Here is a 105,279-nt window from a genome sequence, read left to right on the forward strand (position 1 = left end):
TTCCTCGCGGGGATCGGCAATTCGGCCGCGGTCGTCCTTGCTATTCCCATCATGGCGGACCTGGTGCCCAAACAGCACATGGGTCTGGCGACGGGGATCTTAGCGGCCGCCGGATCGATCGCCGCGCCTTTCGCGAGCCTCGTAGCTGGAGGGCTCGCGGACGTCTACGGGCCGCGAGTGATTTTCGCCGTCATGGCGACCATGACGCTCGTCGGCATGCTCCTGCTGCCCGGCGTGCAGCCGCCACCAGAGCTTGCCGCGCCGGGCGCGGAGTCCACGCGCACGTGAGACGGAGCAGGGCCGGACGGAGACGCCCAGCGGCGCGCTAGAGATCCCGCAGACTCTCCGCGAACAGATCCTCGACTTTCGGCTTCTCCTTGATGAATCCCTGCTCGAAGGAGAAGTCGATCGAGGTCTGCAACATGTCGCGGTTCCCCTTGACACCGTAGACAAAGGGATCATCGCCGACGATTTTGCGCGTCATCTGGACGTATTGGTTCCCGAAGAAGAGGGCAGAAGGAATGCTCTCCGAAAAGCGCTCCTGCCAGACCCGCTTCGATTCGAGGAAGGCCTTGTAGAGATTGAAGGGCAGCCACGGGTTGGCGCGATAGACGTCGCCCCGGACGGCGTATCCGTGGTTCGACGGAACAAACCCGTACTTCTTGACGAAGCGCTCCGCCTCCGCCATCCGGTCCGGGAAGAGCGGCTTCACTTTGCTCCAGTCGGCATCCTGCGCGCGGATCGTGGTCGATCGATCGATGATGTTCCATTCGCGCGAGAAGGCCCGCCCGACCGGCGCGGCATCGATCTCGTGATTCACGAGCATCGACGCGAGGCTCTTGTCCTCGGGAATGCGGTGGAACTTGATGCCTTCCATGGGCTTGAATCCCGTCGCGCCGCCGTGGCTGAATACCTCACTGCGCTCCATGTACCAGTCGACGCTGAACTGATCGACGCCGAAGTCGTGCTGCATCACCCCACGAAACCAGAGCGAGGCGGTCTGCTGGTATTCGCCGACCCCTACTCGCTTCCCCACCAGATCGTTGGGGGTCTTGATGCCGGAATCCACGTGGTAGGAATGCTCCATGTGCATGAACCGGCGGGATGGGAAGATGGGCAGCATGACCATGTCCGCGCCATGCGAGCGCGCGATCAGGTAAGAGGAGATGGACATCTCGGACAGCTCGAACTCCCAGAAGTTGAGCTGGCGCCAAAAGGTCTCGGAGGGGTCCGAATAGGTCGGGATCAGCTCGACGCCTTCGATTTCGACCTCGCCGCGGAGGAGCGGCTCGACGCGCTCATTCTTGCCCGTTACGAAGCTCAGCCTCAGCTTGCTTGCCACTCGCGTTGCTCCCCTCTCAGTCGTGAAATTTGATCCGTCGGCCCTGGATGATACTCCGATCAGCCAGACGGGGAGAAAGGCGTCATCACCCCTCGGTCGCGTCCTCTGATTCGGATGTTGGCTGACGTTCCATATCCCACGGGAGCACCCGGCTTTGAAACCCGGACGCGTTTCGGTGGCCACCGCCGCCGAACGCCCGCGCAATGGTCGAGACGTCGAAGCTGCCCGCGGATCGAAGAGAGAACTGCCAGACGCCGTCGGCCCGCAGGAAGAACGACGCCGCGAACGGATAGTCGGGGTACTTGGTGCGCAAGCGGTCGATGTGCTCCGAGCAGTTCATGTTCGGGATGTTGATGACCGGAACCGTATGGCCGCCGATGTCGCGAAACAGGGCGTGCGCGCATGCCGCCTCGCCGTACGCGTCGATATATTGCTGGACGGCCTTGCCGCGCTCGACCGCTTGCTCGAGGCCTGCCTCCACCAGCGCGTCCCACGATTCGAAAGTCATTGGAAGCGAGCTGATGTATGCCATCGCCCAGCGTGTCTCGTCGCCAAACCGAAAGCGCCACAGATCACGGTCCTCGACGATGTCGACGATCCATGGCCTCGGCTGGGCGCCCTGGGCGAAGTAGTCCCAAGCGATGCCGGCGCCGGAGCGCTCCATATCGAATTGACAGAACGGCAACCCATCGAGATCATCCCGCGCGGTCTTGTGATGATCGAGCACGAGGATCCTGGCGGCCCCCTCCGCCATCTCCAGCATCGTGGCGCGCGGATAGGCGAAGTCGAGCACGTAGACGTCGCGGCCCACCACGTTCGGCGGCCGCTCCCCATGATGGGCCGGCCGAAATGTGGTCGCGACGTCCGGGCGCAGCTTCCGGAACGCCCACGCTGCCGTGAACCCGTCGAAGCAGCCGCCGTGATAGATCACGAGGGTATTCTCGCTCACATGTTCCTCGCTCAAACCCAACCGCGCGACCACCCTAATTGTGCCTCAGTCGCCCAGGTCTGACCGCTGTCGCATCTGGTCATCCACCGGGATCGTCTGCTTCAGGAGGAGCGCCGCGGCCTCGTCCATGCATCCCTGCTCCGTTAGCTCCACGAGCCGAGCCGCTTCCTGCGGCCAGTGGCCGAGTGACTGGCCAAACCAGGGGCCCTTCGGCTGCAGCGGAGGAAGCTCCAGTCGCTGCCACAAGTCTCGAGCGTGCTCCATGTAGTCTCGCCGAGGAAGCGAGATCGGCGGGTTCGCCCACTTTCGCGTCGCGTCGATGAGCATGATTGAGGCGCCCTGCGGGCTGGCGAGAGACGTCGGGTAGGACTGTTCTGTGCGCGGGACGTCGCGCGGCGCCACCGATTCGTCGAGGCCGGCCTGTCTCCCCTGAATGATTTTGATGTCCCGGTGAGGCTGGTGGCGATTGATCGCGGCCCACAGCACCGACTCGAGATCCCACGGATCGATGTCCTCGTCCACCGCGATGACGATCTTGGGCCAACTGGTCGCGACGGACATCACCGCGTACAACGCCTGCCAGACCACGCTGTTGGGCGTTCGCGATCCGCCGAGGTCCTGCATGCGGATGACGCAGAGGTGACGCGCGCTGCCGCAGTGGTGGAACGCCACGTCCTTGACCTGTGGGATTCCGTGCGCCCGCAGGAGCGCCAGCACGCGGCCTTCGCAGTTCACCGCCCGCATCAGACTCGATTCGCTCGGCGGCATCTGACAGATCACGTCGTGCCAGATCGGGTCCTTGCGATGGGTAATGCAAGTGACCTCGAACGCGTGGACCCGGCCGCCAAACATTACGTGACCTCGGTTTTCGCCACTGGGCCCGTCGAGGTCCATGACGTCCGTCGGGATCCTACCCTCGATCACGACCTCGGCCGTTGCCGGCACCTCCAGGTCAACAGTTTCCGCGGGCACCACGTCGATCGGCTCACCGATGAGCCCGCCGGCCACCGCCAACTCGTAGACCCCGTGCGGGACGTCGGTAGCGGCCACCAGGGGCACGACCGGAACGGCCCCGACGACGATGGCCGCCTCCATCGGCACGCCCCGCTGCCGGCACTTGTGCCAGTGCATGCGCAGGTGGCGCGTCGTTCGAATGTTGGCTCGCGTGGGCCCCAGGACGATGCTGTTGTACATTCCCGCGTTCGCGATGCCGGTATCGGGGTCGCGGGTGATCACGGCGGCCGCCGTTATTCGCGGAAAGGCCTCCCACCCGTTCGTGGCGATGGGAACGCCGAACTCCATCAGGGCGCCATGCTCCATGAGCGAGTCGCCCTTGTGGACTTCTTCTTTCACCGGGCCCGTCGCGACGCGCCGCGGCGCGACTTGGTCGGTGAGCGCCCGGGTCCAGCGGTCGTGGACTTCAGCCTCAGGGCACCCCAGTGCGAGAGCATACACTTCGCGGTTCGCCGCGATCACCGACGAGGCGACCCGACTTACTCTCTTTCCGTCGCGGTCCGTCACGTTCTCGAAGAGGAACCCGAAACGGTTCGGTTCGTCGATGCCGCGGTACTGCCATTTGACCAGGGGGTGCAGCTCGCGATCCTTGTCGACTGGATCGAAGATACGGCGGAGCTTGCCCGCCTCCTCCAGGTGGTGCAGATACTCGCGAAAGTCTCGATAGTAGGTCATATCCGTCCTTTCTTATTTGCGCACGTCCCATTCGCCAGCGTTCCACGGCGGTCCAGCCCCGACATTGACGAGGCGCGCCCCGATCATCTGGGGTTCTAGGTTGTAGAAAAGCCCCAGAAGAAGCGCCTGATCGGTCATTTCGTGAACGATCTGCCCAAGGATGCGCATGCGCTCTCCTCTGGGGATCGTGATGAACAGGCGGTCGATGAGCGCGTCGAAGGCCTTATCTACGTAACGTGAGTTGTTCTGGCCGACGAATCCGTTTTCTGGCAGGGGAGTCTGGCTGCTGTGGATACGCTTCAGGAAGTTGATGTCGGACGGTTGGTTGTAGAGAAGGAAGCCGGGAAAGGTCGCCATGTAGGGGCGGTCCTGCGCGCGCTGTGGAGGAATGATGGTCGTTTCGACCGCGAGCCCGATCTGCTTCCAGTAGTCGGCGACGGCGAACACGGACTTGCGACCAATCTCGATTCCGCGATTGCGAATCTCGACGGAGACTGGTTGCCCCGCGGCGTCTCGGAGCACGCCGTCCTGTCCGCGTCGAAATCCCACGCTCTCGACCAGCTGGGTCGCCTGGCGGGCATCGTATGGGTATTTGACCGCGGATCCCTCCACGTCGTCGTAATCCGGCTCGTTCGGACCGAGGAAGAAGTGCGCGACCTGCGACATTCCCGGTCGGAGCAGCGTATCGGCCATCGTCTGCCGATCGATCGCTGAGAGGAGGCCGCGTCGAAAGCGCGGGTCGCCGATCGCGGCGGGCTCAGGCGTCAAGAGTTGTGGGTACATCACAAGCCAGCCGTTGACGTCGGTCTCGATCTTGCCGTCCCGCCACTGGTCCCCCACCTGGAGCGCCTCGTCCAGCGAGAGGCTCCTCCCCAGGGTCAGCTCGACGCTGCCGGCCAGGATATTCGCGGACAGCGTGTCAGGATCGGGGATGAACTTCACCTCGATCTCGTCGACCTTCGGGCGGCCAAGGACGTACGCGTCGTTGGCGACGAGGAGAAGATGGCTGCCCGCGACCCACTCTTTCAGCTTGAATGGGCCGGTGCCGACGAACTCCGGACCCCAGTATGGCAGCTCCCCCAGGGCGGCTCGATTGTCGAGATAGGGCTTCTCGACGATGTGCTTCGGAACGGGCAACAGGACAGAATCGGTGGCCAGAAGCCCATCCGCCTGAATGAAGGGCCGATTCCAGTGGACGATGAAGGTCTGCGCGTCGGGCTGCTCGGTGCCGCGGATCGAATCGAAGGCGAGATCGCGAAAGAGGGGCACGTCCTTGTCCTGTCCGATGGCCACCGTGAACGCGAGATCCTCGGACGTAAAGGGCGCGCCATCCTGCCACACGATGCCCGAGCGCAAGTGCCACGTCGTCTCCATCGTGCCGTCGTCGGCCACCTTCCACAATCCGTTGTCCGTGGACGGCACGGCGTCCGCAAGCTGCGGGTGCAGCTTGCCCTTCACGTCGACCGACGACAGGCCCGCCGTCACGAGCTGGCCCACCTCGCTCGCCCCGGGCACGCCGGCGCCGCCGGCGGAGTTGATCGTGTTGCTGAGCGTCGGTGGGTCTCCCATGATGGCGGCGACGATGCGCTTCGGCGCCGCGGGCGCGGAGGGAGGTGCGGAACCGATGTCGGTGATCGAAGACGGACGGGAAGACGGGAGACTGCAGCAGACGAGCACGAGGGCGAGGGCGAGGGCGAAACCAGTGGCGGGCGTCCCACGTCTCATATAGCACGTCACTCCACACATCCCGGACGTCGATTCGCTGGCTCCGCCATGGTACTGTATCGGCGAGCCTGCTCGGGAGGATCGACAGCACTATACCGGCGGAGCGCCGCCCAGGTCCGTTCGGCGCCGGACTTTCCGAGCAACGCATCCGCCTGGCCAGGAGGGAGAGATGGAAGTCTGGATCCGCCAATCGATGGCATACCACTGTATCGAGAATGGAGGTATGCCCTTTCCCGTCCCGGGCAGGCTCTACGATCGCGCCCTCGGCGAGTCGCTCTACTCCGATCGGATGCGTTTCATTCGGCGAGTCGACGAGCTCGGCTTCGACGGCCTGATCTTCACCGAGCACCACTTTGGGCCCAATGGCGGCCTCACGCCCTCGCCCATCGTCATGCTGGCGGCCGCCTCACAGGTGACCGAGCGGATCAAGCTGGTCACGATGGGGATTTCCCTGTCCGTCTACGAACAGCCGGTGCGCCTGGCGGAAGAGCTGGCGATGATCGACAACCTGTGCCACGGGCGACTGGTCGTCGGTCTGATCACGAGCGCCGCGCAAAGCCTCTACGCGTTCACCATTCCAGTCGACGAGGAGCGATCTCGATACCACGAGGCGTACCATCTCATGGTTCGGGCATGGACGGATCCGGAGCCATTTGAGTGGCGGGGAACGCACTTCAACTACGACTGCGTCTCGATCCTGCCGCGGCCTCTTCAGACGCCGCACCCGCCAATTTGGACGACGTGTAGCTCGGAGGAGAGCCTCCAGTGGGCTGCTCGGAATCACTTCTGCCTTGTCGCCCCCGGCACGACGGCACAGACCTTCGACATTCTGAATTACTACCGTGAATACGCCCAGACACACTGTGGCTGGACGCCCACCGCGATGGACCTGGGGATGGCGCGCGAGTTCTACATCGCCCCGACCCAGGCCCAGATTGACGCCGTCATCGACGACCTCCTGGACAACGACGAGGTCAACGGCGTCAACCCCCGATTCCGCGTGCCGGTCCTGACCAAGATGCTGCGCGAGCAATGGTCCACCCGCACGTACGACTATGGCTCGCACCTTGGCCGACCGGCCGGGAGCGGGCGAAGCGCGGAGGGGTACTCGGGCGGCCAGTTCCTCCTCGGTGATCCCGACGCCATCACCCGTCAGATCATCGAGCAGCACGACGTGTGCGGACGGCCGGGTGTCCTCATCATTCGACCTGAGATTGGAACGATGTCACTCGACGAGGTCGGCGACGGATTGGAGCTATTCGCGAAAGAGGTGCTCCCCACGGTCCGAGCGATCCAGTAGCGACTTGCTACGATCGACCTTCGCGCACCACAAAGCATCCGGCCGCCACGAAGAACCCGCCGAGCACGACGCCGGTATAAATTCCTGCCAGCCCGGGCCGCAACAGGCCGGATGCCGCGAGCGCGCCCAGGGTGATCAGGCCGGTCAGAGCGGCACCGATTCCGGCGCCGAGCACAACGTCAACGAGCGACCGCACCTCAGCGCGACGCGATGCTGCTGGCGGCCGGTGAGTCGAGCACCTCGCGCACCTTTTGAGCCAGGGCAGTTGGGGTGAACGGCTTCTGCAGATACGCGACCGATGCGCCGACCAGACCATGGCGAAGCGCTACGTCATCGGTATAGCCGGACATGTACAGCACTCGGCTCTCCGGTCGCAGGGCCGATAGACGGCCGGCCAGCTGACGGCCACTCATCCCGGGCATGACGAGATCCGTCACGACCAGATCGATGGGACCTGCATGGCCCTTCGCGATCTCCAGCGCCTCGTTTCCCTCGCGGGCTTCGATGATGCGATAGCCGCGGGCATCGAGGGCTGCGCACGCCAGGGCGCGCACCCCGGGCTCATCCTCGACAACCATCACGGTCTCCGCCCCTCGCGCGACCGCCGGCACCGCCCGGGAGGAGGAGGCCGCGAGGACGGCCTCGTCGTACCGCGGGAGATAGATCTTGATCGTCGTGCCGATGCCCGGTTCGCTATAGACCCAGATGTCCCCCCCACTCTGCTTGACGATCCCGTAGACGGTCGAGAGGCCAAGCCCCGTTCCCTTACCCCGCTGCTTGGTTGTGAAGAACGGCTCGAACATCCGGGCCTTGGTGTCCGGATCCATCCCCACGCCCGTGTCGCTGACGGCGAGTAGCACGTGTCGGCCCGAGCGCGGCAATCCATGGCGATCGAGGTACGAGTCGTCAATTTCGACGTTCGCGGTCTCGATACTGAGCCGGCCGCCCGTCGGCATCGCGTCCCGTGCATTCGCAGCGAGGTTGATCACGACCTGGCTGAGCTGACTGGGGTCGGCGCGCACCGAACCCAAGCCAGGATCCAGACGCTCGAACAGCTCGACATCCTCGCCGATGATTCGGCGCAGGAGCGCATCCATCTCCGACACGACGGCGTTCAGATCGAGCACCTCCGGCCGGAGCACTTGCCGACTGCTGAAGGCGAGGAGCTGGGCCGTGAGGGCTGCGGCTCGCTGGCCCGCCTTGATGATCTCGTTCATGTACGTCGCCCGATCCGGATGATCCGGGCTCACCTGCAGGAGTTCCCCAAAACCGTTGATGACCGTCAGGAGATTGTTGAAGTCGTGGGCCACACCGCCCGCGAGCATGCCCACGGCCTCCATCTTTTGTGATTGCCGAAGCTGCTCTTCGCTTTCGCGAAGGGCGGCTTCGAACTCCTTGCGTTCAGAGATGTCGACGGTCACGCCGCGAATGCCGATCGGCGCGCCGGTTTCGTCGTGGATCAGTCGGCATCGGGTCTCCGTCCATACGACGCGACCGTCTTTCGCGACGTAGCGGTAGTCGAGCTGGCGATCGTTGCCGGGCTCGGTGCTGGAGAGCGCTTGCGCCATGACCCGTAGCCGGTCGTCCGGATGGATGATTGTGAGCCAGAATCCGGGCGTCCCGAGAAGCTCATCCACCGTGTAGCCGAGCATGGTCTCGACGTATCGACTGATGAAGGGCACCCGCCGCGCGCCACCGCCCGATTCCCACCAGTCCTCCCATACAATGCCCGGAACGTTGTCGATGATGGCGTCCATGCGCTCGCGCTGGGCCTTCAGATCGTAATACGCGTTCTGCACGGCGTCGTGAAGCCGAGCGCGCTGAATCACCAGTGCGAGCTGGCTGGCGAGGACTTCGAGGATCCGCGTCTCCTCGCGCGAAATCTTTCGCCGGTAGCGCGTGGCGAGCCAGAGGATGCCGAGGGACGCCTCACCCGCGCAGATCGGAGCGACAATGACGGTGCGGAATCCCTCATTCTTGAACGATCGATAGCCCTCGACCGTCTCGAGGTCTTCAATGCAGATCGTTTGCCGGGTCGCGAGGGACCGGTACCGAATGGTTGGATGTCCGTGACTCGACGGGTTAAAACGCCCGCTTAGGACATTCGCGGAGCTGCGGTAGCCACGGCTCGCCGCTGGCTCGACGTGATTCTCCCCGTCCGTGACTAGACCGATGACCCCCGCGTCGTAGGGCCCGATGAGGAGCATTCGGTCGAGGCTCTCCTCGAGGACGCTCTGAAGATCGGACCCCCGAATCAGGGTCTGGCTGATCTCGCGGAGCACGCCCTGTCGAGCGGTCATGACCCGCTTCCTCGCCCCTTGGCAGAGACGCAGCGGGCCCCGCGGGAACTGGCGCCCCGATCGCGGTGGCTGCTCCCCACTCCCTCACCGCCTCGTGGCGAGCGGCAGTGGGTCCGGGCTACCCCGCTCACAACTCGCTGGCCTCGACTCCTGTTACTCGTCGTGGGGCCGCGCGCTACCCGCCCAGCAACGCTCGGGTGGTTGACTGTCCGTGTGACAGCAACGAGGAGGGGTCCCCTATGGTCCGCATTGTTCACCGGATAGCTGCGACGATCATTGCGGTTTCGGCAGTGTGGGCCGTGGTGGTGGCTGCGCTGGCCATCGCAGTCGGGCCCGCGAATTTGTGCCACGCGGCGTTCGGACCCGGACTCTGTTCGTTCTACGGGATGTGATGGCTCCCCGTGCCTGCGACGCGACCCGCCGTAGCCCATCAACGTCAGCAGTCCTCACGGCAATACCAGGCCGGAGCGAGACCGCCCCGGCCTGGTATGTCTCGTTAGGGGGCGTGCCGAGCGTCTGAACGTATCTCTACCAGTACCAGGGCCAGTAGTAGTAGCCGTAGCCGTACGGTGGGTAATAGCCGCCATAGTAGTACGGATACATGCCGTAATACCAACCGTACGAATACGGGTACCCGTACGAGTAGCCGTAAGAGGGGTAGTACGAGTATGGATAGTACCAGTACCAGTACGGATAGTACGAGTACGGATAGTACCAGTACGGGTACGAATAGTAGTACGGCGAGTACGTGTAGTAGTACGGCATGCTGGTGTAGTAGCTGTAGTAGTTACAACCGTACGTCGTTCCGTAGTACGTGGTAACGCACTGCGCGCTCGTGCTGGGCGTGGCAACGCTTGCGCTCAGGAGCAACAGCAGCCCCAACATCGGAAGCGCTAGCCAACGAAGCGTAGGCCGGATCAGGCGCATGGCTCGTCCCTCCAATGAAGTTCTGAATTGTCCCCGGCGCGCATTCTAGCAAATTCGAGATTAGGCTCCGGGAAGCGCCGCGGCGGCGGGGACAAAGAGGCTGGCGACGGACAGGCGCTCCGGAGTCACGCCCTGCTCGAACGCGAAGTCCATCATGGCCTCGAGGGGTCGCCGATTATCCGAGACGTTGTATGCCCAGTAATTTGTTCCCATCAGCTCGCGCTGCTCGTCCAGCAGCGCGCTGGCCCATGAGATGGAGAGCACCTGCTGCTCCTCAATTCGCGCGAACGCCTCATCGCGAGAACGCCGAAACGCCCTCAGCAAGGCGACCGGCGCGTCCGGATGCTCGTCGACAAAGGACTGCGGGAACGTCACCATGTGGCTTATGGGAAAGATCCCCGTCTTCTTGAAGTACGCTTGCTCCTCCGTCTTGTAGTCGGGAAAGAGCCTTCTCACGCGTGGGTCCTTCGCCCGAATCGACGGCAGCACATCGGCTTGAATGACTGCGTCCACCTCTCCCGATACCAGTTTCGAGTCGAGCTTTCCCTCTCCCAGCGGCTCAATCACCATTCCCGGCGGTGGATCTTTGGGCACAGGACCGGCGGATAGCCACCGGATCCGGGTCAGATCGACGTGATAGTAGTGCTGAAGAGCGCCGCGGGCCCAGATTCCTGCCGTGTTGGACCAAATGAGAATGCCGACTCGCTTCCCTTCGAGATCCTTTGGGTGCCGGATCCCTGCCGATGCGTTGACGAAGATGTAGGAGAGGCGAAACTTCCGATTCGGAAATGCGGGTATCGCGATGAATGGAACACCGCGCGCCCGCTCGCCCACGTAGCTCCCGAACGAGTACTCGCACGCGTCGATCTCCCCCTCGCGCAGCAGCCGGTGAATCGCGCCATCGTCGGTGCCGTGCGTGATTTGGAGCGAATACCCTTCAACGGTGACCGTACCGTCGATGATTGGCAAGTTCAGATCGTGTTCGGCAATGCCGAGTCGGATGATGGGCTCCTCGGGCATCGATTATTCCTCCGTTGTGCAACGCGATCTCGAAATCGATTGCGGCTATGTCCGCCCCGTCACCGAACTACGGCCGGCAGATACTCGGGCACCAAATCTTCCACGATCCCAACGTCCGTCGCTCCGAGATGCTCCGTGGTCCGATCGTAGATCCGCGGCATGATCCTCGTGGGGATTGTCGCCGATTCCGGAGAAGCTTCTCCGGTCGCGCATCGCGGCCCGGTCCTGGCGGTCGTTGTTGGCGACGTTGCGCACTTTCCCGCCATCCGGAGAAACGTCCACCCCTGGCATGATCTTGCGCCGGCGAAGCGCTTTCTCGTGGTCGATCCCGAGCGTCCGGCTGACGTAGATACCGTAGTCCCACGTATGCTCGTCGTCGATGTGCCCATGACCGCGCGGGGGGACCAGACAGAAGCAGAGCGCAATGAAGCGCATGGACTGGACGCGCATCGAACGTTCGGGGTCGGGAGGATGGTTCCGCCCCGTGCCGCGGCAGAACCCGTAGGGTCTGTCCACGATCTCGACGGAAGGCGACGAGGTCCTCCCCTAACAACCGCACGCGGGCCGGATCCGAGTGCGGCTCCGCGACCTCCTCCGACAGGAGCGCCGGCATCCAGTACCGCCGCATGACGTCGCCCATTGGGGTCCCCGGTTCGACGCGGGTTAGCAGCTCGTCTTCTACGCGACTGAGCACAGCCACCCTCCTGTGGTGTGGCCGATTCTACGGATGGGTAGGTCGAGTCGCAAGGGCTCGATGAACGCGAGACACTGCCCCCGCGCACAAACAGCTTGATCGAGAGCGAGGCTCGTGTCCGACAGCTCTTCGCCCGTATGCTATAAGCACCCAGCGGCTGGCGATGATTTCGCGGCTCGGTTTTTGGCACAGGAGAGTAACGATGCAGAACAACGCCCCGTCAGAATCGGACCCCATCGCCCGGCTGAAGCCGGGCCAGAAGGTACTGGCCGGGCATGACGAGGTCGGTGAGGCGGCAGGGGTGGTCTATCGCGGAGACGCGGCGTTCCTGCACATCATCCGTTATGGCGCCGGCAAAGACGAGCTCTTCGTGCCCGTGATCGCCATCGATCGCGTGGTCGGCGACCACGTGTATCTACACCTCGACGCGCTGGACCTCGCCGCCAAGCCCTGGCACGAACAACCGTAGCCTTCGTGAGCGCACCGTTCAATTCCGTGAGTAACTGACATGACACACCACATCGTTCGACGGGGAACGCCGCTGGTGGGCGTTCTCCCGCTCGTCTTATCCTTACTGCTCCTCATCGCGTGCTCTGGGCCTCGCGACGCCGTGATTCCCACCGACATCAACCGCTGGGACAGCGACCTCCGGCCGGTGATCGACCGCCTCACGGGAGACGATCGGCGGCTGGCCGTCGCCTACCTCGACCGCGAGCGACAGGCAGCATCCCTCAGCGGACAACCGGTCCCAGCCGGCGTGACCGTCGGGCAGGCAATCGACCTGCAGCGGAAATTCGAACAGGACCAGGCCAAGCAGCGCCTCCAAAGTCGGGAACGGCAGGACCAACAGGAACAGGCCCGCAAAGAGGCGGAAGGTCGGGCCGCCGCGGTGTTCGGAATTACGCTCCTGGACAAGAAGATTATCCCCGCGGATCTGGCGAGCGGGAATCGCTCGGATCAGGCGGCATTTACGTTCCAGTTTGCAAACCTCAGCGACCAGGAGCTGCGCGAGGTCAAGGGCGACCTCCACCTCTCTGATAGCTTCTTCGGCACTGAGCTGAAGGTCATCCCGCTGGACTACCGCGACCCCCTGGCACCGGGAGAATCGGTGACGTGGACGGCCACGATTCAGCTCAGTCCGTCGGCAATCATCGACCAACGCGTGCGAAACGAGGAGCTGAGTCAGATCAAAGTCGTCCTCACGCCGGACGTTGTCGCCTTCGCGGACGGAAGCATGCTCGACCTACCGGTCGCGATCGCGCAGCCGTGAGCCGCGACCGATCACGCGGGCTCCACGTGCCGACGGCCACCCTTCCATCGGTCTACCGCGAGATCGGACCCTTACGCGCCGATGGTGGTCGCCGCGGGGGCCCCGCGCGCGCTCAAGATCCGCTCGTCGCCCACGCGGCGCGTGATCTTCTGGTCATCGAGGTGTTCGAGGAGCGCGAGCGCGTACCGGCGGCTCGTTCCTAAAACGTCCCGGACCTGCGCGACGGTCACACGGCCGGAGGACGCCAGGGCAGCCAGGATTCGCGCCACCACCTCGTCGTAGGTGGACCGCGCGTACACCAGGTCCTGCGCCACTTCGACCAGTGTTCCACGATCGATGAGCGCCTGGATTACTTCGTCCGAGACGCCATGCGCCGCGCGAATCTCCGCTCGATTCGGCGGCGCCACGCCAAAGCCTTCGAGCGTCGACACCAACGCTTGCGCCGCCCGCTCCTCATCCACGGACAGCGTGACGGAGAACTCCGGAAGTCGCGCGCGCGGCCCATCTTCGGCCAGTGTTCCGTTTTCCAGCAGGCGTCGCTCGATATGGGAAAACGCCCGGGCATCGAGTCCCAGCCGCTTACGCAGCTCCTCTATCGGCATACCACTTCGCAAGCGATGGGCGACATGGTAGCCTCGAAGCTCCGTCACGACGCGCTCGGCGAGGTGCGACCACCCACCGCTGGAGATCACCAGCGAGGAGCCGGTCAGCTCTTTTTGCGCTTCGTCCGACGCCTGGCGGTCGAGAACCACAACAGCGCCCTCCTGGACGAGGGGCGCCAGAAGACCCTGCATCTCCGCAACGCTCTTCGAGGAGCGGCGCGCCAGCTCAGCCACATCAGCCGGCTCTCGCTCCTGAAGCGTCTGCAGCGCGATCTCTTCGGGAGTGCCCCGCTGCAGCACGGCCAGCTGTCGAAGAACGCGCTCCTGCATGCGTCGGTGGCGTTTCGGATGGTCGTCCACGATGGTGCCGCCGCCCACGGTCGCGCTCGGCGAGGGAAGGCGCAGAATGAACGGGTCCGACCGGGCAACCGCGAGGGGTCGATCGAGACGAATCTGCGCCCAGGATGTCTCGCCGGGCCCCAGCTCCGGGCGGTCGAGGAGAGACACGCGGCCCATCGCCTCGGCCGCGCCGGCGTGAAACGTGACGCGTGCATTGTGCGGCAGCGGCCTCTCTGCGTCGGCGACGGCGCGGAGCTGGACGTCGACGACGCGCGTTGCCTTCAGCCAGCCGGGCGCCGTGACGACGTCGCCCCGTTCGATCTCGTCCGTGCCGATCGACGAGAGGTTGATGGCGACGCGGCTTCCGGCGGGAGCACGATCGACCTGCTTTCGATGCGACTGGAGGCCGCGGATGCGCGCCCGTCGCCCGCTCGGCAGGATCTCGACCTCGGCGCCCACCTGCAGCTCGCCGTCGATCAATGTGCCCGTGACGATCGTCCCGAACCCCGACATGGTAAACACCCGGTCCACCGGAAGCCGTGGCAACCCGGTCTGTCGGCGCTGGCGCTCAGTGGCCAGCAGCGAGTCCAGCTCCTGACGGAGATCGTCGAGCCCGCGGCCGGTCGTGGAGGACACGGCGACCAGGCGCGCGCCGGCCAGCGTCGTGGGGGCGACGGTCTCTTCGACTTCCACGCACACCAGCTCCAGCCACTCGTCTTCGACGAGGTCGCACTTGGTGATGGCTACGACGCCGCGGCCGATCCCAAGCAGATCGAGAATGGCCAGGTGCTCGCGCGTCTGGGGCATGACCCCTTCGTCGGCCGCGATGACCAGAAGCGCAATGTCGATTCCGCCCACCCCAGCCAACATGTTCTTGATGAACCGCTCGTGGCCCGGGACGTCGATGACGCTCGCCTCCTGACCGCTGGGAAGGCGCAGCCATGCGAAGCCGAGATCGATGGTCATGCCGCGCTCTTTCTCTTCTCGGAGGCGATCTGGATCAATGCCGGTCAGCGCCCGGATCAGCGTCGACTTGCCATGATCGACGTGCCCGGCAGTCCCAATTACGCGCATCCGGTCATCCCACTCGTGCCGCGCGCCGTGACCGCCCGGCCGACAATCCGGCGAGGGGGAGACGCGCCGGCGTTACGAGCCGAAAGGCCGGGAACGGGTCACCCACGCGGACGTGGCGGTCGAAGAACTCCCAGCGCGCGAGTCCGTCATCGCTCTCCGGCTCCAGCAAGTACACGACGAGGTTTCCGAGTCGCTGGGCCGTCGGGACGACGAGGGCGCCGGCCTCGAAGCGAACCCGCTGCCGTTCCGCGCGCACGGCGAGCACCGTCTCGAATCGCTCGATGCCGGTACAGATGTCGGGGCTGCGCGTCTTCTCCATCGACAGCACGACCGCGGCTTCCACGTCTAGCTCAACCGGGGCGGCGAGGGCGCCGACCTCCACATTGTGCTGGCGGAGCTTCTCCGTGATCTCGGGCCGCGTGACGATATAGGCGTATGGCCGCTGGACCGCGACGGTGGGGATGAAGCGCGCGAAGTATCCGGCCCGGTAGGTCACAATCCGCCGACCGGGGATCCGCCGACGGCGGATGGAATCGCGATCGTACGCGAGGATCTCCGTGTCCTCGAGCCAGTGCACCGGCCAGTCGAACACGAGCGATCCGTCCCGATCACGGCGCGCCGCCCCATAGTTGATCCCCACCAGATCGTCGGGCTGGGGGTTGCGCCCGGCCTCGATGGTCTCGCGTTCCGCTCGCTCCGCCGTCTCGATCACCTCCATCGCGTGCTCGGCGATGTAGCGGAAGATCTCGACCAGGTAGGCGGAAATGGTCTCGACCCGGCTTCGGAAGTCGATATACGAGTACGTCTCGAGGAGGATGTCGAGCCGGCCGGTCAGTCCGCGGTACTGGCTGCCGAAGCGCGGGAGGCCTGGGTAGGTCTCCCAGCCGCTGCTGGGGTCGTTCTGATCTCGATAGTTCCCGTAGAAGAAGCCCCGTCGACCCGTGGAGGCGAATACCGCGTCGGCGACGCTTGGGAGCAACCGCGTGCGCACGTATTCGATCGGCGCGGGATGCCCGCTCCGGGGGCAGTGCGCCGTGTCAAAGGTCAGGTCGTACGCGTGGATTGATCCGTCCGTCGTGTGGCAGTCGACGAACACGTGCGGCCACCACTGACCAAAGAACCGCGACAAATGGTTCGATTCGATCGCTTCCTGCTTCATGTAGTCGCGATTCAAATTCCAGCCCTCGCCCGTGTTCCGTGTCCCCACGCCTCCCGGGGGGCCGATCTGCCCTTCCAGGGCCTGGAGGTCCAGCTTTCGATTCTCGGTGGAGATGCGATCGTTGCCATCGGGGTTGAGGATCGGGATCAAAACGAGGGTGAGGTGGTCGAGCAATTCGCGGTAGGCGCGAGTACGCTGGTCGCGCGGGCGCGTCGCATCGCGAATGAAGGCGAGGAGCGCCTCCTTCCCCTCCACTTCGCCGGCGTGGATGTTCGCGATGACCATGACCACGGGTAGACCGGCCCGACGGGCCGCGGCAGGCGTGAGGGCGCGGTTCCCCGAGAGAACCACGAACGGGATGTCGCGCCCTTCGGCCGACCTGCCGATCGTTCCAACGCGGATCAGATCCGGGGCCCGGCGCCGAGACTGGCGGAGAAAGTCCATCACGTCAGCGTGGAGCGAGGTTTCCCGAAACCCGGTCCGTTCGGCCTTGGTGAGGATGGAGTCGGAAAGCATCACGTCTATAATACGTCGTGTCCGAGCAGCCAATTCCCCGGCGTCTCACGCTCGACGCCGTCGCCCACTACCCCCGCCCAGGCACCAGCGCGCCGGCTCACATCGCCTTCTCGCCAGACGGGCGGCTCCTCACCTATCTCTACAGCGAGCGGGGCGACCTCGTGCGCGACCTGTGGGCGCTGGACCTGGAGACGGGTCAGCGCCACATCCTCGTCGCCGCGGGGGCCACGCCCGACTCGGACGACACGGTAAGCCCGGAGGAGGCGCTCAGGCGCGAGCGCCAACGCGTGCGCGAGGGCGGGGTGACGAATTACCGATGGGCGGATGAGGCGGACCGGCTCGTCCTGATCCTGGGCGGGCAGCTCGCGGTCACATCGAGCCGCGGCGAGGCCCCGCGCATCCTCGCCCGCGCGGCAGATCCAATCGAGGATGCCCGGCCCACGGCGGACGGCGCGCACATCGTGTTCGTTCGCGGGCGCGACCTGTGGACAGTGGACGTCGAGGCTGACACGAGTCGGCGGCTGACGAGCGACGCGAGCGAAACGATCTCAAATGGAGTCGCCGAGTTCATCGCCCAGGAGGAGATGGGCCGAAGCGAGGGGTTCTGGATCGCTCCCGACGGCCAACGGATCGCCTACACCCGGGTCGATGAGGGACACATCCCGGCGTATCCCATCGTCCATCAGGGGGGCGACGCCTGGCGCGTCGAGTCGCACCGCTACCCGTTCGCCGGTGCCGCCAACGCGCACGTGCGGCTCGCGGTGCTTCCGATCGCGGGAGGAAAGACGCGCTGGCTCGACTCGGTACCGGACGATCGGGGCTACCTCGCGCGGGTGGACTGGCGCCCGGATGGATCATTGGCGGTTCAGGTCGAATCGCGTGACCAGCGCCGTCTCGATCTGATCCTCGTCGATCCCGCGAGCGGCGAGCGGTCCACTCTTCTGACCGAGACGTCGCCATCCTGGATCAACCTCCACCGTGACCTACGATTCCTGTCCGATTGCTCGTTCATCTGGTCGTCGGAGCGGACCGGCTATCGCCACCTGGAGCTGCGTGGGCCGGACGGGAGTCTCGTGCGCCAGCTCACCGACGGCGCCTGGCCGGTCGACGCGCTGGTCCACGTCGACGAGGCGCGCCGGACCGTCTACTTCGTCGCCGGCCGCGAGAGCCCGCTCGGCCGAGACCTGTATGCGGTGTCCCTCGACGGAGGAGCGATCACGCGGCTCAGCGACGGCGTCGGATTTCACGGCGCTTCGTTCGCCAAGAGCGGCCGGCAATACGCGGAAACCACGGAGTCGCGAGATCAGCCACCGCGGGTCGTCATCCGCTCGATCGACCGTCCGTCCGACATTCCGGTGCACGACCCGCCGTCCGCGGAGGCTTGCGCGCCAGGGCTGGTGACACCGGAGATCGTCGAGGTGTCGTCGCGTGATGGAGCCACCTTGTATGGCTCCCTATATCGGCCAAGGGGCGTCCAGTTTCCCGCGCCGACGATCGTCTCGGTCTATGGCGGACCGCACGTCCAGTCGGTCACCGACACCTGGGGAATGACCGTGGACCTCCGCGCCCAATATCTCGCGTCCCTGGGGTTCCTCGTATTCAAGCTGGACAACCGCGGGTCCGCGCGGCGAGGACTAGCATTCGAAGCGGCCATCGAGCGGCGGCTGGGGACGATCGAAGTTCAGGACCAGGTCGACGGGGTACGGTGGCTCGTGGCAGAGGGTCTCGCGGACGCGCGGCGAGTCGGCATTTATGGCTGGAGCTACGGCGGGTACATGGCAGCACTGTGCTTACTGACCGAGCCGGCCGTCTTTCGCGTGGCCGTGGCGGGCGCGCCCGTCACGGCGTGGGATGGCTACGACACCCACTACACGGAGCGGTACATGGGCACCCCGTCGGAGAATCCCGAGGGGTATGCCAGAGGCTCGGTGCTGACCCATGCGTCGCGTCTTGAAGGGCGCCTCATGCTGGTGCACGGAATGATCGACGAGAACGTCCACTTTCGGCACACGGCCCGACTCGTCGCGGCCCTCGAGGCGGCGGGCAAGGCGTGCGACGTGCTCATCCTTCCCAACGAGCGCCACATGCCCCGTGACGAGGCCGGTCGTCGCTACGTCGAGGAGCGCGTGGCGGCATATTTTCTCGAGCACCTGTGAGCCAGAAGCCGCCGGAAGCGCCGCGCGCGGACGCGTCGCGCGCCTCGGCCAAGAGGCCGACGAGTTGCCGTCAGTCGAGGCGGAATCCGACGATCTGGAGGAGGGAAGCGAGGAGGTCGCGGTCGCCGGGCTCTGACGCCTCGGCTACCAACGCCGCCAGCCCGTGTATCGCGGCCAGGGCGCGCGGCGTGTCCAGGTCCTCGTCCATAGCGGCGAAGAAGGCGTCGCGATATGTCAGCGCGCGATCCGAGGGAGAGCCGCCGCGCGGGCCCTTCAGCGCATGGACGACGGAGCGCCAGCGATCCGCCGCCGCCTCGAGGTCGTCGGGTATGTATTCCAATCGCTGGCGGTACTGTGTGCCGATGAGATAGTAGCGCAGGGCATCGCCGCCGTAGACGGGGAGCAGATCGCGCGCGAACGCCATGTTGCCCTTCGACTTGCTCATCTTCTCCCCGTCCATCCATACGAGCCCGACGTGTACCCAGTACTGACAGAACGGACCGACGCCACTCGCCGTCTCGGACTGGGCGATCTCGCTGCAGTGGTGCGGAAAGATAAGGTCTTCACCGCCGCCGTGGATGTCGAGACGGGGGCCCAAGTACCGGTTCGCCATGGTGGAGCACTCGATGTGCCATCCGGGTCGCCCGGGGCCCCAGGGGCTCTCCCACACCGGCTCGCCCGGACGCGCAGCCTGCCAGAGCCGAAAGTCGAGCTGGTCCTCCTTGTTGGGATCATCGGGGTCCTCGCCCGTGTCGCGATGGGCCTGGAGCATGCCCGCGCGATCGAGGCCGCTCATCGCCCCATAGCCGGGGAACCGCGCGGCGCGAAAGTAGACCGACCCGCCCCGGGGATACGCCATCCCCTTCTCGATCAGGCTCGTGATCGTCGCGATCATCCCCGGGATCTCCTCGGTGGCGCGCGGGTACACCGTGGGCATGATGACGTTCAGGTCTTCCAGGTCGGCCAGGAAAATCTTCACGTACCGGTCGGCGAGCTCCCGGTAGTCCATCCCCAGGGCGTTGGCGCGCTCGATGAGGGGATCGTCGACATCGGTCACGTTCTGGACGTACCGAACCCCATGGCCGAGATAGCGGAGGTAACGCTGGAGCACGTCGAACACCAGGTAGGTTCGCGCGTGCCCCAGGTGAGTGGTGTCGTAGGGTGTCACGCCGCAGACGTACATCGTGACTGGTTCTGCACGGGGACGGACGGTCTCGAGCTCGTGGGAAGACGTGTTAAACAGGCGCATCGATGCTCGCAGTTGGGGATTGGCCGACGGGTCATGATAGCACGCGCCAGGTCCAACAGTCCGACGCCAACAATATTGACAGTATGACTATAAAGACTCTTGACATTGACGGCGGCCATTGCTATATTGGACCTGAAAAGGGGTCGAGAGCCCCACCACACATCGAGGAGGACCGACGATGGCGAATCTCGTGCGCTGGGACCCGTTCGGAGAGGCTCTGAGCCTCAGGCAGGCAGTCGATCGGCTGTTCGAGGATGCCTGGGTTCGCCCGTGGCTCGGCCACGCGACCGATGGGGTAGCGGCACCACCCATCGACATGTACGAAACGGGTGAAGATCTCGTCGTGACCGCCTCCCTCCCGGGCGTCAAGCCGGAGGACGTCGAGATCACGGTTCAGGGTGAGGTGCTCACGATTCGGGGTGAGGCCCGAGACGATGAGACCGTGAGTCAGGAGGCATATCATCGGCGCGAGCGCAAGTACGGGCGGTTTACCCGCCAGCTCGCCCTTCCGACGCCGGTCGACAGCACCAAAGCCGAGGCACACTTCGAGCACGGCGTGTTGAAGCTGCGCCTCCCCAAGATGGAGCAGGCGAAAGAGCGGCGAATTCAGATAACCAGTGCCTCGACGAACTCGCACTAGCCGAGCGTGACCCGTGAGCGGCCCGAGTTGTCGGGCCGCTTTTCATTTGTCGTCACCAGCTCGCGAGGGCCTCAATCGCATCGGCGACGAATTGATCCTCATTCGGCGCGATGGTTCGCACGTCCAGCAGCACGCGATCGTGGGCGACCCGGGCGACAATGGGCGGGGACCAGTGGCGAAGCCATTCGGCCACCTGTGCACACGAGCGCGTCGGGTGTTCGAGGGCCACAGCGAAGCTGGGAAGCACCTCGCCGGGAAGAGATCCGCCGCCAACCGCGGCCGTTGAGTCCGCCACGTGGGCAAACGGACTCCCCGCCGCCCGCGCGATCGCCGAGGCGCGAGCGCCGAGCTCGTCCGGCGTGGCTGAGATCATTCGCCACACGGGGATGGCCGTTTCCGCTTCCTGGCGCACGTAGTGCGCCAGGGTGGCACGGAGCCCGGCTAGCGTCACCTTGTCGGGCCGCAGCGCCCGCGTGAGGGGGTGCCGGGTGATGGCGGCGATGGCTTGCTCGCCGCCGACGAGGATGCCGGCCTGCGGCCCGCCGAGCAGCTTGTCTCCGCTGAAGCACACCACGTCGGCGCCCGCGCGCACGCTTTCCTGCGGCATGGGCTCGTGACCCAGTCCAAATCGCTCGGTGGGGAGAAGGCTCCCGCTCCCCAAATCGTCCACAAGGAGGCGTCCGTGGCGGTGCGCGATTGCCGCCAGATCCTCGATGCTTGCGCTGTGGGTGAATCCAACGACCCGGAAGTTGCTGGCGTGAACCCGGAGGAGGACGGCTGTCTCGTCCGTGAGGGCGGCGGCGTAGTCCTCCGCGTAGGTCCGATTGGTGGTGCCGACCTCGACGAGGCGAGCGCCGCTCTGGCGCAAGACGTCGGGGATCCGAAATCCGCCGCCAATCTCTACGAGCTGCCCGCGCGAGATGACAACCTCTCGGCCCGCGGCGAGCGCAGCCAGCGCGAGGAGCACCGCGCTGGCGTTGTTGTTGACGACCAATGCGGCTTCGGCGCCGGTCAGGGAGCAGAGGAGGTCCGACACGTGGCCGTGCCGGGAGCCCCGCGCCCCGCGTTGGAGATCGAACTCGAGCGAGCTGTACCCCTGCGCGAGACGCTCCATGGCGCGAATCGCCGCCGCGCTAAGCGGCGCCCGCCCCAGGTTGGTGTGGAGGATAATGCCGGTCGCATTGACGACCGGTCGCAGACTCGGCTCGTCGCCCCGCGCGAGCCGTGCGCTGGCATTGGCGAGGAGCGTCTCCGGACTCGGCGGCTCGCCGGTGGCGCGCTCCCGAGAGTCGGCCACGGCCGACCGGATCGCGTCAACGACGGTGGCGCGAGGGAACTCCTGGAGGAGTCGGCGCGCAGTCTCGGTCTCCAGCAGTTGGCCGATGCTGGGGAGCGAACGACGGGCGTCCTCACCCGTGCCGTCGCGTGTACCGACGTCTGCCACGAACCCTCCAGCTCCCCTTGGATGCGATTCTACGGAGGGCTGTGGCCCGCCAGCAACGAACCGCCGCGTTGCCTATACTCTGCGCGGCTGGAGTGTGGAGTCTCATGGCACCATCGGCGCGCGTGACCGTGATCGTGGTGACATGGAACGGCCGTGCGCACCTCGGCCCATGCCTGGACGCCCTCAGCCGCCAGACCCTCACCGATTTCGATGTGATCCTGGTCGACAACGGCTCGACCGACGGCTCAGCGGAATTCGTTTCCCAACACTTCCCCTCCGTCCGTGTCATCCGGAACGCGCGCAACCTCGGCTTCGCGGCGGCCAACAACATCGGCATCCGCGCCAGCGACACCCCCTACGTCGCCACCCTCAACAACGACACGATTGCGGAGTCCACGTGGCTCGAAGCCCTCGTGCGCGTCGCTGAGTCGCGTCCCGAGCTGGGCTCCGTGGCCTCCAAGATGGTGTTCGCTCACGACCCCACCACCATCAATTCGTGCGGCATCGCCATCGACCCGGCCGCCATCGCCTGGGACCTCTGGGGCGGATATCCCGCCGCGGCGGTCGACCAGCCCCGGACCGTCTTCGGCCCATGCGCCGGCGCGGCGCTGTATCGGCGGGCGATGCTGGACGAAGTGGGGCTGTTCGACGAGGACTTCTTCGCCTATCTCGAAGACGTGGATCTGGCCTGGCGGGCACGCCTCCGCGGCTGGGACTCCGTGCTGGCGCCGGACGCGATCGTCCACCACGCCCACGCGGGCACCCTTGGCGAGGGGTCGCCGACGAAGCGCTTCCTGCTGGCGAGGAACAAAGTCTGGACCATCGCCAAGTGCGCCCCGTTCGCCCAGCTGCTGCGCTGGCTTCCACTGATGCTGATCTACGACGCCGGCGCCGCGTCGTTCGGCGTCATCCACGGGCGGGACTGGGCCTCCGTGCGCGGCCGGCTCGCCGGCCTCCGAGGCATCGGACGAGCGCTCGACAAGCGGCGGGCAATCCAGGCCCGCCGCTCCGTTTCGTGGGCGCGCCTGCGCCCCCTCTTCGCGCCCCTCGCTCCGCCCTGGGACGTGCCCCGACGGTATCGCCACCTCGTGGCGCCCCCTCGGTCCGTTGGTCCACCGGACCATCGTGGGCGCCCCGCGGCCCTCCGCGACAGAATGCGCCAGCCCTTGCTCGACGCCGCCGGGCTCGCCCTGCGGTCGTCAGGGAAGCGGGCGTCACAAGGCGAGCCGCGCGTGGTGGTGCTGCGGCCCGACCACCTGGGCGACGTGCTCCTATCGCGGCCGGCGCTCCAGCTGCTGCGCGACAGCCTCCCCCCGAACGCTGTAACCACGGTGGTGGGACCGTGGAGCGCGGCGGCGCTCGAGGGCACCGCCCTGCGGGTGGTGACGTTCGCCTTTCCCGCGTTCACGCGCGCGCCCAAGCCGAATGCCCTGGCGCCGTACGCGACGCTCCTCGCCCTCGCGACGCGCCTGCGCGCCGAGCGGTTTGACGCGGCGCTCGTGCTGCGGCCCGACCATTGGTGGGGTGCGCTTGCCGTCGCCCTTGCCGGCATCCCAGTGCGGGTTGGCCATCGAACACCCGGAACGGCCCCGTTCCTCACCCACGCCGTGAGCGACGGAGACGGGGAGCACGCGGCAGACACGGCCCATCGCGCGGCGCTCGCCCTGCTCGCGGCTCTGGGGCGGGAGGCGTCCGCCTGCCCGGACCGACATGTCACCGTCACCTACGCTCCGCGACCGGCAAGCGCTCGCGCGGCGGACGCCTGGCTCGCGCGGGAGGCGATCGATGCGGACCGCTTCATCGTTGTTCACCCGGGCGCGGGCGCAGACGTGAAGCTGTGGCCTGCCAAACGGTGGGCGGCCCTCTTCGCGGCGCTGCCAGACCCCGCGATCGTCGGGCTCACGGCCGGTCCCGGCGAGGAGACTCTCCGGGAGCAGGTGCGTCTGCAATGCCCCCGTCAGCTCCACGTCGCGCCGCGGCTCGACTGGGACGGCCTGGCCGCGCTCTACGCGAGGGCCAGACTCGTGATTGGTGTCGATAGCGGACCCCTGCACCTCGCGGCCGCCGTCGGAACCCCGACGGTTCGGCTCTACGGTCCCACCGATCCCAGGTGGTATGGTCCGCGCGGCCAGGGCACCGCGCACGAGGCGATCAGGTCCGAGCTACCGTGCGCTCCCTGCGGTGACCTCGATCATCCCCCGTGCGGGTTCCGCTTCGATGCGCCGTGCATGGCGTCGATCTCGGTCGAGGCCGTCGCAAGGGCCGCCGACGCGCTCTTTCGGCTTCGGGCCTCGGCCTCCGGACCATTCAGGTGAGCGTAAAAGGGGCGCTCAAGAAGTGCGCCCTCGCTGGCGGACTCGTCGCCGCATCTACGTTCGGGGTTTGGGCCTGGGCGACGGGCGTGCGGCGGCGTCCGACCGCGCGGGACGTTCGGCGCATCCTCGTCATTCGCCTGGATTTGATGGGCGACGTCGTGTTCTCGCTGCCGGCCATCGAGCTGCTCGCGGAACAGTACCCCGAGGCCACCGTCGACGTCCTGGTCCTGCCCTATACGGCGCCCCTGCTGCGCGGCGTCGCGCACGTCCGGCGGATCCACACCCTCGACGTCAATCAGTTTCGACGTCCCAGTGGCTGGCGTCGTGCCGCGGAGCTGATCGCGTGCATTCGCTCGCTTCGAGCGCAGCGGTACGATCTGGCGATCGGCCTCTCCGGCCTCATGGGCGGCGTATTCGCGGCGCTCAGCGGCGCCCGCTGGCGCGCCGGCTATGCGGCGGAGACCCTTCCTGGCTGCTACAACCTTCGCGTGCCAGGCCGTCGCTATCGCGAGGCAAAGCACGAGGTGATGTACTGCGTCGACCTCGTTCGCGCGATTGCCGGAGGACCGGCGCGCGACGTGGCCCCGCGCCTGTCGCCCGCCACGCCGGAGCGGCCGCCGGCATCGCCCTACATGGTCCTCGTTCCGGGCGCCAACAACGGACGGGCCAAACGCTGGCCGCCCGCCTACTGGGCCGCCCTGGCCGATGCGCTCGCGACGACCTCCGAAGGCGAGATCGTGCTCGCCGGGTCGGAATCCGAGGGCAGTTTGGCTCGGGAGATCGCGACGCTCGCCCGCTGCGCAATCGTGAATCGCGCAGGACAGACGTCGGTCGATGAGCTGGTGTCGCTCCTGGCCGGCGCCCGGGTCGTGGTCGCCGGAGACACCGGGCCCCTCCACGTCGCCGCTGCCCTCGGGCGCCCCGTCGTGGGGATCTTCGGCCCGACCGATCCGGTGAACACGGGTCCGCTGGGATCCGCGTCCACCGTCGTGCGCCTCGGCCTCACCTGCAGCCCCTGCTACGACTTGCGCAGCCCCGCGGACTGCAAGCTGCCCGATCGCAGCACCCGGTGCATGTGGGGACTCGACCCATCGACCGTGGAGCAGGCGGTGCGAAACGCGCTCGCCACGGCGCCCTCCGCAGCGCACGGGTGAGCGGATTTTGCCCGACCTCGGGAGGAGCCTGTACCCTCTCCGATATGCGGCACATACTGGTCGTCAAGCTCGCCGATCTCGGTGACGTGCTCACGGCCACCCCGGCGCTCCGCGCCCTTCGAAATTCCTTCCCCGGCGCGCGCATCACCGCGCTCGTCACCCCGCACGCAGCCCCGCTCCTTCAGCCGAGCAGCGCCGTGGATGAGGTCATCACCTTCCCCAAGGCCGCGTTCGACGACTTTCGATCCGTCCTCGGCCCGCGCAGTGGCCCGCGGTCGCTCGCCGCCGCCCTGGGACTCGCGGCCCGCCTGCGCGCCGGGCGGTTCGACGCCCTGGTGCTGCTCCACCACCTCGTCACGCCGGTCGGGGCGCTGAAGTATCGGGCGCTGGCGCGCGCGACAGACGCGCCGGTCCGCGCGGGCCTGGACAATGGGCGCGGCGCGTTTCTCACCCACCGCGCCGCGGACGCGGGCTTCGGGGCGCGCCATGAAGTCGAGTACTGCCTCGCGGTGGTCGAGGCGCTTGGAGCGCGCGCCGAACGGACGCCGATGGAGATGTCGCTCAGTCCGTTTGAGGCGGACGAAGCCGCGCGGCGCTGGCAGCGGCTCGGCCTCGATCCATCCGACGTCGCGATTCTTCATCCGGGGTCGGGACGGTACAGCCTGGCCCGACGGTGGTCGCCAGAGCGCTTCGCCGCCGTGGGCGACGCGCTGGCGAGCGATGGGCTGCGCCCGGTCCTGGTGGCCGGCCCGGGCGAGGAGGCGCTCGCTCGGGAAGTTCAGCAGGCGATGCGATCCCCCTCCTCCACCCTCTCCGGTCTCGACGTGCGGGCGCTTGCCGCCTCGATGCAGGGCACCCGAATCTTCGTGGGGAACGACAGCGGCGTCATGCACCTGGCGGCCGCGGTCGGTACGCGGGTCGTCGCGGTCTTCGGCCTCTCCAACCATCGGGCCTGGGGCCCATTTCCACCGGAGGCCCACACCGTGGTCCGCCTGCCCCTCCCGTGCAGTCCCTGCTTCTACACGGGCCATGGCCTCGGCACGCCGCAGGGCTGCGCGTCGCGCGCGTGCCTCACAGACCTCCACGCTCAGCTCGTGATCGACGCGGCCCGCCGGGCCGTCCGGGGCGAGCCGGATCCGGCGCCCGTCGCGACGGGAGGCGAGGCCAGTGGCGCCTGAACCGGGCAGCGTCGCCCCCGTCGAATGCCCACGCCACCGGAACGTCCGGACCTATCTCCGGTGTGGCCGCTGCGGCGCCGCTATCTGTCCCAAGTGCCTGGTGCACACGCCCGTGGGTGCGCGCTGTCCGACGTGCGCGCGACCGGCCGGCGGGTTGCCGAGCCTGGGCCTCCTCGTCTACGGCCGATCGATCGGCGCCGGCGTCGGCGTCGGGGCCATGTGCGGAGCGTTTCTGGCCGTCATTCAATTCGGCGCGCTGGCATTTCTCCCCATGCTGCTGATGGGGTTTCTCGTGGGCGAGGCGGTCTCCGCGGCCGGCCGCCGGCGGCCCGCCCGCGAGCTCGCCGTCATCGCCTTCCTGTCCGCCGTCGTGGGACCGGTCGCCGGTCGCGCCCTGGTCTTCTGGCTCTTGACGCCGATTGCGGACCCCGCCATTCGGGCGTCGTTCGCGCTTTCGGCGGCGTTTCAGGCCTTGGGGGCCTTCGGCGTGCTGCTGGCGATCGTCGCCGGCGTCATCGCCTCGTCGCGCGTCAGCGGGTGACGAACCCCGCGCCCGTCAGCCGGGCAGTCAGGAGATCGGCTGCGCAACCGGCCGCTCCCTGGCGTTCGCCGAGCCCGCCGGACGCGCATCGGCCTCGCATGGATCATCATCGGGGACGCTCATCGGGCTCGGGCGACGCCAGCACGCGCGCGCGGCGGACATGCATCGAATCTGCTCGTCGGCGGTGAGGGGCGGGGTCCCCATGAGGCAGACGATTTGGTACAGAAGACGGCAGCCATCGTCGCCGGGCTCTTCGGGTCCCGACCACCGCTCGCGGTAGTGAACGCACGCGCCCTTGTGGCGCCGCCAGTTCGGGTTGTCCTGGATCGTGTCGGTCGCCTCGCAGCGGAGTTTCGGCATTCTACCACACGGTATTTCGGCGCTCATCCGGTCGCCAGGCGGCCACCGCCAGCGGGACACGCCTCGCACGCGCGAGCGTCACACCAGCCCCGGTAGATCGCAATCAAACCCTGCTGCCGGACCGCGGTCATGCGCACGACGCGCGCATGGGGACCGAGGATCTGGCTCGCCATGTGGCGCGTGATCTGGTTGCTCGCGAGGGGCGCATGGGCGAGGAGCGCGTCCGTCGCCGCCGCGGCGAGCGCCTCATCGCCGGATCGGCGAGCTGTCGCCCCGACCCAGGGCAGGAGGACGTTCACGACGATGTCCGCCGCCCGCTGCCGTCCGATGAGCGCGCCAGGGCGCGCGAGGGGACGCGCGAAATCCGCGTGCGCCCGCCAGTAGTCGCCCTCGCCGGTCCGAAGGAGGAGGGCGTCGAGCCCGGCCGCGGCCTTCCCGGGCGCGCGCTCTGTCAGCAATGCGCGGACGTGCCGGTCGAGCGGCCACCGAGCGACGTCCGCCGCGAGAGCGGCCGCGGCCGCGACCCGGCGCGCCGGGTGATTGACGGGCCGGACGCCCACCCACCGCCACCCCAGCCCCCGCCTGGGTCCGGAGCGCCGCGCCTCGGCCCACGCGCGCTCGATAGCTCGCGCGTAGGCATCGGCGCCGACGCCGACGCCGCGCTGCGAGGGAAGGAGGCCCGCTTCACCGAAGAGCAGCGCATCCAACAGCAACGGATCGCACCGCGCGGTGAACTCCGCTTCGTGGACGCCGATGCGGTCGGCCAGGAGCCGAAAGGGGGAAGAATTCGCGGAGTATCCCAGCGCCCCGAGCACGCCCGCCCACAGAGCCTGTTCCTCGCCGACGATAGCGATGTCCGCCTCCAGTCTTGCGCTCTTGGCCTCGATGCGAGCCCGCCCAGCACGGTCCAGGAGTTCAGCGGCCTCGGCAGGGGACAGGCAGGCGTGGACCGCTACGGGCGCCGCGCCAGACTGCCAGCGCCCAAGCTCCGCACGCAGCCACCCGGCGGGATACTGATCGGCGAGAGCCACCTCGGGAATCCCGCGCCCGTTCGCCGTGACCGCGCCCTGGCGCGCGTCGAGATGGAGCACGACGTGGAGCACCGTGCCCCCATAAACAGGGTCAGCGCCGTGCCCGTGCTGAACCCAGCCGCCCGACCGCGTGTGGACCTCGACGTCTCCGCGCTCGACGCGGCCATCGATGGTAACCACCGCGCCCCGAAAGTCCGGGCCCCAGCTCCCATACCGCCGCCCCGGATAGATCACGTGAACCTGCTGACCATCGCGAGCGCACAGCGAGCGGCCAACCTGGCGCTGCCAAAGCCAGGCGACAAACGCCTCCGGCGCGCGGAGCAGAACCGTCACGACGGCGGCCCTTCGCCGCCGATCGGGGGCTCGTCTGGCCGCGCCAGGTCGCCGTAGGAGACCCCCGCGCGCTCGGCCACGATGTCCAGGATCCGGACCGATGCGCCCCGCGGCGCATACAGCCCCGTCTCCCAGTCGCTGACCGTCTGCTGACGCACGCCAAGCTGCTTCGCGAATTCCTGCTGCGAGAGCCTCAGCGAGCGGCGCAGTCTGCGCACGGTCTCCGCCCGCCACGTTCGCCCGAGATGGCGACCCATGGCGGGAGTATACACGGAACCGTGTAACACGGCGCGGGCCCGCGGGGTCTGGAGGACGGTCGGATGTATGCTTGGCGGGGAGGGGTGCAGATGAGCGAGCGGGCCGACGTCGCGATTGTCGGCGGCGGTGTCATCGGGGCGAGCGTCGCATTCCACCTCGCCGAGCGGGGCATACGCGACGTCCTCATCATCGAGCGCTCCGCCCTGGGGTCCGGCTCGACGGGCCGCGCGGCAGGTGGCATCCGCCAGCAGTTCTCCACCGAGCTGAACTGCCGCATCTCCATGCTCAGCGTCGAGAAGCTCCTCTCCTTCGAGGAGACCACGGGCTGGGACCCGCGATTTCGCCAGGTCGGTTACCTCTTTCTCCTCACACGTCCCGAAGACTGGGCGCTCTTCCAACGCAACGCCGAGATGCAGCGGCGCCTCGGCCTCGACGTCCAGCTCCTCAGCGCGCACGCCGCGCAGCACATGGTGCCCGCGATCATGGTGGACGACGTGTTGGGAGCGACGTTCTGCCCGACGGACGGCCACGCCGACCCCACCCAGGTATGCCTCGGGTACGCGTCAGCGGCGCGCGCGCGAGGTGTGCGAATCCTATCGGGCACGACGGTGACCGACGTCGGGCTGGAGGGCGGCCGAGTCGCATTTGTCGAGACCGATCACGGCCGTGTCGAAGCGCCGTTGGTGGTCGACACGGCAGGTCCGTGGTCCGCGCAGATCGCGGCGCTCGCCGGCATCTCCATCCCGATCCAGCCCTACCGACGGCAGCTCTATTACATGGAGCGGCTGGCGACGATCCCGGAGTCAGCCCCGATGGTGGTGGACTTCGCATCGAGCATGTATTTCCGACCGGAGGGGCCCGGCATGCTGCTGGGCATGACCGACCGGAGCGAGCCCTCGAGCTTCAACATCAACACGGACGAGGCGTTTCTCGCCATGCTCGTCGAGCATGCCGTTCGCCGCGTCCCGGCGCTCGAGGGGATGCGCATCATCCGCGGGTGGGCGGGCCTCTACGACGTGACGCCGGACGCGAACCCCATCATCGGCCGCGTCCCCGAGGTCGACGGATTCATCATCTCGGCCGGCTTCAGCGGCCACGGGTTCATGCACGCGCCCGCCGTCGGCCAGCTCGTCGCCGAGATCATCGTCGACGGAGCGGCGCATACCCTCGACCTGTCGCCCCTGTCGCTGGACCGATTCACCGCGGGGACGATAACCGCGGAGCAGAACGTCATCTGACGTTAGGGAAGAGGCGCGGTCGGGAGCGTCGCCGACTCGTCCACCGGCCATGACCCGAGCACCTTGAGATAGGCGGAGAGCGCCTTCAGCTCGGTGAGAGCCTCCGCGATGACCGCGTCCTGCTCGTGGCCGGCCAGCTCGACGAAGAAGATGTAGTCCCACGCCCGCCGGCGCGAGGGCCGGCTCTGGATGCTGCTCATGTTCACGCCGCGGCGTGCGAACACGTCGGCCACGTCGCGCAGCGCCCCGACGTGGTCGCGGATGCTGAAGAGAATGGCCGTCTTGTCGCGACCGGTGGGCGCGCTCGATGCCGTGCGGCCGATCACGTAGAAGCGCGTGTAGTTCGCGGCTAGGTCCTGGATGTCGCGCTCGAGGATGTTCAAGCCGTATTCGGCGGCCGCGAGAGCGGGGCCGATGGCCGCGCCCGTCCGGTCCTCGGCGGCCATGATGGCCGCGCGCGCCGTGCTGGCGGCGTCCACGATCTCGCACCCCGGAAGGTTCCGTGCGACCCAGCCGCGACACTGCGCCAGGGCGACGGGAATGGAGTAGACCGTGCGGACCTCTTCCCTGCTCGCCGCTCGCGAGAGGAGTTGCATGGAGATCGGGAGCACCACCTCCGAGCACACGCGCACGTCGGTGTCGACCAGGCTATCGAGGGTGAGGAGGATCGCGCCCTCGGTGGAGTTCTCGACGGGCACGACGCCATAGTCGACGTGGCCGAGCTGCGTCTCGGTGAACACCTCGGGGATCGTGTCGAACGGCACGAACGTCGCGGACTCCCCGAACCGCTCGAGCGCCGCCTGGTGGGTGAAGGTCGCCGGCGGACCGAAGTACCCGACCCGAATCTCGCGCTCGAGCGCTCGGCACGCCGAGATCACCTGGCGGTAGATCGCCGCGAGGTGGGCATCGGTGAGGGGACCATCTCCCGCGAGCGCTCGTACGCGTTCGATGACGTCGCGCTCCCGATCGGGCGCGTACGCGCTCCGACGGGACGCCGTCTTGGTCGCGCCGATCTCCACGGCGATGCGCGCCCGCGCCTGCAAACGGCTCACGATCTCCGCGTCAAGTCGGTCGATGCGCTCGCGAGCCTCACGAATCGTTGGGTCGTCCACGGGCAACTCCGTTCGCGTGCATCCCAGTATAGTGGCCCCGGTCGGCCAGACCCGCCCGTGGACGGGCGGCGCGCCATGCCAGCAGGGCATTCGCGGGCATGACCAGGTCAGGCCGGGTTGTGTATGTTCTACACATCCCGAAGCGGTGAGCGCGAGGTGCGAAAGACGACGGACATACCGGCTGCCCAGAAGCGGGTCGAGGAGCTGCGCACCCTCATCAACTATCACAACTACCGCTACTATGCCCTCGACGCGCCGGAGATCTCGGACGCGGAGTACGACGCCCTCTTCCGGGAGCTGCGGGACCTCGAGGCCAAGTATCCCGAGCTTGCTTCGCCCGACTCCCCCACGCAGCGCGTCGGGACCGCGCCACAGTCCGCCTTCGGCGTCGTGCAGCACCGCGTGCCGATGCTCAGCCTCGGGAACGCCTTTTCGCGCGAAGACCTCACCGCGTGGTACGGCCGCGCGCGCAACCTGATCGGGCGCGACATTCGGGATTTCGTCCTCGAGCCCAAGCTGGATGGCCTCGCCGTGTCGATCCTGTACGAGAACAGGCAGCTCAAGATCGGCGCCACCCGGGGAGACGGCTTCCGCGGTGAGAACGTGACACCGAACGTCCGGACCATCCGCTCGGTCCCCCTCGCCCTGACCGCATCGGCGCCCCCGCTGCTGGAGGTCCGCGGCGAGGTGTTCCTCACGCGCGCGGCGTTCCGGCGAATCAACGACGAGCGCGCGAAGGAGGGACAGCCGCTCTTCGCCAACCCCCGCAACGCCGCCGCGGGCTCCCTGCGCCAGCTCGACCCGCGGATCACCGCGCGGCGGCCCCTCGACTTCATCGCGTACGACGTCGGCGCCGTGGAGGGCGTGCGCCTCCCGCGGACGCACTGGGATCTGCTTCAGCAGCTCGGGGAGTGGGGGTTCAAGATCAACCCAAATAACAGCCGCGCCGACAGCATTCAGGACGTGGCCGAGCAGTGCGAAGGTTGGGCCGAGCGACGCGACGGGCTCGCGTACGAGATCGACGGCGTGGTCGTGAAGATCGACGATCGCGCGCTCCACGAGGAGCTGGGATGGGTCGGACGCGAGCCGCGCTGGGCGACCGCCTACAAGTTTCCGCCCACCCAGGCGACCACGAAGCTCTTGGACATCGGGATCAACGTCGGGCGAACCGGAAGCCTCAACCCGTTCGCCGTGCTGGAGCCGGTGCCAATCGCGGGGGTCACCGTGAAGCTCGCCACCCTCCACAACGAGGAGGACATCGCCCGCAAGGACATCCGCATCGGCGACACGGTCATCGTCCAGCGGGCCGGCGAGGTGATCCCGCAGGTCATCGGCCCGGTCGTCAGCAAGCGGACCGGCGCCGAGCGTCCATTCACGATGCCGGAGCGATGCCCGGTGTGTGACGCCCCGGTCGTGAAGCCGGCGGGCGAGGCGATGGCGCGCTGCACGGGCGGGGCGAGCTGCCCGGCGCAGCGCTACGAGATGATGGTGCACTTCGCGTCGAAGCCGGCGATGGACATCGACGGCGTCGGCGAGAAGCTCGTCGCCGCGCTCATCCAGGCAGGCTTGATCAGTGACCCAGCGGACCTGTACCACCTGACGAAGGAGCAGCTGCTGACGCTCGAACGGATGGGCGACAAGAGCGCGGAGAACGTCCTGAACGCGATCGAAGCGAGCAAAGAACGGCCGCTCAGCCGCGTGCTCCACGCGCTCGGGATCCGCTACGTTGGGGACCGCACGGCCGAGATCCTCGCCGACCGGTTTGGATCGATGGACCGACTCCTCGCCGCGAGCGAAGACGAGCTGATCGACACCGAGGGGATCGGCCCGAAGATCGGCCGAAGCGTTTTCGAGCACCTCCGATCCGAACGCGTGCGGCAAATCATCGAGAAGCTCCGCGCCGCCGGCGTGAACATGGCGCAGCGGCGCGCCGAGGCGAGGGACCTGCCCCTCTCCGGCACTGTGTGGGTGTTCACCGGTCGTCTCGAACGATGGACCCGCCTGGTCGCCGAGGAGCGGGTGAAAGCCCTGGGCGGCGCGGTCGGAGACTCCGTGACCCGCAAGACGACGCACGTGGTGGTCGGGGAGGAGCCGGGGTCCAAGGCCCAGCGCGCGCAGCAGCTCGGCGTCCGGATCCTCAGCGAAGCGGAGTTCGAGGAGATCGTCGGGGCACAGCAACAAGATCGCGGTTAGGCCACGCCGCTCTCAACCGGCGCCGGTGCCGGCGCCGCGACATCCGCCGCGATCCGAAGCCCCTCCTCGACGAGCGACTCACCACGCCCGTGCGCGTGAGCTAGCCGCTCGATCACCGCGCCAATTTGATTGGCGGGCACCTGCGCCAGGACCCGCGTACCCGCGCGGGTCTCCGGGCCCGACGAACCCCCGACGAACACGTCGTAGACCTCGATCACCTCGCCGTTCACTCGCGCCTTGTCCCCCTGCACACCGATGTCCGCCACGTGGTGGTTGGCGCAGGCGGCGGGGCATCCGGACCAGTGAACCGTGATCGGGCGCCCAAGGCGCTGGCCGCCGTCGATGCTCCGTGCAACCCGGAGGGCCATCTCCTTGGTCTCCGCCAGGGCGAGGTCGCAGGTGCCGAGCCCCGTACAGCTCACGGTGCCTCGCATCGCGGGCGTGGGATCGGGGCGGAGCTGCTCGAGCAAGCTCTCGTTGAGGAGGCGGGGCAACAGCGCATCCGGCACGTGGGGGAGGATCAGGTTCTGGCCGACGGTGAATCGAATCTCGCCCCGCCCGTACGCGTCGGCCAGGTCCGCCACGGCCGCGATCTGCGCCGCCGAGACGCGACCGACCGGCGCGGCGAGCCCCACGCTGTAGCGACCGGACTCGCGCTGCGGCGCGACACCCAGGTGATCCGTGTGGAACCCGGTGCGCGCGTCGGCGCCGGCGCCCTCCAGTCGCCGCCCCAGCCGTTGCTCCAGCGCATCCCGAAAGCGCTCGACTCCCCAATCATCGACCAGGAACGCCAGGCGGGCGCGGCTGCGCGACGCGCGCGAGCCGTGGTCGCGAAAGATCTCGACGATGGCGACCGCGACGTCACACGCTTCGTCGCGGGTCACGAAAACGTCGAGCGGCCGAGCCGGCGTGAGCCCGCCGCTGCCGTTCTTTCCACCCACCATGACGTTGAACCCGGCGAGGAGCCGACCGTTGACGCGCTTCAGCGCGGGACCCATGCCGATATCCTGCGTCTCCAGGTGGAGGCAGTTGTCCATGCACGCGGTCATGGCCACGTTGAACTTCCGGGGAAGGTTCGAAAACGCCCGGTTGCCCAGGAACCGCGAGGTGAACTCCCGCGTGACCGGCGACGCGTCGAACAGCTCGTGCGTGGTGACCCCGGCGAGCGGGCAGCCGGCCACGTTGCGGATGTTGTCCATCCCTGTCTGCCGCGTGTCGACGCCGACGGCGCTGAGTCGCGCGAGGATCTCGGGCACGTGCTCGATGCGAAACCAGCGGATCTGCACCTGTTGGCGCGTCGTGATGTCTACCTCGCCGCGTCCGAACTCGGACGCGACCTTCCCGATGACGCGCACTTGGTCGCTGCTGGCGATCCCGTTCGGGATCCGAATCCGGAGCATGAAGAAGCCCGGGATGTGACGTCGGAAGAAGACCCCGTACCACTTCAAGCGCGTCTTGTCGTCGTCGGAGATCGCCTCCCAGCCCGCTCGGGCGTAGCGCTCGATCTCGGGCCAGACGTCAAGGCCATCACGCTCCTGCTTGATGCGTTCGAACTGGTTCATCGCGCTCGATCCTCCAAATGGTGATCTACGACGCCGCGAGCTCGACGTCGCTCGTGCGGGCGGGCGACGGCTCTGGCTTCGCCGCCGCGTTCAGGCGCTCGGCGGCGCGGGTGATCGGACTCGCGAGCCAGTAGAGTCCGCCGACCAGGCCAGCGCCCCCGATGACGTTGCCGATCGTCACCGGCAGCAGGTTCTGCGCGTATCCGACCCAGGAGACCCCGTCGCCGTGGGGTTGAAACAGGGCGATTCCCATGAGGGTCATGTTGGCGATGCTGTGCTCGAACCCGGCGGCGACGAAGGCGAAGAGGCACCAGAAGATCAGCACCAGCTTGGCGGCGTCGCCGATGGGGCGCATGGCGCACCAGACGGCCAAACAGACCAGCCAGTTGGCGAGAATGCCCCGCGCCACGGCGGCTCCGAACGGGAGAGCCATCTTGCCGGCCGCGACGGATTCGACCAGCGCCCTCTGCGGATCGCCGGCCAGCACGCCGGACTGCGCCACGAGCCACGCGAGCCCGAGCGACCCGATGAGATTGCCGACGTATGAGGTGCCCCAGATCGCGGCGAGCTGGCCCCAGGTCGCCCGCCCCGCCAGGGCGCCCGCCATGAGCGTCATCGCATTCCCGGTGAACAGCTCGGACCCCGCGAAGATCACGAGGGCCAGCGCCCCTCCGAACGACGCCCCCATGACCACCTTGAGCATCGGGGAGCTGGCGGCGGAGAGCGGTCCCCCGACGACGAAGATGAATGCGATCCCAAGACCGACGTAGGCGCCGGCCAGACATGACAGGATCAGATACTGGACGACGGAGCGACTCAGGAGCGCGGCTTTCTTTTCCGCGGCTGCCATCACGCTGCCAAGGGTTTCTTCGATCACGGCGCATCTCCTCCCGCTGGTGGGCTTCGACAGAAAGAGGGACGCCCGAGGCGTCTCCAAATCGGATTCGCTCGAGCGTCCCAGTTGCCTGGCTCAGTCTGCTCGTCTTGGTCGCGTTAGCCGGTCGGCTCTCCAGTCCCCTCCGGGCCGTCGTCTCGGCGCGCCTGCATGCTCGGACGCCACTCGTGCTCGACGGCGAAGACGACCACGCGGCCGTCCTTGATGACTCCGCGGAAGCTCCCGTATCGGCAGCGGCGGATCTCGTCGGCGTACCGCGTGATCAACGACTGCAGATCCATCTCGGGATTCACGTCAGCCACTCGCGGCCTCCGCGTTCGTCATGCCGAGACCTTATCGCGCCGGCGCCCGTGGCTGGTATAGAAGAACAAACTAAAGAATCCCCGGATTCATTGGGCAGAATGTCTGAGGCCGGAAACGGCGCGGCCTCACCGGGTGTCAACGCGCACGCGGTCGTCCATCACGACCCAGCCGACGCCGGACTCGTCCGGCAGCACGACGAGCGCGAAGCCGTCTTCATCGCGGACGAACCGGACCTGGTCGCCCGGCTCCAGCGTCGCCACCACATCACCATCGCTCGACACGGCATCGGTGTGATCCATCACTTGCAGCCAGGTAGCGGATACGACCTCAGCCGGCTGGGAAGGCGCGTCGGACGACGGCGACGGCGGCGAGATCGGCGCCGTGGTGGGCGGAGTGGCGGGCGCCGCCGGTATCGTCGGGTCCGTCGCCCGAGGACGAGCAGACGGCTCGGGCGTCGCAGCCGTCGCTTCCTCCAAATCAGGTTGAGCCACGCGACCGGCCGCCGTGGGCGGTCGCGGCGTCGCCGTGGGGGCGAGAGGGCGCGGGGTCGGCGACGGCGTGTGGGTCGCCGCCGGCTCGCTCGTCGGTGTCGCCGACGGCGTGGCGAACACGGTCGCCGTCGGCGTGGGCGAGCGGGAGCTCGTCGGCGACCCGGGGAGGCTCTCGCACGCGATGCCGTTGTGGTTCGCGTCCAGGTGGTTGGGATCCCCCGATCCCGAAGCCAGGAAGTAGGCTTGGGCCTCTTGCCAAGTTTGAAAGTCGCGGCAGTTCTTGTCCGCCGCGAAGAGCTCTCCTGCCTCGCCGGGCCACAATCCCGGGACCGTGGTCGCGAGGAGGAGCATGAGCGCGCCACGGGCAATTGGAAGGACAGGCGCCCGCATCGTCGACCTCGAACCCGATTGGCGTGGATCGCGCGGCGGGTCGCGCCGCGCCAGCAGGAGCAGCTCAGCCCCAGCCTGCGAAGAAGACCCCTCCGAGCGCTGCCAGCAGCCAGAATCGCAGCGTCTTGCCCAGGAACGTGCTCACCAGAAAGATCCATAACGGCATGCGGGTCGCTCCCGCGACCATGCCCACCGCGTCGAAAAAGGGGTTGGGCACGATCGCAGCCAGAAAGATGACTGGCCCACCGAACCGGCCCATCCACCGCTGGATCGCCGCGTACCAGCGATTCTCGGGGACCAGACGTCGCCCGCTGTACCCCAGCGCATAGCCGGTCAGCTCGCCGAGCGCGGCGGCGACGCCAGCGACGAGGGCGACCGCCCGCGGGTCCAGAAAGGTGCCGGCGAAGACGATCGCGGCGATATAGGGCACGGGAAGGATCAGCGAGGCGGTGGAGAGAAGAGTGACCAGGAATACCCCGAGGTACCCATAGCGGCCGAGGGCGTGGTAGTCGACGGGAAGGGCGATGATGGCGGCGGACATGCCCGCGACGGCCAGGGCCCACGCCATGGCCTGGAGCCGCGCTCCGCGGGTCGCAAACCTCGCGCTCCACGACGCCTGGAGCACGTGCACGGTCTCGCTCGTGGCCGCGGAGATTCCGTTGGCTTGCACAGTCCATCCCTCGGGAACCGATCGGGGAGCGCTGGGCGCAATTCTAGTGTCGCCGGTCGCAGAATGGAAATAAGACTTCTCCAGGAAGCCCATCACGAATGGCTTATACGGTGACCGGAGGAGCTGCCCCAGGGACGCCCCGCCACATCAGCGGCGGTGGCGGCCCTCGATCTGGGACAGGCGCTCGATGTTTTCGACCTCGTCCGGGTCCGGGCGCTCCACGGCGAACCAGGCGTCGAGTATGGCGCGCGCTGCCTCCACCGTGAGCAGCCGCGAGCTCAGCACCAGGACGTTGGCGTCGTTCCACCTGCGCGCCCCGGTCGCGATCCACGGGTCCCACACGAGCGCGGCGCGCACCCCCGGCACCTTGTTCGCCGCCATCGCGGTTCCGGTCCCCGTCCAACAGAAGAGCACGCCCTGGTCAGCGGTCCCTTCCGCGACCGCGCTCGCGACCTTCACGGCCACCTCAGGCCACTGCGCTGGAGGCACGAGCTGCACGTCGTGGCCCCGCGCCCGCAGGTCGTCGACGACGGCGTCGGTCAGCTCGTTCGCGTCATCCGCGCCGACGAGAATACGCACGGGGCGACTCAGTCCCTCGACCAGCGCGTCTTCGGCCGCGGCTGGAGCTCCTCGTCCACGTAGAGCGCGTCAACGCGCTCGTTGAAGAAACAGAGGAGGCCCGCGACCTTCGGGCACTCGGGGATGGGCTCAGGGTAGCTCCAGACGATGTCGTCGAAGGTCTGATCGCCTACGCGCACGCTCCAATACGACGCGATGCCCTTGTATGGGCAGCGCGTGTGGGTGTCGGTGGGATGCAAGAGATCGAGGCGGACGTCCTCGGGCGGCAGATAGTAGCGCGTCGGCAATCCCGTCTCAAACAGCAGCCGCGGGCGATGGCTGTCGGCGACGGTGACGCCGCCCAGCACGACCCGCACGTGGCGCGTGCTCGCCAGCACGTCGACGCGCTTGTACGGATCCCGCGGATGGACGAAGACCTCTTCATCCTCCTCGTACCATGCGTCCATCGATGGCCAGTCGAACGCGATGTACTCGCTCATCTCGGGCCACTGTGGCGTCCCGGCGTTGAAGCGCCACGCGCCCTGCTCGGCGACGCGGCTCCCAGCCCGGACGTTCCAGAAGGTCGCTGTGCCCTTTTGCGCATCGGTCTCCGTGCGACCGGACGGCACCAGAAGGTCCGTGCGCACGTCGCCGCGGGGAAAGTAGTAGACGGGGAGGTGGCCGCGCTCCCGAAAGAGCATGACGCGCCGGCTATCGGCGATCGTCTCGCCGGCGAACACCACGCGCACGCGCCGAGGGCTCGGCTCGGCGATCGCCCAGTAGTCCTCGGCGGAGGGCGGCCCGCCGTTGGTGAGAGGGACGGCAAGTTGGCTCATCTCGTGCTCCTCGCGTGACTCGTTCAATCATATGCCGATCCAGCCGGCTTCGTTCCCCATTGTCCATAAGCAATTCCCACGGATTTCCGCTCCATTTTCTTATCTAAGAATGGTCTAAGAGTAGGCCCGTTTTTCGATATAGTCGAACGAGACAGTCCAGCCGTCACCCGTCCGGCTCATCCCGCGATGCGAGGGTCTGAACATGGTCTTGACACGGATCGGCGCCGCTCTGATCGGGATGGCAATCGTCACCACCGCATGCGCCGCGGGGGCGGCGCCCAAAGGCGCGGGGGGCGACCCGGTGCCAGCGCCTCCACACCGCAAACACATTACGGCGGCGATCCTCGGAAATCCCTACACCCTCAGTCAGGCGGTGAATACCGCGGGGACCGGGTCCATCCGCGGCGTCGGCGAGCTGGAGAAGGTCATCAACGCGGGCCTCACGAAGCTCGATGAGGATGACAACGTCGTGCCGCAGCTCGCCAAGGAGGCGCCGAGCCTCGAAAACGGCCTGTGGACCGTGTCCCCGGACGGCACGATGCAGACGACGTGGAACATCAAGCCCGACGCGACGTGGCAGGACGGGGCGCCCTTCACCGCAGCGGACATCCAGTTCACGGCGACCGTCGTGCGAGACAAGTCCGTCGCCATCGCCGGGAATCCGGCATACCGGGCGATGGACGCGGTGACGACGCCGGACGAGCGCACCGTCGTCGTCACCTGGAAGCAGCCGTTCATCTACGCGGACCAGCTCTTCAGCTACACCATCGCGCTCCCCCTTCCCGACCATCTCCTTCGCGCGCAATACGAATCGGACAAGGCGAGCTTTCTCGACCAGCCGTACTGGACGACGGATTTCGTCGGGACCGGCGCTTTCAAGCTGCGGGAGTTCGTTCGGGATAGCCACATGATCGTCGAGGCATGGGACGGCTACGTGCTCGGTAGACCGAAGCTCGACGAGATCGAGGTGCGGTTCCTGTCAGACCCCAACGTCGTGATCTCCAATATTCTCGCCGGAGAAGTCGACGTCACGATCGGCCGCGGCATGAACCTGGAGCAGGCGCTCCAGGTGGACGAGCAATGGGACGGCGGAAGAATGGACGCGAAGCCCAGCAACTGGATCGCCCACTACCCGCAGCTCATGACGCCCGACCCGGCCGTCATCGGCGACGTCCGCTTTCGGCGGGCACTCCTCCAGGGGATCGATCGCAAGGCGCTCTCCGACACGCTCCAGGCCGGGCGCGCGCCCGTTGCCGACACGATTCTTTACATAAACTCACCCGAGTATCGCGACGTCCAGGGGAGCGTCGTGACGTATCCCTTCGATCCGCGCGGCGCGGCGCAGGCGATCCAGGGGCTGGGGTTCGCGCGCGGGGCCGACGGCATGTTCGCCGGTCCCGACGGGCAGGCCCTCACGATCGAGAGCCGCACCAACGCCGGTGACGATCTGAAAGAGAAGCTCGTCCAGGCCACGGCCGACTCGTGGCGCCAGATCGGTGTGGGGGTCAACACCGTCGTCACGCCGCGCCAGCTCGCCTCAGATCGCGAATATCGAGCCACGAACCCCGGGTTCGACCTCGTCCGCCAGCCCTTCGACTTGACGCGCTTCATCTCGTCCGAGATCCCCCTTCCCGACAACAACTGGAAGGGGAAGAACCGAACGCGGTACAGCAACCCGGAGCTGGACGGCCTCGTCAGCCGGTACTACAGCACGATTCCCAAAACGGACCGCACCGCCGTCCTCGCCCAGGCGGCGCACATCTTGTCCGACCAGGTGATCGGCCTGGGTATTTTTTATGGACCGGAACCGATGCTCATCAGCAACAAGCTCGTCAACGTCTCGTCGGGCAAGGCCGCCGACGTCGATGAGACGTGGAACATCGAGACGTGGGACCTCCGATAGGGCAACGGCCCCCAAATGGCGTGAGGGGTGACGCGCCAGTGCGACGGCGACAGCCGCGGCGATGAAGGGAACCAGGGCTCCGCTCGTCGCCACGCAGCGTACAATAGGACCGGCCATCCGACGATCGAGGGAACGCACAGAGGGAGTGGCGCCGGTGGGCTGGGGGGAGCGCCGCTCGTGAACGTGCGGCGCACACTGGCTGGCGAGGAGTGAGATGACGCGCGGCGGGTCGCGAACATCGAGCCTCTACGCGCGAGCGGCCATCGCTCTCGTCGCCCTCATCACCACGATCGCCGCGGGCTGCGGCCCAACGGCGGCCCGCGCGCCGAGCGGCGACCGGGGGCCCGCCCAGGACCAGCGATCCCCCAAACGCATCGCCATCGCCATGCTGGGCGAGCCGCCCGCGGTCTGGGACGACATCAAGATCGCCGGCGGGACCGTGCCCGGCATCGGCCAGTTCGAGATGCTGGTGACGGCCGGGCTGGCGGTCGCGGACGAGGCGGGCACGCTTCACCCCGAACTGGCCGAAGCGGTCCCCACGACCGAAAATGGCCTCTGGGAGCTATCGCCGGACGGGCGCATGCGCGTGACCTGGAAGATCCGCGATGGCGTTCGATGGCACGACGGCACACCGTTCACCTCGGACGATCTACTCTTCACGGCCACGGTGGGGAACGACACCGATCTGGCCGTGCTGCGCGAGCCGGCCTACGACCTCATCGCCGACGTCTCAGCGCCCGACCCGCGCACCATCGTCGTCTCGTGGAGCCAGCCCTACATCAACGCCGATCGCATGTTTTCCTCGGGATCCAGCGGGTTCGCCCAGCCGTTGCCGCGCCACATCCTGGAGCGACCCTTCAACGAGAACAAGGAAGGGTTCCTCCAGATTCCGTACTGGAACACGGAGTTCGTCAGCACCGGCCCGTTCAAGATTCGTGATTGGCAGACCGGCAGCTATGTGACCCTCGACGCCTTCGACCAGTACGTCCTCGGCCGCCCGAAGCTGGACCAGATCGAGGTGAAGTTCATCGCCGACCCGAGCACCCTCGTGGCGAACGTCCTGTCCGGCGCCGTGGACCTCACGTTCTCACGCGCCGTGTCCATCGAGCAGGGGGTGCAGGTGCGCGACCAGTGGCACGATGGAAAGATCGTGCCCAACATCTCCGGCACGGGATGGACCATGATGTATCCCCAGCTTCGCGTGCCGAATCCGGCCGCGCTGGTGGAGGCGGACTTTCGCCGTGCGTTGATTCAGAGCATCGATCGCGAGCAGCTGGCGGAGAGCCTGGCCGCCGGCCTCGGGCCGGTCGCCGACAGCATCATCCCCCCGGACGCCGCCGAGTACCCCGCCATCAAAGACAGCATCGTGCGCTGGCCGTACGACACGCGCCGCGCCACGCAGATGATCGAGGCCATGGGATTCGCCAAGGGGGCCGACGGCTTCTACCGCGACCCAGCGGGCCAGCAGGTGTCCATCGAGATCCGGACCACGACCAATGAGGCGAACCAGAAGTCGTCGTTCGCGGTCGCGGACTCCTTCCAGCGGGTCGGACTTCGCTCCGAGGCGGTGGTGATCCCGGTCCAACGGCTCCAGGACAACGAGTACCGCGCGAATTATCCGGGCCTCGAGCTGGTGAACCAGCCGGACGGGGTCGATGGCCTCGACAACCTCCTCGACAGCTCCGCCGCCCCGCTTCCCGAGCGCAACTACCGCGCGCCGAACAAGAGCCGGAACCGCGGGTCCTACGTGAATCCAGACTATGACGCCATGATGGACAAGTACCTCACGACGGTGCCGATGGGCGACCGGATGAAGGCCCTCGGAGCCCTCATCCACTTCCAGACCGACCAGCAGCTCGTCATGGGCCTGTTTTACAGCGTGGACGCCATCATGATGACCAATCGCCTCGTGGGAGTGCCGCCGGCCAGCGGCTGGAACGCCCACACGTGGGACGTGACGTCGTAGAGCGTCGCTCCCGGCGCGAATCGCCCAGGGAAGCTCGCCCAGCGCCTTCCAGCCGCCCCGATGTGACGGTCGCCGCGGGATTCGGCTTCGCGAACCTCGCGAGCGCTCATCTCCCGCTGTCGACGGCCACGCCCACGTTCTTCGACCCCGTTGAGGTTCATCGCGACGACGGTGACGCCGAATCCCGCGGTCGCGGGGAGCATCGACCCGAACGCTGATGGACTACGCCCCGACTGACACTTCGCCAACAAAGACCTGCAGCGCCTCGTCGGCCGCATGTGGGCCCGCTATACCGAACGTCTCCCCGTGGACTGCGAGCGCCGACTTCACACGCGAATGATAGAAAGATGCCGCTATCCATCGACAGATAGCGGCGGTGGTGGAGACGGGGGGGAATCGAACCCCCCGTCCAGAGCGAGTCGATCGGCGATGTACTCCAGGCGTAGTCGACGCTTTAACTCCTCGCTCTAGGCCCCCCGTCGACCGGGTTCCATCGAGCCAGTCGGCCTTGGCTTACTCGCGCCCCACGCCGACGGCGGGTCGCGCAGCACTTCGACTTATCGGCGCCCTATTTCGGCCCGCCGAAGTGAGGCCGAAGAGGACGGTCGCTGCTTACGCAGCGGCAGCGTATGCGTAGTCGCCAGTTACTGGCTTGCCCCCTGTTTTTCGAGTCGAGAGCGAACTCGGCCTGCAATCGCCTAATCTCCTCCCCTGTCGAGACCGAGCGTCCCCATGTGTACGATGCGCCCGACGCCTTTCGGCATCCGCGCCTGCATGAGTTTACCATAACCGACGGAGCACACCCCGGCCCGCGGTTCACGGCGGCGACACCCGCTCTCGCCCGTCGCAGCCGCGCGATTCACCCCGGCCCGCCGTTCACGGCGGCGACACCCGCTCTCGCCCGTCGCTGCCGCGCGATTCACCCCGGCCCGCCGTTCACGGACACCCACGCCCTCGTCCGTCGCTAGCGGGCCGACCAGAGGTCGCGTTTGACGGCGCGCTCGATCTCGCGCCGCGCGTCCCGCTCCGCGATGGCGGCCCGCTTGTCGTAGCTACGCTTGCCGCGCGCCACGCCCAGCTCGACCTTCACGTGGCCGCGGCGGTCGTACACGCGCAACGGCACGAGCGTCACGCCCGTCTCCGACGCGCGGCCGGCGAGGTGCGCGATCTCGCGCGTGTGGGCCAGCAGCTTGCGCGGCCGGATCGGGTCGTGGTTGTATCGGTTGCCCGCCTCGTATGGCGAGATGTGGGCGTTGAGCAGCCACAGCTCGCCGCGCTCGACCCGCGCGTAGGCCTCGCGCAGGTTCACCTTGCCCGCGCGCACGGACTTGATCTCGGTCCCCGTCAGGGCGATTCCCACCTCCAGCGTCTCCAGGATGTGGTACTCGTGATACGCGCGCCGATTCGTCGCGTACACGCGCTCGCGAGCGGGCGCTTCCTGCGGCATTATCCGAGGACCGGTGCGCCGAGCGCCGCCTCTTCCCGGGCATCGAGGATGCTCGCCTCCGCGTCATCGCGGAGCGATAGCCAGTCGCGCACCGACTGGCCCGGCGTCACCTGCATGGGAACGACAGCGCGCTGGCCCCCCAGCGGCGCGGCGGCGCTCGCGGGCTGCTGACGCACGAAGTCGACGGCCTGCTGCAGCGCGGCGTCCGCTCCGGCCGCCGCCACCACGGGGATCTGCGGCGTGAGGCCGACGCCCTGAATGGGGCTCCCGTCGGGCGTGAGCCACCGCGCGACGGTGAGCCTTAGGGCGCCGCCGTCGCTCAACGTGTGGACAATCTGGACCGTTCCCTTGCCGTATGTCTGCTCGCCGACCAGCGTGGCGCGACCATGGTCCCGGAGCGCGCCGGCCACGATCTCCGCCGCGCTCGCCGTTCCAGAGTCCACCATGACCGCCATCGGACCTGAGAGGGCGCGCGGCCGCCCGCGCGTCCGGATCGCCTCGCGCTCGGCTCCGCGCCGCTCCTCGTACAGGACGACGCCCTCGTCGATGAACTGGCTCGTCACGGCCACGGCGCCGTCGAGATAACCGCCCGGGTTGCCGCGCAGGTCCAGCACCCACCCGCGCGGGGAGCGCTGCGCGAGCTGGTCGAGCACTTCGCGCAGGTCCGACCCAACGCGCAGGGCGAAGCTGCTGATCCGAATGTAGGCGACGCCGTCCGGGCGCAGCTCCCCCCGCACCGATGGGACGCGGATCTCCTCGCGCGCGACCTTGACGTCGAAGGGCGCCGCGCCCCCCCGAACGATGGTAAGGGTCACGGTTGAGCCGCGCGGGCCGCGAATCATCTGAATCGCGTCGAGGAGGCTGATGCCGTGCACGTCGCTCCCATCGACGCGAGTGATGACGTCGCCCGCCCTCAGCCCTGCGCGCTGGCCGGGCGAGCCGTCCAGCGGCGACACAACGTGCAGATCGTCGCCTTCCATCTCCACCTGGACGCCGATCCCGTCGAAGGCCCCGCGCAGGTCCGCGTCGGTGATCTCGCGGTGCGTGGGGTCGAGGTAGAGCGTGTGCTGATCGTCGAGCGCGGTGAGCATGCCGCGAATCGCGCCGCGCGAGAGCTTGTGGGGTTCGACGGCCGACTCGTCATAAAAATCGCGGTCGACGTAGCCCCACGCCTCCCAGAAGGGGCGGAAGATGGCGTCCAGCTCCGGCGAGGGGGCTGGAACGGGCGCCGGCTCGGGCACGGCGCGGGCGAGGCCCACGCGCCGAAGGACCGGCTCGATCGCGGTGTGCGACCGGCCGATGGCATCCGCGTGCCCGAGCGCGTAGCCCAGGCCGAAGGGCCCGATGGCGAGCACGAGGAGCATGACGAGCAGCGACGTGACCTGACGCGCTCGGCGCACTGGCGCAGCCTCCGATGGATCCGCGCCTCGGGGATCTCCGTCCTGACGCCCCGAGGGTGTGACGAGATCACGCGTTGTCGAAAACGTGTGGCTCGGCGGACGTGGGTGATTGGAACAATTGTACCATCGGCTCGTTCGGCCCCTATCGCGCCTCACCGGTGGCGCTGGCTTCCAGACAGGCGAACGGATCCCTTCGTCGCCCCAGCGGGGAGCAATTGGAGCCGCCTCCCATGGTCGTTCGACGGCTGCGCCAACGCTTCACCACCGCAGCCACCTCCACCAATCCGGATTCGGAGCCTTCGTTCTGAGCGGGACGACGGATCGGCCATGATATCCGTCGCCGGCGCGGGAGCCGACGCCGGCGGTCGCGGCGGCTCCGAACGGCGAGGCTGGGCGAGGAGCGATTGGGCAGCCCGCTCGCCTTGTTCGCCCAGCGAGTCCCGCGACCGGTCATGCCGGGCGAGCGCGATGGACCGCCGCGCGCGATGCTCATCCGGGACGTCGGCGGCCGCGTAGCACAATGGCCCCGGTTCAGCGCTGGTCGCGCCGGCGCACGTGGCGCTCGGCCATCTCCTCCGCGCTCAGGCTGTACCGGTCGAAGGCGTCGCGCAGGTGCTGGACCTCGTAGTGGGCGTAGATCTTTTTCGTGGTCTCCGGACTCGCGTGGCCCAGGATGTCTTGCACCTCGGAGAGCTTGGCGCCCTGGTTCAGCAGCACCGTCGCCTTGGCGTGGCGGAAGTCGTGGGTCGTGGCCGGCACGTCCGCCAGGAGGCTGATCTTCTTCACCGTCTTCCATATAGAGAGGGGCGACAGCCGATAGTTGGCGCCACGACCCCTCACCCTGCCGCGGGCACGGTCGTGGCGGATGAAGGCCGGCGCATAGGAGTCGTTCCGCGCGTTGAAGTAGGCGCGCAGCGCCTCCAGCGCCTCCTCGGAGAAGAAGACGACGCGCTCGCGGTCGCCCTTGCCCCGAATGATCGCCTGGCTGTTCCATCCATCATCGAGGTCGGCGCGATCGAGCCGCGACGCCTCCTCCCGCCGCATGCCGGTCGAGAAGAGCGTCAGGATGATGGCGCGATCGCGGAGAACTTCCAGGTAGGCCGCGGGAAAGCGCGTCGGGTCGGGGAGGGGAACAGACTTGACATAAAGCACCACGTTCGCCAGGCGGCTGTCCACGCGCGGGGAGCGGTACGAAGCCCGCCCCATCCCCGCCCGCGCCTGCTCCTGGATCGCCTCGAAGCTCGTCTCGCCGTTCAGCATGTGTCGGCGGGAGAGGAACCGAAAGAACGCGCGCACCCCGGCGACGTACGTGGTGATCGTCGCGCGATCGTCCCGGCCGTAGGACCGGATCAGCCAGCGCTGGAATGCCTCGAGCGCCTCCTCGCCGATCTCCGACGTGGCGAGCAGCTCCGGCTTGGCCTTTCGCTCGCGCAGGTGCTCGTTCCAGCGCCGGAGGGCGCTGGCGTACGTCGCCACGGTGCGGGGCGATTTGCCCACGAGCGAGTCGAGGAAGAGCTGCTGCGCCGCCAGGACCGACGGGTCAGCGGTGGACGTTGACGGCGCGCCGGCGCTTGCGGACGACATCGTGGCAGCAATGGTAGCAGGCCAGTGGCGCGACCGCGTCCGGCCGCGCTCCATGTGTCGCAGGTGTGATAGCGCAACCCCCGGCCGCCCCTCGGCTACGACGCAAATGCCAGGTCCACGGCCCTGCGGAAGGACGCAGCGTCGAGCGCGGGATACCGGTACAGCTCGGGCTCGATGCGGGTGAAATACGCGCGAGCCGCGGCGGGATCCACCAGGCCCCGAGCGACCATCTCCCGAACGTCCGCGACGTCTTGGACGTGGCCGCGCTCCACCTTCGCCAGGGCCTGCGCGTACAGATCGAAGTGATAGAACGTGACTCGCCCCTCGCGGGAGATGAACGCGCCACGCTCTTCCCAACCCGCAGGAACAGGGATGAAATCCACCGGAGCGGCCAGCTCGACGTTGATCTCCAGCGCCTCTTTCAACCGAGCAATCGCTCGCAACAAACGATCGCTATCCGGAACAATCGCCAGGTCCACGTCGATGGTGGACTCGCGCCATCCCAGCAGCACCGCCGTCGCGCCCCCGGCGAGATACACCCGCGTATCAACCGCCGCTTCCACCCCGAGCGCCCGCATCAAGCGCTCGATCCGATCCCGGTCCGCTAACCCACGCACGCCGCCGCTCGCTCGAAGCTCACCAGCCGCCGGATCAGCGCGTTGTATCGCGAATGCGCCGAGTCCGCACCCGTCACGCTCAGCAGCGCGTAGAGCCGCTTCTCCGGATCCGGCAGCGGATTGGGCACCGCGATGCCGAGCTGCGCCAACCGCGGCGCCCCGATGGACGCGAGCAACGCCGGAATCGACTCGACGCCGGCCTCCAGGTCGCGGATCCCGGTCTCGACGAGGTCGCCGCCGGGCAATGCGTTCATGGCGGCAGTATAGGATGGCGGCGGGACCGGCACCACCGGGTCCTGGATCGTGCTAAGCATAATGTGAATTAACTTTAGCATAGCTTCTCTCAAGGGGAGCGGGGCCGCGCCCAGCTCCTGTGGTACACTTCGAGAAACGGCCCCCGCTACGCGGTGCACGTCTCGTCCCAGTGGGGCGAGACTCTTTGTGTCAGCGGCCGGACGGAGCGCGCGTGTACAAACCGGTTTCCCCCAAGGCAGACTTCCCGGCGCTGGAGCACGAGATCCTCCGCTTCTGGGACGAGCACAGCGTCTTCCAGCAGCTCGTGGAGCGTAACCGGGGCAACGCGCGCTACTCCTTCATCGACGGCCCGATCACGGCCAATAACCCCATGGGCGTCCACCACGCCTGGGGGCGCACGTACAAGGACGTTTATCAGCGCTTCTGGGCCATGCGCGGACGCGACCAGCGCTACCAGAACGGCTTCGACTGTCAGGGCCTGTGGGTCGAGGTCGAGGTCGAGCGCGCCCTCGGGCTCAACTCCAAGCGCCAGATCGAGGCGTACGGCCTCGACAAATTCGCCGAGCGCTGCCGCGAGCGCGTCCTCCAGTACGCCGGCGTGATCACCGAGCAGTCCATCCGCCTTGGACAATGGATGGACTGGGACCACTCCTACTACACCATGAGCGACAACAACATCGAGCACATCTGGCACTTCCTGAAGCGCTGCCAGGAGCGCGGCTGGCTCTATAAGGGCTGGCGCACCATGCCATGGTGCACGCGCTGCGGCACATCCCTCTCCCAGCACGAGCTGATCGGCACCGACTCGTACCGCGAGGTGTCTCACCCATCACTTTATGTCAAACTTCCCATCGTCGATCGGCCCGGCGAGTTCTTTATGGTGTGGACCACGACGCCCTGGACCCTCCCGGCCAACGTGGCGCTGGCGGTGCACCCGGACCTCGACTACGTCAAGGCCGTCGTCGGCGGCGAGGCATACTACCTCTCGCCGAAGACCCTTGGCGCCGTGTTCGGCCGACCCATCGAAATCGACGCGACCGCCGGCGGCGACCCGTTCCGCGCCTACACGTACCGGGCCACGACGCCCCCAGAGGTCGTCGCGACCGTGAAGGGCCGCGACCTGGTGGGCTGGCGATACCATGGCCCCTTCGACGAGCTGGACGCCCAGCGCGACGTGCAGCACGCGGTCATCCCCTGGGAGGAGGTGGGCGAGGAGGAAGGCACCGGCATCGTCCACATCGCTCCGGGCTGCGGGGCGGAGGACTTCGCCCTCGGGCAGCGGTTCGGCCTCCCGGTGCTCGTCCCCATCGACGACAACGGCGATTTCGTGCCAGGCTACGGTCCGCTCGTCGGCGCCAACGTCCACGACGTGCGCGACGCGGTGTTCGCGTCTCTGCAGGAGAAGGGCTACCTCCACCGCGTGGCCGAGATCCAGCACCGGTACCCGACCTGCTGGCGCTGCGGGGAGGAGATCGTGTTCCGCGGCGTGTCCGAATGGTTCATCTCCGCCGAGGAGATCCGCCCGCGGATGATCGCCGCCGCCCGGACCGTCGCTTGGACGCCGCCTTCCGCCGGGAAGCGGATGGAGGACTGGCTGAACAACATGCAGGACTGGTGCATCTCGCGCAAGCGCTACTGGGGACTGCCGCTCCCCTTCTACCCGTGCGCCGCCTGCGACACGCTCACCGTCGTCGGGTCTGTCGAGGAGCTGCGCTCCCGCGCCGTAACCGGGATGGACCAGGTGCGGGAGCTGCATCGGCCGTGGATCGACGCCGTGCGCATCCGCTGCCCGAGCTGCGGCGCCGAGGTCGAGCGGGTCACCGAGGTGGGCGACTGTTGGCTCGACGCCGGCATCGTCCCCTTCTCCACGCTGGGCCCCGGCTACTTGAAGGACCGCGCCACCTGGGCGAGCTGGTTCCCGGCCGACTGGGTCTCTGAGATGCGGGAGCAGATCCGCCTCTGGTTCTACAGCATGCTCTTCATGAGCGTCGCCCTGGAGGACCGCTCGCCGTACCAGGCCGTCCTCGTCTACGAGAAATTGATGGATGAGACGGGCCAGCCCATGCACAAGAGCCTGGGGAACGCCATCTGGTTCGAAGAAGCCGCCGAGCGCATGGGGGCCGACGTGATGCGCTGGCTGTACGCCGGCCAGAACCTGACCACCAACCTCCTCTTCGGCTACGGGCCCGCGGAGGAGGTGCGCCGCAAGCTCCTGGTCCTCTGGAACGTGTACAGCTTCTTCGTCACCTACGCCGAGGTCGAGGAGTTCACTCCGGGCCATGGAGGCGCGGGCGGCGCGGACCGCGGCCGCATGGACCGCTGGATCCTCTCGCGGCTCGACGCGCTCGTCGCTCTGGCCAACGACCGGCTCGAGGCCTACGACGTGGCCGCGGTCGTCGACGCGGTCGACCGATTCGTCGACGACCTCTCGACGTGGTATCTGCGGCGCAGTCGGCGCCGGTTCTCCCGCGCGGCCGAGCCGGCCGATCGGCGGGCCGCCTTCTCCACCCTCCACACGTGCCTGGTCGATCTGGCACGGGTGATCGCGCCTATCATGCCCTTCCTCGCCGAGGAGATGTATCAGAACCTGGTCCGCTCGTGGGACAGCGCCGCGCCCCAGAGCGTGCACCTGACCCCCTACCCGACGACGGACGGCGCCCGCCGCGCGCCGGAGCTGGACTCCGAGATGGAGCTGGCGCGCGAGGTCGTGACCCTCGGGCGAGCGGCGCGCGGCGAGGCCGGGATCCGGGTGCGGCAGCCGCTCCCCTCCATCACCATCGCGGGGGAGTCGACCGACCTCCAGCTCTCCGACGAGCTGCGCCGGGAGATCGCCGACGAGCTGAACGTGAAGGCCGTCCTAACGGCGGAGAACGTCGAGGCCTTCGCCCGGCGCACCGCCCGCCCAAACCCGCGCGTCCTGGGGCCGAAGCTGGGCCACGACTTCCCCGCAGTGAGCCGCGCCCTCCAGGCCGGCGACTACACGATCCGGCCGGACGGCTCGGTCGCCGTGCGCGGCGTCGTCCTGGAGCCCGGCGAGGTGACCATCGCCCTCGAGCCGCTGGAGAACCGCGCCGTCGCCCAGGACCTGCGCTTTCGCGGTGGACTGGCCGTCGCTCTCGATCGAACGGTCACGCCGGAGCTGCGGAACGAAGGCCGCGCCCGGGAGCTGGTGCACCGGGTCCAGACGATGCGGCGCGACGCGGGCCTGAGCGTCGACGATCGGATCACGTTGACCTTCGCCGGATCGGAATCCTGGGCGGCCGTGGTGCGCGAGCACCGCGACCGCATTCTGGACGAAGTCGGGGCGACCGATCTGCGCATCGGCGCACCGGACGGCTCGGGCGCGACCCTGACGTGGAAAGGGAGGCTCGACGACGAGGAGATCGAGCTGGCCCTTCGGCGGACCGGTGACTGAGCAGTCGAGGCCGCGCAACGTCGACTACGGCATGGCTCGGCGTGCGGAGCCCATCCTCCCGTCCTCGCACCCGGGCCTCCGGCACCGCCCGTCCCACGGCGCCATGGTCCGCCGCCTCGCCGGCTCCTCGCTGGTGGCGGCGTTCGTTCTGGTGGCGGACCAGATCACGAAGTCCCTCTCCGTCCGCTTCCTGGTCGATCAGCCGGAGCAGTCGGTGCCCATTTTGGGCGACTTCGCCCGGCTCACCTACGTGTCGAACCGGGGCGCCGCCTTCGGGATCCTGCAGGATCGGACGATCTTTTTCGTCATCGTGGGGCTCGTAGTCATCGGCGTCATCCTGGCCAGCTACCGATACTTCCCCGTCACCAGCGTCCCGTTGCGGCTCGCCCTCGGGCTCCAGCTGGGAGGCGCTATCGGCAACCTGGTCGACCGGGTGCGCTTCGGATACGTCGTCGACTTCATCGACGTCGCGATCTGGCCCGTGTTCAACCTGGCCGATTCGGCCATCGTGGTGGGCGTCGGGATCCTGGCGTTCCACCTCCTCCGGTCCTCCGATGCCCGCGAGAGCTGACGCGCCGCCCAAGCGCGCGCCGCGACGCGAGCCTGCAAGTTCGACCGCCGCCACGTTTACCGTGGAGCCCTATGGCGCCGGCATGCGCCTCGACGCGTATCTCGCCCGGTACGCCGGCGAGCATTCGCGCGCCGAGTGGCAGCGGCTCATCGAGTCCGGCTCGCTCACGCTGAACGGCGCGCCGACGAAGGCGGCGGCTCGCCTGGCCGGCGGTGAGCGGGTCGCCGTGGAGCGCGTGGCGTCGCACGCGCTGCTGGAGCCAGACCCGACGATCCCCCTCGACGTCGTGTACGAAGATGCGGCGATGGTAGTGGTGGACAAGCGCGCGGGGCTTGTCGTCCACCCGGCGCCAGGGCACGAGACCGGGACGCTGGTCCACGCGCTCCTTGCGCGGTTTCCCGAGCTGCGCGACCCGACGGGCGAGAAGCGGCCCGGCATCGTCCATCGCCTGGACAAGGATACGTCGGGACTCATGGTCGTGGGAAAGACCGTGGACGCGGTTGCGGCCCTGCAGTGGCAGATGCAGCGCGGCGAAATCGCGAAGCGCTACCGGCTGCTGGTCGCGGGCGTGATCCACGAGGATCGGGGCACCATCGAGGCGCCCATCGGACGGGACCGGTTCAACCGCCAGCGGATGGCGGTGCGGCCCGACGGCCGGCCCGCGCGAACGGAGTTCATCGTGCTGGAGCGGTTCGACCGGTTCACCTTTGTCGACGCCGGCCTTCCCAGCGGACGGACCCACCAGCTCCGCGTGCACTTCGCGTCCATCGGCCACCCGGTCGCGGGCGATCGCGTCTACGGAAGCGGACGCGCCCCGGGCGGTTTGACGCGCCAGTTCGTCCATTCCGCAGAGCTGACCCTCACCTCCCCGGCCACGGACGAGCGGCTTCGGTTCACGGCGCCGCTTCCGGCCGACCTGGAGCGGGCGCTCGCCGCGCTCCGGCGGCCGCGGTCCGTGATCGACCCGGCGGAGGCCACGGCATGAGCGCCCCGACGCCCGGCGCGGCCGAGGGGCGCCCGGTGCGCGTGCGGATCGCCCCGAGTCCGACCGGCCTGCCGCACATCGGCACCTTCCGGACGTTCCTCTTCAACTGGCTCTTCGCCCGAGGACGCGGCGGAAAATTCGTGATCCGGATCGAGGACACCGACCGCGAGCGGCTGGTCCCCGGCGCCGTCGAGGCGCTGCTCGACGCGGTGCGCTGGTTCGGCCTCGACTGGGACGAGGGGCCCGTCGTCGGGGGACCCTACGCCCCCTACGAGCAATCCCTACGCCTCCCCATTTACCAGCGGTACGTCGATCAGCTGCTGCGCGAAGGCAAGGCGTATCGGTGCTACTGCAGCGTCGAGCGGCTCGAGGAGCTGCGGCGCGAGCAGCAGGCGCGGAAGGAGCCGCCGGGCTACGATCGGTTGTGCCGGAGGCTCACCGAGGCGCAGCGGGCGGAGCGCCAGGCGAGCGGCGCGCCGTTCGTGGTGCGCTTCGCCGTGCCGCTGGAGGGCTCGACGACGTTCACCGACGTCATCCACGGGGACGTGACGTGGGAGAACCGGGTGCTAGACGACTTCGTCATCGTGAAATCGGACGGATTTCCCACCTACCACCTGGCGCATCTGGTCGACGACCACGTGATGGAGATCTCCCACGTGCTGCGGGGAGACGAGTGGATCTCCAGCACGCCGCGCCACGTGCTCCTGTACGAGGCGCTTGGCTGGGAGCCCCCGGTGTTCGCCCATCTGCCCGCGATCCTGGGGCCCGATCGTAAGAAGCTGAGCAAGCGCCACGGGCCGACGGGCATCGCCGCCTTCCAGGAGGCCGGTTATCTGCCCGAGGCGATGCTCAACTACCTGGCGCTGTGCGGGTGGTCGTCCGGCACCGACGACGAGATCCTCTCCCTCCCCGACCTGGTAGCGCGCTTCACCCTCGACCGCGTGAGCCGGACGGGCGCCATTTTCGACCACGCCAAGCTCGATTGGTTCAACGGCATCTACATTCGGGCGCTTCCACCCGCCGAGCTGGCGGCGCGCATCCGGCCGTTCCTCGGTCCGGACGGCGCATCCGCCGACGACGCCTACCTCGCCGCCATCGCCGGGCTGATCCAGGATCGACTGCGCACCCTATCGGAGGCGCGGGATCTCTCGTCGTTCTTCTTCGCCGAAGCGCTGGAGTACGACCCCGCGCTTCTCGTGCGCCCGGGGGTGACGGGCGACGCCACGCGCGCGGCGCTGGCGCGCGCCGCGGCCCTGGCCCGCACGGTCGAGCCCTTCACCCACGATGCGCTCGAGCCGCCGTACCGCGCCCTCACGGAGGAGCTGGGGCTCAAGACGAGCCAGCTGTTTATGTCAATTCGCGTCGCCTGCACCGGTCGGACGGCGACGCCGCCGTTGTTCGAGACAATGGAGGTGCTCGGGCGGGACCGGGTAGTCCAGCGGCTCGAGGACGCGGCCTCCCGCGTGCCCTAACCGTTCGCCCTGAGCAGGCCCTTCGGCCGGCTCGGGAGCCGCCGCGGTAAACGGCGGGCCTGGGCGCGGGGCGAGAGGCCGCCGCCGTGAACGGCGGGCCTGGGCGCTCGCCCTGAGCCTGTCGAAGGATTGGGATGGGGCATTCCACCCCCTCCCTGACCCTCCCCCCTCGAGGGGGAGGGAATTTCACCCCCTCCCCTGCCGCAGCGGGGGAGGGTGGGGGTGGGGGCCGCCGAACCGCTGTCATGCTGAGCGCAGCGAAGCATCAAAACGGGCCTGCCATGCCGAGCGCCGCGAAGCATCCCTGGCTCCCGAGATCCTTCGGGCTCCGCCCTCAGGATGACAAACGGCTGCCATGCCGAGCGCAGCGAAGCATCTCGCACGAGAGAGATCCTTCGGGCTCCGCCCTCAGGATGACAAACGGCTGCCATGCCGAGCGCAGCGAAGCATCGAAGCGGCCCTGTCATGCTGAGCGCAGCGAAGCATCCCTGGCTCCCGAGATCCTTCGGGCTCCGCCCTCAGGATGACCGAGGCGGCGGTCACCTCGATTGCCGACTGTCCCTCGCGACCCGAACTTCATCGAGGGATGGCGCTCGCGTCGTCGCCCGTCCGAGGTCGGTGAGCGCCCCGGCGAGCGTCGCGGCGTCGCGCACGGCGCAGCAATGCGCGTCGTTGTTGAAGAAGACAAAGACGTCGGAGCCCTCATCCCACTCATCCGCAATGCGCTGAGCCCAGGCTTGCATCGCCTCGGGCGTATAGCATGACGACGGCGAGCCCGTCCCCTGATGGAGCCGGACGTAGCCCCAGTCGGCGGTGCGCCAACTCGGCGTCACGACCTCGTTCTTCCGATCGGCCACGCACGGAGCGGCGCCGTGCTCGGCCAGCAGATCGCGGGTCGCGGGTGTACTCCATGAGGCGTGGCGGAATTCGACCGCCACCCGAACATCGCGCGGCATGGTCGAGAGAGTCCCACGGAGCGCTTCGGGGTCGAACTCCAGGTTCGGCGGAAGCTGGAGCAAGACCGGGCCAAGCTTGGGCCCCAGCTCACGCATCACGTCGAAGTACCGTTCAACCGTGGGCTCCGGCTCCCGCAGCCGCCTAATGTGGGTGAGGAAGCGGTTCATCTTCGTGACGAAGATGAAGTCCGGCGGCGTAGCAGCGGCCCACCTACGTACCGATTCGGGCTTCGGGAGCTGATAGAACGTGTTGTTGACTTCGACGACCTGGAACTGGGCGGCGTAGAACTCGAGCCACTGGCGCTGGGCCAGCTTCTCCGGGTAGAAGGCGCCGCGCCAGCTCGCGTATTGCCAGCCCGACGTCCCGATGAAGACCGCCACCGTCGTCGTCCGCTACCGCCTCATCCCGCGCGCCCGGTCAGCCTACCATGTGGATCGAGCGCGCGGTCAGTCAAAACGGCTGTGGTATGATTCGGGGGGCCCGATGCGGGATCGTTCAACGGTAGGACGGCTGACTCTGGATCAGTTAATCGTGGTTCGAATCCACGTCCCGCAGCCAGCAGGAGCCCGGCAATGAATTCCGGCTCCTTTTCATGTCCGCTCAGGCCCGCCCCCCGCCGGTACGCGCGACACGCTTGCCGACGTGCAATGAATTCCGGCTCCTTTTCATGTCCGCTCAGTCTGAGACAGCCTGTCGTGGACGTTCGCCAGTTTTGATCCCTCCTTCTGACCCGAGGCACCGCGTGACGGCCTCGCCAACGTGGTCCGCAGCGACCTGCTGCGCCAGACCCCGGCCTACCGCCGATCAGGCGGACGCTCCCACCCCGAGGAGCGCCTGGGCATTGCGGTCGAGAATGCCGGTCACCTCGTTGGGCGCCAAGCCGGCGACCTCGACGTCGCTCACGCATTCCTGTGGGGTGTGGTAGGAGTAGTCGGTGCCCAACATGAGGCGGTCGGCGCCCAGGGTTTCGCACGCGCATCGAAGGGCCGAGGGCGTGCCGTTCACCGTGTCGTAGTAGAGACGCCGAAGTCCAGCGGCAGCCCGCGGATCTGATCGGGTCACCCGGTCCCAGACGAAGGGGAGGGTGCCGCCCAGATGGGGAACGATGATCTTCACGTGAGGAAACCGATCCAGGTGCCCGGACCGCGCGAGGCGGAGCGCGGCGATCGTGTCCTCGAACATCGCTCCCACACTCCATGCCAGGCCGAAGTCCTTCTGGAGCGGCCCGCCCACGCCCAATGGATGGAGGAATACCACCGCGCGCCGGCTGTCCAGCTCGGCCCAGAACGGGTGAAAATCGGGGTCGTCCAATGCCCGACCAGCGGTCGAGCAGCCCAAGTTGATCCCCAGAAATCCAAGGGTGTCCAGGCAGCGGCGGGCTTCGGCGATGGCGGCGCTCACGTGGGGGAGTGGCACACACCCGAACGCGCCGTACCGCCCTCCGCCCCGTTCGACGGCCTGGCGGTAGAAGTCATTGGCGTACCTCGCGCCCTCAACCGCGTCTTCGACGCGTTGCAGGTATGGCTGTTGCGCCCCAACGGATAGCACCTGAAGGTCCACTCCACCGGCCGCCAGGTGTTCGGCGCGAAGGTCGGTGAGGCCGGCGGTATCGACGATCTCCCGGTTGGGCCGCCAGGAGCATCCGAGGGCGCGCATGCGCGCCATAAACTCCGGCGTGTAGTAGTGCGCGTGAACGTCGATTCGCATCGGCTTCCTCCCACCTGGTGAGCTGGAACGGGCGCGCCCCCTTGTTTCTGGCTACCGGCGGTCCCAATCCTGGACGTTCCAGGTTGCCGCGCCATGGGTTGGGACGGTTCCGCTTGCGTTGACCAGTCGGTTGTTGATCATCGTGGCTTGGGCACCATAAACGAGGCCACACTCCCGGTACCTTGCCGTTGGCAGTGCCGCTGATCGTGCTGTTCAACGTCGGTGGGTTGCTGCGAACCGCGGCGGTGATGCGCTTGAGGACGGGTGGAGCGGCCACTTGCGTTGGCGACGGGCTGGCGCTGGGCCCCGGCGGACGGCACCCGGAAATCCCCACGATCGCGACGACCACGCACACGGCCAAGCCCTCACACGGCCTCCCCCGGACCTTCGGCAGCCATGGCGTCCGTCATACTCCGTCGCGCCACCCACGTCAACCATCGATTCACTTCACGGGATCGCGCCCTGACCGACGTCGTGGCGGGGGATGAACCTCCGACCTACCGGTGCTCCCGGCGCTATGGCCATGGCTGTGAGACGTGGCCCGTTAGTGGGGAGTCGCGGCGGTTTGGTGGCCCAGCGTGCCCCAGTTCGCCGTGACAAGGACGACACCGATGAGGATGATCGCAAGGGCGCCGAGATACATCCCGGTGAACCCGAAGCGGACGATAAGCACCCCCGCCAGCGGGGCTCCGAGCCCCTCGCCGACGCGATAGAACATGGAGTACGTTGCCATGGCCTTGCCCATTCGGCCGGCTGCCGCGCGATCCATGGCGAGCGCCATGAGGGCCGGCTGGGCCAGTGACGTTCCGACCGCGCTGAACACGGCGGCGATGATGAACCCATTGAGGTCCCGCGCCTGCGTGAACACGACGAACGCGACCGCGAGCAGCCAGTAGCCCGCTAGAATCCACTGCCCGCGGCTGCCCCTGTCGAGATAGCGCCCACAGACGAAGCGCGCGGTGATGCTGGTTACGCCTGCCGCGATGAAATAGACGCTGATGTTCTCAACATCGATCGCGCGGGCGTAGACGGGCACGAACGCGAAGGTGACCGGGGAGGTGAGCGTCAGGCACACAAGAATGACGGATGCCAGCAGCACGCGAGGTTCGACGAACGTGCTCAGGCCGATGCCGCCTTTCGCCCAACGGAACGCCCCGAGGAAGGTTGTCCTTCCCGCCCCGATGCGGGGGACCTGCGTGAGAAGGAGGGCGAGTGCGGCCAGGCCGCAAATGCCCCCGAGGAAGAACACGACGGAGAAACTCCCCGTTAGCTGCAGCAGCCAGAGCCCGATGGCGGGCGCGAACGCTTGCGATGCAGTCCCGGCGATGCTGTAATGGCCGGACGCTTCACCCCGCCGGCCGGGCGGCGCCAGCAAGGCGACCCCCGTCGAGCTGCCCGAGCTGAACGCCCCCCACCCAATACCGCGGATAGCATTGGCGAAAAAGGAGACCCAGAGCGACGGAAAAACAAGCGCGAAGGGGAGTCCGCCCAGCAGCCCTGCGCCGATCGCGATCGTGCCGCGAACGCTCCATACGTCTGAAAGATGCCCGATCAGCGGGCGCAGCACGAAGCTCGTCGCGCTGAACGATGTGAAGACCAGTCCAATGATGATGGGATCCCCACCGATGTCCTGCACATACAGGGGCAACACGACGCCGACGAGGTAGTTGGCGAAGTAGCAGAGCACCGTCGACGTGCATAGCAGCAGAAAGCCGCGCGTCCAAAGCCGGGTTCGAGCGGACACGGGCTCGTCGAGCGACAGACCTTGCGGAGTCTGGGTCATATCATCTCTCACGTCCGGAGGGGTTGTACCGCATCGGCCGGGATCGTCGGCGACCGTGCGTTTCACGCGGGCAAGAGTGGCTTCGTACGCCGACGACCGCGTCATCGCGTCCGGACGCCACTCCGGCTGGCTCCGCCCGAATGGCTCGAGGTGTGGGATGAACCCCGGGCGCGGGCGATCCACGAAATGCCGCGGCGCTTGACGCGCCGCGGCGCGCCTCACGAAAATGGCGCACGTCGCCGGTCGCGGTCAGCTCGTCACGGGCGACAATGCCGTTGTGAGGTGCGCAATGGAGCTTCCGGACCTCCTCGACCCACGAAAGACAGCTCTTATCGTCGTCGACATGCAAAATGACTTTTGCGATTCGCACGGCGCCTTCGCGACGCACGGCGGCGACCCGAGCATGATCCAGGCGATGGCCCCGCGCCTGCTCCGGCTGCTCGAGGCGGCTCGCGAGATCCGACTGCCCATCGTCCACGTGCGCACCCACCACAGCGATTGGACGGACTCCGCCTCCTGGCTCGGCCGGCACGCCACCAACTACCGGCTGTGCTTTCCCGGCAGCTGGGGGGCGGACTACTTCCCGGGCTTCGAGCCCAGGCAGGATCCCGAATGGGGGCCGGGCTCGCACGAGTACGTCGTGACCAAGCACCGCTATAGCGGCTTCGTCGGGACGGACCTGGACATGGTGCTTCGATCCCGTGGCGTTCAAACCGTCATCATGACGGGCGAGGCGACGAACGTATGCGTCGAGACTACGGCGCGCGACGCGTACATGCGGGACTACTTCGTAGCGTTCGTGAGCGATTGCACCGCGAGCGGCGTGCGCTCGGCCCACGAGGCAACCCTCTTCACCATCGGAAAGCACTTCGGCGCCGTCGTGACGTCCGACGAGATCATCGCAACCTGGGATCAGCTCGGCGCCGTCAGCGCCATTGCCACTCGGCAACGTTCCACGTGAAGATGCTGGTGGTGGCGATGGGCGCCGGGCCCGTGAGCGCCGCCGCGTGGGCCACGATCTGCTCGTTGTAGTAGAGAAAAAGCCCGGGCACGTCCTCGCTGAAGAGCCGCATCATCTGGATCACCTGGCCATTGCGCTCCGCCTGGTCGAGGGTGGCGGTGAAGGCGTCGGCCAGCCGATCGTACTCGGGATTCGACCACCCGCCGCGATTGGAGCCCGACCAGTGATTCTCGGCTGAGGGAATCTGCCGGGTCGTCAGATTCACGAGCTGCGACTCCTGCGCCGGGCGGCTGGTGGTCGAGAGGGCGGGAAAGGTCGCCAGCACCGCGCTATCCAGCGCCTGCGCCGCCGGAATGACGTAGGAGCTGACCGCGATGCCCGCCCGGTTCCACCCGTCGGCCATGATCGCCATCTCCGACTGGTTGTGCGCGCTCGCCCGCACGCGCAGCTCGGGCGCGAGCCGCTCGCCATCCGGTCCGACGTAATACCCGTCCGCGCGGCGCGCGAAGCCGGCCTCGGTCAGCAGTCGATCCGCCTCGCGGAGGTCGAACGGGTACTTGACGATGGCACGGTTCAGCGCGTCGAAGTACTGGACCTGGGGCGAGATGATGGTGTCGGCCGGCGAGCCAACCCCGTCCAGCAGCCCGTCGATCAGCTCCTGCTTGTTGACCGAGTGCGCCAGCGCCCTCCGCACCCGCACGTCCAGGAGGGCCGCCGGCTGGACCAGGTCGGGTTTGAGCTGCACCTCCGTGTACCGCACCTGCTGCGGATAATGAATTACGACCCCCGGACCGCCCGCGGCCCATTCGCGACGGAGCACGGCACCCTGCTCGAAGCGGATGGCGTCGTCGAACGTGAGCTGCGCGGCGCCGGACAGGATGTTGGCCACCACGGTATTCGGGTCGTTGATGAAGAGGAGCTGCACGCGGCTGATGGACGGCTTGCCGAACGCGAAGCCGGGGAAGGCTTCACCGTCGATCGACGTACCGGGCTCCCAGCGCTGCACACGATACGGCCCGAGCCCGACGTAGCCGGTCGTCCAGAAGGGGTGGGTGACGAAGGACTCGCCGCCTGGCGTTCGATTCTCGTAGGCGGACTCCAGCAGGTGGCGCGGCAGCGCAGGAAAGCTCGTGCCCAGCAGGCCAGCTTCGGCATAAGCCCGGCTCCACGCAATGACCACCGTTCGATCATCGGGCGCGCGGACCTCATCCATGAGGCTCACCGGCGGGGACGCCGCGACGCCGAGCTCGGGGCTGGCGTAGACGCGCCAGGCGAAGGCGAAGTCCTGCGCCGACAGGGGAGCGCCGTCGTGCCACGTTAGGTTGGGACGCAGGCGATACGTCGTCTCCATCCGTCCATCGGCGTCGACGCGCCAGCTCTCGGTCCGCAGGGTGGGCAGCTCCTCCGCCAGCTCGGGCCGCGGAGTGCCACCCCCATCGATGAGGACGAGGTTGGCGTTGAAGAGTCCACGCGTCGCATCAAGCGTCAGGTTCCCCGCCGCCTGCAGCACCTTCGTGGTGAGCGCCGGAGGCTCGACGCGAATGGCGATGACGAGCGTGCGCTGAGGCTCAGGGCTCGTCGAACGGGGGCCCGCCTCGTCGGTCCCACGGCTCGGCGACCGGGCGCACGCGGCGCAGATCACGAACAGGCAGGCCACAGTCGCCGCTCCTCGGGCCCACCGCTGGCACGTCGATCGGGCGAGGAGGCTCCCCACGACCGGCTCGCGCTCGCTAGCGCTCGGGCATGTGGCCGACCGGATGCTGAACGCTCGCCGGGATGCGGAAGGCTCGAAGCCGCTGCCCCTCGCGCGCAATCGGGATCATGGGCTCGTTCTTCGCGGGATCGCGAATCACACCCAGGGGGTCCTCTCCGCGCTGCACCCGCTCCACCTGCTCCAGGAGCAGCTTTCGATAGAGGAGGATGCCCTTGTCCGAAGTAACGAGGTGCTCCGAGGTCCGGTCGGTGATGGGGCCTTGGGCGTCCCAGGCGAGCATGTCCTGGCCCGGGATCGTATCGTCCACGAAGGACCCGTCCGGCCGCTTGTGCTGCTGGACGCCGACGGGGATCTCGGTCTGGGGCGGTCGACCGTCGGGGCGGGCCCTCGTCGTGTACCAGTACACGACCGTGTGGGTATCGTCGACCGGCACCCGGATCTGGAAGCTGGGCGTGTCGCCGCCCTGGGCCAGAATGTTGGGGAACAGCACCGGGTGGCCGGTGGTCCAGTCGTCGCAGTCCTCCGGCTCGCCCTCGAGCAGGCGCCGCTTGAAGATTCCGTACTCGAAAACGTCGAAGTCGATCTTGACGTGCCGCGCGGGCGCCATGAAAGGCGGCTTCCCCTGTTTGCGCATCGCGTAATTTCCAAAGGCCGCGTGCAGGTGCTCGAAGTGGACAGGGTCCATGGCATTGTCCATCGGCTGCAGCCAGTTGCAGTCCAGCTCTCCGATGCGGATGTTTCGGTCGAGGTCAGCGCGCACGAGGAGATCCCATCGCGGCAGGAGCGGCCGTGGCTCCGGCCCGAGGTAGGCGAAGATCAGCCCGCCCAGCTCCTGAACCGGGTAGGCCGCGATCTTCAGCGGCAGACAGGCTGGCTCAAAGGGCATGTCCACGACCCGTCCGGACGCATCGTACGTCCACCCGTGATATGCGCAGCGCAGCCCGTTTATCTGCGGAATGCCGTAGGCGAGGGAGATGCCGCGATGGGCGCACCGCTCGCCCACCAGCCCCAGCGTGCCCGCCTCGTCGCGGTACAGGACCAGGTCCTCGCCCAGGACGCGGACGGAGCGCACCGGGTCCTGATCGAGCTGGCCCATCGCGCCGACGACGTGCCAGTACCGACGCAATAGCTCACCGACCGGCGTCCCGGGCCCGACGCGCGTGAGCGTCTCGTTCTCTGCTTGCGTGAGCATCGGCAAACCTCCCACCCGCGGATCGAGCCATTGTACCCCCGCTCACCCAGGTTGTCGGATCGTTTGGCAGGATGCTGAAAGGGGCGCGAACTACGTTCGAGCTGACCACCGGGATCTCGGTCAGGGGGCGCCGCACGCTTCGCCAGCGTTCCTGCGCGAAGCCGAAGGCTCGGGGGGAGCGGACGAGCATCCCGTCGCTGCGCGCCCCCCTCGGCGCGGGCTGGTCTACCGGATCGCAGGCCACTATGATTGCTGCGTCGCCGCGTTGACTCGGGCTCCCAGGAGCGAACAGTACGGCACGGATCGCGCACGTCTCAACAGCAATCGGGCTCGCGATGGTCCTCGTCGCCTGCGCGCAGCCGGCGCCGGCGCGGCCGGAGGCTGGTGCGGCCGGGCCGGCGAGCAAGCCCCAGCGGACCCTGGTCGTCGCCGTGCGCGGCGAGCCCCCCAGCCTTGCCGTAAAGCCGCTCTTTGCGTTTTCGGGCGGGCTCAACGACCCGGGCAGCGTCTTCAACGCGACTCTCGACTTTCCCGACGAGCAGGCCGTCACGCGACCATACCTGGCCGAAAGTCTGCCGCAGCTCAACACTGAGACCTGGCGGGTGTTCCCCGATGGTGCAATGGAGACGACGTACCACCTCCGACCGAATCTGACCTGGCACGATGGGGCGCCGCTGTCGGCGGCGGACTTCGTCTTCGCCCTCGAGGTCTACAAGAACCCGGAGATGGGCAGCGCGGCGTCGGTCCCCATCGCTCAGATGGAAGGCGCGAGCGCGCCGGACGCTCGCACCCTGGTGCTCCGCTGGCGTCAGGCTTACCCGGACGCGGCCGAGCTGAACCGGGGGTTCCAGGCGCTCCCCCGCCACCTGCTGGAGGCGCCCTACCGCGATCTCGACGCGGCCGCCTTCGCAGCCCTCCCCTTCTGGACCACCGCGTATATCGGTCTGGGGCCGTACCGACTGGAGAACTGGGAGCCCGGCGCCTTCATGGAGGGGCGCGCGTTCGATGGGCACGCGCTGGGTCGGCCGCCCATCGACCGGGTGAAGCTCTCCATCATTCCCGACCCGCAGACGGCCCTGGCCGGCATCCTTTCCGGCGAGGTCCACTACACGGGCGACTTCGTCTTCTCGCAAACGGAAGGGCAGACGCTGGAGCAGCGATGGGCCGAGAATCACGGCGGCACGGTCCTGTACGCGCCCACGGAGTTCCGGAGCACGAACGTTCAGGTTCGTCCTGAGGTTGCCGACCCACCCGAGCTGACGGACGTCCGCGTTCGGCGTGCCCTTGCGTACGGGATCGACTCGGCCACCGCGGTCGAGGTGCTCACAGCCGGCCGCGGCCTCCAGACACCGACGATTACGTCGCCCAAGGTCGACTTCTATCCGGAGATCGACCGCGTGATTCAGAGACACCCGTACGACCAGCGTCGCGTCGCGCAGCTTCTGGAAGAGGTCGGGTTCGTGCGGGGCGGCGACGGGTTCTTCGCGCGCCGCGATGGCCAGACGGTCAAGCTCGGCGTCTGGTCGTCGGCAGGGACGAAGAACGAGCAGGAAGCCGCTACCTACGTGGACAGCCTGCGGCGCGCCGGCGTGGACGCCAGTCCCAACGTCATCACGGCTGCCCAGCTCGGCGACCGCCGCCTTCGCGCCCTCCTCCCCGGACTCGTGCTGCGGGGCGGTGGGCCGGGTCTGGACGGCCTCACCTCGTCGGCCATCGCGGGCCCAGAGAACCGCTGGACCGGAGACAACCGCTACGGGTGGAGCAACGGGGAGTACGATCGCGTCTTCGAGGCGTGGGCGAGTACCCTCGACCAACAGGAGCGGAACAGCCTGACCGCCCAGCTCGAGCGCATCATCAGCGAGGAGCTGCCCATCATCCCCAACTTCTTCGGCGTGAACGTGAACGCGGTCGTCGGGCCCCTGCAGGGTCCGGTGACCCGCCAGACACCCGGGTCAGGTGGCCCTATGCTCTACATCTACACCTGGTCGTGGCGCTCATGATGACGGCCAACGAAGGCTTCCTCGAGGGCCGCGCGCCAACATCGCCTACGCGCTGCGCGGCATCTCGTCCTCGCTCGGAATGAGGATCTCCCCCTCGACCGGAGGCTCGGCCTCCGGCGCATACTCCTGCTCGGTCAGCCGCCCGAGCTCCCGCCCACACCCGTCGCACCGCACGATCAAGACGCCGGTTGGGATCTCGTCACGATCGAGCTCTGGCTCCGTCACCACTGAGGCTCCGCCACAGGTCTCGCAGACCGTATCGATGTCCGTCTCGCGTCTCATCCCTTGCCTCTCCATCCCGCGCCGTCGACGCGCACGCAACATGCGGCGGCAGATTCGAAGTACTGCTGGACCTGATGGGTCGCCGCCGCGCGGACTAAGCAGTCTCTAGAGTCTAGACAGCGCGTCCGCTCGCGGAACCCACACCACCGGGTAGTCCGGGGCGCGCATCGGCCACGGAGGCGTCGGCAGCCGACCGGACGCAGAGCCACCGTGATGGCGGCGGGTGCGAGCGCGAACGACCAGGCGGCACGGTCCATCGCCTTCACGCATGCGCCGTGCGTCCCGGTCGCCGGGGCGGGGACGTCGAGGTGCGAGATCAGCTCGTTCGGCTACAGCACGTTCTCGCCCGTAAGGCTGTCCGTTACACCGAGGAAGAACTTGGCGATGGGAATCGTTCGGGCGCCGCCGGGCGCTGATCAAGATGGGAGCTGGTCCCACCCCCGAGGGGCAATCCGATCGCCACCCATTGCGCTCCGACCCCCCACCCAAAAGGGCTTGGCTCGGCGGCGCCGGAGAGACGAAGATGGTGGAGATTGGCCAGATGATGCGGGAGGCGGGCCTCGGCGGCCTTGTTGGCGCTGTCGGCGACAGCCTTTTCCAGCGACAGCCGGCCCAGGAATCAGCTCGATCGGGGGAGAGTGTATGCGCATCGCAGTGTTGGCGCCGCTCGTCGAGTCTGTCCCTCCTGCCCTATACGGCGGGACCGAGCGCGTCGTATCGGTCCTGACTGAACAGCTCGTTCGGCGCGGCCACGAAGTCACGTTGTTTGCCAGCGGCGACTCCCGCACGGCCGCCGAGCTCGTGCCCGTATGCGCACGGAGTCTCCGGCTGGCAGGCGAGCTGCAATATTCTGTCCCTCACACGCTCGTGCAACTCGCCGAAGCGTATGGCCGCGCAGGTGACTTTGACATCGTTCACAACCACGTCGATTATTTCGCCTTCGCGTTTTCTCGGATGACCGAGACGCCGACGATCACGACCACGCATGGCCGCCTCGACGGCGCCGAGATCCGTCAGATCTACGGCTACTTTCGCGAGCAACCTCTGGTGTCTATCAGCGATGCCCAGCGCCTGCCTCTGCCCGGCGCGAACTGGCGCGCGACAATCCACAACGCGATCGATCTCACACACTTTCACTTCAACCCGGTGCCAAGCGACTACCTCGTCTTCCTCGGAAGGATCCATCCGGAGAAACGGCCGGATCGAGCCATCGAGATCGCGCGAGACGTGGGGAAGCGCCTCGTGATCGCCGCCAAGGTAGATCCGGCGGACCAGGCGTACTTTGAACATGCGATTCAGCCGATGATCCGGGATTGCCCGCTGGTCGAGTACATCGGCGAGGTCAACGAGGCCGAGAAAGACCAGCTGCTCGGCGGTGCCTACGCTTACCTGTTCCCAATCGATTGGCCAGAGCCATTTGGATTGACCGCGGTTGAGGCGATGGCAACGGGCACCCCGGTCGTTGCCTATCGGGCAGGCTCCGTGGCAGAGATCATCGTCGATGGGGTTACCGGATTCATCTGCGAGTCATTCCATGAAATGATCGAAGCCGTCCCGCGGGTCGCCCTGTTGGACCGCGCCGCATGCCGGGATCACGTCGAAGCGACCTTTTCACCAGCGGCGATGACCGACGAGTATGAACGCGTCTATCGCTCGGTCGTGGAGGGCGAATCGCCGGCGCCTGCGTCGCCCGGTCTGCCCCGATCCGCGACGGCTTCCGGCCACGGTCGGAGCCTTCCCCGGCCCCACACCGATGGCGAAACGAGAGGCCCGTGAGGGAGGTAGAGCACGTCAGGTCGAACCGTCACCCAACCCCACCCCGCGGGGTGTGGTCGGGGCCGTGGGCGACCGGTACGCTCATTTTGCGAGCAGCGCTCGCGTCGGAGGTAGAGAAATGGGCTCGTTCCTCGTGTTCGTCGCCGTGGTGGTCGTGATTGCCGCGCTGGTTATCGGCGCCTACAACAGCCTCGTGAGGCGGCGGATGGAGACGCAAAACGCCTGGTCTCAGATCACGGTCCAGCTGAAGCGGCGATATGACCTCATCCCCAACCTCGTCGAGACCGTGCGGGGCTACGCCGGGCACGAGCGGGAAACCTTAGAGCGCGTGGTCCAGGCGCGGAACCAGGCGATTCAGGCCCAGGGGCCGGCGCAGCAGGCGAGCGCGGAGAACGTGCTGACGGGCGCCCTCAAGTCCCTTTTCGCCGTCGTCGAGGCGTACCCGGACCTGAAGGCCAACGAGAACTTCCGCGCACTCCAGGAGGAGCTGACCGCCACCGAGAACCGCATCGGATTCGCGCGGCAGCACTACAACGACGTGGCTTCCCAGTACAACGGGGCGCTGCAGAGCTTTCCCACGAATCTCGTCGCGCGCTCGCTGGGCTTCAACGAAGCCGAGTTCTTTCACATCGAGGGAGCCGAGGCAGAGGCCATCCTCGCGGCGCCCCAGGTCAAGTTCTAAGCCTTCTCGATGGCAACGGCGCAGACGACCTTTCGCGACCTCATCGCCGAGAACAAGCGGAATAGCGTTCTCCTCGTCGCGATCTTCGCGCTCTTCGTCGCGATCGTGGCTACGGTCCTGAGCCTCGTGCTCGTCGAGCTGTTCGCACCGAGGGGCGGAGCGCTCGATCTGCGCGAGGCCGCGGTGGTCGGGATCGTGGCGGCCGCGATCTCCCTCGGCCTGTCCCTCATTGGCTACTACGCGGGCGACGGCATGATCCTGGCGGTGAGCAAGGCGCGTCCGGTTGCGCATGACGTTGACCCAGAGCTATTCAACGTGGTCGAGGAGATGTCCATCGCGGCTGGCTTGCCGATGCCCAAGATCTACGTTATCGAAGACTCCGCGCCGAACGCGTTCGCCACGGGGAGAGATCCCGCGCACGCGAGCCTGGCAATCACGAGCGGCCTCCGAGCAAAGCTCACGCGCGACGAGCTCCAGGGGGTCGTGGCTCACGAGATGTCCCACATCCGCAACTTCGACACACGGCTCATGCTCCTCATGGCGGTGCTGGTTGGAACGATCGCGATTCTCGCCGACCTGGTGTGGCAGACGCTGCGTTTCTCGCGACTACCCGGCGGACGCAGCCGGGACAGGGAAAGCGGCAACGGCGCAGGACCGGTGGTGATGCTCATTCTGCTCGCCATCGGCGTGGTGCTGGCGATCGTCGCGCCAATTCTCGCGCAAATCATTCAGCTCGCGGTCAGCCGCCAGCGCGAGTACCTCGCGGACGCATCCGGCGTCGAGCTGACCCGCTATCCCGAAGGACTGGCCAACGCACTTCGGAAGATCGACGCGGACCCGGACGTCCTCGAGGTCGCCAATCGGGGAACCGCGCATCTCTACATTGCCAACCCGATCAAGAAGTTCGAGGAGCGGTCCGGCTCAATTTTCGCCAGCCACCCGCCCATCAAGGAGCGCATTCAGCGGCTCGAAGCCCTCACGGTGTGAGCGCTTCGAGCCGCCGCGCTCTGCTGACGAGCTGGTCGCTACTGGATAAGTTCCCACTCGTGGGCATTCGTCGTGTGCATGATGTTGCCCGTGTGGGGAACGCCAGTGATGGGTATAAGGCCCTTGAAGCCCGCGACCGGAACAGCCTGAATCTCATAAATCAAGGGCAGCGCGGGAAGCTGCGCGGAAAATACGGTCAGCAGATCCCGCTCCAGATCGATACGCTGACTGTCCAGGAGCGCCGTGCGAAGCCGCTTGCCGATGTCGTCCCAGTCCGCGTTGGTAAAGCTGCCCCGGTTCGTCCCCGCGAACCGGTTTGCAGCGGTGGGGATCTGGTCCGAAGCGAATCGGCGCACGGCGCTGAGGGCGCCCATGGGGTTCTGGGCGATCCCGATGCCCGTGTAGCTGGCACGCAGCTCAGCATCGCGGAGCACGAGGTTGGAGATCACCTCGAGGTCGCCGTCGACGCCGACGGCCTTCAGGTCCTGGCGGATGATCGTCGCTTCCTTCTCCTGGTTCTGCTCGTAGGTGATGACCGTATGGAAGGGAACACCGTTCTTCTGCAGCGTTCCATCGGGACCCGGAGTCCAGCCAGCCTCGGCGAACTGCGCCGTCGCCCGCTTTGGGTCGAAGGGATACTGGGTGATGCTGTCTTTGAGCTGCGCGTAGACGGCGAATTTGGGGTGTTCCCAGCTATCGGCCACATTCCCCATCTCACCCAAGAGACTCGATGCCATCTCCTGGCGGTTGATGCCCAATAGCAGGGCCTGCCGCACCCGCGGATCGGCAAGATCGCCTGGATCGGCGAGGCGGGACTTCTGCGGCTCGGCGAACTTCCACCGGATCGTCTCCGCGACGACCGTGCCCTTGCCCGTCGCCTTCCATTCCTGATCGAGCGGCTGGAGCTGATCCCAGTCCGGCCCGCCCGTGGGGAGAAAGACGTTGATGGCGCCCGCGCGCATGCTCGCGACGGCCGTGTTCGGATCAGGAATGAAGAGCACGTGGATACGGTCCAACTTGGGTCTGCCGAGGAAGAAGGACTCGTTGGCATCGAGATCTAAGGAGCTGCCGTGCTCCCACGACTTCACCTTGAACGGGCCGAGCCCGACGTACTCGTCGCTGAAGTACGGCTGCGCGAGGAACGAGTCCTTGCTCTCCCGATACGATCGCTCGAGGAGGTGCGCGGGAAGCGGATAGAACTCGCGGTGCTCGAGACGATCCGCGAATGGGTACGTCTGCGACCACGTGGCGACGGCCGTTCGCTCATCCGTCGCCACCATCTGCTCGATCAGTTTCACCGCGGACTGATTTCCATTGGGAATGGCGGGGTCGCGGTCCACTTCCCACGAGAACACCATATCGTCCGCGGTAAAGGGCGTCCCATCGTGCCAGGTGACGCCCGGACGGAGCCGGTACGTGACCTCCATCCTGCCATCCGGAGACACGGTCCACGTGCCGGCGTCGGTCGAAGGAAACTCCGCCAGGAGACGAGGCGTCGGCGTGCCGTCGGGCCCAATTGCCGCGAGATACTGGTTCACGAAATGGCTCAGCTCGCGCGATCCGCCGCCGCCCCCGCCGTTCACGCCGTCCCAGAAGTTCTTCGGGTCCTCGTTGACGGCAACCGTGAGGACCTTGGGCCCGGTTACCTGACCCGGCTGATTCTGCACCGGGGTCCGGGTGCCGCTTGTCGGCGCGCATCCGGCGAGCAGCAGCACCAGGACGAATAGGGCTTCTCGCGGCCACTTCATATTTCGAAACTCCTCCCACGCATCCTCGCCGCCGGCGCGCGGGCCTTCGCGCCCACGCTTCAGCGTGAAGCCATTATGACGTACGCGCGAGGAGGCGAACGAGGATTCGTCAGAAGTCGCGAAGCGATTGACGACGATGACTGCAATGCGGAAAATATGCGCGGCGCGCAGGTACTATTGGCGCGTTTGTCATGGGCCTGGTTGTAGTTGACGTTTTCTGCGCGGTGTTGATTCTCCACTGTGAGGCTACGGGGGTGGACACCGGGCAGAGGTGAAGAGCGGAGGCAGTGTGGGGGTCCGTGATCAGCTTGTGGCGCTTATCCGGGAGTCCGGCATGACCCAGGCAGAAATAGCGCGCAGGATCGGCGAAGACCACACATGGGTGAACAGCCGGGTGCGAGGATTCACCGAGATCAAGGCCGACGACGTTCCGCGCTTCGCGACGGCCCTTGGAGTCCAGCCGCGCGCGTTCTTTGAGACCGGGCCCGCGCCCGCGCGAGCCCAGATCCAATCCGTCCTCGTTCGCGATCGTCTCCGCGAGCTGCTGCGCGAAAAACATTGGAGCCAGAGCGAGTTGGCCCGTCGACTCGGCAAGCACCGCGTTTGGGTGCACTACCGAGTGACGGGCGTGACGGAGATCAAGGCCGACGAGATTCCAGCGCTGGCTCAGGCGCTGGGGGTCCCACCTCACGCGTTCTTCGAAAGCCGCGACTCCGCGGTGGCCCCAACGTCGACCGCAAAGCCGACCCCAGAGCAGATGTCCGAAGCGGAACGCGAGTTCATCCTCGGACTGTCCGAGCTGCTCACGCGCTACCGCGAGCGCGTCGGGGGCGAACCGGATCACGCTCCCCCGGTCCCGACCGCGCTGAAGGCAACCGCGATCTCCTAGACCGCCAGCCCGCCGGTCATTCTCGTAACAATCGAACATTTTGTGATACTTCGAACGCATTCGCGGCGTATTGACTCTCCTTGATCTTCGCGCTATGGTGTCCTTATGGGGACACGTCTGCCGAGAAGATGAATATGCGTGGCACAATGCTGGGAAAAGTGCGACCTGGCGCCGCCGTGGTGCACAACGGCGAACTGATCGGTTCCGTTGAGCGTGTGGAGCCCACCAGGTCAAAACGAGGGCGCGGCATACTCCTTCGCCATGGCCGCGCGGACTACCTGCTGCACGTGCCGGAGCGCTTTATCACGGTGGAGTCCCCGCTCTTGGTCGTCCTGCACAGCTCGCTCGACCTGGACGCCGTCGAGGAGATCGCCATCAAAGCAGGGCGTGCGCCGCCCACCGGGGAGCACATTACCGAGGGAGGTCACACGCAGCCCAGCCCCACCGCTGAAGAGGCAGTCGGTCGCTCGGGGGGAATGCCTTCGACGTACGACGGGCCAGCCACCGGATAAGCTTCTAAGGAGGCCCCGCCATGGGGATTCTTGCGTGGATCATCGTTGGACTGATCGCAGGGATCATCGCCAACATCATCTACCCCGCGCCGGAGCGGGGCGGAATTCTGGGCGCCATTGTTCTCGGGATCGTCGGAGCGATCGTGGGCGGCTTTATCGCGGGGCTGGTGACCGGCCAGGACATGGTCACCGGCGTCAACGTCGCCACAGTCGCGGTGGCGGTCATCGGAGCGCTGATCCTGCTGTTCGCCTTCCACGCGGTCGTGCGTCCTCGGAACGTCTGACCATCCGGCGCCAAACGAGCGCGATCCTCACCGGCACCGCAACCGGGACGTCGCGGCTCCGGCAGGGACCGGTGCGGCATCCGCTATACTTGGACCACCACCGGCAGGCGTCAGGCTCCTCCAGGCCCGAGTACTGCGGCGCGTTCGTCTAGCGGCCCAGGACGCCGCCCTCTCAAGGCGGAGATCGCGGGTTCGAATCCCGCACGCGCTACCCATTCGGCAGCCCTCGCCCGGCGCCGTATCGAAGCTCCTGGCCGGTCACGGTGCGGAGTAACGTCATCGGATCCGCGGGCGCGCCGTCGCCCGCCCAGACGACGTACTGGTCCGGCCGGACGAGCACCAGGCGCGCGGCGTAGGCCGCTCGCTCCGCGTCAAAGCTATCGCGCACCACCACCAGCGGCACCCGTAACGAGCGCGCAGCTTCGTCGATGCGGCGCACCGCGGCCTCTTCGGCGCCGAAGGCGAGCAGGGTGAATCCCTGCCCGAGCATTTGGAAGACGTTGCGGTCGTTCGAAAGCAATCGGGGAGCGAGGTGGTGGCCGGCCTGGGCAGCCAACGAAGGCTCGCCGTGAATGCTGCACACCCCGTTGGGTGGTCCCGCCACCACCGGAGACCCTTCGTAGTGCGGCTCGTAGGCCTGCCGAGCGGAGCGGGCGCGGCGGCCGAACTCCGCCCAGGCCTGCTCGAACTCCTGGCCGTCCTTCTCCGGGTTGTAGCGTTCGAGGAAGGCGCGGTCCCGCCCAATGCCGCCGGCGATCATCACCTCGCCCGTCTCGCGAAAGATCGGCTGGCGCTCCTGGGCATACGAATCGAGGAGATCCTGTCCGCCCCAACCCTGGATTGTCGCGGCAAGCTTCCACCCCAGGTTGGCCGCGTCCTCCAGTCCAGTATTCAACCCAAACCCACCGTACGGCGGATGCTGGTGGCAGGCATCGCCCGCGATGAACACGCGCCCCTGCCGATACCGGCTGGCGGTCATGACGCGCAGGTCCCAGAAACCCACGTGGTCCAGCTCCGCCGCGAACGCGAAGCCGGCCGCTTCGTGCAGGAGGCCCAGAAAGTCGAAGTTGTCCGGTCGTGTGTCCTTCGGCACCGGCGCGTGAAAGAAGAAGCCCTCCCCCACGTCGATCCGGCCGAAGAACTGCCAATAGCCCTGCAGCTCCGGTTTCAGCACGCGATACGTCGTCGACTCTGGATATCGTTTCAGGGCTTCGTGCAGCTCCCGCGAGCGCAAGACCGCCAGCACCATCCGCTGATCGAAATCGCGCCCACTCCGCTCGATCCCCATGCTTTCGCGCACCAGCGACCTCCCGCCGTCACAGCCCACGAGGAATTCCGCGCGTAGCACCCGCCGATCGGCGCGTGCGTCCGATGCCTGCGGAGAGACTTGCTGCGCGTCCGCCGACCAGCTATAGAAGGCGCTCTCATCGCTCGGCACGATGCTGATTCTGGTCCCATCGTCATCCTGCTCGACCCGCTCGGCCGTCCAGCCAAAGTGGGTTGTCACCGAAGGGAGATCGCGGAGCCGCGCGCGAAGGACCGACTCGGTCGCATACTGGGGGAGGCGTTCGTTGCGCTGGAAGAAGTAGTCCTGATCGCGAGGTCCGCGCCCGCCGGTGTGCGCCCAGTAAAAGTAGGGGCTCATGAGGTTGCCGTAGGCCGTGACGCCACCGATCGGGTAGCCGGGCGGGAGAACGCGGGAGGCGCGAATCTCGTCCACGCAGCGCCAGAAGTAGAAGTGCTCGAGCGTCCGGCCCGTAAGGTTTTGGCCCTTCGGGATGCGCACGGGTGCCCGGTGCCGCTCCACGAGGACGCAATCGATATCGCGCTGCCCAAGCTCCACCGCGAGGGCGAGCCCGACCGGACCGCCACCCACGATCGCGACCTGGTGTTGTCGTTCCATCTGCTGATTGCCCGTCATCGCTTGGCCTGTGTTTTATCATCATTCCTCCCCTGCCCCTCAAGGAATTGAATGCGAGCGTTACCGTTTCCCGTGGTTCATTAAGATAGAGCGGGTCGAATGCCCCTCGCTCGGAGGTTCACGGTGCTCTCGCACGGTTGGCGTATCGCCGCTCCCATTTGCCTCGTCATTTCGGTCGTCACGTTTGGCTGCGCCGCGCCACCTCCCGGCCCCCAGGGGGCCGGGAGTGCGCCGCCGGCTGGGACGCCGGCCGCGGCGCCCAGCGGGCCGAAGAGGATCACTGCCGGCATCCGCGGTACGGCGCAGGTGCTCTACGCGAAGCTGAATATTGGCAACGCTGGACTGGGCGTGGCCGACGTAGCGCTCATGGTCGACGCCGGCCTGACCGCGCGCGACGACCAGGACATGCTGCACCCCGAGCTGGCGGAGGGTGTTCCAACCATCGACAATGGCGATTGGAAGCTCTTCCCGGATGGCCGGATGGAGACCACCTGGAAGATCCGCGAACGAGCCGCCTGGCACGACGGCACGGCGTTCACCGCGGACGACTTGCTCTTTACGTGGCAGGTGGTGAGCGACCCCGCGCTCCCGGTCTTCAGCGCGCCCGGGTTCGAGTCGGTCGAGGATGTCGAGGCGCCAGACCCGCGCAGGGTGATGGTGAGATGGAAGCAGGCATTCATCTATGCCGATCAGATGTTCAGCACCGCGCTGGCGGTGCCAATGCCACGCCACGTGCTGGAGAGAGCCTACGCCGACGATAAGCTGGGGCTCCCGCAGCATCCGTATTTCACGACCGAATTCGTCGGCACAGGCCCCTTCAAAGTGAAGCAGTTTGTGCCCGACAGCTTCGTCGCCTTAACGGCCAACGATGACTACGTGCTCGGCCGCCCCAAGATCGACGAAATCGAAGTGCGGTTCATCCCGGATGCCAACACGATCATGGCGAACCTGCTCTCCGGGACCGTACAGGTCGTGCTCGACCCACGCTCCCTGACGTCGGCGCAGGCGCTACAGATCAAGGATCAGTGGACCGACGGACACTTCGATTTCGGCCGCTCCTCATGGGTGGTGATGTTTCCACAGCAGATTAGTCCGAACCCACCCGCCATGGCGGATGTGCGTTTTCGCCGTGCACTCATGCACGCCATTAATCGCAAGGAGATGGGCGAGCTGGCGCCGATTCCGGTCCAAATTGCGGACTCATGGGTTGGTCCTGACTGGGTGCAGTACCGGGATGTGCAGGAGAGCATCGTCCCGCACCCGTATGATCTTCAGCGGGCCAATGAGTTGCTGGGCGAGCTGGGCTACGCAAAGGGGGCTGATGAGATGTACCAGAACGCGGCCGGCCAGAAGCTCAGCGTGGAGGTCCGCGTTCCGGGGACGGACATCAACCTACGCTCCGGCCAGACGGTCCTCGACTACTGGAAGCAGGCCGGGATTGGGGGGGAGCTCGCAGTCGTGCCCGCGCAGCGCACCAATGACCGCGAGTACCGCTCGACGTACCCGGGTGTCGAGCTGATTCGGCCCGGCGCCGCGGTGGACACATTTGTCAACGTGAAGAGCACCGAGATCCCGCTAGCCGAGCGCAACTGGGCCGGCACCAACCGCCAGCGTTACGCGAGTCCGGCGTTGGACACCATCATCGAACGGTACCTCACGACCATTCCACCATCGGCGCGCTTGGATGTGCTGCGTGATGCGGTCCATTTTGTCGGGGAGAACCTGGTGTACATGGGCCTGATCTTCGACCCGCCGGTGCTGCTCATCAGCAACAGGCTGAAGAACGTTCCGCCCGCCTCCTTATGGAACGGCCACGAGTGGACCTTCGACTAGGGAGAGCGGTCACGTTCCCCCGCCAAGGTCAGTTCGTACTGCTGCAGCGACACGTCGGGCGTGGAAAACCGAAACTATTGAGCCTCCTGGACCGTCGACAGAGTGGCGATCCGGTCGTTCCCGCTTCGCGGCGCGCAGGGCAAATTGAAACTCAGCGAAGGAGGCCAGACGTTGTTCAGCAACCATCCCACGCCGCTGTCCTCTCATGTTTGTCGCCGCGCCGTGCTCATCGCCACGGGCAACCTGATGGGCCAGGGAGCCATCACGGTGCCGTACGAACCGTTCACGCTCCATGGGCCCGGATTCGGGGCGAACCGAGACGTTACCGTCTATCTGGACCAGGTCGCCGGACAGGAGGTGGGCACCGCGCACACCGGTAGCTGTCCGGACGGCTCCTTCCAGAGCCAGTTCACGATGCCCGTCCCTGAGAGCGGCGGCTACACGACGCACGACCTGGTGGCCGTTTCCCGGTCGAAGGGTCAGCAGATCCAAGCGACGGTCAGCGTCACCGTCGAGGCGCCCCGGCAGTAATCGTGCTGAAACCGGACGCGACCGCGTCCAGGTCGTGCGGACGCCCTCGGTCGGTAGCCCTTCGTTATGTCACGTCCCATTCGTACGCGCTCCACAGCTCGTTCCCCTGCCACGACACACGACGCAGGCGCGATCCGATGGCGGTGGCAGTGAGGTCGTAAAAGAGCAGGAGCGGCACGACCTGGTCCGAGAGGTGGCGGACGATCTGAGCGGCGATCTGCATGCGCTCGGCCCGAGGGATCGTGACATAGTACCGATCGATCAGGACATCCAGGTCCGCGTTCATGTATCCCGAGGTATTCAGGCCGACGTACCCGCGCTCCGGAAGGCGGGCCTCGGAGCTTGCCGATCCGTCCCTCGGATCAGGGCGCGTCGGAACCTGGCGTCCGCGAGGATCAGCGGCGTCGGATTGCGCAGCTGGGGCCAGAACGCGAGCACGTTGTCCGGATTGAGGTGCACGGAGCCGTTCCACCGCGCCTGGAGGTCCTGCGCCATATCGAACGACGTGCTGCGGCTTGTTCCCAGCGGCAGGTCGACCGCCTCGGCAAGCATCGCCGCCTCGAGCGCCGTCGGATCGGGATACGAACGCACCTCGATCCTGCCGCTACGAAGCGGCGGGCTCCCCGCCCTCCCCCGCTTCGGGCGCCACGGGGGCCTCCGCTTCCGCTGGTGCCGCGGCCGCCTCGACTTCCTCGGGCGCCACCTCTTCGACCGTCGGCGCGAGCGCCTTCACGACCAGCTCGTCCGCGGGCGTCAGCACCGTCACGCGGGGCGGAATGGCGAGATCCCGAACGAAGATGGCGTCATCGATCTCGCCAAGAGTATCGACCGGCACGGTGATCTGCGTCGGAAGGTCGCCCGGCAAGCATTCCACTTCGATGCTGTCCACAGCGTGGAGGAGCGTCGCATCGTGGAGCTTCACCGCCGGCGACTCGCCGGTCAACACGAGGGGCACGGACACGCGAAGCTGCTGGGTCATCGAGACCTGATAGAAGTCCACGTGGTACAACTCGCCGGTCGTGGGCTTCCGTGCCACGTCCTTGACCAGCACCGTTAGGGGAGACTGATCAAGATCGAGCGCGAGCAGGGCGTTTCGTGGGGTATGCGCGAGCAGGTGCTCTACCTCGCGCGTCTTGAGCTGGATCGCCTGGGAGGGAACGCCACGGCCGTAGACGTTCGCAGGCAGCCAGCCGTCCCGACGGAGGAACCGTATCTTCTTTCCGACAACGGTGCGCGGCGCGGCCGCGATGTGCGCACGATTCTCCTGCATCATTTCCTCTCGGTTCGAAATAGCGCGGCGGCGCCCATCGCGCTCGCCTATCGACCGTCTGGCCCCGGGCGGGCTGGCCGAGCATCTCGCACAATGATATCGACGCGGGATTCGCCCTGCCACCAGCTCCGCTCCACCCCGTAAAGGATGTCCAGCCGCGCACCGGGCTGAGGCAACGGGAAGGTCGGACGGAACGCGACGGCCGCGCGCTCCACGCCCCCCTGGACGACAGTCATCCGGATATGGCCGCCGCCGATTCGCCGTGCGTGCCGGATCAGGACCGACCGCGAGACGAAAGCTGGACGTGCGTTCCCCATCCCGACGGGCTCGAATCGTTCGACCAGGTCGACGAGCCGGTCCCCGACCGATGCGAGCTGAATTACGCCATCTGCCCACAGCTCGCGCGCCGGCGCGAGCTCGCCACGGTCCAAGCGAACCGCGCTGACGAACTGGCGAGCGAAGCGCTCGATCTGCCCCGTGTAGAGGCTGAAGCCGGCCGCCCGCTCGTGTCCACCAAATTGGATGAGGGTCTCGCTGCAGGCCTCGAGCACCCGAATGAGATGCACGCCCTCGATACCCCGTGCCGATCCTCTGCTGATCTCATCTCCGCGCTCGATCACGACGCAGGGGACGGCGTGGCGCTCCACGAGCCGACCCGCGATGAGCCCCGCCAGGCCGATCGGATAGTTCCCAGCCAGCACGACCGAACCCTCGGCCGGATCGACGAGCTGCCCGTCGATGGACGAAAGGATCGTACTCATCAGCGTACGCCGCGCGTTGTTGACCCCGTCGAGCCGCTGGGCGATCGCCTGGGCAGCCACGCCATCGGGTGCGAGGAGAACGTCCAGCGCGTCGTGCGGGTCGCCCATGCGCCCTGCTGCGTTGAGGCGCGGGATCACCTGAAAGGCAAGGTCGTGAGCAGAGAGACGGTCTAGATCGCGCCCGGCGATCTCGCAGATGGCGCGGATCCCCCACAGGGTTCCCCCGCGCGCCGCCTCGAGCCCCTGCGCCACGATCGTCCGATTTTCGCCGACGAGGGGAACCATGTCCGCGACGGTGCTGAGCGCGGCGAACGCGGCGAGCCGCTGCCACCGCCGCACGGCGTCTTCGGGACGCAGCGCCGCGAGAAGGAGAGAACGAGCAAGCTGGAACGCGACGGCCCCGCCGGCGAGGTCCTTGAACGGATAGGCGCACCCGGGTTGATGGGGATTGACCACGGCCAGCGCAGCCGGCAGCTCGCTCGGGACCGAATGATGGTCCGTCACGATGGCGTCAACGCCCAGGTCGATAGCCCGCCCAACCTCGTGGTGCGCGCTGATACCGCAATCCACCGTAACGATGACCCGAGCGCCGGCGGACGCGAGCGATTCCACGGCATCGGCGTTGACACCGTAGCCGTCGCGGGATCGGTGGGGGACATGGACGATGACGTGGCCGCCGAGGTCCCGGAGCGTCTCGGAGAGAAGCGCGGCGCCCGCGATGCCGTCCACGTCGTAGTCAGCGTACACGGCGACTGGCTCACCCTGGCCGATGGCGCGGATCAGCCGCGCGGTCGCCAGAGGCACGCCGAGCATCGTGCTGGGATCGGCAAGCTGCCCGTGCTCCACCGGGTCGAGGAACGCGCGCGCCTCGCCGTCAGTGCGAACGCCCCGATTCCATAGAAGCTGGGCCATGAGCAGCGAGTCTGCGCCAAGCAGCCCTTGCTCCCGCTCCCCGACACGGGATGGCAGCATCCAGCGAGATGGCGCCTGCGTATCAGCGGATTGCTGCACCGAGTCCGGCCAGGGCTGGCGCCTTGACGGGCGCCCGCGGGTGACGCAACCATTCCAGTCGCGCGATGAACAGGGGAGCGGTATGGAGCAGATCGTCGTCAGCATGGTCCCGCCCTGGGCCCTGCTGGCAGCGCTCATCGGGGTTCTGCATGGCGCACTGTTCCATCTGATCTTCGGCGTTCGACTCCGCCAGCTGCCGTTCGCAATTCTGATCGGCGTTCTGGCGGGCACGATCGGGGCCGTGATTGGCACAATGATACCGCCCGCCATTCTGGAGATCGGCGACACCAACCTCATCGCCACGACGACCGGCGCATGGGTAGCGCTCGGGATTGCTCGACTCTTCCGTTTCTGTTAGTTTTGAGAACGGACATCTGGAGGGCTGAGTTCGCATGCTGCAGACCCTTCGCGATCTCGCAATCGTTATCGTGGCGATTGAGACGATCATTGTGGGCATTGGCGCGCTCATCTTGATATGGCAAGTATGGCGTCTGATCGGATTTGCACGCCGGCACGCAGAGGAGCTGAGCGGCCGGGCCGGCAACATTCTCGACATCATCAAAGAGACCGCGCAAAGCACTGCTCAGGCAGCGCGGCATGCTGAGGGAACCGCGGAATTCGTGAGCGACCGAACGGCGAAGCCCGTCATCGAGATGTACAGCGCGGTGGCTGGCGCCTCGCGCTTTGCCCAGGCCATCCTCCGTCACCAAGGGTCGAACACGGAGCCCACGCATGAGTGAGGATCGGGGGTCGGGGTTTTGGGTGGGCCTGCTCCTCGGCGCTGTCGCCGGCGCCGCCATTGGATTGTTGTGGTCCCCCCGCTCAGGGAAAGAGAATCGCGAGCTCTTCTTCGAGAAGTGCCCCGAGTTGCGCGAGCAAGGGCCTGACCTGCTGCGCCGGGCAACGGAAGAGATCAAGGCGCGGCTCGACGCCGGCCTCGAGGCATATCGGAAGGGCGCCAGCGAAACGCGCGAGCGCCTGAGCCGCGAGCTGGACGCAAGCCAAGGGAACCTGGCCTCGTAGCCCTCAGCCAGCCAACGTCGTCGCCAGGACAGCCGGGATCTCCGCCAGCAGCTCCGACGCCATCAGGCCTCCAGCCCGGCGGCCGAGCGCGGCGCGCGCCCCCGCCTCACCATGGACCCACGCCCCGAGGCGCGCGGCGGCATCGACGTCAAGCCCCCGCGCCAGAAGGCCGCCGATCGTGCCCGTCAGGACGTCACCCGTCCCCGCCGTTCCCAGTGCGGGATTGGGGCGCGCGTGCACCCAAACGCCCCGGCTGCTCGCGATGGCCGTGCAGGCGCCCTTGATCAAGAGCGTGGCGCCCCACGCGTCCGCGAGACGCCGGGCTTTCGCCCATGGGGCTTCGTCGCCGGATTCGCGACCGGTCAGCCGGGCCAGCTCCCCGAGATGCGGCGTCATCACCACGTCGTGGCCCAGCCACTGATGCCAGCCGGGGCGGCCAGAGAGGGCGTTGAGGGCATCGGCATCGACGACGGCGCCGACGCCATGTTGCGCGCGCGCGCGCAGCACCGCCTCGACTGCACTCGGGACGCCGCCAGCGGTCGAAAGCCCCGGGCCGATGGCCAGCGCCGTGTATCGGGGCAGCGCCTGGGCAATGAGCGACGCCGATTCCGCACCGCAGCCCGCCATCCCACCATCCGGCAGCAGCAGGTAGGTTGCTTCGGGCAGCCGCGATGCCACCACATCGCGAAGGGTGCGCGTCGCGGCCAGGGTCACGATGCCGGCTCCCACGCGAACGGCGGCCGCGCAAACGAGGTACGCGGCGCCGACGTAACTCTCGGAACCGGCCACCACGAGCAGTCGCCCAAACGTGCCCTTGTGGGCGTCCGGCCGTGGTCGCGCCAGCAGACCGCGCACCGTCCCGCGGGTCAGGAGAACGGGAGCGGTGGGGGGACCATCCACGACTCCGATGTCGGCGGGTATGAGATCGCCTGCCACCGCCAGGGCGCTCGAAGCGAGAAGTCCGCGCTTCATGCCGCCCAGCACGACGGTCGCGTCGGCGCGCACGGCGAGCGTGGCTTCGCCGGTGTCCGCGTTGAGCCCGCTCGGCACGTCGACTGAAACGACGTCGAGTCCCGACATGCGCGTGCGTACGGCGTTGACCGCTTCCACCATTGCCGCAAGCGGGGGACGCGGCGAACCGCTGGCCCCGATGCCAAGCAGGCCGTCGATTGCGACCGTCGCTGAAAATAGCGCGCCTTCAACCGCCCGGGAGCTTTCCCGCTCAGGAAGCCAAACGACTTGACCCCCGCTCTGTCCGAACCGCTCCAGCTCCGCGTCCGTCACCGAATGGCGTGGCCCGAGAGCCAGCGCCGCTTCCCATCCGGCCGCGAGCAGCTCGCGCGCCGCGATGGACGCGTCTCGCCCATTGTTTCCGGGCCCGACGAGGGCGACCGCGCGCCCGGGTGACGGATGCCGCGCCATGATCGCGTCTGCGACCGCGCGGCCCGCGCGCTCCTGCAGCGCGGTCTCCGACGTGCCCGCGCCGAACGTGCGCGCCTCGAGATCGCGCATCTCCTCGACGGAGACGACTCTCACCGCCGCGCACCCTCACCTTCGCGAAACTCCGCGATGGCCACCGCCACCGCGTAGTCGCGCGAATGGGAAATGCTGATCCGCATTGCCGATACGCCGATCCGCTCCGCACGCCGGCGCATTCGTCCGGAAAGACGCACATCCGGTTTCCCCGACGGTAGCCGCGCGATCTCGATATCTCGAAACGCCATGCCCCCGACACCGAGCGCCTTCATCACCGCCTCCTTGGCGGCGAACCGGCCGGCCATCGAGGCCACGCTCCGGCCGCACTCCCGGATCTCGAGATCGGTGTAGACCCGGGCGCGAAACCCCTCGGGGTGCCGCCGGAGCGCGCGTTCGACCCGCTCGATCTCGACGATGTCGACGCCGATATCCGTCACCACCTTCCTCCGCGGCAAGTCTACTGCTTCCGACGTCCGCACCGACGGCCCCCGATCCGCGTCCTCGTCCGAGCATGCTTGTGCAGACTGCACAAGGCAAATTGTCCCGCGTCCCTCCCCGCCCCTCCAGTGCCGGCCAGGCACCACCCCGCCCACCAATCGTGACTGGGAGTCACGATCCGCCATCCAGGCATTCGGTAGGGGAGGTCTGTTGACAAATTGGCACAAGACGTGCGAGGATAGGACAGCAAGACACCGGTCATGAGGAGGCCGCTATGCGCGAGGAGTTCCCAGCACTGCTTCGTTCATTCCGTGAGAGAGCGGGCCGCTCCCGGAACAACCTCGCGCACGAAGTCGGCGTCGACCCGTCCTACTTGACGCGCATCGAGCACGGCGACCGCGAGCCGCCCCGGCTCCACATCGTCGAGGCGCTCGCGCGGGCGCTCCGGCTCTCCATCGCGGACCGGAATCGCCTTCTCGTGTCCGCGGGATACGCGCCCCTATCTGTCGTGCAGCTTGGCGCCTGGGACGATGCGCTCCAGGCCGTTGCGGACGTATTGACCGACATTCACCTGACGGCGGAAGAGCGAGAGCAGTTCCGGTCCGTGGTCCAGATGATCTCCGCACGATGGCGCGGGGGATCACCGCTTACGCCCCAACTGGCGTCATAGCCGCTCATTCCCCTTCGCCCACCTCTCGCGCAACACTGGGGAAGCACGCTATCTATAATTTCCGAGAGGCTGCGCCTTGCTGCCCGTCACAGCGCACTCCGGAGAGCCATGTCGTTGTTGTCAGCGATTGAGTCGCTGTTTGAGGGCATTTTCGAGGGAGGCATCCGGCGGCTGTTGCGCCCGCGCTTGCAGCCGGTGGAGATCTCCCGGGCGCTCGAGCGGGCCATGGTATCGAATACCACGGTCGGCCCAGGGTCTCTCCGCGTCCCCAACCGATTTCGGGCCGGCATCAATCCAGCGGACTTCCGCCGTCTTGGCCCGTTGCGCAATGCGATCGAGCGAGACGCCGCGGCCTATCTCGAGCAGCGCGCGCTCCAATCCGGGCTTTGTCCGCTCGGCCCGATACGGGTTGCCCTTGCGTCCGACTCCAGCGTTGGGGTGAGTTTTGTGCGCTGCACCGCGGAGTTTGACGAATCCACCTCCGAGGCGGAACAGATCGAGCAAACGCGTCTCCTCGGACCGATTCGGCCGCCATCCCTCGCCGGTGGGTTTGTCCTCGTCGCGGAAGATGGACGCGAGCTTCGCGTCGGAGCGCGCCGGCTCAGCCTTGGGCGGGCCGCCGACAACGATTTCGTGATTCGAGACGTTCGCGTGTCCCGCCACCACGCAACGATCGAGCCACACGGCGGAGGATGGATGGTCCGAGACCTTGGAAGCACCAATGGGACGTTCGTCGGCGGCCGACGCGTGGCCCAAACAGAGATCAGCGCACCAACTGAGATCTCCCTGGGCGGCTGCAGGCTGGAGCCGCTGAGTCGCGCTCAGGACGTGGCCCGCCCGTTGTAAGGATGGGAATCGGCGGTGATCGTTCGTGATGGTTTCGGACGACGCGCTGATCCTGGCGCTTCGGATGGCCGTCGTCGTCGTTCTCTACGCATTCCTCCTCACGCTGGTGGTGCTCACGCAGCGGGAGCTTTATCGCGAAGCGTCGGCGCGCTCGACCTCGGCGCCAGGTGCGCGTCTCGTCGTCGTTGAGCCCGGCGCCACCGCGCAAGCTCCGGGCCACACGATCCCGCTCGACGCCGTGACGCGCCTCGGCCGCTCCGCGGACAACACGATCGTCCTGGACGACGACTACGTCTCCGCGGCGCACGCCATCGTGCTGCTCCATGGCGGACGATGGTGGGTCCGAGACGCCGGAAGCACGAATGGAACGATCGTCAATGGCAGCCGAATCGATGGAGAAACGGCGCTGTCCGAGGGTGATACCCTTCAGATCGGTCAGGTCGTCTTTCGCCTTGCCAGCTAGTCGCCGGCGCCCGCGTCGAACACAACACGGGCCGCGCCTGTCCCGCCGCAGGGCCGACGCAAGCGCGACGCCCAGAAGTACGGTGACGGGATGGCGCTGATCCGCCGCCCGCTCGAGCTCGCACTGCTCGCATTTCCCGTGGCGCTGCTGGCGGCCGCCCTCGGGCTGATGGCGATCGTTCGCGGCGGCGAGGACCCGGGCAGCACCGTGCGCATCGTCGCCATTTTCGCTGCCGTGCTGATCGCATTCCATCTCACCATCGCCATCCGCCTCCCCCAAGCTGACCAGGAGCTGCTCCCCATCGTCGAGACCCTCGTGGCCCTCGGACTGATCGCGGTGGATCGACTCGTCCCAGGCCTGGCGCCGCGCCAACTCCTGTGGGTGGGGCTCGGTTCGACCGCGGCGACTGCGACGGCCGTCGGAATTCCCCGCATTGATTGGCTCGGTCGATACCGGTATACGTGGCTGATGGGCGGGCTCCTCCTCCTCGCGCTCACCATCGTGTTTGGAATCGACCCGAATGGGAGCCAGACGCGCCTGTGGATCGGCGCGAACGGCCTCTATTTCCAGCCGTCGGAGATCACAAAGGTCGTGGCGGTCATCTTCTTCGCATCCTATCTCGCCGATAAGCGCGATCTCATCACGCACGCACCAATTCGTATCGGGCGTCTCTCCCTTCCACCGCTCGCCTATCTTGGACCGTTGGTCCTCATGTGGGGATTGTCGCTCGTCCTGTTGGTTTGGCAACGGGATCTCGGCGTGGCGCTGCTCTTCTACCTCATCTTTCTTTTCTTGCTCTACGCCGCGACCGGCCGAACCTATGTCGGCGTGGGCATCGCATTCCTTTGCGTTGGCGCTCTCGTGTCGCTGGCGCTATTCGACCATGTCCAGCTCCGCACGCGGATCTGGCTCGACCCGTGGCCGAGCGCGGCGGGTGATGCGTATCAGCTCGTCCAGGCGCTGACGGCCTATGCCGCGGGCGGTGTCCTCGGCGCTGGCCTCGGCTTCGGCTACCCGGAGTATGTGCCGGCCGTCCACACGGACTTCGTGCTCGCGGCATTGGGGGAAGAGCTGGGGCTGTTGGGAACGATTGCGATCGTCGGCCTCTACGTCGCCCTCGTCTTTCGCGCGTTTCGCATCGCGCTGCGCGCCACGAGCGATTTCGCCATGTTGTTCGCAGCCGGCCTGGGGACCGTGCTGGGCGTTCAGGCGCTCATCATCATGGCCGGGAACCTGCGGCTCATGCCGATCACCGGCATCACGCTCCCGTTTCTCAGCTATGGAGGAAGCTCGATCCTCGCCAACTTCGTGATGGTCGGGCTCCTCCTTCGGATCTCGGCCGAATCGCCTTCCGACGGCGGGTCCGGTGGCTGACCGGATCCGCCGGGTGTCCCTTATCCTGAGCGCAGGGTTCCTGCTCGTCGCCGGCGCGCTCGGCTACTGGCAGGTCATCGGCGCCAATCGTGTGCTGGACCGTCCGACGAACCCCCGGACCGTCGAGGAGGAGCGGCGCATCCTCCGTGGCCGAATCCTGGATCGCAACGGCGAAGTCCTCGCTTCGTCCGAGCGCGCGGGCGAGCTGGCCCATCGCGCATATGCGTATCCGCCTCTGGCAGATGTCGTGGGGTACTGGAGCATCCAGCATGGAAAGAGTGGCATCGAAGAGGCGTTTGACTCCTTCCTGCGCGGTGAGCGATCGACCAACCCAGCCGCGGAGATTCGCAACAAGCTCTTCCCGGTTGATCGGCACGGCGCCGACGTTCGCCTGACGCTCGACCTCCAGCTCCAGAAGGTCGCCGATGACGCGCTCGGGGGTTCGCCCGGGGCGGCAGCCGTCGTCGACGTTTCGACCGGCGAGGTGCTCGCCCTCGCCAGCCATCCGTATTTCGATCCCAACACCCTCGACGAGGATTGGGAGCGGCTGGCGAACGACCGGGGCGAGCCATTTGTCAGCCGGGCGATCAATGGTCAGTACGTCCCGGGATCGATCTTTAAGCTCGTGACGGCGAGCGCCGCGCTGGATTCAGGAATCGCAACTGCTGGAATGGAGCACCACCACGAGGCGGATTTGATCGTCGACGGTCTACGCATCCGGAATACCAATCACCCCCAGCTCACGGACCTGACATTCGCAGAGGAGTTCGCGTGGTCGTGCAACGTGTTCTTCGCCTACACGGGCCTCTCGCTGGGAGGGTCTTCGCTGATCGACTACTCGCCCCTCGCTTCGCGCGAGCCGTACACGTGGCCTGCTGGACCCGTCGATGCCAGCGAGGCGCGCCTTCGGGAATATGCTCGGCGCTATGGCATCGGCCAGGCCGTCCCATTCGACCTTCCGACCTCGGCCGGCCTGATCTCCAAGGCCGATCACATGACGCGGGCGCAGCTGGCCAGCACGGCATTCGGCCAGGGGGATCTCCTGGTGAGCCCGCTCCAGATGGCCCTCGTCGCCGCGACGGTCGACAACGGCGGCGTAATGCCGGCTCCGTACATCGTGGCCAGCGTCGAGGATGGAAAAACTGTGGAACGGATCCACCAACCTGGTGCCGGGGGCCATCGGGTCATTAGCGAGAGCGCGGCGGCCGAGCTGAACGCGATGATGGAGCTGAGCGTCGATACGGCATATGCGCAGCCGGCGAGGATCCCCGGCGTCCGCGTCGGCGGCAAGACCGGAACGGCGGAAGTGAGCACGTCCGAGACCCCGCACTCCTGGTTCGTGGGCTACGCACCAGCCGATCGTCCCGGCGTCGCGGTCGCGGTGATCATGGAAAACCGCGGGTCCGGGACCACTTTTGCCACGCCGGCGGCCCGGAAGATTCTGAAGGCGGCGCTCGACATGGGCTACTGACGCTCGCGCGGACAACGGGCGCACCCGCCCGCGTCTCGGCGCTCCGCTGGCTCGGTCGCGGCAGGGGTGCGTGGGAGGCTGTGTTATGATTACCCCGAATACCGGGGGGTCAACGATGGACACAAGTGAGGAGTTCGCAGAAGGCGCCGCCGATCTGCCCGATGCGATGCCCGAGCGGTGGGAGACGGCTATCGAGGACCTGGCGCAGGCGATCGCGCTGGGGCTCGACCGGGCGCAAGACCTCGCCGACGCCATCAACGACCTGATCCGCACGCGGCCGGCTGTTGCAAAAGCCGTTGGCGCGGCTGCGGTTGGCGCGGTAGCCGGCGTGATGATCGCGAACCTGACGGCCCGGAAGCCGAAGCCGCCTAGCGCCCAGACCCTTCGCGAATCCGCGCGTCAGGCCTCCGCTTCGCTCGTCGATCAAGCGATCCTGATCGCGCGCGATGCGGCAGAGCGCATGGCGCGGCGCATCCCAGCGAAGGGTGAAGCGCTCGGGCGCAGCGTATCCGGCGACGGCGCCGTCAAGCGAAAGGGACGCCTCGTCGACGTCAGTCGGGCCCGGTACGCGGCTCAGCTCGTTCCTCTGGCGTTCGCGCTCCTCAAGAATCCCATCGTCCGCGAGTATCTCGCCCGCGCGGCCATGGCCAGCACTCGGCGCCGCAAATAGCCGCGCTTTCCCGTCTTCGCCCTGGTCCCAGCCGTGTACCGCCGGCCCCAGCGCTCGGTCTCCTGAGCTAGAAAGGGCCAATGCATTGGCCGAACAGGAATATGTCGCGCTCGACCTCGAACTGATCGAGCCGAATTCGCCGCGCTCTCGCGTGATCGAGATCGCGGCCGTGCGATTTACCGAGCGCGCCGTCCTTGAAGAATGGTCAACCCTGGTCAATCCCTCCGCGTCGCTGCCGTACACCATCCGCCAGCTCACCGGAATCGACGACCGCGAGCTGACAGCCGCCCCTTCGCTGGATTCGATCGCGGAGCGGCTGCGCGCTTTCGTCGGGCGAACGTCAATCGTCGGGCAGAGCGTCGAGATCGACGTTGCGCACCTGGCACGCCAGGGGATCGCGCTGGATGCGCCGATCCTCGACACGTTCGAGCTTGCATCCCTCCTCCTGCCCGGCCTCCCGTCGTACGAGCTAACCGCCATCGCGCGGGCGCTCGGCCTTCCGTCTGGCGGCGCCCACCGGGCGCTGGCGGACGCGCATCGAGCGCGAGAGGTGTTTCTGGCCCTGCTCGATCGGATCCGGTCTCTGGACATCGAGATCCTCATGCACATCGATCGCCTCACGCTCGGCTTCGACTGGGCGTACCGAGATCTCTTCGTCGAAGCGGGGCGGGAACGGCGCCGCCAGCTCGTGAGCAGCGCGCTCTCCGGCGATATTCTGAATCCGGTCGATCTCGGCCTATCGCGGCTCCTCGCGCCACCGACGACGCGCGAAGAGCCGCTTACGCCTCATGCACGGCGTCGGCGCGTCGATCCGGAGGTCCTCGCCGCGGAGATGAGCGCAGGCGGGCGCGTCGCCCGGACACTGGCAGGATACGAGGAGCGCCCCGAGCAGCTCGCCATGCTGCGAGCCGTCGCGCACGCGTTCAACGAGGAGAAGCACCTCATTACCGAGGCGGGAACCGGGACCGGCAAATCTCTCGCCTACCTTCTGCCGGCGCTCGCGTATGCCTCCGCGAACAATGACCGCGTTGTCGTCTCCACCAACACCATCAATCTCCAGGACCAGCTCTCTGAAAAGGACGCCCCAGGGCTTCTCTCCGCGATGGACTACCGGGCGCGGGTGGCGGTCTTGAAGGGGCGCGCGAACTATCTGTGCCTGCAACGATGGTTGTCGCTGCTCCGGTCTGAAGCGGTCTCGCGCGTCGAAGCGGGACTGCTCGTGAAGACGCTGCTCTGGATCACTCAGACCGAAACTGGGGATCGCGGCGAGCTGCGGCTGACGCCGGACGAAGAGGTCGCATGGGGGCGGATATGTTCTCAGTCTGAGTCATGCTCGTCCCTCACGTGTCGCTATCATCGGGACGGCGTCTGCTTCATCAGCCGCGCTCGGCGGGCAGCAGAGGCGAGCCACGTCGTCATCGTGAATCACGCGCTCTTGCTCTCGGATCTCACCACGAATAGCCGCGTGGTACCCGACCACACCCGACTCGTGATCGATGAAGCGCACCACCTCGAGGACGAAGCGACGCGGCAGCTCGGTTTTTCCATCTATCCGCGCACCTGCAGCGCGCCCCTCGAAGCGCTCATCCCCGCATCCGGCCGCGACGGGGTGGGCCACCTGGACGCGGCGATGGCCCTGCTCCGGTCTGGCGGGCTGGCGCCAAAGCGGCTCCAACAGCTCGATGAGGCCACCACGGACATCCGCGCGCACGCCGTTGCCGCGCTAGGGTTCGTCTCCCAGCTTTTCGAGGCGACGCGCGATTTTCTCACTTCAGCCGGGTCCCAGTGGGAGCCCGTGCGAACGATTCGCCTGACGCCCGTCTCGCGGAGGGGAAACGGCTGGGACGCGATTGAGGTGGCCTGCGACGGCCTGTGCGCGCATTTCGATGCGATTGAGGTGGCCCTGGAACCGATTCTGGAAGACCTTTCCGACGCCGCCAAGGAAGGGAGCCAGGCCGTGTCGGACGTGCTCGCGGAGCTGCTCGCCATTCGGTCGCAGATGGACGCAGTGGTGCCACAGCTGCGCGCCATCGTGACTCGACCCGCGCCCGACACGGTGTGCTGGCTGACGCAACCCCAGGCGCAGGGTGGGACGGACAGTGGGGGCGCCCAGTCGGCCGGACCTCCAAGCCTGAACCTCGCGCCCCTCGACGTGGCGCCCCAGTTGAGGGCGGCGTTTCTGGACTCCAAGTCCACGACGATCTTCACCTCGGCGACTCTTACGACCGAGGGCTCCTTCGAGTTCATCCGCGAACGGCTGGGCGCGGCGGAGGTGGAGGAGTTGGCGCTCGGGTCCCCGTTCGATTACCAGCGGGCGGCCATGCTCATCGTGCCGGACGACGTGCCAGAGCCGAACCAGCCGGGCTACGCGCGAAAGTGTGCGGACGTCGTCGCGGACGTGGCAGAGGCGCTCGGCGGAAAAACAATGGCGCTCTTCACGTCGCATGCGCAGCTCCGAACGACGCACGACGCCATTCGCGATCGGATCGACCGGGCGCAGATCGCGCTGATGGGGCAGGGGGTGGACGGATCGCGCACACGGCTGTTGCAGCGATTCAAGGCGACAGAGCGCGCGCTGCTCCTTGGCACCGCGTCATTCTGGGAGGGTGTGGACGTGGTCGGCGAGGCGCTATCCGCCCTCATCATCGCGCGCCTGCCCTTCGCCGTACCAACAGATCCGGTGTTCGCGGCGCGCAGCGAGTTGTTCGACGACCCGTTCCGTCAATTTGCCCTCCCACACGCGATCCTTCGCTTCAAGCAGGGATTCGGTCGCCTCATTCGGAGCGCCACGGACCGCGGAGTCGTGGTTGTGCTGGACCGCCGCGTGCTCTCGAAATCCTACGGCCAGGCATTCCTCAGCTCGCTCCCGACCTGCACCATTCGCCGGGCGCCGGCTGGGGCGGCCGGCACCCTCGCGCGCGAATGGCTGGAGAACGCGCCCGCTCCATAGCGACCGGGCCCATCACTCCGCTGGGCACAGCTCCTGGACGCCGTTCAACCGTTGCAGCCTCGGAGGCTCGCCACCTTCGCGATAGACGCGCGCGACGCGCCCGCCGATATTGGTGAGCGCAACGTGTGGAATCGTGCCCGCCTGATCCGCAAAATGATTCAACCCGATCACCCGTTGGCCATCCGCGCCGAAAAACGTCGCGACGTCTCCCTCGGCCGCGCCGGGAATGTCCGTGATGTCAACGACTGTCTGGTCCATCGACACGCGACCGATGATGGGCGCGACCTGTCCCCGCACGAGCGCTTCGCCGACGTTCGAGAGGCGGCGGTCGATACCGTCTGCGTAGCCCGCCGACACGAGCGCCACCCGCGTCGGCCGCGGGGCGTGCCAGGTCTGCCCGTACCCGACGCCTTCGCCGCGAGCGAGGCAGGTGACCCGCGCAACTCGGGCGCGCAGCGAGACCGCCGGTTGAAGATCGAAGCCATCCGGAACGTTGCCGTTGGGGCTGACCCCGTAGAGCAAGAGGCCGGTGCGCACCAGTCCGAAATGGGCATCGGGCAGAGCCATCGTCGCAGCGCTGTTGCAGGCGTGCCGGATCGGGAACTCGTACCCTGCACGCGCCAGGTCCGCAACGACGCGATTGAAGCGGTCGAGCTGATCGTACGTGTAGGAGAGATCGGTCTCGTCGGCGCTGGCGAAGTGGGTGTAGATCGCCTGGACGTCCAGTCCATCGCTCGACGCCAATTCGCGCGCGAGATCGAGGGCCCGTTCCGGATCGACACCAAACCGATGGAGTCCGGTGTCCACCTTCACATGAACCGTCGCGGATCTCGCATGTCTTCGCGCGGCCCGATCGAGCGCGCGGATCAGATCGATCGTATCGACGGTTACGGTGAGATCGTAGCGAACCGCCACATCGGCTTCGGCCGGCTCCGTTCGGGTCAGGACCAGGATCGGAGCGTCGAGCCCCGCCCGCCGCAGCTCGACGCCTTCGTGCACGCGGGCGACCGCCAGCCACTTCGCCCCGGCGCGCAGTACCGCGCGGGCGACTTCGACCGCCCCGGCTCCATATCCATGGGCCTTGACCACGGCGGCAACGTCGGTACCGGGCCGGACCCATCGGCGAATCTGACGGACGTTCCGTTGAATCGCATCGAGGTCGACGTCGAGCCAGCACGACAATGTGCGGGTCGGGTCGGGTACATCCGGCATCACCCCATTATAGGCTGCGTTTGCCCGCCTTCCGGCGCCACGCATACAATTTTTTCACGCTATTGGGGGTGATGATTGGCGAACGACAGTCGCTTCGTGGAGGAGATTGCCGACAAGGGCGACGACTACTCGCGTTGGTATACGGACGTGATCCTGAAAGCCGAACTGGCGGACTACTCGCCCGTTCGGGGCTGCATGGTGATCCGCCCATATGGGTACGCGCTGTGGGAGAACATGCAGGCTGCGCTGGACGCGAGGATCAAGGCGACCGGCCACCTCAACGCCTACTTCCCCCTGTTCATCCCGGAGAGCCTCCTCCAGCGCGAAGCCGAGCACGTGGAGGGGTTCAACCCGGAGGTCGCGTGGATTACCGCCGCCGGCACGGAGGATCTCGACGAGCGCCTCGCGATTCGGCCAACGTCGGAGGCCATCATCGGTACGATGTACGGCAAGTGGGTGCAGTCTTGGCGCGATTTGCCGATCCTGATCAACCAGTGGGCGAACGTCGTGCGCTGGGAGAAGCGTACCTACCTGTTCCTGCGAACGACGGAGTTCCTGTGGCAGGAGGGTCACACCGCCCACCGCACGGAAGAAGAGGCGATGGACGAGGTGCTCCGCATGCTCGACGTCTATCGCGACTTTGCCGAGACCGAGCTGGCGATGCCGGTTATTGCCGGGCGAAAGTCCGAAGCTGAGAAGTTCGCCGGGGCAGCCGCAACGTTTACGGTCGAAGCGATGATGGGCGACGGCCGCGCCCTCCAGGCCGGCACCTCTCACTCCTTCGGCCAGGGCTTCGCGCGGGCCTTCAACATCAGCTTTCTCGACATGGACGGCGAGCGCCGTCACGCCTGGACGACCAGCTGGGGCGCAAGCACGCGGCTGGTGGGCGGCGTCATCATGATGCACGGGGACGAATCAGGGTTGATCCTCCCACCGCGGGTCGCGCCATATCAGGTGGTGATCGTCCCCATCTACCAACGGGACGAGCAGCGCACGGAAATTCACGAGGAGGTGGAGCGGATCCGGCGCGAGCTAGCGGGCACGATTCGCGTACACGTCGATTGGTCGGAGCATCGGCCCGGCTGGAAATTCAGCGAGTGGGAGCTGCGCGGCGTCCCCGTGCGACTCGAGATCGGCCCCAAGGACATCGCGCAGAGGCAGGGAATCGCGGTCCGCAGGGACAATCGGGCGAAGGAGGCGGTCCCCTTCGCCGCGCTCTCGACTCGGCTGCCCCAGATCCTCGACGATGTGCAGCGATCCCTCTACGAGCGCGCCGTGGCATTTCGCGAATCGCGGACGCATATGGTCGAATCAATTGATGAGCTGGCGGCGCAGCTCGAGCGCGAGCGCGGTTTCTTCTGGGCCCCCTGGTGCGGCGACGCCGCTTGCGAGGCGCACGTGAAGGAGCGGACCGGCGCCACGCTCCGCTGCGTTCCCCTCGACGGCGGGAATCGGTCCGGCGCATGCCTGGTTTGCCGGAAGGATGCCCCGCAGACCGCCGTGTTCGCCCGAGCATATTGAGATGCTGCCGGACCCTCTCGCGGAGATCGAGCAAGCCCTTTCTATCGGCCTCGAGCTCCCGACAACCGCCGTCGAACGTCTGACCGGACTCGAAGGCGAGTCGCTCGATCGATTCCGCTCACTGTGGAATCGCCTCGGCGCGGAAGAACGCGAGGCGCTCCTGAGCGCCATGGGAGAAGCGGCGGAAGAGAATTTGGTGCTCGACTTCGCGCCTGCATACGCTCTCGCCCTGGTGGATCCGGATCCAAGTGTGCGCGAGCTGGGCCTGCGCCTCGCGTCGGAAGAGGCCGACCCCGACCTCCTCGACACGTACGTCCGCAGCGCTGTCGCCGATCCCGATCCGGACGTCCGCTTGGCGGCGCTCGAAGAGTTGGGCTCATACACCCTGGCGGCGCAGGTAGACGACTGGCCGGCTGAGGTCCAGCAGAAGCTGGAGCAGGTGCTGACGGGCGTTTTGCACCTGCCCGATGCGGACACGATGACGCGTCGGGCGGCGCTGCTGTCCCTGTCCTTCTTGACGACTCCCCAGACCGAGCTGGAGATACGCCAGGCGCACCTGCAACCAGACTTGCGTGACGCGGCCATCGAAGCCATGGGCCGGAATTGCCAGGAGATCTGGATCCCGGACATTCGCGCAGAGATGCACGGCGAAATCGCCCACCTCCGCGCGACGGCCGCGCAGGCCGCGGCGGAGCTTGAGGACGCGGAACTGGTTCCAGACCTCATCCAGCGGCTGTCCGACCCCGAGAGCGACGTTCGGCTCGCAGCCATCCACGCCCTCGGTCTCATCGGTGGGAAGGATGCGAAGGCAGCGCTGTCCGAGCTCCTACAGTCCCGGGACCGCGAGATCCGCGCCGCGGCGCGTGAGGCGATGCAGGACCTCCTCGAAGGGGAAGACCCGCTCGCGCTCCGCTGACCGCCTCGGTCGGAGCCAGATCTCGAAGAACGCTCAGCAGCAGCCCGCGTCAGTTGGGCGAAGGCACGGAGACAGTCGTGCGCTCGGCGATCTCCTTCCAGAAGAAGCACGCAACCCAGTGATTCGGCCGCACCTCTTCCAACGGAGGCTCGGAGGCCGAGCAATCGGCCCGAGCGAAGGGGCACCGGGGATGAAACCGACACCCGGCGGGCGGGTTAATTGGGCTCGGAACATCTCCCTGCAGGATGATGCGCGACCGCCGCCGTTCGACCACGGGATCCGGGATCGGCACGGCCGACAGCAACGCTTTCGAGTAGGGGTGGAGCGGCAGATCGTACAGCTCGTTTCGATCGGCAACCTCCACAATCTTACCCACGTACATCACCGCGACGCGGTCGCTGATGTGCCGGACCACCGCCAGGTCGTGGGCGATGAACAGATAGGTGAGGTTGTACTGCGCCTGCAGTTCTTCGAGCAGGTTGATGATCTGCGCCTGAATCGACACGTCGAGCGCGCTGATGGGCTCGTCGCACACGATGAATTCGGGTTCGAGCGCAAGGGCTCGGGCGAGTCCGATGCGCTGGCGCTGCCCACCGCTGAACTCGTGGGGGTATCGATTGGCGAAGTACGGATTGAGACCCACGATGCGCAGCATCTCCCGGACGCGCTCTTCACGCTCCTTGCCGCGCGCGAGGTTATGGATCTCGAGCGGCTCTGAGATGATTCCCCCAACCGTCATGCGTGGATCGAGCGACGCAAACGGATCCTGGAACACCATCTGCATGTTGCGTCGGTAGTGCTGCAGGTCTCGGCCCTTCGCCTTTGTGACGTCCGATCCGTTGAAGTAGACCTCTCCTGCCGTCGGGCGATAGATCTGCAGGACCGCGCGCCCGGTCGTCGACTTGCCGCAGCCGCTTTCCCCCACGAGGCCGAGGGTCTCTCCGCGCTTCACATGGAAGCTGATGTCATCCACGGCGTGGACGTGTCCCACGACCCGGTCGAAAACGATTCCGCTGCGAACTGGGAAGTACATCTTGAGGTTGCGAACGTCGACCAGGACGTCATTGGCAGACGCTGCGGCGGCACTCATGGCTATTTTCTCCCCGCGTAGATATCAACCCAGCAGGCAACATTGTGCTCGCTTCCAACGGACTCGAGCGCCGGATTCTGTTCGCCGCAGCGGTCCACGGCATACACGCACCGAGCCTGGAACGGACACGTGCGCCCGATCGTGATGAGGTCAGGCGGAAACCCCTCAATCGGAACGAGCTTGGACTTGCGCTCCATGTCCATCCGGGGGATCGAGCGAAGCAGGCCAATCGTGTAAGGGTGTCGCGGGTTCCCGAACAACTCGTCCGTCGTCGCATGCTCGACGATGTACCCGGCATACATGACATTGATGCGATCGCAGAGACCCGCGACGACGCCCAGGTCGTGGGTGATCATGATGAGAGCCATGCCGACTTCTTTGCGCAATTTTGTGAGGATGTCGAGAATTTGCGCCTGGATCGTCACGTCGAGCGCTGTCGTCGGCTCGTCTGCGACGAGGAGCTTTGGCTCGCAAGCGAGCGCCATGGCGATCATCACCCGCTGACGCATGCCGCCGCTGAATTGATGGGGATACTCTCGGAGACGCGACCGCGCGCCGGGGACCTCGACCAGTTCCAGCAGCTCAACGGCCCGGCGGTCCGCCGCGCTTTGGTCCATTCCCTTGTGGAGCTTGAGAGGCTCCGTCATCTGAGTTCGAATCGAGAGGACCGGGTTGAGCGATGTCATGGGGTCCTGAAAGATCATCGCGATCTCATTGCCGCGGATCTTTCGGATCTGATCGTCGTTGAGCTTCCGGAGGTCTTGGCCCTCGAAAATCACCTCACCGTGGACGACTCGACCCGGTCGAGGCACGAGGTTCAGCAGTGATAGCGCGCTGATGCTTTTTCCGCACCCGCTCTCTCCGACCAGGCCCACGGCTTCGCCAGGCATTACGGTGTACGAGATTCCATTGACCGCGTGGACGACACCATCACTTGTCGGAAACTCGGTTCGGAGATCTCGAACGTCTAGGAGCGGCTCCACGATCCTCACCTGCCTGCTTTGTTTCGTCGCCTCAGCGGCAGCGCGCTCAGATTATACGGCCCGCTGTCGGCCGAGCCCTGGAACGGCGACCGAGGCGCCGATACAGAATAGCGCGGATGGTACGCAAGGACGCACTCTTCCGTCAAGTCCGTACGGTACGGGGTGCTCCAGCGCACATGTCGGAGACGATAGGCGCTCTATTCGCGCGTCCCCGCGACGGCGCCGAGCCGCTCGCTCAGCGCCCGGCGCCAGCGGCCCAACACGATCGCCGTGATCAGCTGTCGGCGAGTCTGCATCCCGATCCGCGCGAGCCGCCGCGACGCCGACTCGTCGTGTGCCTTGGCCCCGTACACCCCGGCGACGTATGCGTCGGTGATGGCGGTGATTCGGTCCGCGGCGGTCGGCAAGACCCGTTCGAGATCCCGCCCGAACTCGAACGGCGTCTGGGACGGTCGCGGGCCCAGCCTGCACCAGGAGGCTAACCGCACGAGCTGTGCATAGGGGCGCGCGATGGCCGGAAGCCGCCGAATGCCGCGCCTCCAAAGAATGCCAATGGCGCCAATCCCCCCGACGATCGAAAGGAGGAGAACCCCCAGCAGGATCCGGACCAGAATCAGGCCGGTGCCTGCTTGGGGAGGGGGCAGCGGCACGAACGAACCAGCGTCCAGTTCATCCTCGTCGTCATAGTAGTCATCCAGCTCAGGGTTCGCCTGGGTGATGCTGACCAGATCGTCGGTCCCAATCGACGCGGTTTGGTTTTCTGGCCGCACCGGCGCGGGGCGGTTCGCCGACGGCTCAAAGGCAATCCATCCGTAGCCAGGAAAATACACCTCAGTCCAGCTGTGCGCATGGTGCTCGGTAGCGATGTAAGACTGAGTCGCCCCGTCCCAGTCCCCGGTCACATAGCCGCTCGCGACCCGCGCGGGAATCCCAACCGTTCGCAGCATCACCATCATGGCCGTCGCAAAGTAGTCGCAGTACCCCTCCTTCGAGTCGAAAAGCAGGAAGCTCACCCAATCGCGATTCGGCGGTGGCACGGGCACGCGCGTGCTGTAGGTTAGCCCACGCAGGTACTGCTGGACGTTCAGCGCGGCATCGTACGAATTGCTCGCCTCGCCGACCACCCGGCGGCCCTCCCGCCGGACGCGATCGGGCAACGAAGCGGGAAGCTGGAGGTACTGGTGCATCCATGACGGATACGCGGTGCCCACCTGCCTCAGCTCCGATGCCGAAGCGGTCGATACGGACGACAATACGCTGTAGCGTTGTTGCTCATGAATCGGCGCAAGTGGCCGGAGCGACCCATAATCGTGCCGGTCCTCTCGATAGTCGTACACCGTGGGCACGCTGATCGTCACCGGCGCGTCCGGCGCGTAGATGACTGACGTCGACGGGGCCAGGACCGTCACTGTGTACTCGGCGAACTTGCGCGACGCGTCGGTCTCCATGCTTCCTTCCAGCGGCTCCCGTCGGTCCAGCCGCTGCGACATCGTGGGGGAGCTGATCACGGCGCGTCCGGTGTACTGGTCGTAGGTCACCGCGCGCCAGTACCCAGGTTCGCGTCCGGAGATGCGCAGCACGGGCGCGTCTCCCAGCTCGAAGGACCCTCGCGGCGCCATCGTCTGCGCGACCGTCAGTCCCTTGCCTGGCACCGTCGACGGATTGAGGGCGGCGAACAGTCGGTCGAAGTTCGTCTGCGCCGTTTGCCAGGGTCCGGCGACGTTCTCCCACGCGGATGCCACGCCGCGTTGGACTTCCCCAACGGGAATGCGCCACGCGGCGAAGATGATGATGAGCCCCACCCCAACGCCAGTCAGCGCGAAGCTCGTGCCGCGATTCAGGGTCTCCGTGACTTCCTGGGCGCGCCACCGCTCTTCACGCATCAGCGATGTGATGTGGCCGAGGAGGCCAAAGCTGGCGAGCAGATGCACGAAGACATAGGGCAGAAGATGTGGTGGGGCGTAGGAAAGGTTCAACAGCAGCGCGGCGCCACTCGGCACGATGGCCCACCACGGGTTCATGGCGCGCATCACCCCTGTCCCGCCGATATAGCCGACGGACCACCCGATGAGGCTCATGGCATAGGCGAACAAAAGATTGTCCGTGCTCGGCGCGCCGGAGAAGGCGGCGCCGAGCCAGGCGGCGACGCGGCCGAGGAACTCTTCCATGCGCTCCGCGACGCCGTGGGTTGGCAGGAACGAGGAGTAGACGAGGCTCACGAACGCCAGACCAATGAGGACGGCGATCGGATGGCTCACAACCGACCGAATCCGAAATACAGGAAGCAGCACGGCCACCGCCAGGCCACCGAGCGCCATGACGGGCACCGGACTCAGGTGATCCGACCATCCCGCCGCCTGAACCGATGCCGCCGGGCAGACGACCAGCACGCCGCCCAGCGCCAGCGCAAACCAGATCCGCTGGACGCGCGCGATTTGCGCGTTCAAGCCGACCGCGTCAATCACCATGGGCGCCTGCTGCCATCGCCGGCTGATCCACCAATCCCGCCTGCTCGGAGAGCAGGCGATCGAGGGGCTCGCCGCGCTTCACCAGAAAGACGGGCACGTTCGACGCGGCAAGCGAGCCCACGACCTCGATCGAGCCGGAGCCACTGCCAAATGTCGCGGACTCGATGAGGGCGACCATGACGTTGACACCACGCTGCGTGATGTGCTGGCATACGTGGATCCATTCCGCGTCGGAAGACGGCGTCACGATGAAGAGCGTCGAGAACCGATTGAACCGCAGGCTCTCCCCCGAGAGGGTCTGGCCCAGGGTGAGCCATCGATCCGCCCGCACGACCGCGAGCAGCTCCATCAGCTTGGTGAGCTGACGGCTGCCACGGTCGGCTTGAATGACCTCGTTTTGCGACACGAAGCCGACGCAACGGTTCTGCATGAGGAAATGCTTGCCGAGCGATGCGGCGACCGTCACCGCGTATTCTTCGGTTGATTCCGCTCCGCGGCCGTAGTGCACGTATCGATTGAGGTCGAGCACAATCCAGATGTCCGAGAACGGGTCCAGCTCGAACTCTTTCACCATGAGGCGCCCTAGGCGCGCGGAGCTGGGCCAGTGGATCCGCCCGAACGGGTCGGATGGCGCGTACTCCCGCACGCTAGCGGCGGTCGGCGTCACATACGGCACGTGCCCGCTCGACCTGGCGCCACCGGGGAGATCGCCGGGGATTCGAGCAGGCGTAGTGAAGTCCACGGTCTGCGGATAGACCACGATGGTCTCCTGAGACGGGTAGCGCACGCTCCGCTGGAAAAGCCCAAAGGGGTCGCCTGTCGTAATCGTGAGATTGCCGAGGGTGAATTTCCCACGGGTTGCGCACTGCGTTCGAAGCGTCCAGCTTCGCCGCGCTCCGCCCCCCAGGGAAAACCCGCGCTGGATACCGTGGCCGCTGAGCGTGGAGTCCGTTTGCACTTCGACCCACGGCTTGGGGAGCCGCCACGTATTGTCCACGGCGACCCATTCTTCGAAGTAGCCGCCCACCTCAGCTCGTTGTGCGCGCGTGCGGCGCTCAACGGCGATGGTGCGAACGCCGATCATCGTCCATCCAGCGGCGACCGCGACAAGCAACACGGTGACATAGGCTACGTGGTACATGACGCTCCAGCCACCGATGAGCGCCGCGAGAAACGTGCCCGTGCACAGGGCCAAGAGACCGATTGTTTTCATTCGAGACTCGTCACGCCGATTTCTCGCGCATCGCCATACGCCGGTGGCTGGTTGATTGCAGATGGCTCAGGCGGGCACGCGAGCGCCGGGTACAGCCACCGACTGCAGGACTTCCTGAAGCACTGACGCCGATTGAACGCTCCGAACTCGCGCGGCCGGATTCAGGATAACCCGGTGGCCGAGCACGGGCTCCGTCAGCGTCTTCACGTCGTCCGGGATCACGAAGTCGCGATCGTTCAGGAGTGCCAGAGCCTGAGCGGTCCGGAACAGCGAGAGCGAGCCACGTGGACTAGCTCCTAGGTACACATCGGGATGCGTCCGCGTCGCCGAGACGACATCCACGATGTACTGGCGCACGAGCGGATCCACGCGGACTTGCCTCACGACCCGGTGGACTTCGAGCAAAGCGGAGCCATCCACGACCTGCTCGATCTCGTTGATCGGGTGAGACAGCGCCTGGGATTCCAGGACCGCGGCCTCGTCCGCCCGGGACGGATAGCCCAGGCGAATTCGCATCATGAATCGGTCCAGCTGGGCCTCGGGCAAGGGAAAGGTACCCTCGTACTCGATGGGGTTCTGGGTCGCCATCACCATGAAGGGAGGCGGGAGCGGGTAGGTAATCCCGTCAACGGTGAGCTGTCGTTCCTCCATCGCCTCCAGCAGGGCGGACTGCGTCTTGGGCGTCGCGCGATTGATCTCGTCGGCCAGGAGGATCTGCGTCATCACCGGGCCGGGGCGGAATTCGAACTCACCGGTCTTCTGACTGTAGATCGAAACTCCGGTCACGTCGCTGGGAAGCAGATCCGGCGTGAACTGGATCCGTCGGAAGGAGCAGCCGATGGAACGCGCGAGCGACTTGGCAAGCATGGTTTTGCCTACCCCGGGCACATCCTCGATGAGAATGTGCCCCTCACTCGCCAGCGCGACTAACGCCAGCTCGACCTCGCGGCGCTTCCCGATCAGGACCCGCGAGACGTTCTCCAATACCCTCCGAAGTGTGCTGCTCGCATTCGACATCGCTACCGGATTCGCTCCTTTTGGTCTATCGTCCACAGCAGTATTTGTATTTTTTGCCGCTTCCACAATAGCACGGGTCATTCCGACCGATCTTCTTGCCGACCTTCGCCGGTTGCGACCCGCCGCGCCGGTTCACCATGGCCGGCTGCGGACGCACCCTGGGACGCTGCTCCCGAGCCAGCGTGACGTGAAAGATGGTGTGCGCAACGTCGTGCTGAATCGCGCGTTGCAGCTCCTCAAACATGCGGTGCGCTTCAACCTTGTACTCGACCAGAGGATCGCGCTGGCCATATGCGCGAAGGCCGATGCCGTTCCGGAGATCGTCGAGCGCGGTGAGATGCCGTACCCACAACGAGTCGATGATGCGCAGCACGACGGCCCGCTCTGCCTGCCGCATGACCTCCGGCCCCAGCTCCTGCTCCTTCGCCTCGTACGCGGACGCGGCAAGGTCCTTGAGCAGCTCGTTGATCTCCTCCGGGCGGCGGCCTTCCAGCTCGTTCGGCTCCACGACCGCGGTCGGGATCAACTTCGCCAGCGCATCCAGGAGGCCATCGATGTCCGCGGGTTCGCCGCGCACGGCACAGAAGGCGCTCACCAGCTCGTCGATCTCGCGGTCGACCCAGTCCATCAGCGTGTCGCGGAGGGTATCTTCGCCGAGCACCGATTTCCGGTCGGCATAGACGATCTCGCGCTGCTTGTTCATCACGTCGTCATATTCGACGACGTGCTTTCGGATGTCGAAGTTATGGCTCTCGACCTTCTGCTGGGCGGTCTCGATGGATTTTGAGACGAGCCCGTGCTCGAGGGGGACGTCTTCTTCAAGCCCGAGCTTGTCCATAAGGTTCGAGATCGTGCTGCCCCCAAACCGCCGCATGAGATCGTCTTCCAGCGAGATATAGAAACGCGAGGACCCCGGGTCCCCTTGGCGCCCGGCCCGGCCACGGAGCTGGTTGTCGATGCGCCTCGCCTCGTGCCGCTCCGTGCCGATGATGTGGAGCCCGCCGAGATTCACAACGGTCGCGTGGTCTCGCTCGCACAGCTCCGAGGCCTCCGCGAGGGCCGCCTCCACCGCCTCGGGCGGCGGGTCATCGTCTCCCTTGAACTTGCGGCGCACGATCGCTTCCGCCAGGCCCGCGGGGTTTCCTCCCAAAAGGATGTCCACTCCACGTCCCGCCATGTTCGTCGCAATGGTGACGCTACCGGGGCGGCCCGCCTGAGCGATGATCGCAGCCTCGCGCTCGTGCTGCTTGGCGTTCAGCACCTCGTGCCGAATGCCCTCTCGGCGCAGCATCTCGCTCAGGCGCTCGCTTTTCTCGATGGAGACGGTGCCGACGAGCACCGGTCGTCCAGACTCGTTTAGCTCCTTGATCTCGTCCACGACGGCGCGAAACTTCGCGTTTTCGGTCTTGTATATGACGTCCGCCTGATCCCGACGAATCATGGGGCGGTTCGTCGGGATGGGAATGACGTCGAGGTTGTAGATCTTTCGGAATTCCTCCTGCTCCGTCGACGCCGTCCCGGTCATCCCGGCCAGCTTTCGGTACATGCGGAAATAGTTTTGAAAGGTGATCGTCGCGAGGGTCACGTTCTCACGCTGCACCCGAACGCCCTCTTTTGCCTCGATTGCCTGGTGCAATCCCTCGCCATAGCGGCGACCGGGCATCTGCCGACCGGTGAATTCGTCGATGATGACGACCTCGCCATCCTTGACGATGTAGTCCCGATCGAGCTTGTAGAGGAACTCAGCCTTCAATGCCTGGTCGAGGTAGTGCGTCAGCTCGTAGTTCTCTGCGTCGTAGAGATTGCTCACGCCGACTGCGTGCTCAACTTTCGCGATGCCCTCTTCCGTCAGTGAGATCGACCGCTGCTTCTCGTCGATGGTGAAGTCTTCTTCGTGCCGAAGCCGCGGCACGATGCGCGCAAACATGTGGTAGTACTCAGTCGATTCTTCCGCAGGCCCCGAGATGATGAGGGGCGTACGCGCTTCGTCGATGAGGATGTTGTCGATCTCGTCGACGATCGCGAACTCGAGCCCACGCTGGACCATATCCGTCGCCGACCAAACCATGTTGTCCCGCAAGTAATCGAACCCGAATTCGTTGTTCGTGCCGTACGTCACGTCGGAGCCGTATGCCTCCCGCCGTGACCGAACGTCCATGTCATGCTGAATGGCGCCCACCGAAAGCCCGAGGAATCGGTAGATCGGCCCCATCCACTCCGAGTCCCGCTTGGCGAGGTAGTCGTTGACAGTGACGACGTGAACGCCCTCCCCGGAAAGCGCGTTGAGGTAGGCGGGAAGCGTCGCGACGAGGGTCTTGCCCTCGCCTGTGCGCATCTCGGCGATCTTTCCCGAGTGGAGCACCACGCCGCCGATCAGCTGGACGTCGTAGTGTCGTTGACCGATTGTCCGGCGAGCCGCCTCGCGCACGACTGCGAATGCCTCCGGGAGGAGGCTATCGAGGGTTTCGCCCGCCAGGAACCGGCCGCGAAACTCGGCCGTTTTGTCTCGGAGACGGTCGTCGGGAAGCCGGGCAACTTCGGCATCGAGCTCATTGATCTGATCAACGATCGGCTGAATTCGCTTCAGCTCTTTTTCGGGGTTGTCCCCGATGATTTTCGTGATGAACCCAAACACGCAGTAATTCCCCGTTGGAGCCACCCGTCGGATCGGGAGGACTGTTCACATGATACTTTTATTTTTCTGACCAAAGGTTGTGCCGGTCGCGTACCGCGGTGATGACGTCCGTCGCCAGGCGCGGCTCCTCCCCAGTGGGGCCGGGCCCAAGCATGTCCCGATCGAGCGGATGATCGATCAGGATTTCGGCGGCCATTCGGGTTCCCGCCTGGATGACTTCGAGATCGTAACCGCCCTCGAGGAACAACACGATGCGCCCATTGCAGACCTCTTGCGCCACTCCGCGGATTCGGCTCAGCTCTTCCGCGTAACCATTCAGGGACAGGCGCATCTGCGCCAGAGGGTCTGCCCAATGGGCATCGAACCCTAGCGAGACCAGAATAAGCTCTGGTCCGAAGCGGCGGAGCGCCGGTACGAGAATCTTGTCGGTGGCCGCCAGGTACGTGGCATCCCCGCATCCGGCCATGAGCGGAACGTTGAGGGTGTATCCCGCGCCGTCCCCTTCGCCGGTCTCCTCAACGCGGCCCGACCCGGGATAAAACGGGAATTGGTGCGTCGAATAGTACAGCACCTCTGGACGGCGATAGAAAATGTCCTGAGTCCCATTTCCGTGG

General features: G+C 66.9%; 91 protein-coding genes, 2 tRNA genes, 1 other RNA gene and 1 pseudogene. 42 read left to right on the forward strand and 53 right to left on the reverse strand.

What is annotated here, in order from left to right; genetic code table 11:
* A partial coding sequence (locus tag VFC51_12570; protein HZT07860.1) for an MFS transporter occupies nucleotides 1-288 on the forward strand: 288 nt, incomplete at its 5' end.
* Nucleotides 289-325: 37 nt separating this feature from the next.
* On the opposite strand, the gene VFC51_12575 is transcribed toward VFC51_12570, so the two are convergent.
* The 4 genes from VFC51_12575 to VFC51_12590 form a co-directional block, all read right to left on the reverse strand.
* Nucleotides 326-1,342: a hypothetical protein gene (locus VFC51_12575; GenBank protein ID HZT07861.1), complete on the reverse strand. Its 1,017-nt coding sequence runs from the start codon at nucleotides 1,340-1,342 to the stop codon at nucleotides 326-328.
* A gap of 85 nt (nucleotides 1,343-1,427) precedes the next feature.
* The gene (locus VFC51_12580) at nucleotides 1,428-2,291 is read right to left on the reverse strand and encodes a DHHA1 domain-containing protein (GenBank protein ID HZT07862.1); all 864 of its coding nucleotides are present in this window, start codon (nucleotides 2,289-2,291) and stop codon (nucleotides 1,428-1,430) included.
* Nucleotides 2,292-2,336: 45 nt separating this feature from the next.
* Nucleotides 2,337-3,980 carry a UbiD family decarboxylase gene (locus tag VFC51_12585; protein ID HZT07863.1) on the reverse strand — a complete coding sequence of 548 codons (1,644 nt, stop codon included), beginning with the start codon at nucleotides 3,978-3,980 and terminating at the stop codon, nucleotides 2,337-2,339.
* Between the two features lie 12 nt (nucleotides 3,981-3,992).
* Nucleotides 3,993-5,705: an ABC transporter substrate-binding protein gene (locus VFC51_12590; GenBank protein ID HZT07864.1), complete on the reverse strand. Its 1,713-nt coding sequence runs from the start codon at nucleotides 5,703-5,705 to the stop codon at nucleotides 3,993-3,995.
* Between the two features lie 169 nt (nucleotides 5,706-5,874).
* Between VFC51_12590 and VFC51_12595 the strand changes: the two genes are divergently transcribed.
* Entirely contained in the window at nucleotides 5,875-7,005 is a 1,131-nt protein-coding gene (locus VFC51_12595) for an LLM class flavin-dependent oxidoreductase (GenBank protein HZT07865.1), read from the forward strand.
* A 7-nt stretch (nucleotides 7,006-7,012) separates the two neighbouring features.
* Here the strand turns inward: VFC51_12595 and VFC51_12600 are convergent, their stop codons facing one another.
* The 6 genes and pseudogenes from VFC51_12600 to VFC51_12625 form a co-directional block, all read right to left on the reverse strand.
* Nucleotides 7,013-7,201, reverse strand: a complete 189-nt coding sequence (locus VFC51_12600) for a hypothetical protein (protein ID HZT07866.1) — start codon at nucleotides 7,199-7,201, stop codon at nucleotides 7,013-7,015.
* Nucleotide 7,202: 1 nt separating this feature from the next.
* The gene (locus VFC51_12605; GenBank protein ID HZT07867.1) at nucleotides 7,203-9,305 is read right to left on the reverse strand and encodes an ATP-binding protein; all 2,103 of its coding nucleotides are present in this window, start codon (nucleotides 9,303-9,305) and stop codon (nucleotides 7,203-7,205) included.
* A gap of 528 nt (nucleotides 9,306-9,833) precedes the next feature.
* Nucleotides 9,834-10,232 carry a hypothetical protein gene (locus tag VFC51_12610; protein ID HZT07868.1) on the reverse strand — a complete coding sequence of 133 codons (399 nt, stop codon included), beginning with the start codon at nucleotides 10,230-10,232 and terminating at the stop codon, nucleotides 9,834-9,836.
* Between the two features lie 60 nt (nucleotides 10,233-10,292).
* Nucleotides 10,293-11,252, reverse strand: a complete 960-nt coding sequence (locus VFC51_12615) for an ABC transporter substrate-binding protein (protein HZT07869.1) — start codon at nucleotides 11,250-11,252, stop codon at nucleotides 10,293-10,295.
* 45 nt (nucleotides 11,253-11,297) lie between these two features.
* Nucleotides 11,298-11,702: a hypothetical protein gene (locus tag VFC51_12620; GenBank protein HZT07870.1), complete on the reverse strand. Its 405-nt coding sequence runs from the start codon at nucleotides 11,700-11,702 to the stop codon at nucleotides 11,298-11,300.
* Nucleotides 11,703-11,775: 73 nt separating this feature from the next.
* Nucleotides 11,776-11,946: pseudogene (locus tag VFC51_12625) on the reverse strand (phthalate 4,5-dioxygenase).
* Nucleotides 11,947-12,148: 202 nt separating this feature from the next.
* On the opposite strand from VFC51_12625, the gene VFC51_12630 reads away from it, so the two are divergent.
* Together VFC51_12630 and VFC51_12635 are read left to right on the forward strand one after the other, a co-directional pair.
* On the forward strand, nucleotides 12,149-12,415 hold the full coding sequence (locus VFC51_12630; GenBank protein HZT07871.1) for a hypothetical protein: 267 nt from the start codon (nucleotides 12,149-12,151) through the stop codon (nucleotides 12,413-12,415).
* A gap of 39 nt (nucleotides 12,416-12,454) precedes the next feature.
* Nucleotides 12,455-13,216 (forward strand): hypothetical protein, encoded by a 762-nt coding sequence (locus tag VFC51_12635; protein HZT07872.1) that lies wholly within the window; start codon nucleotides 12,455-12,457, stop codon nucleotides 13,214-13,216.
* 71 nt (nucleotides 13,217-13,287) lie between these two features.
* Here the strand turns inward: VFC51_12635 and selB are convergent, their stop codons facing one another.
* Both selB and VFC51_12645 read right to left on the reverse strand, forming a co-directional pair.
* Nucleotides 13,288-15,231: a selenocysteine-specific translation elongation factor gene (gene selB / locus VFC51_12640; GenBank protein HZT07873.1), complete on the reverse strand. Its 1,944-nt coding sequence runs from the start codon at nucleotides 15,229-15,231 to the stop codon at nucleotides 13,288-13,290.
* A gap of 4 nt (nucleotides 15,232-15,235) precedes the next feature.
* The gene (locus VFC51_12645) at nucleotides 15,236-16,906 is read right to left on the reverse strand and encodes a M14 family metallopeptidase (GenBank protein ID HZT07874.1); all 1,671 of its coding nucleotides are present in this window, start codon (nucleotides 16,904-16,906) and stop codon (nucleotides 15,236-15,238) included.
* Nucleotides 16,907-16,923: 17 nt separating this feature from the next.
* Between VFC51_12645 and VFC51_12650 the strand changes: the two genes are divergently transcribed.
* The gene (locus tag VFC51_12650) at nucleotides 16,924-19,062 is read left to right on the forward strand and encodes a S9 family peptidase (GenBank protein HZT07875.1); all 2,139 of its coding nucleotides are present in this window, start codon (nucleotides 16,924-16,926) and stop codon (nucleotides 19,060-19,062) included.
* A 70-nt stretch (nucleotides 19,063-19,132) separates the two neighbouring features.
* On the opposite strand, the gene cysS is transcribed toward VFC51_12650, so the two are convergent.
* Nucleotides 19,133-20,311, reverse strand: a complete 1,179-nt coding sequence (cysS, locus tag VFC51_12655; protein ID HZT07876.1) for a cysteine--tRNA ligase — start codon at nucleotides 20,309-20,311, stop codon at nucleotides 19,133-19,135.
* 178 nt (nucleotides 20,312-20,489) lie between these two features.
* On the opposite strand from cysS, the gene VFC51_12660 reads away from it, so the two are divergent.
* Nucleotides 20,490-20,951, forward strand: coding sequence for an Hsp20/alpha crystallin family protein (locus VFC51_12660; GenBank protein ID HZT07877.1), 462 nt, complete (start codon nucleotides 20,490-20,492; stop codon nucleotides 20,949-20,951).
* A gap of 52 nt (nucleotides 20,952-21,003) precedes the next feature.
* Here the strand turns inward: VFC51_12660 and selA are convergent, their stop codons facing one another.
* Nucleotides 21,004-22,395 carry an L-seryl-tRNA(Sec) selenium transferase gene (gene selA / locus VFC51_12665; GenBank protein ID HZT07878.1) on the reverse strand — a complete coding sequence of 464 codons (1,392 nt, stop codon included), beginning with the start codon at nucleotides 22,393-22,395 and terminating at the stop codon, nucleotides 21,004-21,006.
* A 104-nt stretch (nucleotides 22,396-22,499) separates the two neighbouring features.
* Between selA and VFC51_12670 the strand changes: the two genes are divergently transcribed.
* Genes VFC51_12670 through VFC51_12685 form a run of 4 tightly spaced genes read left to right on the forward strand, consistent with a single transcriptional unit; the run spans nucleotide 22,500 to nucleotide 27,583 of the window.
* The gene (locus VFC51_12670) at nucleotides 22,500-24,710 is read left to right on the forward strand and encodes a glycosyltransferase family 9 protein (GenBank protein ID HZT07879.1); all 2,211 of its coding nucleotides are present in this window, start codon (nucleotides 22,500-22,502) and stop codon (nucleotides 24,708-24,710) included.
* Nucleotides 24,707-25,864, forward strand: coding sequence for a lipopolysaccharide heptosyltransferase II (gene waaF / locus VFC51_12675; GenBank protein ID HZT07880.1), 1,158 nt, complete (start codon nucleotides 24,707-24,709; stop codon nucleotides 25,862-25,864). The genes VFC51_12670 and waaF overlap by 4 nt, the downstream gene beginning before the upstream one ends.
* A gap of 44 nt (nucleotides 25,865-25,908) precedes the next feature.
* The gene (locus VFC51_12680; GenBank protein ID HZT07881.1) at nucleotides 25,909-27,042 is read left to right on the forward strand and encodes a glycosyltransferase family 9 protein; all 1,134 of its coding nucleotides are present in this window, start codon (nucleotides 25,909-25,911) and stop codon (nucleotides 27,040-27,042) included.
* Nucleotides 27,032-27,583, forward strand: coding sequence for a hypothetical protein (locus VFC51_12685; protein HZT07882.1), 552 nt, complete (start codon nucleotides 27,032-27,034; stop codon nucleotides 27,581-27,583). Before VFC51_12680 ends, VFC51_12685 begins: the two co-directional genes overlap by 11 nt.
* 27 nt (nucleotides 27,584-27,610) lie before the next feature.
* Here VFC51_12685 and VFC51_12690 read toward each other — a convergent pair whose 3' ends face one another.
* Genes VFC51_12690 through VFC51_12700 form a run of 3 tightly spaced genes read right to left on the reverse strand, consistent with a single transcriptional unit; the run spans nucleotide 27,611 to nucleotide 29,525 of the window.
* Entirely contained in the window at nucleotides 27,611-27,943 is a 333-nt protein-coding gene (locus VFC51_12690; GenBank protein HZT07883.1) for a hypothetical protein, read from the reverse strand.
* 23 nt (nucleotides 27,944-27,966) lie between these two features.
* Nucleotides 27,967-29,307 carry a DUF2851 family protein gene (locus VFC51_12695; protein HZT07884.1) on the reverse strand — a complete coding sequence of 447 codons (1,341 nt, stop codon included), beginning with the start codon at nucleotides 29,305-29,307 and terminating at the stop codon, nucleotides 27,967-27,969.
* Nucleotides 29,304-29,525 carry a helix-turn-helix domain-containing protein gene (locus VFC51_12700; GenBank protein ID HZT07885.1) on the reverse strand — a complete coding sequence of 74 codons (222 nt, stop codon included), beginning with the start codon at nucleotides 29,523-29,525 and terminating at the stop codon, nucleotides 29,304-29,306. Before VFC51_12700 ends, VFC51_12695 begins: the two co-directional genes overlap by 4 nt.
* A 129-nt stretch (nucleotides 29,526-29,654) precedes the next feature.
* Here VFC51_12700 and VFC51_12705 point away from each other — a divergent pair, with 129 nt between their 5' ends.
* Nucleotides 29,655-30,803 (forward strand): FAD-binding oxidoreductase, encoded by a 1,149-nt coding sequence (locus tag VFC51_12705; GenBank protein ID HZT07886.1) that lies wholly within the window; start codon nucleotides 29,655-29,657, stop codon nucleotides 30,801-30,803.
* Between the two features lie 2 nt (nucleotides 30,804-30,805).
* On the opposite strand, the gene pheA is transcribed toward VFC51_12705, so the two are convergent.
* Nucleotides 30,806-31,915 carry a prephenate dehydratase gene (gene pheA / locus VFC51_12710; protein HZT07887.1) on the reverse strand — a complete coding sequence of 370 codons (1,110 nt, stop codon included), beginning with the start codon at nucleotides 31,913-31,915 and terminating at the stop codon, nucleotides 30,806-30,808.
* Nucleotides 31,916-32,071: 156 nt separating this feature from the next.
* Here pheA and ligA point away from each other — a divergent pair, with 156 nt between their 5' ends.
* The gene (gene ligA, locus VFC51_12715; GenBank protein HZT07888.1) at nucleotides 32,072-34,108 is read left to right on the forward strand and encodes an NAD-dependent DNA ligase LigA; all 2,037 of its coding nucleotides are present in this window, start codon (nucleotides 32,072-32,074) and stop codon (nucleotides 34,106-34,108) included.
* Here ligA and VFC51_12720 read toward each other — a convergent pair.
* From VFC51_12720 to VFC51_12750, 7 genes are all read right to left on the reverse strand, one after another.
* Nucleotides 34,105-35,670: a ferredoxin--nitrite reductase gene (locus VFC51_12720; GenBank protein ID HZT07889.1), complete on the reverse strand. Its 1,566-nt coding sequence runs from the start codon at nucleotides 35,668-35,670 to the stop codon at nucleotides 34,105-34,107. The genes ligA and VFC51_12720 overlap by 4 nt on opposite strands.
* A gap of 25 nt (nucleotides 35,671-35,695) precedes the next feature.
* Nucleotides 35,696-36,547, reverse strand: coding sequence for a formate/nitrite transporter family protein (locus VFC51_12725; GenBank protein HZT07890.1), 852 nt, complete (start codon nucleotides 36,545-36,547; stop codon nucleotides 35,696-35,698).
* A gap of 116 nt (nucleotides 36,548-36,663) precedes the next feature.
* Nucleotides 36,664-36,867: a hypothetical protein gene (locus tag VFC51_12730; GenBank protein ID HZT07891.1), complete on the reverse strand. Its 204-nt coding sequence runs from the start codon at nucleotides 36,865-36,867 to the stop codon at nucleotides 36,664-36,666.
* A gap of 126 nt (nucleotides 36,868-36,993) precedes the next feature.
* Entirely contained in the window at nucleotides 36,994-37,749 is a 756-nt protein-coding gene (locus tag VFC51_12735; GenBank protein ID HZT07892.1) for an excalibur calcium-binding domain-containing protein, read from the reverse strand.
* Nucleotides 37,750-37,813: 64 nt separating this feature from the next.
* On the reverse strand, nucleotides 37,814-38,419 hold the full coding sequence (locus tag VFC51_12740) for a VTT domain-containing protein (protein HZT07893.1): 606 nt from the start codon (nucleotides 38,417-38,419) through the stop codon (nucleotides 37,814-37,816).
* Between the two features lie 147 nt (nucleotides 38,420-38,566).
* Complete coding sequence (locus VFC51_12745; GenBank protein HZT07894.1) at nucleotides 38,567-38,998, reverse strand: RpiB/LacA/LacB family sugar-phosphate isomerase; 432 nt, start codon at nucleotides 38,996-38,998, stop codon at nucleotides 38,567-38,569.
* 8 nt (nucleotides 38,999-39,006) lie between these two features.
* A complete protein-coding gene (locus VFC51_12750; protein ID HZT07895.1) occupies nucleotides 39,007-39,813 on the reverse strand; it encodes a DUF427 domain-containing protein in 807 nt (268 codons plus the stop codon).
* Between the two features lie 202 nt (nucleotides 39,814-40,015).
* Between VFC51_12750 and VFC51_12755 the strand changes: the two genes are divergently transcribed.
* Together VFC51_12755 and VFC51_12760 are read left to right on the forward strand one after the other, a co-directional pair.
* Nucleotides 40,016-41,716, forward strand: coding sequence for an ABC transporter substrate-binding protein (locus VFC51_12755; protein HZT07896.1), 1,701 nt, complete (start codon nucleotides 40,016-40,018; stop codon nucleotides 41,714-41,716).
* A gap of 214 nt (nucleotides 41,717-41,930) precedes the next feature.
* Nucleotides 41,931-43,682: an ABC transporter substrate-binding protein gene (locus tag VFC51_12760; protein HZT07897.1), complete on the forward strand. Its 1,752-nt coding sequence runs from the start codon at nucleotides 41,931-41,933 to the stop codon at nucleotides 43,680-43,682.
* A 377-nt stretch (nucleotides 43,683-44,059) separates the two neighbouring features.
* Here the strand turns inward: VFC51_12760 and ssrA are convergent.
* The 6 genes from ssrA to VFC51_12790 all read right to left on the reverse strand — a co-directional run bounded on the left by ssrA (nucleotide 44,060) and on the right by VFC51_12790 (nucleotide 49,065).
* Nucleotides 44,060-44,414, reverse strand: a transfer-messenger RNA (tmRNA) gene (gene ssrA / locus VFC51_12765).
* A 232-nt stretch (nucleotides 44,415-44,646) separates the two neighbouring features.
* A complete protein-coding gene (smpB, locus tag VFC51_12770; protein ID HZT07898.1) occupies nucleotides 44,647-45,129 on the reverse strand; it encodes an SsrA-binding protein SmpB in 483 nt (160 codons plus the stop codon).
* Nucleotides 45,129-46,529 (reverse strand): S41 family peptidase, encoded by a 1,401-nt coding sequence (locus tag VFC51_12775; protein ID HZT07899.1) that lies wholly within the window; start codon nucleotides 46,527-46,529, stop codon nucleotides 45,129-45,131. Before VFC51_12775 ends, smpB begins: the two co-directional genes overlap by 1 nt.
* A gap of 531 nt (nucleotides 46,530-47,060) precedes the next feature.
* A complete protein-coding gene (locus VFC51_12780) occupies nucleotides 47,061-48,113 on the reverse strand; it encodes a tyrosine-type recombinase/integrase (protein HZT07900.1) in 1,053 nt (350 codons plus the stop codon).
* A gap of 95 nt (nucleotides 48,114-48,208) precedes the next feature.
* Nucleotides 48,209-48,691, reverse strand: coding sequence for a DUF6036 family nucleotidyltransferase (locus VFC51_12785; GenBank protein ID HZT07901.1), 483 nt, complete (start codon nucleotides 48,689-48,691; stop codon nucleotides 48,209-48,211).
* A 26-nt stretch (nucleotides 48,692-48,717) separates the two neighbouring features.
* Nucleotides 48,718-49,065 (reverse strand): hypothetical protein, encoded by a 348-nt coding sequence (locus tag VFC51_12790; GenBank protein ID HZT07902.1) that lies wholly within the window; start codon nucleotides 49,063-49,065, stop codon nucleotides 48,718-48,720.
* 131 nt (nucleotides 49,066-49,196) lie between these two features.
* Here VFC51_12790 and ileS point away from each other — a divergent pair, with 131 nt between their 5' ends.
* From ileS to gltX, 4 genes are read left to right on the forward strand one after another with little or no spacing between them, the layout of a single operon-like run.
* Entirely contained in the window at nucleotides 49,197-52,400 is a 3,204-nt protein-coding gene (ileS, locus tag VFC51_12795) for an isoleucine--tRNA ligase (GenBank protein HZT07903.1), read from the forward strand.
* Nucleotides 52,393-52,971, forward strand: coding sequence for a signal peptidase II (gene lspA, locus VFC51_12800; protein ID HZT07904.1), 579 nt, complete (start codon nucleotides 52,393-52,395; stop codon nucleotides 52,969-52,971). The genes ileS and lspA overlap by 8 nt, the downstream gene beginning before the upstream one ends.
* Nucleotides 52,955-53,956 carry an RluA family pseudouridine synthase gene (locus tag VFC51_12805; GenBank protein HZT07905.1) on the forward strand — a complete coding sequence of 334 codons (1,002 nt, stop codon included), beginning with the start codon at nucleotides 52,955-52,957 and terminating at the stop codon, nucleotides 53,954-53,956. Before lspA ends, VFC51_12805 begins: the two co-directional genes overlap by 17 nt.
* Nucleotides 53,953-55,428 (forward strand): glutamate--tRNA ligase, encoded by a 1,476-nt coding sequence (gene gltX, locus VFC51_12810; GenBank protein ID HZT07906.1) that lies wholly within the window; start codon nucleotides 53,953-53,955, stop codon nucleotides 55,426-55,428. Before VFC51_12805 ends, gltX begins: the two co-directional genes overlap by 4 nt.
* A 539-nt stretch (nucleotides 55,429-55,967) precedes the next feature.
* Here the strand turns inward: gltX and VFC51_12815 are convergent.
* Entirely contained in the window at nucleotides 55,968-56,765 is a 798-nt protein-coding gene (locus VFC51_12815) for a DUF72 domain-containing protein (GenBank protein ID HZT07907.1), read from the reverse strand.
* Nucleotides 56,766-56,869: 104 nt separating this feature from the next.
* On the opposite strand from VFC51_12815, the gene VFC51_12820 reads away from it, so the two are divergent.
* Nucleotides 56,870-56,943 (forward strand) — tRNA-Gln (locus VFC51_12820).
* Between the two features lie 246 nt (nucleotides 56,944-57,189).
* On the opposite strand, the gene VFC51_12825 is transcribed toward VFC51_12820, so the two are convergent.
* Together VFC51_12825 and VFC51_12830 are read right to left on the reverse strand one after the other, a co-directional pair.
* Complete coding sequence (locus tag VFC51_12825) at nucleotides 57,190-58,092, reverse strand: amidohydrolase family protein (GenBank protein ID HZT07908.1); 903 nt, start codon at nucleotides 58,090-58,092, stop codon at nucleotides 57,190-57,192.
* A gap of 544 nt (nucleotides 58,093-58,636) precedes the next feature.
* Nucleotides 58,637-59,875, reverse strand: a complete 1,239-nt coding sequence (locus tag VFC51_12830) for an MFS transporter (protein ID HZT07909.1) — start codon at nucleotides 59,873-59,875, stop codon at nucleotides 58,637-58,639.
* Nucleotides 59,876-60,164: 289 nt separating this feature from the next.
* Here VFC51_12830 and VFC51_12835 point away from each other — a divergent pair, with 289 nt between their 5' ends.
* Complete coding sequence (locus VFC51_12835) at nucleotides 60,165-60,836, forward strand: isochorismatase family cysteine hydrolase (GenBank protein HZT07910.1); 672 nt, start codon at nucleotides 60,165-60,167, stop codon at nucleotides 60,834-60,836.
* Here VFC51_12835 and VFC51_12840 read toward each other — a convergent pair.
* Both VFC51_12840 and VFC51_12845 read right to left on the reverse strand, forming a co-directional pair.
* The gene (locus VFC51_12840; GenBank protein HZT07911.1) at nucleotides 60,802-62,493 is read right to left on the reverse strand and encodes a peptide ABC transporter substrate-binding protein; all 1,692 of its coding nucleotides are present in this window, start codon (nucleotides 62,491-62,493) and stop codon (nucleotides 60,802-60,804) included. The genes VFC51_12835 and VFC51_12840 overlap by 35 nt on opposite strands.
* A 73-nt stretch (nucleotides 62,494-62,566) precedes the next feature.
* Entirely contained in the window at nucleotides 62,567-63,742 is a 1,176-nt protein-coding gene (locus VFC51_12845) for a Rieske 2Fe-2S domain-containing protein (GenBank protein HZT07912.1), read from the reverse strand.
* A 335-nt stretch (nucleotides 63,743-64,077) separates the two neighbouring features.
* Here VFC51_12845 and VFC51_12850 point away from each other — a divergent pair, with 335 nt between their 5' ends.
* Nucleotides 64,078-65,742, forward strand: coding sequence for an ABC transporter substrate-binding protein (locus VFC51_12850; GenBank protein HZT07913.1), 1,665 nt, complete (start codon nucleotides 64,078-64,080; stop codon nucleotides 65,740-65,742).
* A 45-nt stretch (nucleotides 65,743-65,787) separates the two neighbouring features.
* Here VFC51_12850 and VFC51_12855 read toward each other — a convergent pair whose 3' ends face one another.
* Complete coding sequence (locus VFC51_12855; GenBank protein ID HZT07914.1) at nucleotides 65,788-66,024, reverse strand: hypothetical protein; 237 nt, start codon at nucleotides 66,022-66,024, stop codon at nucleotides 65,788-65,790.
* A 642-nt stretch (nucleotides 66,025-66,666) separates the two neighbouring features.
* Here VFC51_12855 and VFC51_12860 point away from each other — a divergent pair.
* From VFC51_12860 to VFC51_12870, 3 genes are all read left to right on the forward strand, one after another.
* Entirely contained in the window at nucleotides 66,667-67,800 is a 1,134-nt protein-coding gene (locus tag VFC51_12860; protein ID HZT07915.1) for a glycosyltransferase family 4 protein, read from the forward strand.
* Between the two features lie 118 nt (nucleotides 67,801-67,918).
* Entirely contained in the window at nucleotides 67,919-68,482 is a 564-nt protein-coding gene (locus VFC51_12865) for a LemA family protein (protein HZT07916.1), read from the forward strand.
* A 9-nt stretch (nucleotides 68,483-68,491) separates the two neighbouring features.
* A complete protein-coding gene (locus tag VFC51_12870; protein HZT07917.1) occupies nucleotides 68,492-69,469 on the forward strand; it encodes a M48 family metallopeptidase in 978 nt (325 codons plus the stop codon).
* 38 nt (nucleotides 69,470-69,507) lie between these two features.
* Here VFC51_12870 and VFC51_12875 read toward each other — a convergent pair whose 3' ends face one another.
* Nucleotides 69,508-71,217 (reverse strand): peptide ABC transporter substrate-binding protein, encoded by a 1,710-nt coding sequence (locus tag VFC51_12875; GenBank protein HZT07918.1) that lies wholly within the window; start codon nucleotides 71,215-71,217, stop codon nucleotides 69,508-69,510.
* A 334-nt stretch (nucleotides 71,218-71,551) separates the two neighbouring features.
* On the opposite strand from VFC51_12875, the gene VFC51_12880 reads away from it, so the two are divergent.
* The 4 genes from VFC51_12880 (at nucleotide 71,552) to VFC51_12895 (ending at nucleotide 73,113) form a co-directional block, all read left to right on the forward strand.
* The gene (locus VFC51_12880) at nucleotides 71,552-72,106 is read left to right on the forward strand and encodes a helix-turn-helix transcriptional regulator (GenBank protein ID HZT07919.1); all 555 of its coding nucleotides are present in this window, start codon (nucleotides 71,552-71,554) and stop codon (nucleotides 72,104-72,106) included.
* A gap of 134 nt (nucleotides 72,107-72,240) precedes the next feature.
* On the forward strand, nucleotides 72,241-72,618 hold the full coding sequence (locus tag VFC51_12885; protein HZT07920.1) for a hypothetical protein: 378 nt from the start codon (nucleotides 72,241-72,243) through the stop codon (nucleotides 72,616-72,618).
* Between the two features lie 20 nt (nucleotides 72,619-72,638).
* A complete protein-coding gene (locus tag VFC51_12890) occupies nucleotides 72,639-72,902 on the forward strand; it encodes a GlsB/YeaQ/YmgE family stress response membrane protein (GenBank protein ID HZT07921.1) in 264 nt (87 codons plus the stop codon).
* 137 nt (nucleotides 72,903-73,039) lie between these two features.
* Nucleotides 73,040-73,113 (forward strand) — tRNA-Glu (locus tag VFC51_12895).
* Here VFC51_12895 and VFC51_12900 read toward each other — a convergent pair.
* A complete protein-coding gene (locus tag VFC51_12900) occupies nucleotides 73,111-74,805 on the reverse strand; it encodes an FAD-dependent monooxygenase (protein HZT07922.1) in 1,695 nt (564 codons plus the stop codon). The two genes, VFC51_12895 and VFC51_12900, sit on opposite strands and share 3 nt — an antisense overlap.
* A 141-nt stretch (nucleotides 74,806-74,946) precedes the next feature.
* Here VFC51_12900 and VFC51_12905 point away from each other — a divergent pair, with 141 nt between their 5' ends.
* The gene (locus tag VFC51_12905; protein ID HZT07923.1) at nucleotides 74,947-76,656 is read left to right on the forward strand and encodes an ABC transporter substrate-binding protein; all 1,710 of its coding nucleotides are present in this window, start codon (nucleotides 74,947-74,949) and stop codon (nucleotides 76,654-76,656) included.
* A 171-nt stretch (nucleotides 76,657-76,827) separates the two neighbouring features.
* Nucleotides 76,828-77,187: a hypothetical protein gene (locus VFC51_12910; protein HZT07924.1), complete on the forward strand. Its 360-nt coding sequence runs from the start codon at nucleotides 76,828-76,830 to the stop codon at nucleotides 77,185-77,187.
* Between the two features lie 64 nt (nucleotides 77,188-77,251).
* Here VFC51_12910 and VFC51_12915 read toward each other — a convergent pair whose 3' ends face one another.
* The 4 genes from VFC51_12915 to recJ are packed head-to-tail and all read right to left on the reverse strand — an operon-like array spanning nucleotide 77,252 to nucleotide 80,229.
* Entirely contained in the window at nucleotides 77,252-77,473 is a 222-nt protein-coding gene (locus VFC51_12915; protein ID HZT07925.1) for a hypothetical protein, read from the reverse strand.
* Between the two features lie 14 nt (nucleotides 77,474-77,487).
* Nucleotides 77,488-77,778: a hypothetical protein gene (locus VFC51_12920; protein HZT07926.1), complete on the reverse strand. Its 291-nt coding sequence runs from the start codon at nucleotides 77,776-77,778 to the stop codon at nucleotides 77,488-77,490.
* A gap of 13 nt (nucleotides 77,779-77,791) precedes the next feature.
* Nucleotides 77,792-78,457: a 50S ribosomal protein L25 gene (locus VFC51_12925; protein ID HZT07927.1), complete on the reverse strand. Its 666-nt coding sequence runs from the start codon at nucleotides 78,455-78,457 to the stop codon at nucleotides 77,792-77,794.
* Nucleotides 78,458-78,504: 47 nt separating this feature from the next.
* Nucleotides 78,505-80,229, reverse strand: coding sequence for a single-stranded-DNA-specific exonuclease RecJ (recJ, locus tag VFC51_12930; protein HZT07928.1), 1,725 nt, complete (start codon nucleotides 80,227-80,229; stop codon nucleotides 78,505-78,507).
* A gap of 82 nt (nucleotides 80,230-80,311) precedes the next feature.
* On the opposite strand from recJ, the gene VFC51_12935 reads away from it, so the two are divergent.
* Genes VFC51_12935 through VFC51_12945 form a run of 3 tightly spaced genes read left to right on the forward strand, consistent with a single transcriptional unit; the run spans nucleotide 80,312 to nucleotide 81,252 of the window.
* The gene (locus VFC51_12935) at nucleotides 80,312-80,587 is read left to right on the forward strand and encodes a hypothetical protein (GenBank protein HZT07929.1); all 276 of its coding nucleotides are present in this window, start codon (nucleotides 80,312-80,314) and stop codon (nucleotides 80,585-80,587) included.
* 34 nt (nucleotides 80,588-80,621) lie between these two features.
* Entirely contained in the window at nucleotides 80,622-80,969 is a 348-nt protein-coding gene (locus tag VFC51_12940; GenBank protein HZT07930.1) for a hypothetical protein, read from the forward strand.
* On the forward strand, nucleotides 80,962-81,252 hold the full coding sequence (locus VFC51_12945) for a YtxH domain-containing protein (protein ID HZT07931.1): 291 nt from the start codon (nucleotides 80,962-80,964) through the stop codon (nucleotides 81,250-81,252). The genes VFC51_12940 and VFC51_12945 overlap by 8 nt, the downstream gene beginning before the upstream one ends.
* 3 nt (nucleotides 81,253-81,255) lie before the next feature.
* Here the strand turns inward: VFC51_12945 and VFC51_12950 are convergent, their stop codons facing one another.
* Nucleotides 81,256-82,788 (reverse strand): NAD(P)H-hydrate dehydratase, encoded by a 1,533-nt coding sequence (locus VFC51_12950; GenBank protein ID HZT07932.1) that lies wholly within the window; start codon nucleotides 82,786-82,788, stop codon nucleotides 81,256-81,258.
* Nucleotides 82,785-83,165, reverse strand: a complete 381-nt coding sequence (gene acpS, locus VFC51_12955; GenBank protein ID HZT07933.1) for a holo-ACP synthase — start codon at nucleotides 83,163-83,165, stop codon at nucleotides 82,785-82,787. The genes VFC51_12950 and acpS overlap by 4 nt, the downstream gene beginning before the upstream one ends.
* A 275-nt stretch (nucleotides 83,166-83,440) precedes the next feature.
* Between acpS and VFC51_12960 the strand changes: the two genes are divergently transcribed.
* The 7 genes from VFC51_12960 to VFC51_12990 all read left to right on the forward strand — a co-directional run bounded on the left by VFC51_12960 (nucleotide 83,441) and on the right by VFC51_12990 (nucleotide 91,610).
* The gene (locus VFC51_12960; GenBank protein ID HZT07934.1) at nucleotides 83,441-83,836 is read left to right on the forward strand and encodes a helix-turn-helix transcriptional regulator; all 396 of its coding nucleotides are present in this window, start codon (nucleotides 83,441-83,443) and stop codon (nucleotides 83,834-83,836) included.
* Between the two features lie 114 nt (nucleotides 83,837-83,950).
* The gene (locus VFC51_12965) at nucleotides 83,951-84,682 is read left to right on the forward strand and encodes an FhaA domain-containing protein (GenBank protein ID HZT07935.1); all 732 of its coding nucleotides are present in this window, start codon (nucleotides 83,951-83,953) and stop codon (nucleotides 84,680-84,682) included.
* A gap of 28 nt (nucleotides 84,683-84,710) precedes the next feature.
* Entirely contained in the window at nucleotides 84,711-85,145 is a 435-nt protein-coding gene (locus VFC51_12970; GenBank protein HZT07936.1) for an FHA domain-containing protein, read from the forward strand.
* Nucleotides 85,146-85,235: 90 nt separating this feature from the next.
* Complete coding sequence (locus VFC51_12975; protein HZT07937.1) at nucleotides 85,236-86,519, forward strand: FtsW/RodA/SpoVE family cell cycle protein; 1,284 nt, start codon at nucleotides 85,236-85,238, stop codon at nucleotides 86,517-86,519.
* Nucleotides 86,512-87,990, forward strand: a complete 1,479-nt coding sequence (locus VFC51_12980; protein ID HZT07938.1) for a penicillin-binding protein 2 — start codon at nucleotides 86,512-86,514, stop codon at nucleotides 87,988-87,990. The genes VFC51_12975 and VFC51_12980 overlap by 8 nt, the downstream gene beginning before the upstream one ends.
* 85 nt (nucleotides 87,991-88,075) lie before the next feature.
* Nucleotides 88,076-88,660, forward strand: a complete 585-nt coding sequence (locus tag VFC51_12985) for a hypothetical protein (GenBank protein ID HZT07939.1) — start codon at nucleotides 88,076-88,078, stop codon at nucleotides 88,658-88,660.
* 85 nt (nucleotides 88,661-88,745) lie between these two features.
* Nucleotides 88,746-91,610, forward strand: coding sequence for a helicase C-terminal domain-containing protein (locus tag VFC51_12990; GenBank protein ID HZT07940.1), 2,865 nt, complete (start codon nucleotides 88,746-88,748; stop codon nucleotides 91,608-91,610).
* Nucleotides 91,611-91,622: 12 nt separating this feature from the next.
* Here the strand turns inward: VFC51_12990 and alr are convergent, their stop codons facing one another.
* Complete coding sequence (gene alr, locus VFC51_12995; GenBank protein HZT07941.1) at nucleotides 91,623-92,822, reverse strand: alanine racemase; 1,200 nt, start codon at nucleotides 92,820-92,822, stop codon at nucleotides 91,623-91,625.
* A 75-nt stretch (nucleotides 92,823-92,897) separates the two neighbouring features.
* On the opposite strand from alr, the gene proS reads away from it, so the two are divergent.
* The gene (proS, locus tag VFC51_13000) at nucleotides 92,898-94,343 is read left to right on the forward strand and encodes a proline--tRNA ligase (protein HZT07942.1); all 1,446 of its coding nucleotides are present in this window, start codon (nucleotides 92,898-92,900) and stop codon (nucleotides 94,341-94,343) included.
* A 1-nt stretch (nucleotide 94,344) separates the two neighbouring features.
* On the forward strand, nucleotides 94,345-95,259 hold the full coding sequence (locus VFC51_13005; GenBank protein ID HZT07943.1) for a HEAT repeat domain-containing protein: 915 nt from the start codon (nucleotides 94,345-94,347) through the stop codon (nucleotides 95,257-95,259).
* Between the two features lie 49 nt (nucleotides 95,260-95,308).
* Here VFC51_13005 and VFC51_13010 read toward each other — a convergent pair whose 3' ends face one another.
* From VFC51_13010 to VFC51_13040, 7 genes are all read right to left on the reverse strand, one after another.
* Nucleotides 95,309-96,349, reverse strand: coding sequence for a dipeptide ABC transporter ATP-binding protein (locus VFC51_13010; protein HZT07944.1), 1,041 nt, complete (start codon nucleotides 96,347-96,349; stop codon nucleotides 95,309-95,311).
* Nucleotides 96,350-96,351: 2 nt separating this feature from the next.
* Nucleotides 96,352-97,332, reverse strand: a complete 981-nt coding sequence (locus VFC51_13015; protein HZT07945.1) for an ABC transporter ATP-binding protein — start codon at nucleotides 97,330-97,332, stop codon at nucleotides 96,352-96,354.
* Between the two features lie 197 nt (nucleotides 97,333-97,529).
* The gene (locus VFC51_13020) at nucleotides 97,530-99,800 is read right to left on the reverse strand and encodes a transglutaminase domain-containing protein (GenBank protein HZT07946.1); all 2,271 of its coding nucleotides are present in this window, start codon (nucleotides 99,798-99,800) and stop codon (nucleotides 97,530-97,532) included.
* On the reverse strand, nucleotides 99,790-101,013 hold the full coding sequence (locus VFC51_13025; protein HZT07947.1) for a DUF58 domain-containing protein: 1,224 nt from the start codon (nucleotides 101,011-101,013) through the stop codon (nucleotides 99,790-99,792). The genes VFC51_13020 and VFC51_13025 overlap by 11 nt, the downstream gene beginning before the upstream one ends.
* Nucleotides 101,014-101,079: 66 nt before the next feature.
* On the reverse strand, nucleotides 101,080-102,030 hold the full coding sequence (locus tag VFC51_13030; protein HZT07948.1) for a MoxR family ATPase: 951 nt from the start codon (nucleotides 102,028-102,030) through the stop codon (nucleotides 101,080-101,082).
* A 25-nt stretch (nucleotides 102,031-102,055) separates the two neighbouring features.
* Entirely contained in the window at nucleotides 102,056-104,665 is a 2,610-nt protein-coding gene (gene secA, locus VFC51_13035; protein ID HZT07949.1) for a preprotein translocase subunit SecA, read from the reverse strand.
* Between the two features lie 58 nt (nucleotides 104,666-104,723).
* Nucleotides 104,724-105,279: histone deacetylase (locus VFC51_13040; protein ID HZT07950.1), on the reverse strand; the 556-nt coding region annotated here is incomplete at its 5' end.

It is taken from the genome of Chloroflexota bacterium (assembly GCA_035652535.1).
Taxonomy (GTDB): Bacteria; Chloroflexota; UBA6077; order UBA6077; family SHYK01; genus DASRDP01.

Bases quoted from the DNA above. Each gene is read 5' to 3' on its own strand.
- VFC51_12585 (HZT07863.1), bottom strand. From the start codon at position 3,980: ATGACCTACTATCGAGACTTTCGCGAGTATCTGCACCACCTGGAGGAG.
- VFC51_12590 (HZT07864.1), bottom strand. From the start codon at position 5,705: ATGAGACGTGGGACGCCCGCCACTGGTTTCGCCCTCGCCCTCGCCCTC.
- VFC51_12595 (HZT07865.1), top strand. From the start codon at position 5,875: ATGGAAGTCTGGATCCGCCAATCGATGGCATACCACTGTATCGAGAAT.
- VFC51_12605 (HZT07867.1), bottom strand. From the start codon at position 9,305: ATGACCGCTCGACAGGGCGTGCTCCGCGAGATCAGCCAGACCCTGATT.
- VFC51_12610 (HZT07868.1), bottom strand. From the start codon at position 10,232: ATGCGCCTGATCCGGCCTACGCTTCGTTGGCTAGCGCTTCCGATGTTG.
- VFC51_12615 (HZT07869.1), bottom strand. From the start codon at position 11,252: ATGCCCGAGGAGCCCATCATCCGACTCGGCATTGCCGAACACGATCTG.
- VFC51_12620 (HZT07870.1), bottom strand. From the start codon at position 11,702: ATGCGCGTCCAGTCCATGCGCTTCATTGCGCTCTGCTTCTGTCTGGTC.
- VFC51_12630 (HZT07871.1), top strand. From the start codon at position 12,149: ATGCAGAACAACGCCCCGTCAGAATCGGACCCCATCGCCCGGCTGAAG.
- VFC51_12635 (HZT07872.1), top strand. From the start codon at position 12,455: ATGACACACCACATCGTTCGACGGGGAACGCCGCTGGTGGGCGTTCTC.
- selB (HZT07873.1), bottom strand. From the start codon at position 15,231: ATGCGCGTAATTGGGACTGCCGGGCACGTCGATCATGGCAAGTCGACG.
- VFC51_12645 (HZT07874.1), bottom strand. From the start codon at position 16,906: ATGCTTTCCGACTCCATCCTCACCAAGGCCGAACGGACCGGGTTTCGG.
- cysS (HZT07876.1), bottom strand. From the start codon at position 20,311: ATGCGCCTGTTTAACACGTCTTCCCACGAGCTCGAGACCGTCCGTCCC.
- VFC51_12660 (HZT07877.1), top strand. From the start codon at position 20,490: ATGGCGAATCTCGTGCGCTGGGACCCGTTCGGAGAGGCTCTGAGCCTC.
- VFC51_12670 (HZT07879.1), top strand. From the start codon at position 22,500: ATGGCACCATCGGCGCGCGTGACCGTGATCGTGGTGACATGGAACGGC.
- VFC51_12680 (HZT07881.1), top strand. From the start codon at position 25,909: ATGCGGCACATACTGGTCGTCAAGCTCGCCGATCTCGGTGACGTGCTC.
- VFC51_12690 (HZT07883.1), bottom strand. From the start codon at position 27,943: ATGCCGAAACTCCGCTGCGAGGCGACCGACACGATCCAGGACAACCCG.
- VFC51_12705 (HZT07886.1), top strand. From the start codon at position 29,655: ATGAGCGAGCGGGCCGACGTCGCGATTGTCGGCGGCGGTGTCATCGGG.
- VFC51_12720 (HZT07889.1), bottom strand. From the start codon at position 35,670: ATGAACCAGTTCGAACGCATCAAGCAGGAGCGTGATGGCCTTGACGTC.
- VFC51_12735 (HZT07892.1), bottom strand. From the start codon at position 37,749: ATGCGGGCGCCTGTCCTTCCAATTGCCCGTGGCGCGCTCATGCTCCTC.
- VFC51_12750 (HZT07895.1), bottom strand. From the start codon at position 39,813: ATGAGCCAACTTGCCGTCCCTCTCACCAACGGCGGGCCGCCCTCCGCC.
- VFC51_12755 (HZT07896.1), top strand. From the start codon at position 40,016: ATGGTCTTGACACGGATCGGCGCCGCTCTGATCGGGATGGCAATCGTC.
- VFC51_12760 (HZT07897.1), top strand. From the start codon at position 41,931: ATGACGCGCGGCGGGTCGCGAACATCGAGCCTCTACGCGCGAGCGGCC.
- smpB (HZT07898.1), bottom strand. From the start codon at position 45,129: ATGCCGCAGGAAGCGCCCGCTCGCGAGCGCGTGTACGCGACGAATCGG.
- VFC51_12780 (HZT07900.1), bottom strand. From the start codon at position 48,113: ATGTCGTCCGCAAGCGCCGGCGCGCCGTCAACGTCCACCGCTGACCCG.
- VFC51_12785 (HZT07901.1), bottom strand. From the start codon at position 48,691: ATGCGGGCGCTCGGGGTGGAAGCGGCGGTTGATACGCGGGTGTATCTC.
- VFC51_12790 (HZT07902.1), bottom strand. From the start codon at position 49,065: ATGCTAAAGTTAATTCACATTATGCTTAGCACGATCCAGGACCCGGTG.
- VFC51_12805 (HZT07905.1), top strand. From the start codon at position 52,955: ATGCCCGCGAGAGCTGACGCGCCGCCCAAGCGCGCGCCGCGACGCGAG.
- gltX (HZT07906.1), top strand. From the start codon at position 53,953: ATGAGCGCCCCGACGCCCGGCGCGGCCGAGGGGCGCCCGGTGCGCGTG.
- VFC51_12825 (HZT07908.1), bottom strand. From the start codon at position 58,092: ATGCGAATCGACGTTCACGCGCACTACTACACGCCGGAGTTTATGGCG.
- VFC51_12830 (HZT07909.1), bottom strand. From the start codon at position 59,875: ATGACCCAGACTCCGCAAGGTCTGTCGCTCGACGAGCCCGTGTCCGCT.
- VFC51_12835 (HZT07910.1), top strand. From the start codon at position 60,165: ATGGAGCTTCCGGACCTCCTCGACCCACGAAAGACAGCTCTTATCGTC.
- VFC51_12845 (HZT07912.1), bottom strand. From the start codon at position 63,742: ATGCTCACGCAAGCAGAGAACGAGACGCTCACGCGCGTCGGGCCCGGG.
- VFC51_12850 (HZT07913.1), top strand. From the start codon at position 64,078: ATGGTCCTCGTCGCCTGCGCGCAGCCGGCGCCGGCGCGGCCGGAGGCT.
- VFC51_12855 (HZT07914.1), bottom strand. From the start codon at position 66,024: ATGAGACGCGAGACGGACATCGATACGGTCTGCGAGACCTGTGGCGGA.
- VFC51_12860 (HZT07915.1), top strand. From the start codon at position 66,667: ATGCGCATCGCAGTGTTGGCGCCGCTCGTCGAGTCTGTCCCTCCTGCC.
- VFC51_12865 (HZT07916.1), top strand. From the start codon at position 67,919: ATGGGCTCGTTCCTCGTGTTCGTCGCCGTGGTGGTCGTGATTGCCGCG.
- VFC51_12870 (HZT07917.1), top strand. From the start codon at position 68,492: ATGGCAACGGCGCAGACGACCTTTCGCGACCTCATCGCCGAGAACAAG.
- VFC51_12875 (HZT07918.1), bottom strand. From the start codon at position 71,217: ATGAAGTGGCCGCGAGAAGCCCTATTCGTCCTGGTGCTGCTGCTCGCC.
- VFC51_12880 (HZT07919.1), top strand. From the start codon at position 71,552: ATGACCCAGGCAGAAATAGCGCGCAGGATCGGCGAAGACCACACATGG.
- VFC51_12885 (HZT07920.1), top strand. From the start codon at position 72,241: ATGCGTGGCACAATGCTGGGAAAAGTGCGACCTGGCGCCGCCGTGGTG.
- VFC51_12890 (HZT07921.1), top strand. From the start codon at position 72,639: ATGGGGATTCTTGCGTGGATCATCGTTGGACTGATCGCAGGGATCATC.
- VFC51_12900 (HZT07922.1), bottom strand. From the start codon at position 74,805: ATGGAACGACAACACCAGGTCGCGATCGTGGGTGGCGGTCCGGTCGGG.
- VFC51_12915 (HZT07925.1), bottom strand. From the start codon at position 77,473: ATGAACGCGGACCTGGATGTCCTGATCGATCGGTACTATGTCACGATC.
- VFC51_12925 (HZT07927.1), bottom strand. From the start codon at position 78,457: ATGCAGGAGAATCGTGCGCACATCGCGGCCGCGCCGCGCACCGTTGTC.
- VFC51_12935 (HZT07929.1), top strand. From the start codon at position 80,312: ATGGAGCAGATCGTCGTCAGCATGGTCCCGCCCTGGGCCCTGCTGGCA.
- VFC51_12940 (HZT07930.1), top strand. From the start codon at position 80,622: ATGCTGCAGACCCTTCGCGATCTCGCAATCGTTATCGTGGCGATTGAG.
- VFC51_12945 (HZT07931.1), top strand. From the start codon at position 80,962: ATGAGTGAGGATCGGGGGTCGGGGTTTTGGGTGGGCCTGCTCCTCGGC.
- VFC51_12960 (HZT07934.1), top strand. From the start codon at position 83,441: ATGCGCGAGGAGTTCCCAGCACTGCTTCGTTCATTCCGTGAGAGAGCG.
- VFC51_12970 (HZT07936.1), top strand. From the start codon at position 84,711: ATGGTTTCGGACGACGCGCTGATCCTGGCGCTTCGGATGGCCGTCGTC.
- VFC51_12975 (HZT07937.1), top strand. From the start codon at position 85,236: ATGGCGCTGATCCGCCGCCCGCTCGAGCTCGCACTGCTCGCATTTCCC.
- VFC51_12985 (HZT07939.1), top strand. From the start codon at position 88,076: ATGATTACCCCGAATACCGGGGGGTCAACGATGGACACAAGTGAGGAG.
- alr (HZT07941.1), bottom strand. From the start codon at position 92,822: ATGCCGGATGTACCCGACCCGACCCGCACATTGTCGTGCTGGCTCGAC.
- VFC51_13005 (HZT07943.1), top strand. From the start codon at position 94,345: ATGCTGCCGGACCCTCTCGCGGAGATCGAGCAAGCCCTTTCTATCGGC.
- VFC51_13010 (HZT07944.1), bottom strand. From the start codon at position 96,349: ATGAGTGCCGCCGCAGCGTCTGCCAATGACGTCCTGGTCGACGTTCGC.
- VFC51_13020 (HZT07946.1), bottom strand. From the start codon at position 99,800: ATGGTGATTGACGCGGTCGGCTTGAACGCGCAAATCGCGCGCGTCCAG.
- VFC51_13025 (HZT07947.1), bottom strand. From the start codon at position 101,013: ATGAAAACAATCGGTCTCTTGGCCCTGTGCACGGGCACGTTTCTCGCG.
- VFC51_13030 (HZT07948.1), bottom strand. From the start codon at position 102,030: ATGTCGAATGCGAGCAGCACACTTCGGAGGGTATTGGAGAACGTCTCG.